Source organism: Mesoflavibacter sp. CH_XMU1404-2, assembly GCF_037029465.1.
In the GTDB taxonomy this organism is placed as follows: domain Bacteria; phylum Bacteroidota; class Bacteroidia; order Flavobacteriales; family Flavobacteriaceae; genus Mesoflavibacter.
This window is the reverse complement of the sequence record NZ_JAYMEM010000009.1, coordinates 230687-346029: the sequence shown is the minus strand read 5'-3', so window position 1 is coordinate 346029 and position 115343 is coordinate 230687. Positions and strand designations below refer to the sequence as shown.

General features: G+C 33.2%; 101 protein-coding genes and 2 tRNA genes (2 of these 103 running past the window's edge). 57 read left to right on the top strand and 46 right to left on the bottom strand.

Annotated features, from left to right (window positions below):
* The 3 genes in view from infB to rimP are tightly spaced (at most 36 nt apart) and all read right to left on the bottom strand, a layout consistent with a single transcriptional unit that may run on beyond the window.
* Window positions 1-1477, bottom strand: the 5' portion of a protein-coding gene (gene infB, locus WA327_RS07550) for a translation initiation factor IF-2 (protein ID WP_336068209.1). Its footprint begins 1283 nt before the window's first position; the window shows 1477 of its 2760 coding nt (coding positions 1-1477); it begins with the start codon at window positions 1475-1477; the stop codon falls past the left edge of the window.
* Between the two features lie 36 nt (window positions 1478-1513).
* Window positions 1514-2746 carry a transcription termination factor NusA gene (nusA, locus tag WA327_RS07545; RefSeq protein WP_336068206.1) on the bottom strand — a complete coding sequence of 411 codons (1233 nt, stop codon included), beginning with the start codon at window positions 2744-2746 and terminating at the stop codon, window positions 1514-1516.
* A gap of 15 nt (window positions 2747-2761) precedes the next feature.
* Window positions 2762-3223 carry a ribosome assembly cofactor RimP gene (gene rimP / locus WA327_RS07540; RefSeq protein ID WP_336068203.1) on the bottom strand — a complete coding sequence of 154 codons (462 nt, stop codon included), beginning with the start codon at window positions 3221-3223 and terminating at the stop codon, window positions 2762-2764.
* Between the two features lie 158 nt (window positions 3224-3381).
* Between rimP and WA327_RS07535 the strand changes: the two genes are divergently transcribed.
* Window positions 3382-4206 carry a universal stress protein gene (locus WA327_RS07535; RefSeq protein ID WP_336068201.1) on the top strand — a complete coding sequence of 275 codons (825 nt, stop codon included), beginning with the start codon at window positions 3382-3384 and terminating at the stop codon, window positions 4204-4206.
* Window positions 4207-4259: 53 nt separating this feature from the next.
* Here WA327_RS07535 and WA327_RS07530 read toward each other — a convergent pair.
* Window positions 4260-4332, bottom strand: a tRNA-Gln gene (locus WA327_RS07530).
* A 151-nt stretch (window positions 4333-4483) separates the two neighbouring features.
* Here WA327_RS07530 and WA327_RS07525 point away from each other — a divergent pair.
* Together WA327_RS07525 and WA327_RS07520 are read left to right on the top strand one after the other, a co-directional pair.
* Window positions 4484-7780 carry a DUF2723 domain-containing protein gene (locus WA327_RS07525; protein WP_336068199.1) on the top strand — a complete coding sequence of 1099 codons (3297 nt, stop codon included), beginning with the start codon at window positions 4484-4486 and terminating at the stop codon, window positions 7778-7780.
* Window positions 7781-8428 carry a polysaccharide deacetylase family protein gene (locus tag WA327_RS07520; RefSeq protein WP_336068196.1) on the top strand — a complete coding sequence of 216 codons (648 nt, stop codon included), beginning with the start codon at window positions 7781-7783 and terminating at the stop codon, window positions 8426-8428.
* Here WA327_RS07520 and WA327_RS07515 read toward each other — a convergent pair.
* Window positions 8425-8721, bottom strand: coding sequence for a thioredoxin family protein (locus tag WA327_RS07515; protein ID WP_336068193.1), 297 nt, complete (start codon window positions 8719-8721; stop codon window positions 8425-8427). The genes WA327_RS07520 and WA327_RS07515 overlap by 4 nt on opposite strands.
* Window positions 8722-8775: 54 nt before the next feature.
* The gene (locus WA327_RS07510; RefSeq protein WP_336068191.1) at window positions 8776-10002 is read right to left on the bottom strand and encodes a metallophosphoesterase; all 1227 of its coding nucleotides are present in this window, start codon (window positions 10000-10002) and stop codon (window positions 8776-8778) included.
* Between the two features lie 212 nt (window positions 10003-10214).
* Here WA327_RS07510 and polA point away from each other — a divergent pair, with 212 nt between their 5' ends.
* The 3 genes from polA to WA327_RS07495 all read left to right on the top strand — a co-directional run bounded on the left by polA (window position 10215) and on the right by WA327_RS07495 (window position 14853).
* Window positions 10215-13100 carry a DNA polymerase I gene (gene polA, locus WA327_RS07505; RefSeq protein WP_336068189.1) on the top strand — a complete coding sequence of 962 codons (2886 nt, stop codon included), beginning with the start codon at window positions 10215-10217 and terminating at the stop codon, window positions 13098-13100.
* A 21-nt stretch (window positions 13101-13121) separates the two neighbouring features.
* The gene (locus tag WA327_RS07500) at window positions 13122-14075 is read left to right on the top strand and encodes a bile acid:sodium symporter family protein (protein WP_336068187.1); all 954 of its coding nucleotides are present in this window, start codon (window positions 13122-13124) and stop codon (window positions 14073-14075) included.
* 70 nt (window positions 14076-14145) lie between these two features.
* Window positions 14146-14853 carry a PmeII family type II restriction endonuclease gene (locus tag WA327_RS07495; RefSeq protein ID WP_336068184.1) on the top strand — a complete coding sequence of 236 codons (708 nt, stop codon included), beginning with the start codon at window positions 14146-14148 and terminating at the stop codon, window positions 14851-14853.
* Here WA327_RS07495 and dcm read toward each other — a convergent pair whose 3' ends face one another.
* From dcm to msrB, 4 genes are all read right to left on the bottom strand, one after another.
* Complete coding sequence (dcm, locus tag WA327_RS07490) at window positions 14854-16086, bottom strand: DNA (cytosine-5-)-methyltransferase (RefSeq protein WP_336068182.1); 1233 nt, start codon at window positions 16084-16086, stop codon at window positions 14854-14856.
* Between the two features lie 71 nt (window positions 16087-16157).
* Window positions 16158-18107, bottom strand: a complete 1950-nt coding sequence (locus WA327_RS07485) for a YgiQ family radical SAM protein (RefSeq protein WP_336068180.1) — start codon at window positions 18105-18107, stop codon at window positions 16158-16160.
* Between the two features lie 121 nt (window positions 18108-18228).
* Window positions 18229-18768 carry a peptide-methionine (S)-S-oxide reductase MsrA gene (gene msrA / locus WA327_RS07480; protein WP_336068178.1) on the bottom strand — a complete coding sequence of 180 codons (540 nt, stop codon included), beginning with the start codon at window positions 18766-18768 and terminating at the stop codon, window positions 18229-18231.
* A gap of 4 nt (window positions 18769-18772) precedes the next feature.
* On the bottom strand, window positions 18773-19222 hold the full coding sequence (gene msrB, locus WA327_RS07475; protein WP_336068177.1) for a peptide-methionine (R)-S-oxide reductase MsrB: 450 nt from the start codon (window positions 19220-19222) through the stop codon (window positions 18773-18775).
* 278 nt (window positions 19223-19500) lie between these two features.
* Here msrB and rplM point away from each other — a divergent pair, with 278 nt between their 5' ends.
* The 11 genes from rplM to WA327_RS07420 all read left to right on the top strand — a co-directional run bounded on the left by rplM (window position 19501) and on the right by WA327_RS07420 (window position 31362).
* Window positions 19501-19956: a 50S ribosomal protein L13 gene (rplM, locus tag WA327_RS07470; protein ID WP_336068175.1), complete on the top strand. Its 456-nt coding sequence runs from the start codon at window positions 19501-19503 to the stop codon at window positions 19954-19956.
* Window positions 19956-20342: a 30S ribosomal protein S9 gene (gene rpsI, locus WA327_RS07465; protein ID WP_336068173.1), complete on the top strand. Its 387-nt coding sequence runs from the start codon at window positions 19956-19958 to the stop codon at window positions 20340-20342. The genes rplM and rpsI overlap by 1 nt, the downstream gene beginning before the upstream one ends.
* A 160-nt stretch (window positions 20343-20502) precedes the next feature.
* Complete coding sequence (rpsB, locus tag WA327_RS07460; protein ID WP_336068172.1) at window positions 20503-21273, top strand: 30S ribosomal protein S2; 771 nt, start codon at window positions 20503-20505, stop codon at window positions 21271-21273.
* Window positions 21274-21362: 89 nt separating this feature from the next.
* Entirely contained in the window at window positions 21363-22334 is a 972-nt protein-coding gene (tsf, locus tag WA327_RS07455; RefSeq protein ID WP_336068170.1) for a translation elongation factor Ts, read from the top strand.
* Window positions 22335-22488: 154 nt separating this feature from the next.
* A complete protein-coding gene (gene pyrH, locus WA327_RS07450) occupies window positions 22489-23196 on the top strand; it encodes a UMP kinase (protein WP_027879481.1) in 708 nt (235 codons plus the stop codon).
* Window positions 23197-23263: 67 nt separating this feature from the next.
* Entirely contained in the window at window positions 23264-23818 is a 555-nt protein-coding gene (gene frr / locus WA327_RS07445; RefSeq protein WP_036227108.1) for a ribosome recycling factor, read from the top strand.
* 133 nt (window positions 23819-23951) lie between these two features.
* Window positions 23952-25190 carry a DUF5686 family protein gene (locus WA327_RS07440; protein WP_336068165.1) on the top strand — a complete coding sequence of 413 codons (1239 nt, stop codon included), beginning with the start codon at window positions 23952-23954 and terminating at the stop codon, window positions 25188-25190.
* 153 nt (window positions 25191-25343) lie between these two features.
* Complete coding sequence (locus WA327_RS07435; protein WP_336068164.1) at window positions 25344-27752, top strand: efflux RND transporter permease subunit; 2409 nt, start codon at window positions 25344-25346, stop codon at window positions 27750-27752.
* 36 nt (window positions 27753-27788) lie between these two features.
* Window positions 27789-29219 (top strand): asparagine--tRNA ligase, encoded by a 1431-nt coding sequence (asnS, locus tag WA327_RS07430; protein WP_336068163.1) that lies wholly within the window; start codon window positions 27789-27791, stop codon window positions 29217-29219.
* 77 nt (window positions 29220-29296) lie between these two features.
* Entirely contained in the window at window positions 29297-30757 is a 1461-nt protein-coding gene (gene rpoN, locus WA327_RS07425; protein WP_336068161.1) for an RNA polymerase factor sigma-54, read from the top strand.
* Complete coding sequence (locus WA327_RS07420) at window positions 30757-31362, top strand: hypothetical protein (protein ID WP_336068159.1); 606 nt, start codon at window positions 30757-30759, stop codon at window positions 31360-31362. Before rpoN ends, WA327_RS07420 begins: the two co-directional genes overlap by 1 nt.
* Before the next feature lie 7 nt (window positions 31363-31369).
* Here WA327_RS07420 and WA327_RS07415 read toward each other — a convergent pair whose 3' ends face one another.
* The 10 genes from WA327_RS07415 to WA327_RS07370 all read right to left on the bottom strand — a co-directional run bounded on the left by WA327_RS07415 (window position 31370) and on the right by WA327_RS07370 (window position 37955).
* Window positions 31370-32062, bottom strand: a complete 693-nt coding sequence (locus WA327_RS07415; protein WP_336068157.1) for a porin family protein — start codon at window positions 32060-32062, stop codon at window positions 31370-31372.
* A gap of 86 nt (window positions 32063-32148) precedes the next feature.
* Window positions 32149-32622 carry a biopolymer transporter ExbD gene (locus WA327_RS07410; RefSeq protein ID WP_304142410.1) on the bottom strand — a complete coding sequence of 158 codons (474 nt, stop codon included), beginning with the start codon at window positions 32620-32622 and terminating at the stop codon, window positions 32149-32151.
* A 9-nt stretch (window positions 32623-32631) separates the two neighbouring features.
* On the bottom strand, window positions 32632-33243 hold the full coding sequence (locus tag WA327_RS07405) for a biopolymer transporter ExbD (RefSeq protein ID WP_304142412.1): 612 nt from the start codon (window positions 33241-33243) through the stop codon (window positions 32632-32634).
* Window positions 33244-33246: 3 nt separating this feature from the next.
* Window positions 33247-33678 (bottom strand): hypothetical protein, encoded by a 432-nt coding sequence (locus WA327_RS07400; protein WP_336068155.1) that lies wholly within the window; start codon window positions 33676-33678, stop codon window positions 33247-33249.
* Window positions 33679-33712: 34 nt separating this feature from the next.
* Complete coding sequence (locus WA327_RS07395) at window positions 33713-34498, bottom strand: MotA/TolQ/ExbB proton channel family protein (protein WP_304142416.1); 786 nt, start codon at window positions 34496-34498, stop codon at window positions 33713-33715.
* A 74-nt stretch (window positions 34499-34572) separates the two neighbouring features.
* Window positions 34573-34660, bottom strand: a tRNA-Ser gene (locus tag WA327_RS07390).
* Window positions 34661-34735: 75 nt separating this feature from the next.
* Window positions 34736-35767 (bottom strand): asparaginase, encoded by a 1032-nt coding sequence (locus tag WA327_RS07385; RefSeq protein WP_336068151.1) that lies wholly within the window; start codon window positions 35765-35767, stop codon window positions 34736-34738.
* A 20-nt stretch (window positions 35768-35787) separates the two neighbouring features.
* The gene (locus WA327_RS07380) at window positions 35788-36555 is read right to left on the bottom strand and encodes a TatD family hydrolase (protein ID WP_336068149.1); all 768 of its coding nucleotides are present in this window, start codon (window positions 36553-36555) and stop codon (window positions 35788-35790) included.
* A gap of 64 nt (window positions 36556-36619) precedes the next feature.
* Window positions 36620-37369: a tetratricopeptide repeat protein gene (locus WA327_RS07375; RefSeq protein ID WP_336068147.1), complete on the bottom strand. Its 750-nt coding sequence runs from the start codon at window positions 37367-37369 to the stop codon at window positions 36620-36622.
* Between the two features lie 4 nt (window positions 37370-37373).
* Window positions 37374-37955: a sigma-70 family RNA polymerase sigma factor gene (locus WA327_RS07370; RefSeq protein WP_336068145.1), complete on the bottom strand. Its 582-nt coding sequence runs from the start codon at window positions 37953-37955 to the stop codon at window positions 37374-37376.
* Between the two features lie 138 nt (window positions 37956-38093).
* Here WA327_RS07370 and WA327_RS07365 point away from each other — a divergent pair, with 138 nt between their 5' ends.
* The 6 genes from WA327_RS07365 to WA327_RS07340 all read left to right on the top strand — a co-directional run bounded on the left by WA327_RS07365 (window position 38094) and on the right by WA327_RS07340 (window position 45354).
* Window positions 38094-38534 carry a hypothetical protein gene (locus WA327_RS07365; RefSeq protein WP_336068142.1) on the top strand — a complete coding sequence of 147 codons (441 nt, stop codon included), beginning with the start codon at window positions 38094-38096 and terminating at the stop codon, window positions 38532-38534.
* A gap of 74 nt (window positions 38535-38608) precedes the next feature.
* Window positions 38609-39598 (top strand): hypothetical protein, encoded by a 990-nt coding sequence (locus tag WA327_RS07360; RefSeq protein ID WP_336068138.1) that lies wholly within the window; start codon window positions 38609-38611, stop codon window positions 39596-39598.
* A gap of 105 nt (window positions 39599-39703) precedes the next feature.
* The gene (locus WA327_RS07355) at window positions 39704-41662 is read left to right on the top strand and encodes a PKD domain-containing protein (protein WP_336068135.1); all 1959 of its coding nucleotides are present in this window, start codon (window positions 39704-39706) and stop codon (window positions 41660-41662) included.
* A 22-nt stretch (window positions 41663-41684) separates the two neighbouring features.
* Complete coding sequence (locus WA327_RS07350) at window positions 41685-44240, top strand: CHAT domain-containing tetratricopeptide repeat protein (protein WP_336068132.1); 2556 nt, start codon at window positions 41685-41687, stop codon at window positions 44238-44240.
* On the top strand, window positions 44224-44673 hold the full coding sequence (locus WA327_RS07345; RefSeq protein ID WP_336068130.1) for a retropepsin-like aspartic protease: 450 nt from the start codon (window positions 44224-44226) through the stop codon (window positions 44671-44673). The genes WA327_RS07350 and WA327_RS07345 overlap by 17 nt, the downstream gene beginning before the upstream one ends.
* 39 nt (window positions 44674-44712) lie before the next feature.
* Window positions 44713-45354 carry a response regulator transcription factor gene (locus WA327_RS07340; RefSeq protein ID WP_336068128.1) on the top strand — a complete coding sequence of 214 codons (642 nt, stop codon included), beginning with the start codon at window positions 44713-44715 and terminating at the stop codon, window positions 45352-45354.
* Between the two features lie 758 nt (window positions 45355-46112).
* On the opposite strand, the gene odhB is transcribed toward WA327_RS07340, so the two are convergent.
* From odhB to WA327_RS07325, 3 genes are read right to left on the bottom strand one after another with little or no spacing between them, the layout of a single operon-like run.
* Window positions 46113-47360 (bottom strand): 2-oxoglutarate dehydrogenase complex dihydrolipoyllysine-residue succinyltransferase, encoded by a 1248-nt coding sequence (gene odhB / locus WA327_RS07335; protein ID WP_336068126.1) that lies wholly within the window; start codon window positions 47358-47360, stop codon window positions 46113-46115.
* A gap of 34 nt (window positions 47361-47394) precedes the next feature.
* On the bottom strand, window positions 47395-47766 hold the full coding sequence (locus WA327_RS07330; protein ID WP_336068123.1) for a DUF3887 domain-containing protein: 372 nt from the start codon (window positions 47764-47766) through the stop codon (window positions 47395-47397).
* Between the two features lie 18 nt (window positions 47767-47784).
* Window positions 47785-50541 carry a 2-oxoglutarate dehydrogenase E1 component gene (locus WA327_RS07325; protein WP_336068121.1) on the bottom strand — a complete coding sequence of 919 codons (2757 nt, stop codon included), beginning with the start codon at window positions 50539-50541 and terminating at the stop codon, window positions 47785-47787.
* Window positions 50542-50657: 116 nt separating this feature from the next.
* Here WA327_RS07325 and WA327_RS07320 point away from each other — a divergent pair, with 116 nt between their 5' ends.
* From WA327_RS07320 to WA327_RS07260, 13 genes are all read left to right on the top strand, one after another.
* Complete coding sequence (locus tag WA327_RS07320; protein WP_336068119.1) at window positions 50658-51203, top strand: alpha-ketoglutarate decarboxylase; 546 nt, start codon at window positions 50658-50660, stop codon at window positions 51201-51203.
* Between the two features lie 203 nt (window positions 51204-51406).
* Complete coding sequence (locus tag WA327_RS07315) at window positions 51407-51910, top strand: cytochrome c (RefSeq protein WP_336068117.1); 504 nt, start codon at window positions 51407-51409, stop codon at window positions 51908-51910.
* A gap of 6 nt (window positions 51911-51916) precedes the next feature.
* Window positions 51917-52492 (top strand): fasciclin domain-containing protein, encoded by a 576-nt coding sequence (locus WA327_RS07310; protein WP_027879508.1) that lies wholly within the window; start codon window positions 51917-51919, stop codon window positions 52490-52492.
* Window positions 52493-52521: 29 nt separating this feature from the next.
* Window positions 52522-54483 carry a Sec-dependent nitrous-oxide reductase gene (nosZ, locus tag WA327_RS07305; RefSeq protein ID WP_336068112.1) on the top strand — a complete coding sequence of 654 codons (1962 nt, stop codon included), beginning with the start codon at window positions 52522-52524 and terminating at the stop codon, window positions 54481-54483.
* A 132-nt stretch (window positions 54484-54615) separates the two neighbouring features.
* Window positions 54616-55236 (top strand): hypothetical protein, encoded by a 621-nt coding sequence (locus WA327_RS07300; RefSeq protein WP_336068108.1) that lies wholly within the window; start codon window positions 54616-54618, stop codon window positions 55234-55236.
* A 31-nt stretch (window positions 55237-55267) separates the two neighbouring features.
* On the top strand, window positions 55268-55705 hold the full coding sequence (locus WA327_RS07295; protein ID WP_336068105.1) for a nitrous oxide reductase accessory protein NosL: 438 nt from the start codon (window positions 55268-55270) through the stop codon (window positions 55703-55705).
* A 4-nt stretch (window positions 55706-55709) separates the two neighbouring features.
* Window positions 55710-56945 carry a nitrous oxide reductase family maturation protein NosD gene (locus WA327_RS07290; RefSeq protein ID WP_336068102.1) on the top strand — a complete coding sequence of 412 codons (1236 nt, stop codon included), beginning with the start codon at window positions 55710-55712 and terminating at the stop codon, window positions 56943-56945.
* Window positions 56939-57646 carry an ABC transporter ATP-binding protein gene (locus tag WA327_RS07285; protein ID WP_027879513.1) on the top strand — a complete coding sequence of 236 codons (708 nt, stop codon included), beginning with the start codon at window positions 56939-56941 and terminating at the stop codon, window positions 57644-57646. The genes WA327_RS07290 and WA327_RS07285 overlap by 7 nt, the downstream gene beginning before the upstream one ends.
* Window positions 57639-58421 carry an ABC transporter permease gene (locus WA327_RS07280; RefSeq protein ID WP_336068096.1) on the top strand — a complete coding sequence of 261 codons (783 nt, stop codon included), beginning with the start codon at window positions 57639-57641 and terminating at the stop codon, window positions 58419-58421. The genes WA327_RS07285 and WA327_RS07280 overlap by 8 nt, the downstream gene beginning before the upstream one ends.
* A 30-nt stretch (window positions 58422-58451) precedes the next feature.
* Window positions 58452-58874: a hypothetical protein gene (locus WA327_RS07275; protein WP_027879515.1), complete on the top strand. Its 423-nt coding sequence runs from the start codon at window positions 58452-58454 to the stop codon at window positions 58872-58874.
* 88 nt (window positions 58875-58962) lie between these two features.
* Window positions 58963-59328 (top strand): hypothetical protein, encoded by a 366-nt coding sequence (locus tag WA327_RS07270; RefSeq protein WP_155912584.1) that lies wholly within the window; start codon window positions 58963-58965, stop codon window positions 59326-59328.
* A 102-nt stretch (window positions 59329-59430) separates the two neighbouring features.
* Window positions 59431-60276, top strand: coding sequence for a hypothetical protein (locus WA327_RS07265; protein WP_336068085.1), 846 nt, complete (start codon window positions 59431-59433; stop codon window positions 60274-60276).
* Between the two features lie 124 nt (window positions 60277-60400).
* Window positions 60401-62401 (top strand): TonB-dependent receptor, encoded by a 2001-nt coding sequence (locus WA327_RS07260; RefSeq protein WP_336068082.1) that lies wholly within the window; start codon window positions 60401-60403, stop codon window positions 62399-62401.
* A 303-nt stretch (window positions 62402-62704) separates the two neighbouring features.
* On the opposite strand, the gene WA327_RS07255 is transcribed toward WA327_RS07260, so the two are convergent.
* The 6 genes from WA327_RS07255 to WA327_RS07230 all read right to left on the bottom strand — a co-directional run bounded on the left by WA327_RS07255 (window position 62705) and on the right by WA327_RS07230 (window position 67130).
* Window positions 62705-63169 (bottom strand): hemerythrin domain-containing protein, encoded by a 465-nt coding sequence (locus WA327_RS07255; protein ID WP_027879519.1) that lies wholly within the window; start codon window positions 63167-63169, stop codon window positions 62705-62707.
* Window positions 63141-64352, bottom strand: a complete 1212-nt coding sequence (locus WA327_RS07250; protein ID WP_336068076.1) for a hypothetical protein — start codon at window positions 64350-64352, stop codon at window positions 63141-63143. Before WA327_RS07250 ends, WA327_RS07255 begins: the two co-directional genes overlap by 29 nt.
* A gap of 114 nt (window positions 64353-64466) precedes the next feature.
* A complete protein-coding gene (gene ric, locus WA327_RS07245) occupies window positions 64467-65198 on the bottom strand; it encodes an iron-sulfur cluster repair di-iron protein (RefSeq protein WP_027879521.1) in 732 nt (243 codons plus the stop codon).
* Window positions 65199-65314: 116 nt separating this feature from the next.
* The gene (locus tag WA327_RS07240; protein ID WP_106677362.1) at window positions 65315-65749 is read right to left on the bottom strand and encodes an Rrf2 family transcriptional regulator; all 435 of its coding nucleotides are present in this window, start codon (window positions 65747-65749) and stop codon (window positions 65315-65317) included.
* A 56-nt stretch (window positions 65750-65805) separates the two neighbouring features.
* Window positions 65806-66156 carry a hypothetical protein gene (locus WA327_RS07235; RefSeq protein ID WP_106677360.1) on the bottom strand — a complete coding sequence of 117 codons (351 nt, stop codon included), beginning with the start codon at window positions 66154-66156 and terminating at the stop codon, window positions 65806-65808.
* Window positions 66156-67130: a polyprenyl synthetase family protein gene (locus WA327_RS07230; protein ID WP_336068072.1), complete on the bottom strand. Its 975-nt coding sequence runs from the start codon at window positions 67128-67130 to the stop codon at window positions 66156-66158. Before WA327_RS07230 ends, WA327_RS07235 begins: the two co-directional genes overlap by 1 nt.
* A 119-nt stretch (window positions 67131-67249) precedes the next feature.
* Here WA327_RS07230 and WA327_RS07225 point away from each other — a divergent pair, with 119 nt between their 5' ends.
* From WA327_RS07225 to WA327_RS07190, 8 genes are all read left to right on the top strand, one after another.
* Window positions 67250-67855 (top strand): TetR/AcrR family transcriptional regulator, encoded by a 606-nt coding sequence (locus WA327_RS07225; protein ID WP_336068071.1) that lies wholly within the window; start codon window positions 67250-67252, stop codon window positions 67853-67855.
* A gap of 19 nt (window positions 67856-67874) precedes the next feature.
* Window positions 67875-69215 (top strand): TolC family protein, encoded by a 1341-nt coding sequence (locus WA327_RS07220; protein ID WP_336068069.1) that lies wholly within the window; start codon window positions 67875-67877, stop codon window positions 69213-69215.
* Between the two features lie 12 nt (window positions 69216-69227).
* Window positions 69228-70400, top strand: a complete 1173-nt coding sequence (locus WA327_RS07215; protein ID WP_336068067.1) for an efflux RND transporter periplasmic adaptor subunit — start codon at window positions 69228-69230, stop codon at window positions 70398-70400.
* 12 nt (window positions 70401-70412) lie between these two features.
* Window positions 70413-73922: an efflux RND transporter permease subunit gene (locus WA327_RS07210; protein ID WP_336068065.1), complete on the top strand. Its 3510-nt coding sequence runs from the start codon at window positions 70413-70415 to the stop codon at window positions 73920-73922.
* Window positions 73923-73990: 68 nt separating this feature from the next.
* Window positions 73991-75745, top strand: a complete 1755-nt coding sequence (aspS, locus tag WA327_RS07205) for an aspartate--tRNA ligase (RefSeq protein WP_336068063.1) — start codon at window positions 73991-73993, stop codon at window positions 75743-75745.
* Window positions 75746-75811: 66 nt separating this feature from the next.
* On the top strand, window positions 75812-77581 hold the full coding sequence (locus WA327_RS07200; protein ID WP_336068060.1) for an APC family permease: 1770 nt from the start codon (window positions 75812-75814) through the stop codon (window positions 77579-77581).
* A 21-nt stretch (window positions 77582-77602) separates the two neighbouring features.
* Entirely contained in the window at window positions 77603-79387 is a 1785-nt protein-coding gene (locus WA327_RS07195; protein ID WP_336068057.1) for a chloride channel protein, read from the top strand.
* A 9-nt stretch (window positions 79388-79396) separates the two neighbouring features.
* Entirely contained in the window at window positions 79397-79636 is a 240-nt protein-coding gene (locus tag WA327_RS07190) for a hypothetical protein (protein WP_336068055.1), read from the top strand.
* Between the two features lie 112 nt (window positions 79637-79748).
* Here WA327_RS07190 and WA327_RS07185 read toward each other — a convergent pair whose 3' ends face one another.
* Window positions 79749-80198 (bottom strand): nucleoside deaminase, encoded by a 450-nt coding sequence (locus WA327_RS07185; RefSeq protein WP_336068052.1) that lies wholly within the window; start codon window positions 80196-80198, stop codon window positions 79749-79751.
* A gap of 41 nt (window positions 80199-80239) precedes the next feature.
* Between WA327_RS07185 and dxs the strand changes: the two genes are divergently transcribed.
* Complete coding sequence (gene dxs / locus WA327_RS07180) at window positions 80240-82012, top strand: 1-deoxy-D-xylulose-5-phosphate synthase (RefSeq protein WP_336068049.1); 1773 nt, start codon at window positions 80240-80242, stop codon at window positions 82010-82012.
* On the opposite strand, the gene WA327_RS07175 is transcribed toward dxs, so the two are convergent.
* A complete protein-coding gene (locus WA327_RS07175; RefSeq protein WP_336068045.1) occupies window positions 82002-83342 on the bottom strand; it encodes a deoxyguanosinetriphosphate triphosphohydrolase in 1341 nt (446 codons plus the stop codon). The two genes, dxs and WA327_RS07175, sit on opposite strands and share 11 nt — an antisense overlap.
* A gap of 202 nt (window positions 83343-83544) precedes the next feature.
* On the opposite strand from WA327_RS07175, the gene WA327_RS07170 reads away from it, so the two are divergent.
* Together WA327_RS07170 and WA327_RS07165 are read left to right on the top strand one after the other, a co-directional pair.
* On the top strand, window positions 83545-86349 hold the full coding sequence (locus WA327_RS07170) for a TonB-dependent receptor domain-containing protein (RefSeq protein WP_336068044.1): 2805 nt from the start codon (window positions 83545-83547) through the stop codon (window positions 86347-86349).
* Between the two features lie 44 nt (window positions 86350-86393).
* Window positions 86394-87566 carry a multidrug transporter gene (locus WA327_RS07165; RefSeq protein ID WP_336068043.1) on the top strand — a complete coding sequence of 391 codons (1173 nt, stop codon included), beginning with the start codon at window positions 86394-86396 and terminating at the stop codon, window positions 87564-87566.
* A gap of 68 nt (window positions 87567-87634) precedes the next feature.
* Here the strand turns inward: WA327_RS07165 and WA327_RS07160 are convergent, their stop codons facing one another.
* Window positions 87635-87991, bottom strand: coding sequence for a nicotinic acid mononucleotide adenyltransferase (locus tag WA327_RS07160; protein ID WP_336068040.1), 357 nt, complete (start codon window positions 87989-87991; stop codon window positions 87635-87637).
* Window positions 87992-88286: 295 nt separating this feature from the next.
* Between WA327_RS07160 and WA327_RS07155 the strand changes: the two genes are divergently transcribed.
* The 4 genes from WA327_RS07155 (at window position 88287) to WA327_RS07140 (ending at window position 94621) form a co-directional block, all read left to right on the top strand.
* Complete coding sequence (locus WA327_RS07155) at window positions 88287-90596, top strand: inorganic phosphate transporter (protein ID WP_336068037.1); 2310 nt, start codon at window positions 88287-88289, stop codon at window positions 90594-90596.
* A gap of 142 nt (window positions 90597-90738) precedes the next feature.
* Window positions 90739-91614 carry an OmpA family protein gene (locus WA327_RS07150; protein WP_336068034.1) on the top strand — a complete coding sequence of 292 codons (876 nt, stop codon included), beginning with the start codon at window positions 90739-90741 and terminating at the stop codon, window positions 91612-91614.
* A gap of 297 nt (window positions 91615-91911) precedes the next feature.
* Window positions 91912-92643 (top strand): LytTR family DNA-binding domain-containing protein, encoded by a 732-nt coding sequence (locus tag WA327_RS07145; protein ID WP_336068031.1) that lies wholly within the window; start codon window positions 91912-91914, stop codon window positions 92641-92643.
* Between the two features lies 1 nt (window position 92644).
* Window positions 92645-94621, top strand: a complete 1977-nt coding sequence (locus WA327_RS07140; RefSeq protein ID WP_336068029.1) for a tetratricopeptide repeat protein — start codon at window positions 92645-92647, stop codon at window positions 94619-94621.
* A 1-nt stretch (window position 94622) separates the two neighbouring features.
* Here WA327_RS07140 and WA327_RS07135 read toward each other — a convergent pair whose 3' ends face one another.
* Window positions 94623-95192 (bottom strand): DUF3109 family protein, encoded by a 570-nt coding sequence (locus WA327_RS07135; protein WP_336068027.1) that lies wholly within the window; start codon window positions 95190-95192, stop codon window positions 94623-94625.
* A 129-nt stretch (window positions 95193-95321) separates the two neighbouring features.
* Between WA327_RS07135 and WA327_RS07130 the strand changes: the two genes are divergently transcribed.
* From WA327_RS07130 to WA327_RS07115, 4 genes are read left to right on the top strand one after another with little or no spacing between them, the layout of a single operon-like run.
* A complete protein-coding gene (locus WA327_RS07130) occupies window positions 95322-95903 on the top strand; it encodes a MarC family protein (protein WP_336068025.1) in 582 nt (193 codons plus the stop codon).
* A gap of 59 nt (window positions 95904-95962) precedes the next feature.
* Window positions 95963-96163 carry a hypothetical protein gene (locus tag WA327_RS07125; protein WP_336068023.1) on the top strand — a complete coding sequence of 67 codons (201 nt, stop codon included), beginning with the start codon at window positions 95963-95965 and terminating at the stop codon, window positions 96161-96163.
* Window position 96164: 1 nt separating this feature from the next.
* Complete coding sequence (locus tag WA327_RS07120) at window positions 96165-96767, top strand: FAD-dependent oxidoreductase (protein WP_336068021.1); 603 nt, start codon at window positions 96165-96167, stop codon at window positions 96765-96767.
* A 2-nt stretch (window positions 96768-96769) separates the two neighbouring features.
* On the top strand, window positions 96770-97105 hold the full coding sequence (locus WA327_RS07115; protein WP_336068019.1) for a hypothetical protein: 336 nt from the start codon (window positions 96770-96772) through the stop codon (window positions 97103-97105).
* A 115-nt stretch (window positions 97106-97220) separates the two neighbouring features.
* On the opposite strand, the gene WA327_RS07110 is transcribed toward WA327_RS07115, so the two are convergent.
* From WA327_RS07110 to WA327_RS07100, 3 genes are all read right to left on the bottom strand, one after another.
* Window positions 97221-98813 (bottom strand): S41 family peptidase, encoded by a 1593-nt coding sequence (locus WA327_RS07110; RefSeq protein WP_336068017.1) that lies wholly within the window; start codon window positions 98811-98813, stop codon window positions 97221-97223.
* Entirely contained in the window at window positions 98813-99244 is a 432-nt protein-coding gene (locus tag WA327_RS07105) for a dCMP deaminase family protein (RefSeq protein ID WP_336068016.1), read from the bottom strand. The genes WA327_RS07110 and WA327_RS07105 overlap by 1 nt, the downstream gene beginning before the upstream one ends.
* Window positions 99245-99396: 152 nt before the next feature.
* Complete coding sequence (locus tag WA327_RS07100; RefSeq protein WP_336068014.1) at window positions 99397-99984, bottom strand: HupE/UreJ family protein; 588 nt, start codon at window positions 99982-99984, stop codon at window positions 99397-99399.
* A 140-nt stretch (window positions 99985-100124) separates the two neighbouring features.
* Here WA327_RS07100 and WA327_RS07095 point away from each other — a divergent pair, with 140 nt between their 5' ends.
* Entirely contained in the window at window positions 100125-101126 is a 1002-nt protein-coding gene (locus tag WA327_RS07095) for an SMP-30/gluconolactonase/LRE family protein (RefSeq protein ID WP_336068013.1), read from the top strand.
* A 74-nt stretch (window positions 101127-101200) separates the two neighbouring features.
* A complete protein-coding gene (locus WA327_RS07090) occupies window positions 101201-102205 on the top strand; it encodes a LacI family DNA-binding transcriptional regulator (protein ID WP_336068011.1) in 1005 nt (334 codons plus the stop codon).
* Window positions 102206-102655: 450 nt separating this feature from the next.
* Here WA327_RS07090 and WA327_RS07085 read toward each other — a convergent pair whose 3' ends face one another.
* The 10 genes from WA327_RS07085 to merTP form a co-directional block, all read right to left on the bottom strand.
* Complete coding sequence (locus tag WA327_RS07085; RefSeq protein ID WP_331810560.1) at window positions 102656-103426, bottom strand: M90 family metallopeptidase; 771 nt, start codon at window positions 103424-103426, stop codon at window positions 102656-102658.
* Window positions 103427-103442: 16 nt separating this feature from the next.
* On the bottom strand, window positions 103443-103655 hold the full coding sequence (locus WA327_RS07080; protein ID WP_331810559.1) for a heavy-metal-associated domain-containing protein: 213 nt from the start codon (window positions 103653-103655) through the stop codon (window positions 103443-103445).
* A 23-nt stretch (window positions 103656-103678) separates the two neighbouring features.
* A complete protein-coding gene (locus WA327_RS07075; RefSeq protein WP_331810558.1) occupies window positions 103679-105937 on the bottom strand; it encodes a heavy metal translocating P-type ATPase in 2259 nt (752 codons plus the stop codon).
* Between the two features lie 194 nt (window positions 105938-106131).
* Complete coding sequence (locus WA327_RS07070) at window positions 106132-108117, bottom strand: heavy metal translocating P-type ATPase (protein WP_331810557.1); 1986 nt, start codon at window positions 108115-108117, stop codon at window positions 106132-106134.
* 51 nt (window positions 108118-108168) lie between these two features.
* Window positions 108169-108585: a transcriptional repressor gene (locus WA327_RS07065; RefSeq protein WP_331810556.1), complete on the bottom strand. Its 417-nt coding sequence runs from the start codon at window positions 108583-108585 to the stop codon at window positions 108169-108171.
* 16 nt (window positions 108586-108601) lie between these two features.
* Window positions 108602-109804 carry an efflux RND transporter periplasmic adaptor subunit gene (locus tag WA327_RS07060; RefSeq protein WP_331810555.1) on the bottom strand — a complete coding sequence of 401 codons (1203 nt, stop codon included), beginning with the start codon at window positions 109802-109804 and terminating at the stop codon, window positions 108602-108604.
* A 1-nt stretch (window position 109805) separates the two neighbouring features.
* On the bottom strand, window positions 109806-114149 hold the full coding sequence (locus WA327_RS07055) for a CusA/CzcA family heavy metal efflux RND transporter (protein ID WP_336068004.1): 4344 nt from the start codon (window positions 114147-114149) through the stop codon (window positions 109806-109808).
* A 145-nt stretch (window positions 114150-114294) separates the two neighbouring features.
* Complete coding sequence (locus WA327_RS07050) at window positions 114295-114603, bottom strand: DUF6660 family protein (protein WP_331810554.1); 309 nt, start codon at window positions 114601-114603, stop codon at window positions 114295-114297.
* A 53-nt stretch (window positions 114604-114656) separates the two neighbouring features.
* Window positions 114657-114863, bottom strand: coding sequence for a GDCCVxC domain-containing (seleno)protein (locus tag WA327_RS07045; protein WP_273420621.1), 207 nt, complete (start codon window positions 114861-114863; stop codon window positions 114657-114659).
* On the bottom strand, window positions 114863-115343 hold the 3' portion of the coding sequence (gene merTP, locus WA327_RS07040) for a mercuric transport protein MerTP (RefSeq protein WP_273420623.1). The gene runs 143 nt beyond the window's last position; only the last 481 of its 624 coding nucleotides appear in the window; its start codon lies beyond the right edge, outside the window; it ends in the stop codon at window positions 114863-114865. Before merTP ends, WA327_RS07045 begins: the two co-directional genes overlap by 1 nt.

Genomic DNA, 115343 nt, shown 5'->3' with positions numbered 1-115343 from the left:
TATCTGTAACTTGGGCACCACGAGCACGCATTGCGGTAAAGGCCTCGTGACCTGGTGTATCTAAAAAGGCTATTTTTTGACCATTTTCAAGCTCTACACTGTATGCACCAATGTGCTGTGTGATTCCTCCAGACTCACCTGCGATTACGTTTTCTTTACGAATGTAATCTAATAAAGATGTCTTACCGTGATCTACGTGACCCATAACTGTTACGATTGGCGCACGAGGTTTTAAATCTTCTGGTTTGTCTTCTACTTCTTCAATAGACTCTTCAATATCTGCAGTTACAAATTCTACTTCATAACCAAACTCTTCTGCTACGATAGTTAATGTTTCTGCATCTAAACGCTGATTCATTGTTACCATCATACCAAGAGACATACATGCAGAGATAATAGATGTTACTGGAACGTCCATCATTGTTGCAACTTCACTTGCTGTAACAAACTCGGTTACTTTAAGTACTTTACTGTCTGCTTCTTCAGCTTGTAAGTCTTTTTCTGTTTTCTCTCTGTGTTGTTCTCTTTTTTCTCTTCTATATTTTGCGCCTTTACCTTTGTTAGACTTTCCTTGAAGTTTCTCTAAGGTCTCACGAATTTGCTTTTGTACTTCTTCTTCGCTTGGCTCTTCTTTTACAGGTGCACTTTTACGTCCTTTTTTACCTTTAAACCTGTTGTCGTTTTTATTATTTCTGTTATTGCCAGAATTAGCATTGTTGCTATTATTATCTCCTGGCTTAGAAATACGTCTTCTTTTCTTTTTGTTAGAAGAATCGTTAGATGATTTTTTATCGTCTTTCTTTTTCTTTGGCTTATTAAATTGAGAAAGATCAATTTTATCTCCAGCAATTTTTGGCCCAGAAAGTTTTTTGTATTGCGTCTTTATGGTTTCTTCAGCTGGTTCTGATTTTTCTTCTTCAGCTTTAGGAGTTCCTTTTTTAACCTCTACCTTTTTAGGCGCTTCTTTTTTAACTTCTTCTTTTTTAGGCTTTTCTTCTTTAGGAGCTTCTTCTTTTTTAGAAACTTCTTTTTCTACTGGTTTAGGCGCTTCTGTAGCTTTTTCTTCCTTCGGCTTTTCTTCTACTTTTTTAGCTTTTTTGTCCTGATCTAAATCTATTTTACCAACAGTTTTAGGTCCTGAAAGCGTTTTAGAAGCTTTTACGACTTCTTGCTCTTTTTTAAGTGCTTCTGCCTTAGCTGCTTCTTCTGCTTTTTGCTTTTCCTCTAGTTCTTTTTCGCGCTGTAGCCTAAGCTCTTCCTTTTCTTTATTCTTTTCTTCATTAACTTTTTGAGACTTCATTTTTTTGTTTGCATCGGTCTCAAATTCGTCAGAAAGAATATTGTAAGTTTCTTGCGAAATTTTTGTAGTAGGACGCTTCTCTATTTCGACACCTTTAGAATCTAAAAATTCTACAGCACGATCTAGTGAGATGTTAAGCTCGCGTAATACTTTATTTAATCTAATTGTTTCAGCCATAAATTGCCTTTAACCTTGTTTTTTTTCAAATATATGTTAATCTTCGAATTCTTCCTTAAGAATTCTGATAACATCTAAAATTGTTTCTTCTTCTAGGTCTGTTCTTTTTATTAAATCTTCTACGTCTTGTTCTAGTACACTTTTTGCTGTATCCAGACCTACTTTAGAGAATTCTTCTATGATCCACTCATCGATTTCGTCTGAGAATTCTCTTAATTCTACATCTTCTTCTGCACCTTCACGTAACACATCAATTTCATAACCTGTTAATTGACCTGCTAGACGTATGTTGTGTCCGCCTCTACCAATTGCTTTACTTACTTCTTCTGGTTTTAAGATGGCTTCTGCACGTTTATTTTCTTCATCTATTTTGATAGATGTTACTCTTGCTGGGCTTAATGCACGCGTAATATACAACTGTAAATTGTTTGTATAGTTAATTACGTCAATATTTTCGTTTCCTAACTCACGTACTATTCCATGGATACGAGATCCTTTCATACCAACACAAGCTCCAACTGGATCTATTCTGTCATCATAAGAATCTACTGCTACTTTTGCTTTTTCTCCTGGTATTCTTACTACGTTTTTAATTGTAATTAATCCGTCAAATACTTCAGGGATTTCAGATTCAAATAATTTTTCTAAGAACTTTGGCGATGTTCTTGACATGATAATTGCTGGCTTGTTTCCTTTAAGCTCTACGCTATCAATAATTCCTCTTACGTTATCTCCTTTTCTGAAGAAATCTGATGGAATTTGTTTGTCTTTTGGAAGGATAATTTCATTTCCTTCATCATCTAATAAAATTACAGCTCTGTGACGTATGTGGTGCACTTCTGCTGTGTATAAATCGCCTTCTAATTCTTTAAACTGCTTATAGATGTTTGTGTTATCGTGCTCGTGAATTTTTGAAATTAAGTTTTGGCGTAATGCTAAAATTGCGCGACGACCAAGGTCTATTAATTTCACTTCTTCAGATACATCTTCACCTACTTCAAAGTCAGGTTCTATTTTACGAGCTTCGGATAATGAAATTTCTTGATTTGGTTCTTCAACTTCTCCATCTGCAACAACAATTCTGTTTCTCCAAATTTCTAAATCTCCTTTATCTGGGTTAATAATTATATCAAAATTATCGTCATCTCCAAATTTCTTCTTTAATGCGTTTCTAAACACATCTTCTAAAATAGCCATTAGTGTAACACGATCTATTAACTTATCGTCTTTGAATTCTGAGAAAGATTCAATTAATGCTATATTCTCCATAACTCTATTACTGAATTAAAATTTTATAATCACTTTAGCCTCTAAAACATCTTTAAAAGCAATATTTTCTTTTTTTTGAACTGTTACTTTTCCTTTACCAACTGGTTTAGGTTCTCTTGCTTTCCACTCTAAAGTTATTCCCTCATCAGAGGTAGACGTTAATTTCCCTTCAACCTTACCGTTTTCGGTCTTAACTTCAAGTGTTCTTCCTACATGTTTAGCAAATTGTCTTGGCAATTTAAACGGAGACGTTGCTCCTGCAGACATTACATCTAAAGAAAAATCATACTCTTCTCTATCTATATTATGCTCTATTGCGCGACTAATAAAAATACAATCTTCTACCATAACACCTTTATCACCATCAATAGTAATTTTTATAGCGTTATCGTTAGACATTTTAAAATCTATCAAGAATAAATCTTGACGTTCTTCTAATGCTGTGTTTAATAAATTTTTGACTGTATCTGTAAACATTTGTAAGTATAAAAAGAGGGGACATTTTCGTCCCCTCAATTAATCTTTTTCTTTCAACGCTGCAAATATACACATTTTTATTGATTTACATAATATTTTGATTATCAATTTTTATTCATAAATTTATAATACTTTCTACCGAAAAAACTATCATCCTTATGAAAAAAATATTAGTACCAACAGACTTTTCTAACGAAGCTGAAAATGCTGTTAAAGTTGCTGCCGAATTGGCAAAAAAACACAATTTTGAAATTGTGCTATTACACATGTTAGATTTACCAATACAACAGCTAAATACTGGTAGCGCTCCTGCAGATTTACCTGAAGCTATGTATTTTATGAAACTAGCACACAAACAATTTGAAAGTGTATTAAAAAAAGATTATCTGCAAGGTATTACTGTAACAGAATCTGTAGATTTTCATGACATTACTAAAGGTATTCTTGAAACTTGCGAAAGAGAGCATATAGATTTAATCATTATGGGCTCTCATGGTGCAGAAGGTTTAAAAGAACTCTTTATTGGGTCTAATGCCGAAAAGGTAGTAAGACACTCTAACACACCTGTATTAGTCATTAAAAACAACCACGAACATTTTGATATTAAAGAATTTGTGTTTGCTTCAGATTTTAAAAACGACAATAAAGAAACCTATGCTCAAGCCGTAAAACTAGCTAAACTTTTTGATGCTAAAATTCACTTATTGTATGTAAATACACCTAGCAATTTTGTAACTACAGCTACTTCTAAAGTTAGAATTTTTGATTTTATTGAAGGACAAGATCACAACAACTACACTATAAACATCTATAATGATGAAACTGTTGAAAAAGGAATTTTAAACTTCTCAAAAATCATCAATGCAGATTTAATAGGTATTAGCACGCATGGAAGACAAGGTATTGCTCATTTCTTTAACGGAAGCATTAGTGAAGACTTAGTTAATCATGCCAATAGACCTGTTATCACCTTTAAGATTTAATCACAAAAACGACTAAAAATAAAAAAGCTTCCTAAAATTAGGAAGCTTTTTTGTTGGCCTACTAGGGCTCGAACCTAGACTCTTCTGGACCAAAACCAGACGTGTTGCCAGTTACACCATAGGCCAATAACCTTATTGAGCGTGCAAATTTAAAATATTCTTTTATTTGTACAAATATTTTTTAAAGAAAATATCATTAAAAACTTAACGTTAACTTAAAAACCTTCCTTATAACATAATAATTACTAAATTCGCCCACGTAAACAAACAGAAACATATGATGTCCTTAAGTTTTAAAAAATGGAACCTTATTTTAGGTTGGTTCGCTTTTTTAATTGCATTAATCACTTATTCGCTAACCGTAGAGCCTACCGTTAGTTTTTGGGATGCTGGTGAGTATATTTTAACAGCTTCAAAATTACAAGTTGGTCACCCACCAGGAGCACCGCTTTATCAAATGCTTGGTGCTGTATTTTCTGTTTTTGCTTTAAGCCCAAGTCAAATTGGACTTTTAATGAATATGATGAGTGCTGTTTCTAGTGCATTTACTATTCTATTTATGTTTTGGACCATTGTTTTAATCTTAGAAAAGATTTTAGGAGAAGGTAAAACACTTAAAAGCGGACAACAAATTACTGTTTTAGGAAGCGCTTTAGTTGGTTCTTTAGCATTTACATTTACAGACTCTTTTTGGTTTAATGCTGTAGAAACAGAAGTGTATGCTATGGCTACATTAATCATGTCTATAATGTTCTATCTAGGTTTACGTTGGGAAAAAGACATGCATAAACCACGTGGTAACCGTTGGTTAATTTTAATTGCTTTTGTAATTGGGTTATCCTTTGGTATTCACTTTATGGGATTATTAACCATTCCTGCAATTGGATTAATTTATTACTTTAAAAACTACAAAGAAATTACAGTTAAAAATTTCATCATTGCTAATGTAGTTTCTGTTGCAGTACTTCTTTTTGTATTCAAATTAATGTTTCCTAACGTACTAAGATATTTTAGTGCTTTAGAGTTGTTTTTTGTAAACCAAATAGGTTTGCCTTTTAACTCAGGATCTATCATTGCTGGTATTTTATTAGTCGCTTCTTTTTATTATGGTTTAAAATACACAAGAGCTAAAAAACTTTACGATGTTAATACAGGTATTCTTTGCCTATTATTCATCTTAATTGGCTCTTCATCTTGGTTAATGCTACCTATTCGTGCTAATGCCAATGTGGTTATTAACGAGAATAATCCATCAAGTGCGAGAGAACTTTTAGCCTACTACAACTTAGAACAATACCCTGAAACACATTTGTTTTATGGACCATTATTTACCGATCAATATTCTGGTTTAGATGAAAACGAGCCTTATGTTGATGATAAACCAAAATATGAAAAAGACGAAACTTCTGGAAAATACATTATAGTTAACGATTATAAACGCGCTAAACAAAACTATAATTCAGAACACGCTGCTGTATTGCCTCGTATGTGGAGTACAGAAAACGCAGAAAACTATATGCTTTTTACAGGCTTTTTAGATTTTAGAATAAAACCAGCATATCAAGGTGAACCTAGATTAGAACAATCTATTTTAGACTTTAAAAACGATGTAGTTAAGAGTAGAATTGATTACGAAGATTATCATAATTTCTTAAAGCAATTTGGACAGTTTTTAGATGTTGAAAAACCTTCGTTTGGAGATAATTTAGCCTTTATGTTTGAATACCAATTAGGTTATATGTATTGGCGCTACTTTATGTGGAACTTTGTTGGAAGACAAGATGATATTCAAGGTAAATTAGACCAACACGGTAATTGGATTAGTGGTATTCAATTTATTGACGAGCTACATTTAGGGCAATCTCAAGATAATCTACCAAGTGATGTAAAAAACAACAAGGCTAGAAACACCTATTATTTCCTTCCGTTTATCTTAGGGTTAATTGGTTTATTTTATCTATTCAACAAAGACAAAAAACTATTTTGGGTCATGTTGGTATTTTTCCTTTTTACAGGATTAGCAATTCAAGTATACACTAACGTTAGACCTTTTGAACCTAGAGAACGTGACTACTCTGTAGTTGGTAGTTTTTATGTGTTTGCCATTTGGATTGGGTTTGGCGTATATGCCATTTTTGATATGCTAAAAAAATACCTTTCTGGTAAAATATTAGCTCCAATAGTAACTGTAGTTTGTTTAGCATTAGTTCCATTAATTATGGCTACTCAAAACTGGGATGACCATGACCGATCAGGAAAATATACAGCTTTAACTATGGCTAAAAAATACCTAGATTCTTGTGACGAAAACGGTATTTTATTTTCAATAGGTGATAACGATACGTTTGCGCTTTGGTATGCTCAAGAAATTGAAAAATACCGTACCGATGTGCGTGTAGTCAACACAAGTTTATTCCAAACAGATTGGTATATCGATCAAATGAAACGTCAAGCTTATGAGAGTGAGCCAATACCATCTGCTTTAACACATGACAAATATAAGCACGGTACAAGAGATTATATAATGAAACGTTTACGCACTCAAGATACGTTATCTATAAGCGAGTTTATGAGTTTCATTACCAGTGACAATCCAAAAACCAAGCTTAAATACATGATGCAGCAAGAAGGTGATGATGTATCTTCTTACCCTAGCCAGTTGATAAATTCAAATTATTTCCCTGCTGAGCATGTTCGTATTCCTGTAGATAAAAATGAAGTGCTTAAAAACGGAATTGTAAAAGCCAAAGACAGCGCTTTAATTGAAGACAACCTATACATAACAATAGACGATAGCGCTATTTACAAAAACAGATTATTAATGTTAGATATTGTTGCTAACAACAACTGGCAACGTCCAATTTATTTTACAGGCGGTGCTTTTGGTGATGATGATTATATCTGGCTTAAAGACTATTTACAATTAAACGGAATGGTCTATAAATTAGTACCAATAAAAACACCTGTATCTAGAGCAAATCCTTATGATATGGGTCGTATTGATACCGATTTTATGTACAACAAAGTTGTAAATTGGGATTGGGGAAATAGCGGCGGAGACATTTATCATGATCCTGAAACACGTAAAAACTCAATCACATATCGTGGTAATTTAGCACGTTTAATAGAAGCTTTACTAAATGAAAACAAACTAGACAAAGCTGAAGAAATTGCAGACATTGCAATGGAAAACATGCCTGTTGACAAGTACGGATTCTACACACTATTAGAACCTTACATCAGCACGTATTACGAGGTTGACAATAAAGAAAAAGCAAGACAGTTATTTAAAGAAGTTGCTGCAAAATATCAAGAGTATTTAAAGTACTACGGAAACTTAACTATCGAAAAACAAGAAGACAACTTTACAGAAATTCTAACAAACATAGAACGTTACAAAGCCTTAGTTGATGTGCTGAAAGGATATGATATGGAGTTTGCAAAACAAGAATCTAAAACCTTTAACAGTTACCTTGATTTGTTTAAGCACTTCTACGAAGAAGAGCCAGCAGCAACACCAATGTCTGAAGAAGAATTTCTAAAAGAATTTGACACGATTTTAAAAGCTGAATAAATGTTAGCTTTTCCTGTAAAAATCCCATCAATTATACAACGCCTTTTCCCAAAGTACATTTGGAAAAAGGCGTTTTCTAATAAAACCCTATATCTAACTTTTGATGATGGTCCAACTCCTGAAATTACAGAATGGACTTTAAATACATTAAAACAATTTGATGCAAAAGCCACCTTTTTTTGTATTGGTGATAACGTTAGGAAATATCCTGAAATACTCAAAAAAATAAGCAATCAAGGTCATAGCATAGGCAACCATACCTTTAATCATCTTAACGGTTGGAAAACAGACACCAATTTATACATAGAAAACACAGAAAAAGCTCAAACCACTTTAGAAAAGGAGCTAGATCCTGAAAGGTTTTCAACTAAAAAATTATTTAGACCACCTTACGGAAAGATAAAAAATAAGCAAGCTAGACTACTTTTAAAAAAAGGATATCAAATAATAATGTGGTCTGTGATTAGCTACGATTGGGATAAAAGTTTAAAAGAAGAAGATTGTTTAAACAACATCATTAAACACACCAAAGATGGAAGTTTAATAGTGTTTCATGATAGTGTAAAAGCTAAAAAAAACTTACAATACGCTTTACCAAAAGTATTAACCTATTACACAGAAAAGGGTTATAAATTTGAAGCGCTTTAAACGTATTGTTGCACAACATTTATAATAGAATTAGCATCTTGCTCACCGGTTTGACGCCATTTCATTTCACCATTTTTGTAAATAATTAAGGTTGGTAAACCTTTTACTCGTAAAGCCTCAGACAACTCTTTGTTTTTGTCAACGTCTATCTTTATGACTCTAGCTTTATCACCCAATGCGACAGCAACATCTCTTAGCACTGCATGCATAGCTTTAGATGTTTCATCCCATTCTGTAAAAAAATCTAGAAGTACCGGAATTTCTACATCTATTAATTCTCCAAATTTTGACATTTGATTAAAGCTTTTGTTTAAACTTATCTTTAAAAATATAACATTTAGTTGAATTTAAACAACTTGAGACCCTTTTTTAAGTTTAATGACCGTTATTTCTGGCCAAATACCAACGCGACCTGGGAAAGCTAAATAACCAAATCCTCTATTTACATTGATAATTTGTTTGTTTTGCTCGTATAATCCTGCCCAATACTTATATCGCCATTTTGCTGGACTCCATTTTATCCAACCTGGTATTTCGATACCAAATTGCATACCGTGTGTATGACCACTTAAAGTTAAGTGATAATGCAACGGATGGTTAACTGCTACTTTTTCCCAATGTGTTGGATCATGAGACATTAAAATTTTAAAATCTTCTGGTTTTACAGCTTTAGAAGCTTTGTCTAAATCGCCTACTTGCTTAAAACCTGCGCCCCAATTTTCGACACCTATTAAAGCAATTCGTTCTCCATTTCTTTCTAAAAATCGACTTTCGTTTTTAAGTAAATCAAAACCTATTTCTTTTTGAATTTGAAATAAATAGTCTAGATTTTCTTGTTTAGCTGCTTCGTTTGGCCAATTCATGTAATCACCATAATCGTGATTTCCTAAAACAGAATACACACCATCTTTTGCTGTTAATTTAGAAAAAGTAGACTTCCATTGATCCATTTCAGACGCTTCATTATTCACTAAATCTCCGGTAAACAAAATAACATCAGACTGTTGTTTATTAATCAAATCAATAGCATACTCTATTTTTTCTTTATTATCAAAACTTCCAGAGTGTATATCGCTAATTTGCGTGATTTGATAACCATCAAAAGCATCTGGTAAATCTGGATATTCTAAGTTATAAGTTAACACTTTATAGTTGTATCTTCCTTTGTAAATTCCGTACAACATAGAAGCAAATGGTATTGCTGCAATACCTAAAGCTATTTGACTAATAAATTTTCGTCTTGAAGGCAAATAAAAGCTATCTCTTTCTCCAAAAGCTTTTTGGTAAGTACCATATAAAATACGAATAACATCTTCTGTAAACAAGAAAGAAATTAGCACCACTTTTAAAGCGACTACAGTTAGAAAAAAACCTAAAGCATAACTTTTTGCAGGTGTTAACACACGACCTTCATTTGGTGACATAAACTGATAAATTAAGTTTACCAAAACCAGAATGGTAAGTGCAAAAAACAAAATGTAAATCCACTTTTTACTAGTTAAAGTCTTAACCGATTGAAAAGCATAAAAGTTAAAAATACCGTATAAAACTACTATTATAATCCAGCGTATCATATATATAATTTAAACAAAATTACTGCCTTAAAAATCATATATACTTTAATTTAAGGGAAGATTAACATTAATTAAGCTAATTACTAAAACTAATTAAAACATAATAAGCTTTTAAAAAATTTTCAAGCAAAGCTGCATTAAGTTTCGTAGTTTTGATATTCTTGTCTGTTCGATCGCAGTCAAGAACTTTTTAAAAGATTAAAATTCAAAACATGTCAGAACAAAAACGTCTCTTTTTAGTCGATGCTTACGCGCTTATTTTTCGTGGGTATTATGCTTTTATAAAAAACCCAAGAATTAATTCTAAAGGTGAAGATACCTCAGCCATTATGGGCTTTATGAACTCGCTTTTAGATGTCATAAAACGCGAAAGACCAGATCATTTAGCGGTATGTTTTGACAAAGGCGGAAGCGTAGATCGTGTAGAAATGTACGAAGACTACAAAGCCAATCGTGATGAGACACCAGAAGGCATTCGCACTGCAATTCCTCACATTTGTAACATTCTGGAAGCCATGCATATTCCAATTATGGTAAAGGAAGGTTTTGAGGCAGATGATGTTATTGGAACACTTTCCCGTCAAGCGGAAAAAGAAGGTTACAAAACCTTTATGGTCACGCCAGATAAAGATTTTGCGCAATTAGTGACCGAAAATATTTTCATGTATCGCCCAAAATCGTTTGGTGGCGGTTATGAAACTTGGGGAATTCCAGAAGTTCAGAAAAAATTTGAAGTCGAAAGACCAGAACAAGTGATTGATTTTTTAGGAATGATGGGCGACTCTAGTGATAATATTCCTGGTTTACCTGGCGTTGGCGAGAAAACCGCTAAAAAATTCATCAAGCAATTTGGTAGCATGGAAGGCCTTTTAGCCAACACAGACCAGCTAAAAGGTAAGATGAAAGAAAAGGTTGAAGCTAATGCAGAATTAGGAAGACTTTCAAAAGAACTAGCGCGAATCATGCTTGATGTTCCTGTGGAATTCAACGCTAAAGATTTCGAGTTAGATCATCCAGATATTGAAAAAGTAAAAGAAATTTTTCAAGAGTTAGAGTTTAGACGCCTTACAGATAATTTTATTAAAACGTTTACTTCAGAAAGCGATAATTCTATTACAACGACTAATCAAAATGTCACTTCGAGTACTTCGACTACGCTCAGTACAGGCTCTGTCGAGAAGTCTCAAACAACAAAAGAAAAAGCATCTGCTGGTGCAGGACAATTCTCATTATTTGGTGGTGGCAATAATGATTCGCAAACGGAAGCTAATACGTCTTTTACAAGAAATACAGCCGAAAATACAAGTCACTTTTACCAAAGTATTGCAAGCGGAATGGCAACTAAACTGTTTGTGAAAAACCTACTTAATCAAACTTCAGTGTGTTTTGATACCGAAACTACGGGTTTAAATCCGTTAACTGCAGAATTAGTTGGGATTGCTTTTTCTTGGGAAACTGGCAAAGGATTCTATCTACCTTTTCCTGAAAATAAAGATGAAGCACAAGAATTAATTGAAGAATTACGTCCGTTTTTTGAAGCTGAAAATATTCAGAAAATCGGTCAGAATTTAAAATACGACATTAAAGTTTTAGCCAAATACAACATTGAGGTAAAAGGAAAATTATTTGACACCATGTTAGCGCATTACCTGATTAATCCAGATATGCGCCATAATATGGATGTATTGGCAGAAACCTATTTGAACTACACACCAATTTCTATTGAAACGTTGATTGGTAAAAAAGGTAAAAATCAGTTATCTATGCGCGATGTGCCTTTAGACAAACAAACCGAATATGCTGTAGAAGATGCCGATATTACACTTCAACTTAAAGAACATTTTGAAAAAGAATTAGGCGAAGCCAACACACAAAAATTGTTTGATGACATTGAAATCCCGTTACTACGTGTGTTAGCTGCTATGGAATTAGAAGGTATCAACCTTGATAAAGACTTTTTAAACAGTTTATCAGAGCAATTAAATACAGATATTGCTAATTTAGAAAAAAGCATTTACGAAGCTGCTGGCGAAGAATTTAACATTGCATCACCAAAGCAATTAGGTGTTATTTTATTTGAAAAAATGAAATTGGTAGACAAACCAAAAAAGACCAAAACTGGACAATATTCTACCGCAGAAGACGTGTTAAGTTACTTGGCAAAAGACCATGAAATCATCCAAAATATTCTTGATTTTAGAGGTTTATCAAAACTAAAAAGCACCTATGTAGATGCGTTACCGCTTCAAGTTGAAGAAGCTACAGGTCGCGTACATACCGATTATATGCAAACTGTTGCAGCAACTGGTCGTTTAAGTAGTAACAACCCAAACTTACAAAACATTCCTATTCGTACAGAACGTGGAAGACAAGTACGAAAAGCGTTCGTGCCTCGTAATGAAGACTACACGTTATTAGCTGCTGATTATTCTCAAATTGAATTACGTATTATCGCAGCTTTAAGCGAAGAAGAAACCATGATTGAAGCCTTTAAACATGGCGAAGACATTCACGCGTCAACTGCTTCAAAAGTATTTAATGTTGCTATTGAAGACGTGACTAGAGAGCAACGTAGCAATGCAAAAACGGTTAACTTCGGAATTATTTATGGTGTGTCGGCATTCGGTTTAAGTAACCAAACTGATTTATCGCGTAGTGAAGCCAAAGAGTTGATTGATACGTATTATGAAACCTATCCAAAGCTTAAAAACTACATTAGCAAGCAAGTCGATTTTGCGCGCGATCATGGTTATGTGCAAACGGTTTTAGGCAGACGCAGATATTTAAAAGATATCAATTCTAGAAATGCGGTTGTTCGTGGTGCAGCAGAACGAAATGCGGTAAATGCGCCAATTCAAGGTAGTGCAGCAGACATCATTAAACTAGCAATGATTAACATTTATGAAAAATTAGAAGCTGGTACTTACAAAACCAAAATGCTACTACAAGTACATGATGAATTGGTATTTGATGTCTACAAACCAGAACTAGATGAAATTTCAAAACTGATAAAAACTGAAATGGAAAATGCCTTTACATTATCGGTACCATTAGATGTTGAAATTGGTCTAGGTGACAACTGGTTAGAAGCGCATTAAATTTAAAATCTCTATCGAATTTTGAAAATAGACAAATTCGTCATTGCTATTATAATTACCGTAATAGCGGCATACATTTATCCTGATTTAGGTAAAGGTGAAAGCGCTCAGGTTTTAAATACTTTGAGTAGTATTGGTATATCGCTTATTTTCTTTTTCTACGGACTAAAATTAAGTCCGCAACAAATAAAAATTGGCTTAAAAAACTGGAAACTACATGTCTTAATACAAGCGACAACGTTTATTGTTTTTCCTTTAATTGTATTGTCTGCTTATCCTTTAATTACTGAAGATAACAAAGCACTTTGGCTGGCTTTTATGTTTTTAGCAGCGTTGCCTTCAACAGTGTCGTCGTCTGTAGTTATGGTATCTATCGCCAAAGGAAATATTCCTGCAGCCATTTTTAATGCAAGTATTTCGGGATTAATTGGCGTGATTCTTACACCGTTATGGATTGGTCTTTTTATGACCTCTACCGGAACAGATTATAGCTTAATCGAAGTCTACCAAAAGTTATTGTTAGAAATTTTAGCACCAGTTATTTTAGGACTATTGTTACGACGATTTTTAGGTGCTTTTGCCTTAAAACACAGTAAAAAAATTACGCTATTTGATAAAAGTGTTATTTTGTTGATTATTTATAAAAGCTTTTCTAAATCCTTTTTAGATCGCATTTTCGAAAATTTAAGTCCGTTAAAATTACTAGCAGTTTTAGCTTTTGCTATCTTAATCTTTTGGATAGTATATTTCTTTATAGGTTTCATCGCAAAACGGTTTCATTTTTCTATTGAAGACCGAATCACAGCACAATTTTGCGGTACCAAAAAGTCTTTAGTACACGGTACAGTATTTTCTAAAATACTATTTCAAAACGCCCCATTTTTAGGTATTATTTTATTGCCAATTATGATGTTTCACGCGTTTCAAATTGTAGCAATAAGTGTGATTGCTGCTAAGCATGGAAGAAGGGATTGAGAATTTATTAATTGATTGTAAATTCAATTAAAATTAAAAATTCTTAAATTGGCAGAAAATAAATTTTTAGATGAACAATAGGCAAAAACAAAAAATAATTGAAAATGCGAAAAGTTTCTTTCGTGATGAAATTGTTCAAAACCATATAAATAGTGCTTGCCAAAGAGCTAGCAAATTGTCTTCTTATAACATAAATCCTTTTCTATATAAGTATTTAGCTAACTTTTTAACTGGCAATGACAAACCAGAAAGTATAGCTAAAGCATTAGTGTTACCAAGAATTTTAGGCACTTCTATAAACACTTCTTTTGGAATGAAAATCCAGAGTTTAATAAGCAGTCTTTTTGAAGGATTAGGATCTACAACACAAGGAATAGATATTGAATTTATTGATGAAATTGATAAAAGAAAAAAATATTGTCAATTAAAAGCTGGTCCAAATACAATTAATAAAGATGATGTTGTGACCATAGTCAATCATTTTAATGGTGTTAGAAATTTAGCAAGAACTAATAATCTAAATATTGGCATTAATGATATGATTGTAGGTGTAATATATGGTGACCATAATGATTTAAGTTCACATTATAAAAAAATAGAGCAGAACTATCCCGTTATTGTTGGTCAAGATTTCTGGCACAGATTAACTGGTCAAGAAAATTTTTACTTTGAATTAATTGATGCTATAGGTGAAGTTGCTTTAGAAGTTGACGCTACTAAAGTTGTATCTGAAACAATTTCAAAATTAGCTAAAGAAATTAAAAATAAGTTTGATTAATTATTTTGATTCGTAATAATCATTCAAAAACTTAACTAAAGAATAGCCTACTTCTTTACCCAAATTACAAGGCACAGCATTACCTATTTGTTTATATTGCTGAGAAGTAGAACCAGCAAACTTCCAATCATCTGGAAATGTTTGGATTCTTGCATACTCACGTACAGTAAATGGTCTTGTTTCATCTGGATGACATCTTTCAGTTTGTTTTTGTGCAGGACTACAAGTTAAGGTTAAACTTGGTTCATCCCAACCTATACGTCTAGCCATTCCTGTTTTTCCTCCTCCTAAATAGAAACTTTTACCCATATATTCCTTTTGAATGTCAAGTGGTAAATCTCTCCAATATCCTTTTGGTGGCACTAAATCTAAAATAACTTTTTTGCTCTCAGGATATTTTGCACCATCAGATTTTGGAACATCTGAGTTATATAACTTTCCTTTCTTTAAAGCATCTTTTAAATTATAAATAGATTGATAAGGTTTAGGATATTCATATTTTACATCAATGTCTTTTCTAACACCAACTAAAATAAGTCTTTCTCTTTTTTGAGGTACTTTATAATTTACTGCTTTTAAAACTTTTACAGGCACAACATTATAACCTATTTCCTCTAAAATAGATATCATGCCTTTAAGGGTTTTTCCTTTATCGTGAGATAGCAGTCCTTTTACATTTTCACCTACACAAATCAAAGGATTAACTTCTTTGACAACTCTAGCAAATTCATAAAAAAGTGTTCCTCTAGCATCTTCTAGTCCTAATTTTTTTCCAGCATAACTGAACGCTTGACAAGGAAATCCACCAGTTACAATATCAACTTCATCTTTATAATTTTCAAAACTAAAGGATTTAATATCTCCTTCTAAGACATTCCAATTAGGTCTATTTTTCCGTAGTGTTTGACAAGCCCATTTATCAATTTCATTTAGAGCGACGCATTTAATCCCTGCTTTTTCTAAGCCTATCGCCAATCCTCCTGCTCCAGCAAATAATTCTAAAACTTTATATTCTTTAATTGGTTTTTCAGAATTATCAATATCTTCATCTAAATTTTCAAATAAAGGTTTAATAAGGTCATTGATATCTTCCTTTCTATAAATACGATAATCACTTACAGGTTCTCTTAAAGCTTTCAACTTTCCATCATTGTCCCATCTTCTAAGAGTTTCTTTACTTTTTCCTAAAATTTCTGCAGCTTCAGCTAGTGAGTAGTATTCTTTTATAACCATATTATACAACCTTATACAATGGTTACAAATTTAACAAACAAAATGAAATAAAAAAATAATTTTAAAAAAGACTATTTCCTACGCTTCTTCTTATACTTCACCTTATCCTTTCGTTGGTTAAAAGGTACAGCATCGTTATAGGTGTTTTTAGTTTTACCTGGTTTATTTTTACGCCATTTTTCATCTTTCTTAGGTAATAAAACATCAAGTAAATCTTGTCTTCCTAATTTATTAAGCGTGTTTTTAATCCAAGCTTTGTTTTCATCTTTATACCAAAAGAAAAAACGGTGTTGTTCGTCTTTTTCCTTTCTGGTTTTTGGCGTATTTACCTTTTTAAGCGTGTACGGATGGTAACCACTGTAATAAATCACAGTTGCAACGGTCATTGGTGTTGGTGTAAAGCCTTGTACTTGCTCAAGCTGAAAGCCCATATCTTTAGTTTCGGCAGCAAGATTTGCCATATCTTCAACTTCGCAAGCTGGATGATTTGAGATGAAATACGGAATTAACTGTAAGTTCAGTTTATTCTTAATATTGATTTTATCGAAACGTTCTTTAAACTTATGGAAGTAACTAAACGAAGGTTTTCGCATTAATTTCAAAACAGGATCACTGGTATGTTCTGGCGCTACTTTAAGTCGACCAGAAACGTGCTTGGTCATCACTTCTTCAGTATAATCGTCTAACTCTTTAGGATCTGCGTTTTTATTGAATTCTGGCACCAACATATCGTGTCTAATTCCAGAACCGATAAACGATTTTTTTACCTTCGGATGACTATCAACCGCTTGGTACAATTCGGTTAACGGTTTATGAGACGTATCTAAATTGCTACAAATTACTGGCGAAATACAACTTGGCGCAACACATTTATCGCAAATAGCTTGCACTTTACCTTTCATTTGATACATGTTTGCACTTGGTCCACCAATATCAGATAAATAGCCTTTAAAATCAGGCATATTTGCCACCGTATCGACTTCCTTTAAAATAGATTCTTTACTACGTGATGCAATAAATTTTCCTTGATGTGCCGAAATGGTACAAAAACTACAACCACCAAAACATCCACGATGAATGTTGATGGAAAACTTAATCATTTCAAACGCAGGAATTGGTCCACGTTTGTTGTATTTAGGATGTGGTAAACGCGTGTAAGGCAAATCGAAAGAGGCATCTATTTCTTCCTCGGTCATTGTTGGATAAGGCGGATTGATCATCAGCATCTTATCACCTACTTTTTGAAAAATTCGTCTTGCAGCTAACTTATTTGATTCTTGCTCTATAATCTTAAAGTTAGACGCATATGCCTTTTTGTCCTTTAAACAAGTTTCATGCGATGCAATTTCTACATCTTCCCAATTTTTATTTTTTGGGATATCGTTTTCATCATTAATAAGAATTGCCGTTTGGTTTACGGTATTAATACTTTCAAACGGAACACCTCGTTCTAGCAAACGTACTATTTCACGTAATGGTTGTTCCCCCATTCCGTATACCAACATATCAGCTTTAGACGTTTCTAGAATGGTTGGCATCAATTGGTCGCTCCAATAATCGTAATGCGTCACACGACGTAATGAGCCTTCAATTCCACCAATTAAAACTGGTGTATCTGGCCATTTCTCTTTTAAAATCTTACTGTAAACCGTTGATGCATAATCTGGTCTAAAACCAATTTCGCCATTTGGTGTGTACGCATCTTTATCACGACGCTTTTTGTTGGCGTTGTAGTTGCTAATCATAGGATCCATACAACCACCAGTAACACCGAAGAACAGACGTGGTTTACCCAACTTAACAAAATCTTGAAGATTATCGTTAACATTAGGTTGTGGTACTATAGCAACACGCAAACCCATACTTTCTAACAAACGTCCGATTACTGCTGGACCAAAGGTTGGATGATCTACATAGGCATCTCCGCTAAATAGGATAACATCTAGGTATTCCCATCCGCGAATTTTCACCTCTTTATTTGTGGTAGGCAACCAACTAGAAAGTCTTAATTCTTCTTGCATAACGCTGCAAAATTAATCAAAAATTATACTATAATAGATTTTTTAAAAGGTTTTATTGGCTGGAACTACATACACTTATTTAATAACATAATAACTCATAATGAGATAGTTACTAATAAGCCTATCTCAGTTTCTCTGCGTGTAATTGTCTTAATTTATTCAACTTTGGATCTATAACATAAGTACAATAGCCATAATCTGGATTGTTTTTATAAAATTCTTGATGCTCTTTTTCGGCTTCATAAAAAACACCCATTGGACTTACTTCTGTAATAATTTGATTGTTGTATAAAGGATTTAATACTTCTAAAACACGATTAGCAATTTCCTTTTGAGTATCATTATAATAATATATTACAGATCGGTATTGTGTCCCAACATCTGCACCTTGCCTGTTTAAAGTCGTTGGATCATGTGTTGTCATAAAGATTTCAATAATGTCTTTATAACTAATAATATTAGCATCAAAAGTTATTTTAACCACTTCGGCATGACCTGTTAACCCAGAACAAATTTCGCGATAAGTTGGTTTTCCTGGTGCATTACCACCAGTATAACCAGAAACAACTTCTTCTACACCTTTTACATGATTAAAAACTGCTTCTGTACACCAAAAGCATCCGCCACCAACAGTAGCAACTTCTAACTTTTTTGTAGTCATTAAATTATCCTTCTTTATTAAGAATTAAAGATTCTGAATTAACACAATAACGTAAACCACTAGGTTTTGGTCCATCAGGAAATATGTGTCCCAAATGCGCATCGCAAGTATTACACATAATTTCTACACGTATCATCCCAAAAGACGAATCCTTTTCATATTTAATCGCATTGGTTTGTATTGGCTGTGTAAAGCTAGGCCAACCTGTACCCGAACTAAATTTTATAGTCGAATCAAATAATGGCGTGTCACAACACACACAATTATATTGTCCAGCTTCAAAAGCACTACATAAAGCACCACTATGCGGCGCTTCTGTTCCTTTTAATCTAGTAATCCTATATTGATCTGGTGTTAATTGTGCTTTCCATTGCTCGTCTGTTTTTTCAACACGACGGTCTGGATTTGGATTTCCGTTAACGGTAAAACTTATAATATCTTTCCAAGTTAGCATTGTACTTTTCCTTTCTGTTAATTAAGTAATTAAAGTTGTGTGATAAGTCGTGTTAACAAGCTTAACCTTTCATCTTAAATAAAAAGCTAAAATAGTTTAATCTTAACTGTTAATTATTAAAGTGTTAGTTATTTTTTCGCCAAAAAATTGGGCTAAAAAAAAGATATCAACATAGTTATCAAATAAAAGTGAGTACAGTATTTGGTAATCAAATATATAATCGTAAATTTGCAAACTCTTTTTGAGAGAGGAATGTTTAATAAAAAATAATTAATAACGTGGACACATTAAGCTACAAAACGATTTCAGCTAACAAAGCTACTGCAGACAAGCAGTGGGTTTTAGTAGATGCTGAAGGTCAGTCATTAGGTCGTTTAGCTTCTAAAGTTGCAAAACTTTTAAGAGGTAAACACAAGCCTAGCTTTACACCACATGTTGATTGTGGAGACAACGTAATTGTTGTAAACGCAGAAAAAATCAACTTAACAGGAAACAAGTGGAACGATAAGACTTACTTACGTCACACAGGTTATCCAGGTGGTCAAAGAAGTTTATCTGCTAAAGAAATGTTTGGAAAAGATCCAGCAAGATTAGTAGAAAAATCAGTAAAAGGTATGTTACCTAAAAACAAATTAGGAGCAGACTTATTCCGTAATTTAACTGTTGTGGTTGGTACAGAGCACGCTCACGAAGCTCAAAAGCCAAAAGCAATTAACTTAAACGAATTCAACTAATGGAAGTAATTCACAAAATTGGTCGTCGTAAGACCGCAGTTGCTCGTGTTTATGTTGCTAAAGGAAAAGGTAACATCACAGTTAACAAAAAAGATTTAAATGACTACTTCACTACAGGTACATTACAGTACAAAGTAAAACAACCTTTAACGTTAACAGAAAACGAAGGTAACTTTGACGTAAGAGTAAATGTATTTGGAGGTGGTATTACAGGACAAGCAGAAGCTGTACGTTTAGCAATCTCTCGCGCAATGTGCGAAGTAGATACAGAAAACAGAGGTATTCTTAAACCTGAAGGATTATTAACAAGAGACCCAAGAATGGTAGAGCGTAAAAAATTCGGTCAGAAGAAAGCTCGTAAAAAATTCCAGTTCTCTAAACGTTAATATCATTGCTAAACTATTTAGCACAAAACAAAAAATTAAACTAGTTATTGTTGTACTTAGCCTAAAAGGCAAGTTTAGTTTAGCATCTAAATAATTAAGGCGAATTTATTAAATGACCACTTAATTATTGCTAATTCAACAGAACGTAAACTATTACAAAATGGCAGTAGAAGTAAAAGAATTACTTGAAGCAGGTGTACACTTCGGTCACCTTACACGTAAATGGGACCCAAACATGGCTCCTTACGTATATATGGAACGTAACGGTATCCATATCATAAACTTATACAAAACAGCAGCTAAAATAGACGAAGCTGGTGCAGCGTTAGCAAAAATCGCAGCATCAGGTCGTAAAATTTTATTTGTTGCTACAAAAAAACAAGCTAAAGACATCGTATCAGAAAAAGCAAGTAGCATTAACATGCCTTACATTACTGAAAGATGGCCTGGTGGAATGTTAACAAACTTTGTTACTATCAGAAAAGCGATTAAAAAAATGGCTACTATTGATAGAATGAAGAAAGACGGTACATTTAACACACTTTCTAAAAAAGAACGTTTACAAGTAGACCGTTTAAGAGCTAAGTTAGAGAAAAACTTAGGATCTATCGTTGATATGACACGTTTACCAGGAGCTTTATTTGTTGTAGATATTAAGCGTGAGCACATTGCAATTAAAGAAGCACAAAAATTAAACATTCCTATCTTTGCTATGGTAGATACTAACTCTGATCCACGTGAGGTAGACTACGTAATACCAGCAAACGATGATGCTTCTAAATCTATTGATAAAATCTTAACGCACGTTACAGAAGCTATTACAGCTGGTCTTAACGAGCGTAAAGCTGAAAAAGCTGAGAAAGATGCTGCAAAAGCAGACAAAAAATCGGCTCCTAAAAAAGCAAAAGCTTCAAAAGAGGAAGAAGAATAAATTAACAATTTTCAAACATGAATAAGTCGTTTAGTTCTTTTCTTTACTGAAAATTAATTGAACGACTTTTTTTTAAATTATAACTTATTATGAGTGAAGTAAAAATTTCTGCAGCAGAAGTAAACAAACTAAGAAAAGCTACTGGTGCAGGTATGATGGACTGTAAAAAAGCATTAGTAGAAGCAGGCGGAGACTTTGACAAAGCAATTGACGTTTTACGTAAAAAAGGACAGAAAGTTGCTGAAAAAAGAGCAGATCGTGATTCTTCAGAAGGTGCTGCAATTGCTAAAGTAAACGATGATAACACAACTGGTGTTGCTATCGTATTAGGTTGCGAAACTGACTTTGTTGGTAAAAATGAATCTTTTGTTGCTTTAGCTAACGAAATGGCAGATAATGCTATCAACTTTGATAACAAAGAAGAATTTTTAGCTTCTGACTTTAATGGTATTTCAGTATCAGAAAAATTAGTAGAACAAACTGGTGTAATTGGTGAAAAATTAGACATCAATGCTTTTGAAAAAGTAAACGCACCTTACGTTGGTTCTTACGTACATATTAACAAAATTGCTGCTATCGTTGGTTTTTCTGCTGCTGTAGACAACGTAGAAACTTTAGCAAAAGACGTTGCTATGCAAATTGCATCTATGGGTGCATCAATCTTATCTTACAAAGATTTTGATCCAGCATACGTAGCTAGCGAAACTGAAGCAAGAATTGCTGCTATTGAGAAAGAAAACGAAGAATTAGCTCGTTTAGGAAAAACATTAAAAAATGTACCTCAATACATTTCAATGTCTCAATTAACTCCAAAAGTTTTAGCTCAAGCTGAAGAAGATGCAAAAGAGCAATTAAAAGCTGAAGGTAAGCCAGAACAAATCTGGGACAAAATCTTACCAGGTAAGATGGAGCGTTTTATCTCTGATAACACAACTTTAGATCAAGAACAATGTTTATTAGATCAAAAGTTTATCAAAGACGAAAAAATGACTGTTGCAGAATACGTTAAGTCTTTTGGTGATGTTGAAATCACAGGATTTAAACGTGTAAGCGTAGGATAGTCTTTTATTGCAAACACAATAAAACATAAATATAAAAAGCCATTACAACTTAGTAATGGCTTTTTTAATGCCATGAAGTCAAAAAGACAAAACAAAAATTTTAATAATTTGATTTCAAAAAATTATGTAGCTTTGCTAAACTTTCAAAATTAAAATGAAATACAACCGAATTTTACTAAAATTATCTGGTGAAGCCCTAATGGGTAAGCGCCAATATGGTATAGATCCAGAACGATTAGCAGAATATGCAGAAGACATCAAACAACTAACCGACAAAGGTGTTGAAGTTGCCATAGTTATTGGTGGCGGTAATATCTTTAGAGGTGTTGCAGGAGCAAGTAATGGTATGGATCGTGTGCAAGGAGACCACATGGGTATGCTTGCAACAGTAATAAACGGTTTAGCTTTACAAAGCGCTTTAGAAGATGCAGATGTAAAAACAAGACTTCAAACAGCAATCAAAATTAATGAAGTTGCGGAGCCTTTTATTAGAAGAAAAGCATTAAGCCATTTAAGAAAAGGACGTGTTGTTATTTTTGGAGGCGGAACAGGTAACCCATACTTTACAACAGATTCTGCTGCAGTTTTAAGAGCAATCGAAATTGAAGCAGATGTTATTTTAAAAGGCACAAGAGTTGATGGTATCTATAACGCAGACCCAGAAAAAGATAAATCTGCAATAAAATTTGACCATATCACCTTTGACGATGTCATTAGACAAGGCTTAAAGGTAATGGATACTACAGCATTTACTTTAAGTCAAGAAAATAAATTACCAATTATTGTTTTTGATATGAACAAAAGAGGTAATTTATTAAAAGTAGTTTCAGGAGAAAACATTGGAACCGAAGTTAATTTATAATTTTAATATATTTCAATTTTAAAAATTGGCTCAATTATTGAAAGAGCTTCAATAATAAATACATACTATGGAAGAAATTACATTTATTATAGATACTGCTAAAGAAGCAATGGATAAAGCAGTTAAACACTTAGAAAAACAATTTTTAAACATACGTGCCGGTAAAGCTAGCCCTGCAATGTTAGGAAGTGTGATGGTTGATTATTATGGCTCTCAAACTCCATTAAGCCAAGTTGCAAACGTAAATACTCCAGATGGAAGAACCATTAGCGTACAACCTTGGGAAAAAAATATGCTTCAAGAAATTGAAAAAGCAATCATGAATGCTAACCTAGGTTTTAATCCAATGAATAATGGTGATTTTATAATTATTAACGTACCGCCATTAACAGAAGAGCGTAGACGCGACCTTGCTAAGCAAGCAAAAGCTGAAGCTGAAGATGCTAAAATTGGAGTAAGAAACGCAAGAAAAGAAGCTAATAACGACATTAAAAAAACAGATGATGCTTCTGAAGATGTACAAAAAAATGCTGAAGCAGACATACAAGATTTAACCGATAAATACGTTAAAAAAATTGACGAGATTTTAGCGATTAAAGAAAAAGAAATTATGACCGTTTAATAATTTAAGCGACTTTAATAGTCGCTTTTTTTATTTCTTTTCTTTTTTTAATATATTTTATTTTGGATTGTTTTTAGTTTGAATGTTAAAACACAAATACACCTCTACCCTATTTTTATGCACTGCAATATTTTTGTTTAGTGTCACATTTGTATTTTCTCAAACACCAAAAGACAGTACTGCTACTGTTAATGATTCAATTAAAAAAGCAAACTTTTTAAATCGTTTAGGTAACGGTTTTTTTCCAACCAAATTTTTAGATATTGATTTAAGATACTTAGTTAAATTTAATCAATATGAAGGATTAAGATCTGGACTTGGCGGACAAACAAGCAGTGAATTTTCAGATAAATATCGTCTTAACGCTTACTTAGTTTATGGTTTTGTAGACAAAAAATCTAAGTATAGTATTGGTGGTGGTGTTAGAGTTGCTCCAAAAACCAATACATGGATTAACCTTTCTTACACTGACGATTTACAAGAAACAGGAAGCACACAATTCATCTTAGACAAACGCTTTTTTCAATTTTTTGAACCGCGTTTATTAAATATAGATTTATTTCATAAACATATTACAACCAAGCTATCTGTTGAGCATGAGATTTCACCTAAATTATTAACCGAAACCCAATTTTCAACCAGTAATATAAGTCCAACTTACAGCTACAATTTTGAAGCCAACAACACTGTTTATCATGCTTTTGAAGTATCGCTTGCTAAAGTAGCTTTTCAATATAATCCATTTGACAAGTTTGACATAAAAGATGGTAAGCAAACATTGATTAAAAGTGGTTTCCCAAAATTCACCTTACAATACACTAAAAGTTTTAAGGATGTTTTAGGAGCAGATTTTAACTTTTCTAAGGTAGATTTTAGAACAATTCAAAAGTTTAACTACAACAATAAAGCCAATACATTACTAACGCTAACTGCTGGATTTGCTCACGGAGATACGCCTTTAACACATTTATATCACGCTTATCCAAATAACATTAGGAAAGAAACCATTATGCAAAGATTTTCAGTCGCTGGGATAAATAGTTTTGAAACCATGTTTTTTAATGAGTTTTTCTCGGATAGATTTACCTCGTTTATAGTAAAACATTACTTTGCTCCTTTTAAAATTACCGAGCGTTACCAACCTCAATTGGTTTTAATTTCTAGATATGCACTTGGTAATATGAATAACATAAATAGACATCAAAATCTTGATTTTAATACACTTGATAAAGGTTATACAGAAACCGGTTTTGAAATTAATAAATTACTTTTTGGTTTTGGGTTAAGTGCGACTTACAGATATGGTGCCTATCACCTACCAAAAGAAGAAGACAATGTTGCGGTTAAATTCACATTTAACATAACACTGTAAAATCAAAGATTTTTTATTAATCTTTCTTTGATAAGGATATTTTTTTCAGATTTAATACAAATTTCAAAAGCAAAGAAATTAAAACATTTTTAACCTTCATTACCTAGTAAATACATTGGTTTTACCTACCTTTGCATGATTTTTTGAAGCAATATGTTAAAACTTTTTTCAAATAACTTTTGGGATTTTATAGCGCGTAAGATTTTGCGTAACAAAATTGGTATTTTACTAGGCATCGTTGTCATTACCATTTTGCTAAGTACGCAATGGAAATACATGCGTTTTACCTATACAGAAGCTAACCTTTTACCTGACGACCACGAAGTAAACATTAAGTATAATGAGTTTTTAAAGGTTTTTGGTGAAGAAGGTAATTTGATTGTTTTAGGTATAAAAGACCCTAAGCTTTTTACTGTTGAAAAACTTAACGCTTGGAATAAGCTGTCAGAAAGTTTTAAATCTGCTCCAGAAGTAGAAACTGTAGTTTCAATAAAAGACCTTCAAAAACTTGTAAAAGACACCGATAAAGAACAATTTAAATTAGAGCCTTTTATAAAAGATTCTATTCAGTCTATTGCTCAAATTGAAACTTTGCAAGACGAGCTTTTTAATAAATATCCTTTTTACGACAATTTTTTATTCAACAAAGAAAGTAAAACAGTAAGAACGGCTATTTACTTAAAAAAAGATATTGTAAACACACCTGCAAGAAAAGATTTTGTCTTAAATAATCTTGAAGAAAAAATTAAAGAATTTGAAAGCTTAAATGATATGCAAGTACGCGTATCTGGTATGCCATATATTAGAACATTAAATGCTCAAAACATAGTTGATGAGATTAATCTTTTTGTTCTTGCGGCGCTTTTAGTCACATCAGTAATCTTCTTTTTCTTCTTTAGATCTTTTAGAGCGACTATTATTTCTTTAGTAGTAGTTTGTATTGGTGTGATGTGGACACTTGGTATTTTAGGAATGCTTAAATACGAAATCACGGTACTAACAGCGTTAATTCCACCATTAATTATCGTTATTGGTATACCTAACTGTATTTTCTTAATTAACAAATACCAGCATGAAGTAAAATCTCATGGTAATAAAGTAAAAAGTTTACAACGTGTAATTACAAAAGTTGGTAACGCTACATTAATGACTAACGTTACTACAGCTTCTGGGTTTGCTACTTTTATTTTAACAGAAAGTACTTTATTGAAAGAATTTGGTGTAGTTGCATCGTTAAGTATTCTTGCCATTTTTGTACTTTGCTTATTGATTATTCCAATAATCTATACATTTTTACCTTATCCAAAAGACCGTCATTTACAACACCTAAATAAGCGTTGGATTGGTGGTTTTGTGAATTGGATGGAACACATGGTAAGAGAAAAGCGTATCACCATTTACATTACTTCTTTGGTTCTTTTGGTGGTTTGTATAATCGGAATTTATCAAATACGCATTTCTGGAAGTTTAATAGAAGACATGCCAAAAAAGGCGCAATTTTTTAAAGACATTCGTTTTTTTGAAGAAGAATTTAATGGTATTATGCCTTTAGAAATTATGGTAGACACCAAACGTAAAAAAGGTGTTATGAAGTTGTCTACTTTAAAGCGCATGGATAAAATTGAAGAGTTTATTGTAGAAACTCCAGAGTTATCAAAACCAATTTCAGTTGTTGACTTAGTAAAATATTCAAAACAAGCTTACTACAACGGAAACCCAAAATACTACCAATTACCGACCAGCCAAGAAAATAGCTTTATTTTAAGCTATGCTAAAAACTCATCTTCAGATGTAGATTTACTTTCAAATTTTGTAGATAGCACAGGTCAATATGCCCGTATTACTACCTTTATGAAAGATATTGGTACGGATAGAATGGAGCGTATTCAAGAAAATTTACAAGAAAAAATAGCCAACACGTTCCCAGAAGACCGTTACAATGTAACCATGACTGGTAAAGCACTAGTATTTCAAAAAGGAACAAAATACTTAGTAAAAAACCTAGCTATTTCGTTAAGCTTAGCCATATTATTAATATCACTATTTATGGCGTATATGTTCCGTTCATTCAGAATGATTATGGTATCGTTAATCCCTAACCTACTACCCTTAGTTGTTACTGCAGGATTAATGGGTTATTTAGGCGTACCTATAAAACCATCTACAATATTAGTATTTAGTATTGCTTTTGGTATATCTGTGGACGATACCATTCACTTTTTAGCAAAATACAGACAAGAATTGCAAGCCAATAACTGGAAGATTAAAAAATCGGTTTATGGCGCTTTACGCGAAACTGGCGTTAGTATGTTTTACACCTCTATAGTGCTATTTTTCGGATTTTCAGTATTTATCATTTCAAGTTTTGGTGGTACCGTTGCACTTGGTGCTTTAGTCTCTGTAACGCTACTTTTTGCCATGCTATCTAACTTACTATTATTACCTTCATTACTATTATCTTTAGAGAGAAATATTGCCAATAAAGAGGTCTTGAAAGAGCCTGCAATTAATATTATTCCTGAAGAAGAAAATGAAGACCTTACTTTTTCAGAAGAAGAATAAATAAAAAACTCTATTTTTGAATTAAAATTTTTAAAAATGAACCAATACACAGTCGCTACATTATTAGAAGAAACTAAGTTTCAAGAAGTACAAATTAAAGGTTGGGTACGTACCTTTAGAGCAAATCGTTTTATCGCTTTAAATGACGGTTCTACAATTAATAATATACAATGTGTAGTTGATTTTGAAAATACAGACGAAAGCACTTTAAAACGCATCACTACTGGTGCTGCTGTTGCCATTACTGGAGATTTAGTAGAAAGTCAAGGTAAAGGTCAAAAAGTAGAAATTGCTGTAACGAATATTGAAATTTTAGGAGATTCTGATCCAGAAACTTACCCAATTCAACCTAAAAAACACACGTTTGAATTTTTAAGAGAAAATGCACATTTACGTACAAGAACAAATACGTTTAGTGCTGTTATGCGTTTAAGATCTGCATTATCATTTGCTATTCATAAATATTTTAATGATAACGGATTTTACTACATGCACACGCCAATTATTACAGGTAGTGATGCAGAAGGTGCAGGAGAAATGTTTCGCGTAAGCGCATTAGACCCAAAAAATCCGCCATTAACAGAAGACGGAGACGTAAATTATAAAGAAGACTTTTTTGGTAAAGAAACTAACCTAACAGTTTCTGGTCAATTAGAAGCCGAAACGTATGCTATGTCTTTAGGTAAAGTGTACACATTTGGACCAACATTTAGAGCAGAAAACTCTAATACATCGCGTCACTTAGCAGAGTTTTGGATGATTGAGCCTGAAGTTGCTTTTATGGATCTTGCTGGTAATATGGATTTGGCAGAAGATTTTATGAAAAGTGTTATCACTTACGTTTTAGAAAATTGCCAAGACGATTTACAGTTTTTAGACGATCGCTTATTTAACGAAGAAAAAACAAAACCACAAGCAGAACGTAGCGATATGCGCCTAATAGAAAAATTAAAGTTTGTTACAGAAAACAACTTTAAGCGTGTAAGCTATACCGAAGCTATAGATATTTTACGTAACAGTAAACCAAATAAGAAGAAAAAATTCAAATATATCATAGAAGAATGGGGCGCAGATTTACAGTCTGAGCACGAACGTTTTTTAGTTGAAAAACACTTTAAATGTCCCGTGATTTTATTTGATTACCCAGCAAACATCAAAGCATTTTACATGCGTTTAAACGAAGACGGAAAAACGGTACGCGCCATGGATATTTTATTCCCAGGTATTGGAGAAATTGTTGGTGGATCACAACGTGAAGAACGTCTAGAAGTTTTAAAAGAAAAAATGGCTGCTTTAGATATTCCTGAAGAAGAATTATGGTGGTACTTAGACTTACGCAAATACGGTACAGCTGTCCACTCTGGATTTGGTTTAGGATTTGAGCGTTTAGTAATGTTTGCATCTGGTATGACAAATATTAGAGACGTTATTCCTTACCCAAGAACACCTCAAAACGCAGAGTTTTAATAAAAAATCAAAACCTATAAGTTTTAAAAACCTTGTAGGTTTTTTTCTTATTTTTATATAAAAGAAAGAAACGCTTTATGCTTAAACAATATTTACAGTTCAAATTATCGCAAAAATTGTCGCCGCAACAAATTCAATTAATGAAATTGATACAGTTGCCTACACAAGCTTTTGAACAACGTTTAAAGCAAGAGTTAGAAGAAAATCCAGCTTTAGAAACTGGTAAAGAAGAAAGAGTAGACGACTTTGAGGATAATTTTGACAACAGTCAAGAAGATTACGAAGACAACGATAAAATTGAAGCAGAAGACATTAATGTAGACGATTATTTAAGCGATGACGAAATCCCAGATTATCGTACAAGCTCTAATAATTATAGTGCAGACGATGATGAAAAAAGTGTGCCTTATGCTTCTGGGACAACCTTCACACAGCATTTAATCAATCAACTAAACACGTTTAGACTTTCTGATGAAGAAAGAGATATCGCAGAATTTTTAGTTGGAAGTGTAGATGAAAGTGGATACATACGTCGAGACATTATTGATATTGTTGACGATTTAGCCTTTACACAAAGCATTTATACCGATGAAGCTAAAGTAGAAAGTGTATTAAAAAAAGTACAACAATTAGATCCTGCTGGTGTTGCCGCAAGAAACCTTCAAGAGTGTTTAAGTATTCAATTACATCGTAAAGAAAAACATCCAGATATTGAGCTTGCAATAGAAATTATAGATCATGCTTTTGAGAAATTCACTAAAAAGCATTACAAAAAATTAATGCAAAAGTTTGATGTCAATGAAGAGCAACTAAAAGAAGCAATTCATGAAATTGAACGTCTTAACCCAAAACCTGGTGGTTCTTATGCTGGAAATAATCGTATTGTAGAGCATGTAGTACCAGATTTTGCTATCAAAATTGTTGATGGCGAATTAGAGCTTACTTTAAATGGTCGTAATGCTCCAGAACTTCATGTGTCTAGAGAATACAACAACATGCTTAAAGGCTACAAAGAGGCTAAAGATAAAAGCAAACAGCAAAAAGATGCAGTGCTATTCATTAAACAAAAATTAGATGCTGCAAAATGGTTTATAGAAGCTATTAAACAACGCCAACAAACACTTTTTGTTACGATGAGTGCAATTATGCATTATCAAAAAGAATACTTTTTAACTGGTGACGAGCGTAAGCTAAAACCAATGATATTAAAAGACATTGCTGATGAGATTGATATGGATGTCTCTACCGTATCTCGTGTTGCTAATAGTAAATATGTAGATACACCTTATGGTACAAAATTGATTAAAGAATTCTTCTCAGAATCTATGACTAATGATCAAGGCGAAGAAGTATCTACAAGAGAAATTAAAAAAATATTAGAAACGGTTATTGAAGAAGAAGACAAAAAGAAACCTTTAACCGATGCTGCTCTTTCTAAAATTTTAAAAGAAAAGGGTTATCCTATTGCAAGACGTACTGTAGCAAAATATAGAGAGCAGCTTGATATACCTGTAGCTAGATTGAGAAAGACCATTTAATGAAGTGGTTAATAAAAAGCATATCATTTATTTTTCATCCTGTAGTAATGCCATTAATTGCAGTGGTATTTTACTTTCATAAAACACCTCGTTTTATTCCAGAACAATGGGTAAATGCTAAAATTATTTCGCTTAGTATACTTTCTGTTTTATTACCAATATTAATATTCTATCTACTAAAAACTTTAGGAAAGGCTAAAAGTATCTATCTTAAAACAACAGAAGAAAGAGTGTTTCCCTTACTTATAAACATCTTTATTATAGGGTTAATTCTTTACCGTGTTTTTCCCTCTTATCAAATTATAGAGTTATACTACTTTTTTATTGGTGTGCTAATTTCAAATATTACAGCGTTAGCATTAACATTTGCTAAATTTAAAGTAAGTCTACACATGACTGCTGTAGGTGGTGTATTTATGTTTTTCATTGGTTTTGCCATTCACTTTAGTAAAAACATAAACGGAAGTTTAGCATTAATGGCTGTTATAACAGGCGCAATAGCAACATCAAGATTGTACCTAAAAGCACATACAGTAAAAGAACTTTTAATAGGCTTATTAATAGGTGCTATACCACAGATTATTGTAGAAAATTACTGGTTGTAAATTTTTATTAAAGAATATAGAACATCAAACCAATTTTTACATCACTCATATCAATAGGGTTATTATCAATTGTAGTAGCATCAAATATCGGATTTAAGGCATAGTATAAATGAAAATTCCAAGTACTATATCCCGCACTTAGAGTTAAGCCATATTGAAGTGTATTAAAGCTATCTATTTGCTTTATTTTAATATTTTCAGGTTCGCCTTCATACTTTGAAGAGTTTGAGAATACATAACCAAATTTTACACCAGTATAAATTCTCCAAAAGCTATATTCTTTTGCTGTTGAAGTACGCCATCTAAATTCAATAGGCAATTCAACTACTGACGTGTAAAACTTATTTTTAGAATAATTTACTTCATCACCTAGAACAGAAAAGTTAACGTCTTTATTATTTTCTGAAATTAAAAGATTTTGATTATAACTATTAAATGAAAGCCCTAAACCAACACCAATAGATTTATTTCTGCATTTATTGATAGGCATATCTCTTATAAAACCAAAATGAAAACCACTTGAAAACTTATTTTGGCTAACTCCATTGGGCTTATTATTTAACAAGTTATAAGTTATACCTAAATAAAACTGATCTTCTCTATAAAGCGAATCTGTAACGCTTGGAAAAGACGATTCTTCTTCCTGAGCAAAAAGCGAACAACCACTAAGTATAAAAAGTAATAATAACCTAAATTTCATTTTTTTAAGATATAAACATAAAGGTATAAAAAACAAAAGGTGTTTTGAAAACCAAAACACCTTTTGTTATAAAATTAAGAGTATTCTTATTTAAGTGCACTACCCTTTTTTGTAGTGTAATTAATTTTAAGTTGTCCAGCTTTACGTAAAGCTTGTTCTACGTCAGAAACTAATCCCATGTTAGTTGATTTATCTACTTTTAAAGCAGTAATCAACATTGGTACTTCTTCCTCACGCTTTGTAGCACGCTCTGCAGCAACAAAAGCTCCGATATCGCTTATGTTAGCAAGTTTATCATTTAATTGAATTCTTGCTTCTGTACCATATCTTTCTTTATAATTGTCACTTGGCGGACCTGCATAAATAAACATGATTAAGTTTTTCTGACCTAATTTTTCAGTATCTGCAGCAGACGGCAAATTGTTTTTTATCTTCAAACTACTGTCTCTCATTACGGTTGCTACCATGAAAAAGAATAATAGCATGAATACAATATCCGGTAAAGATGCTGTAGAAATTGCTGGTAGCTCATTACTACCTTTCTTTTTAAATTTTGACATAGTTTTTAATTAAAATTGTGGTTCTGCTTTAGATATGATTCTAGGATATTTTTTCTTAATATTCTCTATCTTATCTTTTAGTTTTTCGCTTTTAAATTCTGGTGATTTAGAGTCATCATAAGCTGCTTCCATTTCTTTAAAAGAACGGTTATACAGTCTTTGTGCTAACTTTTCTCTTAACTCAGAATAAGCGCTTACTAATTGATCATAAACGGTTATAAACGTTTCATAATCTGTGGCTCTAGAGTGCGTTATCGAAATAATTGCTTTTGAAGGATGATCTGATGATTCTGGATTACGTGCTCCATTACAATAATCACATCTTTCTCCTTCAGCGCTTGTTCCGCCTCCATTATCAATAAACTTTAATGCTGCAGCTTTAAGGTCTTTAATTTCCATTAAATCACCTTCAACCAGCATTTGGTTGTTTTTGTTTAGCTCAACTGTAAAGATATTCTTCTGTTTAATTTTTACCTCTGGTGGTGGAATATCTGGTGGTAACTTAGAGTTAATACCAGAATCCACTTCTATAGTAGTAGTTACTAAGAAGAATATTAATAATAAGAAGGCAATGTCAGCCATAGAGCCTGCATTAACTTCTGGTGCTGATCTTTTTGCCATAATTTATTTTATTAATTTTTTGATACCTGAGAATAACATTGCTGCTGCTGCAGTTAAGATTAATACGTAAAAAGCGATTAATCCTGCACCAACCATGTGAGATTCTCCTTCAGTAACTGGGTTACCTCCGTACTTGTAAACCATAGTATCTCCTCCTGATACGGCATAAGCTACAATTAGCACTGCTAAGAATGCTCCTATACCTATTAACGTATTTTTTAGAGATCCAGTATTTGAAAATAAATTTTTAAATACAAAAATGATTACTGATAAAAGGATAATAAACAGTACAACGTATGCTACATAAGACATGAAGTCAACAACAGCGTTGTCTCCAGCCTTAATAGCTTCGTCTCCTTTTGCTAAAATACCAATTAAAAAACCTATACCAGCTAAACTCAATACTAAAGCAACTATTTTTAAAATTTTGTGCATAATCTTTAATTTTTAAAGTTAGTAATTGAGTAAATTATTTCTTGTACTTAGATAACATATCGATTAAAGTGATAGAAGAATCTTCCATGTCATTAACGATGCTATCAATTTTTGCAATAATATAGTTATAGAAAATTTGTAAGATAATTGCTACGATAAGACCAAATACAGTAGTTAATAAGGCTACTTTAATACCTCCTGCTACTAATGATGGTTGCATATCTCCTGCTGCTTCAATTTTATCAAAAGCTTGGATCATACCAATTACCGTACCCATGAACCCTAACATTGGTGCTAATGCGATAAATAAAGAAATCCAAGAAACGTTTTTCTCTAATTGTCCCATTTGTACTCCACCGTAAGCTACAACCGCTTTTTCAGCAGCTTCTAAATCTCCGTCTGCTCTATCTAAACCTTGGTAAAAGATAGAAGCAACAGGTCCTTTTGTATTACGACAAACTTCTTTAGCAGCTTCAATTCCTCCAGATTGTAAAGCATCTTCTACATCTTGAGTTAATTTTTTAGAATTTGTAGTAGATAAGTTTAAAAAGATAATTCTTTCAATAGCTATAGCTAAACCAAGAATTAAACATAATAATACAATCCCCATAAATCCTGGACCACCTTCAATAAAACGTTTTTTAAGTTCTTGGTGGAATCCTAAGTCTTCTGCTGGTGCATCTGCAGCCGCTTCTTCATTAGAATCTTCTTGAGTTAAGACTACAGTTGTTGCAGTTGTCATTGCAGCATTTGCAGTTGCGTTAGCTGTTCCGAAAGCCATAATACATGCTATAGCTAGGATAGAAAATAATCTTTTCATTTTGTTGTTCTTAATTTTATTAGTTAAAGTGTTAAAGATATAAAAAATAATGTAATTTGAAATAAAAAACTACGCAGAGAGGAAGGGATTCGAACCCTCGATACGCTATTAACATATACACACTTTCCAGGCGTGCGCCTTAAACCACTCGGCCACCTCTCTGTAATCACTTATTTGTTCTTACAGCATGGCAAATAACAAAAAAATATTCTAAAGCTGAAATTTTAGACGTTAATTTTAGGTCATTTCTCCACGTAAAGACGTTTCGAATATGTTTTTGAATAAGTTAGGCGAAATATTTTGCCCTAATAAATACATCATTTTTACTAAAGCTGCTTCTGTAGTGATGTCTTTCCCAGATATTAAGCCAATTCTTTTAAGGTTTTCGCTGGTTTCATATCTACCCATAATAACACTTCCACCAGAACATTGTGTAACATTAACTATATGTATTCCTTTTTTAATAGTTTCCTTTAATAAATCTAAAAACCATGTTTCTGTAGAGCAGTTTCCTGCGCCGTAAGTTTCTAAAATTACTCCTTTTAATCCTGAACTATTAAATAAAGACTCTAAAATATGTTTAGTTATACCTGGAAATAACTTTACAAGCGCAATATTTTCATCTAAATTTTTATGAACAATCAAGTCTTTTCTAGGATTTGGTTTCCACAGATATTCATTATTAATTTTTAGATGAACACCACTTTCTGCTAAATCTGGATAATTTAAGCTAGCGAAAGCTTCAAAATGTTCTGCATTGATTTTTGTAGTACGGTTGGCACGATACAATTTATATTCAAAATACAAACACACTTCTTTAATTATGGGTTTGTTATAATATTGAAGTGATGCGATTTGAATGGATGTAATTAAATTTTCTTTAGCATCTGTACGCAAATCTCCTATTGGTAATTGTGATCCTGTAAAAATTACAGGTTTTGCTAAATGCTCTAACATAAAACTTAAAGCTGATGCTGTATAGCTCATGGTATCACTACCATGAAGCACAACAAAACCATCAAAATCTTCGTAATTGTTTTCAATAATTTCAGCAATTTGCACCCAATATTTTGGCTGCATGTTACTAGAATCTATTGGATCTTTAAAAGATGTGGTTTCTATATTACAATCTAACAGTTTTAATTCTGGAATGCGTTTAAGAAGATTGTTAAAATCGAAAGCTCGTAACGCTCCAGTTTCTGGGTCTTTTATCATACCGATAGTTCCTCCGGTATAGATTAAAAGTATGTTAGGTATGGTTTTAGTCATTTCGATTTATAATTTTTAGATTAAATACCAAAAACGTCTTTTGAATTTTTTGTTGTAATCTCAGCTATTTTTTCTTCTGAAATTTGATAAATATCTGATAATTTTTCTAATACTTTAGTAATGTAGCTACTTTCATTACGCTTACCTCTATATGGTGTTGGCGCTAAATAAGGCGCATCGGTTTCTAAGACGATATGATTTAAATCGATTTGATTTAAAAACTGATCTATTTTTCCGTTTTTAAACGTTGCCACGCCACCAATACCTAATTTCATATTATAGCTTATGGCTTGTTTTGCTTGTTCTAAACTTCCTGTAAAACAATGAAAAATACCGTATAAATTATCTGCTTTTTCTTCTTCTAAAATTTCAAACACCTCATCAAATGCGTCACGACAATGGATTACGATTGGCAATTCGTGTTGCTTTGCCAATTTTATTTGCTGTCTAAAGGCAACTTGCTGGATTGGCAATGTGGATTTGTCCCAATATAAATCGATACCAATTTCGCCAACAGCATAAAACTTGTGCTTATCCAACATGTCTACTACATGCTCCAACTCTTCATTATAGTTATCTTTTACATGCGTTGGATGCAAACCTGTCATTAAAAATACATTGTTAGGATAATCTTTTTCTAAAGCTAACATGCCTTCTGTATAAGTACTATCTATTGCTGGCACAAAAAAACGACTTATGCCTGCATCTAAAGCACGTTGCATCATTTGGTCTCTATCTTCGTCAAAAGCTTCGCTATATAAATGTGTATGTGTATCTGTAATTATCATGTTGCAAAAGTAAAAAAGTCATCTTGTTTAAGATGACTTTTTAAGGGTTATTTAAAATTGATTTTTAATCTAGCTTATTGAGTAATTTTTGTGCTTGCTCATAATCTTCGGCGTCTTCTGAAATACTCTTTAACACGTTTATACAAGCTTCAAAATTTTCTTGTTTTAGTTTACTTAAAGCTAAATACCACTTCGCTTTATTTTTGTAGATTGAATTACCTTCTGATAATCCTTTTAATAATTCATCTGCTTCACTAAACTGATTGGTCTCTATTAATGTGATGCTTTTATAAAGTTGAATTTCAGTATTACTAGAATCTTGTTCTAAAATTTGATTGAAAAGCAGGTTTGCTTCTTCATAGTTTTTAGTGTTAAATGCTGTTTCTGCGTCTTTTAATAGCGTATCATTATCGCCTCTTACCGTTAAACTAATTTGATCATAATTAGCAAAATCTAAATAACTTGGATCACTTGAAAATTGATTAAACACAAAGAAACCAAGTAACAATGCAACACTAGCTGCTATTGCTAATTTGTAAAAACTAAATGGCTTTTTAGTTTCAACTTCTTCTTGTTGTGCATTCAGTTTTGAAAAATAATTATGAGATATACTGTCTAAATTGGCTCTAAAATCCATCGTTTTTTCTTCATTACCAATTTCGTGATCTAAGTGAGTAGAAATATCTTTATATATACTAAAAGACTGCTTAAAAGCGTTGTCGGTTTCTAATCTAGTTTCAAAAGCATTTGTAGCATTTTCATCTAAATTTCCTGATAAATAGTCTTCAAAAAGGATGTAATCTTGTTCTTCCATAACATTAATAATTTAGCTGATTAAATGTTGGCGACTCTTGTACCATTTTTGTTAGCTGTCCTATGCATAAAGATTTTTTCTTTCGTGCATAAGCATAACTTACATTAAGACTTGCTGCGACTTCTTCCATAGATTTTATTTTAAAAGTTGCATTTAGTAAGTCTTTACAAGCTTTTCCTAATTGGTCAAACATTTGATTAAACAGATTTTGCTTGTTTTCAAAAATGGACGTTTCAAATACAAATTGAGCTGCGTCGTCATCTTTAGATAACACCTCTTCGTTAATTGTTACCTCCTTATTATTAATTTTTTTTAAAGTATTTAACCATTTACGCTTACACAACAAAAAAAAGTACGCATCAAAAGGGCAAGTTAGCTGTAAGTTTTTTTTTGTGGCTTGGTTATAAATGGTAATGATGGTGTCTTGTACTACATCTTGCGCGTACTCTTCGTCACCACTATTTTGCTTTACATAGTTGATTACTTTAGGTACAAACTTGTCATATATAGCCTGTATGATAAAGGAATTATTATTGACCAAACCATCTATATACTTCTGGTCTTCGTGTACTTTTTTATTACTCATAAACCCTTTGTTTTAAACGAATTTAAAAAAAGTTGAACAAAATAGGGTAACAATTTTTAAATGGATTTGATATAAGGGTGAATTAGCCAAAAAGGCAACACAACTTAAAACGAAACAACAATTTAAAAATTAGAAATTATGAAACGTACAATTTTAATTATCGCTACAGTAGTATTTGGATTATTAAACCTTAACGCTACAACAGTAACAACAGAGCCTAACAGTGTAACAACTGTAACAATGACCAAAGAAGATTTAGTAAAAGTCTATGACTGGTATGTAAAAACAACTACTGGTGAATTTAGAGGAACAGCAAAAACATTATTTGACGCTAAAAGACGTGCCAATTTAGTTGGACAAAACGAAGTAGTCTTAGAACAAAAAATTAGTAACTATTTCATTTTAAAAAGTGAATTAAATAAAAAAGAAAGCAGACTGTACTTCTGGGAAGTAAAAAGCGAAAAAGGTGAAGCTAAAGGATTTTCAACTTCAGAAGTTTCAGCAAAAAAGATGATTCAATTAGTTGCAAAAGGAGACGTCATCTCTTATAAAATCATAGCAAGTAAACAATTAAAATAAAAAAAAGTAAAAAACAGGGTAACAAAATCCTTACCCTGTTTATATAAAAGTGTAACATATAAAAATTAGAAATCATGAAAAATTTAATTAACACAAAACAAATTTTAGGATCTTTATTATTAACGACATTATTATTTAGTAGTTGTAAAACTTCAGATGATAACGATTTCCCTCCGTTTGAACCAACTCCAGCAACCGCGCAAGAGTTTAAAAACATTAAAGATGAAGCGTTAGCAGACATTACTCAAAACTTCAGTTTTAACTCAGATGATGGTTACATCACTTTAACTTCTGAAAACGGAGTGCAGTTAGGAATAAACGGAGACTGTTTAACCCTTAACGGAAACGAAATTACAGGTAACGTAGATGTTGAGTATGTTGAAATTTTTGAAAAAGGAAACATGCTTACCACAAACAAGCCTACAATGGGTACAATGCCTAATGGTGATAAAGCTATGCTTTTAACTGGTGGAGAATTTTTTATCGAAGCAACCCAAAACGGCGAAATTCTAGACACAAACTGTGGATTTAATTTACTAATTCCAACAAGTTTAACTGGCGGAGCTGATCCAGAAATGACTCTTTGGGAAGGTACAATTGACGAAGATGACAATTTAACTTGGGATGAAGTTGAAGACGCTTCTGGACAAGGTGGTGTTTTTGTAGAAGGCGGACAATACTATGCTTTTTTAGACAACTTTGGTTGGTCTAATGTAGATCGTTTTTATAACGACCCAAGACCAAAAACTCAAATTCAAGTACAAGCACCAGTTGGATACAATTATACAAACAGTGCCGTGTATTTATCTTATGATGGAGAAGATACAGGTCTTGCTGCTTTAGACACTTATGATGGCGAACTAAATTTATTTAGCGAGCATTACGGACAAATCCCTATTGGTTTAGAGTGTCATGTTATTTTTGTAACCGAAGACAATGGTCAATGGAGATACGCTATCAAAGCAGTTACCATAGTAGAAGATGATATTATCACATTTAATTTTGAAGACACTTCAGTAACTACAGAAGCTAATTTAATTTCAATAATAAATGCGCTACCATAATCAATTTACCTACTTAGCAAAAACCAGAAATTTACGTTTCTGGTTTTTGTGTTTTACCAAATCAAAATAATTATCGTTACATTTAATTACTTAATTCACAGAGTCATGAAACATTTTATCGCTATAACTCTTTCTATTTTTGGTATTATTTTCTGTTATTCTCAAGAAAATATTGCTAAAGATACTACGCAACGCATAGCCACAATAGAACATAAATTTGAAGGAAACCAAGTAAAATTCACACCAAACGCACCAGAACTAAACCAAATTGCTGGAGCACCTAAAGCGTTTTACACAAATTATTGGGAATTTGGTGATGGCACCTACAGCAAAGAAAACAATCCGACAAAAACCTATAAAGAGTCAGGTGAATACGAAGTCCGTTTATGGGCAACCAACAATTACGACACAGGTAAAACTCCAACCTCAAGACCTAAAAAAATTAAAGTTACCAATGTAGATGAAAGCTATGACGAGGAAGCAAATATGATCACAAATTTTGATTTACAACGCAATCGCGAGCCTATGCCTGAAGAAGAATTTGTCGTAATTGTTAAGTACAAAAACACCAAAGATTATGTAACCAATGGTAAAGTCTTTCTGTTTTATAACGAAAAACAATTTAAAGCAGACAATTTTGAAATTGCAGAAAGCAGAATGTATCATAATGAAAATGAAATTAGCACCGAAGATTTAGTATTCACTCCCAAATTAGATGACGATAATTATTACGCTTCCGCGGAAAATAAAATACTTCAACTACAATCAAAGCTTCAAGACTCTACCGAAAAGCAAAACCTACCTTTAACCTTAGAAGAATCTAAAGCTAAATACAATAATAGCACTGCGTTTACCTTTAAAAACATGCAACCAAACGAAGAGCGCAACGTATTTTACACCATAAAAACTACGCCAGAAATGATTAAAGATACTAGCGCTATTGTTAGCGTTAGAGGTATTTACGTACCAGATGAAAATTACGATAATCACAACGTCAAAGACATGGAAATGGAAATAGTCACATCTCATGACCCAAACAAAATGTCTACCAGCGCCTTTTTAATGAATTATAGATTGGTGCGTTTTAAAAAGCCAAAATTTAAAATCAAATTTCAAAATAATGGCGAAGGACCAGCAAGAACAATTCGTTTAGAAACTGATATTCCAGAGATTTTTGACAAATCAACTATTGAGGTTTTAGACATGTATCCTAAGGTTAAAATTTGCCCAAAATACGATGTAGAATACAGTTGTTTAGATACTACGTATACGCAAAAACAAGCCATTTTCACCTTTAAAAATATTTATTTACCTGGTAGCGAGCAAAAAAATGTCAAAGAATACGACTCGACAAAAGGTTTTGTAAAATACAGGATTAAGTTTGGCAAAAACTTTCATAAAATTAAAACCAAATCAAGAACAGCAATCATATTTGACAAAAACGAACCTATAATTACCAACTACTCTACCACTCGGTTTATGCCTGGTATTTCTATTGGTGCAAAAGCGGGTTATAATTACTTTTTTGATTTAGACAATTCTAAAAGTTATTTTGTTGGCGCAACACTTTCACCTTACAAATCGTATCGATTTTATTGGCAAGTCGAGTTATTAAATAGTTTGCATGAGTTTGATGGTAGCACTCAAATTTCAGAGCAATTTACAGATAACGGTGCTACAGGAGAATTATTTTTTAGACGTACAACAACATCTACAAGCTATAACAATATAGATTGGGAAGTTCCTGTTTTATTAAGATATAACATCAATAATTACATTGGTTTGGGTGCTGGTTTACAAGGAATGATTTCGGTAAGCCAAAAAGAAAGCACAACAACAACCATAGAAGATTACGAAAACATAAATACAGTTCCTGGCGCATTAATTAATAGTGAAACTATATCTACTGAAAACAAAGCATCTTTTACAAATTTTAGAAGTGGTTTTTTAGTTGAAGCTACAGCTGGTTTTGCTAGAATTGGACCAAGCATTGGTGCTAGATACGTTTTCAACTTTAAAGACAATTACAACTATATGCAGTTTTATGCGATTTGGAAATTTTAATAAAAAACCAATTAATTTATAAATGAAATACTGCCTCATTTTCCTTCTTCTACTTTCCTTTTCTACTGCTTTTTCTCAAGATTTAGAAGAAGCTATTTATGTGGCTACAGAAAATTTTAATGCTAATAGAACTGCTGAAAGTTTTTCAACTTTACTAAAAAAAGAAGCAGATTTTAAAGTAAAAATCAAAACTATTGATGAGCAGTTAGCGTATTTCTTTTTATTGATTAATAAAGGACATTATTTAGACAATATAAACAAACAACCACAAGCTATTTTGGCTTATCAAATTGCTTGGAATGTTTACAACAAGCATCAATTAAGCACTATTACAGACTATGACGTAATAGACTATTGTCTAAAACCATTAGGTATTTTATATAATAAAGTTGGCGATTACACCAATGCAGAAAACACAATAAAGCAATACATTTTTATCGCTGAAAAAAACAAAAATAATCCACAACGTATTGCAGGCGCCATCAATTTAGCTCAATTATATTTTACAGCAGGAAAATTTGATGAAGCCATAAAAATTTCAGAAAATGGGCTTCAAATTGCTGGCTTAACTTCTTCCAAAAAAGAAAAATTATTAGCCATAAAAAATAACAGTCAGATAGCTTTAAACAACTCTGAAACCACTACCATAAAAACCAAAAACCCAGAAGTTAAATATAATTTAGCCCTTAAAAATAAAGATTATAAACAGGCTTTATTGCACTTGCGAGAAATGATTACAGAGGAATATAGTAAGCCTGAATTCTCAGCTAGAGCTATTGCCAAATTACACGTGCTTAATGCACAACTTCATTTAAAATTAGACCATAAAAATGCTTGTGCTTTAGAGCTTAAAAATGCTTTAAACGTATTATTACCAAACCATGACGCAAATATCTTACCCAAATACGAAGATTTATATCCAGAAAATACGTTTATTGATATTTTTGATTTACTTGGCAATATTCAAATTAGCAGTATAAACGCTTTAGATTGTTACGACCGTAGTTTTTATGTCTCCAATTTATTAACAGAAAATATTACTTCTCAAGAAGCAAAATTGCGTCATGCATATAAAAACAGGAAACGTAGTGAGGCTTGTATAGCTATACTTTATCAAGATTTTAAAACCTTAAAAACGCCAAATATTATTGTAAAAGCTTTGGCTTATGCCGAAAAAAATAAAGCATCCATTTTAAAAGAAACTATTGCTAAAAAAAGTCTTTTACAAATTCACCCAAAAGATACTTTGTTATTAAGAGAACAAGTTTTATTAACGAAACAAGCAGATTTAACCAATCAACTTATAAAAGCTGAATTTGAAAAAAAATCTGAAACAGTTAATGACCTAAGCTATAAATTATCCAAAATAAGCAACGACTTAAAAGTACTAAAAAACAAAATTGACTTAAGTTACCCCAACGATAAAAATGAAAACTTTATTGATGATTTAAAACAAAAACTAAAAAAAGAAAAAGCGTCTTTAGTCGAATACTTTTATGGTGAAAATGATATTTACACCTTCATCATTTCAGATAAATCTTTGCAGTTTTTTAAATTGAAAAGAGACAAATCTTTTGATGCTTCAATTTCTAATTATATAGGTTATTTTAATTCACCAAACGCCATAAACAATGATGTATCTAAGTTTACAACAGATGCATTTAAACTGTATCAACAATTAAAATTAAATCGTGTAAAAGCTTCTAATAACCTTATAGTAATACCAGATGGTTTTTTAAATTTTATTTCTTTTGAAAGTTTGCTTTCAAAAGAAACAAAGACAACCAATTATAGTAAAATGCCTTTTTTAATAAAAAAACAATGCATTGTTTATAACACAAGCGCAGAAATATTCTTAAAAGGAAAGCAACCAGAATTTGATGATCATGTATTAGGAATATTTCCTGTGTTTAAAAACACTAAAAAGGCATTAACTTTTTCTGAAGACGAAGCAAAAAGTATAGATCAATTTACAGATGCCAAGTTTTTAATGTACACTAATGCAACTAAAAAAGACGCTTTTATACAAGCGGATAATTATGGGATTTTACATTTTTCTACACATGCAGATGCAGGTAGCTTTAGTATACCCGCAAATATCCAGTTTGCAGACGACAATCTCTTTTTAAATGAATTATACACTAAACAGTTAGACAATAACTTAGTGGTTTTAAGCGCATGTGAAACAGGCATTGGAAAATTAAAGAAAGGCGAAGGAAGCATGAGTTTGGCAAGAGGTTTTCAGTATGCTGGCATCAACCAGTTAGTATTTTCTCTATGGAAAGTTAATGACAAATCTACCTCTCAAATTATGCATAATTTCTATAAAAACTATAGCAAATTTGAATCTGTAGCTATAGCAAATCAAAAATCCAAACAGCAATATTTAGATGACAAATCCATAACTAATGCTAAAAAATCACCTTATTATTGGAGTGCTTTTGTCTATTATGGTACAAGTACAGCAAAAGCAAAACCAACTATATTAAATTACTTACTTTTTACTTTTATTGGTTTAGCTATTGCATTACTTTTATGGACTGTTATTAGAAAACTAAAACATGGAAGACAAGCTTAAAGATTTTTTGTTGGAGCAAGACTACATTCGTGTCAAGCTTAAACTTACTAAAACCAACCACTTCGAAATAAAAGCAAGTATAAACGGAGTAAAAGGCTTGTTTATTCTAGATACAGGTGCATCTAGCAGTTGCGTTGGCTTTGAAGCAACAGAAAAATTTCAATTAAAAAAAGTAAAAGACTCTAAAATACTAGCTGCTGGCGCTGGTGCTATAGATATGGCAACTCAAATTTCTAAAAAAAACAAACTAAAAATTGGACGACTTAAAATAGATAAAGTACCATTGGTTTTGTTTGATTTAAGTCATGTAAATATGGCTTTAACCAATCATAAATCTCAACCTGTAGATGGTATTATTGGCGCAGACATATTAAAAAAAGTAAAAGCCATAATAGACTACAACAAAAAATATCTTTATTTAAAGAAGTTTTAATAAACATTTTTTACCTTTAAATATCAAAAATCCCCATAAATGAGTGTTTCTATAGTTATAGCAGACGACCATCCACTAATGCTTAGAGGTTTATCAAATTATATTTCTTCAAAAGGATTTAATATAATTGGTAGCGCAGAAGATGGAAAAACTGCATACAACCATATTGTTAAACTTAAACCTGATTTGGCGCTTCTAGATATTAGAATGCCTGGCATGACAGGACTTGAAGTAGCAAAAGCTTGCTATAAAAATAATCTTCCTACTAAAATTATACTTATAACTTTTGATAACGAAGAACATCTTTTTGATCAAGCAAAAGAATATAATGTATATGGATATATTTTAAAAGAATTTGCTATCGAAGAAATTGAGTACTGTATAAGCAGTGCTGTTAGAGGCGAACCTTATTTTAGTGAAGAAATTGCGTCTTATCTCAACTCAAAAATCAACTATTCTAGCAAGAATCTAAACTCGCTTTTAACACCAACAGAACTTAAAATACTAAAAATGGTTTCTGATGAAATGTCAAGTGCAGAAATCTCTGAAAGCTTAAGTTCTTCTATAAGAACTGTTGAAAAACACAGAAGCAACATTGTAAAAAAATTAGATTTAAAAGCGTCCCAAAACGCATTAGCTATTTGGGCACAATTAAATCGAGAATTTATAAAAAATACGTAGTAGTACGTATTTTATAAGTCTTAAATATGATTTACTTTAGCAGTGCTATTAATCATATTTCTTTATTAAGAGAAACTATATTAACCCAGAGCAATAATTTGCTTTGGGTTTTTTGTTTTAAATACTTTTCGTGAAGTTTTCGTAAATATACGTAGACCTACGTATTTTACAGAAATTATTTATCTATTACTTTAGCAGAGCTATTAATCAATTTTGGGAGAATTGAAAAAAGCTCTAAACCACTTAACCAAGGTTTGGGGCTTTTTTATTTTTATGAAAAATAGTTTTCGTAGAAGTTTTCGTAAATATACGTAGACCTACGTATTTTGTAAGAAATTTATATCCTATACTTTAGCAACGCTATTAAAATCAATTTTGGGAGAATTGATTAAAAGCCCTATTCATGCCTCTTTGAATAGGGCTTTTCTATTTTAGAAAATAGAGAAAATGTTTCGTAATATTTTCGTAAATATACGTAGAACTACGTATTTCATATAAAAGACTTACAGCTTACCTTTACAATGCTATTAATTAGTTCTTAGGGAGAATTATTTTTTAAACTCTGCATCAGGACTGATGCAGAGTTTTACTTTTAAATCAAAAAAAATGGGCACAAGCAATTCAAAATACAGCAGTATATTTATCTTTTGCATTATACTATTGGCAGTTGCAGTGGTTGCATTTAATTTATATTGCCTTTAAAGCATAAAAAAAGAGCTACTAAATAGTAGCTCTTTTTTTATACTTATTATACTTTTTTAAAGTTCTAAAGCTTTTTTAATGTCATTATCCATTAATAACTCAGAAGGATTTTCTAATGCTTCTTTTACTGCTACTAAGAATCCAACACTTTCTTTACCATCAATTATTCTATGATCGTAAGATAATGCTACGTACATCATTGGATGAATTTCTACTTTTCCATCTACAGCTATTGGACGCTCAATAATGTTATGCATTCCTAAAATACCACTTTGAGGTGGATTTATAATTGGCGTAGATAACATACTTCCAAACACACCTCCGTTAGAAATTGTAAATGTACCACCTGTCATTTCATCTACAGTTATTTGTCCATCTCTTGCACGTAAAGCTAAGCGTTTTACTTCTGCTTCTACACCTCTAAACGAAAGGTTTTCTGCATTTCTAATTACTGGTACCATTAGTCCTTTTGGACCTGATACTGCAATACTAACATCTACAAAGTCGTAAGAGATCATTTCTTTACCATCTATCATAGAGTTAACAGCTGGATACATTTTTAATGCTCTTACAACTGCTAATGTAAAGAAAGACATAAACCCTAAACTAACTCCGTGTTTAGATTTAAATTCTTCTTTATATTGTTTACGTAATTCAAAGATTGGTGTCATGTTAACTTCATTAAATGTAGTTAACATTGCTGTTGTGTTTTTAGCTTCTACTAAACGCTCTGCTACTTTACGACGTAACATAGACATTTTATTACGAGATTGACCTCTATTTCCTCCAGTTGGTGTCCCCATAGATGGTACAGCATTTACTGCGTCATCTTTTGTAACACGACCATCTTTACCTGTACCTGTTACAGCACTAGCTTCAATACCTTTTTCTGCTAAAATTTTCTTTGCTGCAGGACTTGCTGTACCTGATGCATAGGTTTCTTTTGCTGGGTTAGATGCTTTTTCGTCTGTATTAGGAGTTGCTTTTTGGTCTTTTGCAACATCTGCTTCTGCATTGTTGTTTCCACCTTCATCACCTCCTTTAAAAGTTGTGCTTTCTGGTGCTTCTGCACTTGTATCAATTAAACAAACTACTTGTCCTACCTCTACAGCGTCTCCTTCTTCAGCTTTTAAGGTGATTGTACCGCTTGCTTCTGCAGGTAGTTCTAATGTAGCTTTATCACTATCTACTTCTGCAATTGCTTGATCTTTTTCTACATAATCACCGTCTTGAACTAACCATTCTGCTATTTCAACTTCTGTGATTGATTCGCCTGGAGAAGGCACTTTCATTTCTAAAATCATTGTAATATAATTTTATGCTTGTGTTTTGTTTTAATTATTTTTTACTTAGTTGGAATCCTTTGATTTTGTTTGCTTCATCTAGAAGAAAAAATGCTTCGCCAGTTCCGTTTTCAAATGTTAGTATATAGGTATGACCTGTACGTGTAATATCTTTAAGATCTCTACTTTCTATTTCGCCTAAAGCTTCAGCATTAATTTCATTTTCAAAAAAAGTATTTACCTTTTCTAAGGTGAATGTTTTTTTAAAATTATCATCTAACATATTATAAATGGCTCTGTAATTACCATCATTATAATGCTTGGTAAATTGATCTACCGTTGTTTTGTAATTTGCTTTTTCTGTCTCTTGAGAAAAGCCTAATGCAAAACTTAATAATGCTACAATTAATACTATTCCTTTTTTCATCTTTATTGATTTAAAAGCTTATCGCTGGTTATTTTTTGTTTTGTCAAAAACGAAATCTATGACTTCTTTATGACGTTTTTTAGATCTTACAGAACTTCCTGCTGCTGGTGCACCGTAAGGTCTTCTTGATGCTGCTCTAAAGTTTTTAGCTTCTTCTAAGTGCATCATCATATGCATGTATGCGCCCATGTTTCTTGGTTCTTCTTGTGCCCAAACCACATCTTCTACATGCTTATATTTATCTAAAATTTCTCTTATTTTTTCTACAGGTAACGGGAACAACTGTTCTATCCTTACTATAGCTACATCATTTCGGTTTAGATTTTCTCTTTCTTCATCTAAATCGTAATAGAACTTTCCTGTTACAAATACTAATGTTTTTACATCTTCGGTTTTTACTGAAGTATCTTCAATAACTGTTTGGAAACTTCCGTTAGCAAACTCTTCTACAGTACTTACACATTTTGGATGACGTAATAAACTTTTTGGTGTAAAAACAATTAACGGTTTGCGGTAGTTAGATAACATTTGACGTCTTAACAAATGGAACATATTTGCAGGTGTTGTACAGTCTGCAACAAACATATTATCCTTTGCGCATAATTGTAAGTAACGCTCCATACGTGCTGATGAATGTTCTGCTCCTTGACCTTCATAACCGTGAGGTAAAAGCATTACAAGCCCGTTTTGTGTTTTCCACTTATCTTCTCCTGAAGATATGTATTGGTCTAACATAATTTGTGCTCCGTTACTAAAATCTCCAAACTGAGCTTCCCATATGGTTAATGTTTTTGGGCTAGCCATAGCATAACCATAGTCAAAACCTACAACTCCATACTCTGATAATAATGAGTTATAAATATAAAAATGACCTTGGTTATCATTGATATTATTTAGTAATACTATTTCTTCTTCGCTATCTTCTACTTTAACCACTGCATGTCTGTGTGAGAAAGTACCACGTTCTACATCTTGTCCTGTTATGCGTACATCGTAACCTTCGGTTAGTAAAGTACCATAAGCTAAATGCTCTGCCATAGCCCAATCCAACCTGTCATCGTCAAACATGGTTTGTCTAGATTGGATTAATCTTTCTATTTTTCTGATAAACTTTTTATCTTCTGGCAAGTTTGATATTACTTTGGTAATATCTGCAAGCTTCTCTTTACTTGTTGTTGTATCTACAGTTTGCATCATTACTTTTTCGTCTACACGTACAAAATCTTTCCACGTGTCTTCCATAAATGGAGTAATGATTGTTTTATCTTCTTTTCTAGAATCTTCTAATTTTTCTTCTAGTTTGTCTTTATAATCTGTCTCTAATTGCTTTACGTAATCTTTATCTATAACTCCGCTATTAATTAGCTTCTCTGCATAGATATCTCTAGGATTTGCATGCTTTGCAATTGCTTTATAAAGTTTTGGCTGGGTAAATCTAGGTTCGTCTCCTTCGTTATGCCCATATTTTCTATAACCTAATAGATCTATAAATACATCTCTATTAAAGTTCATTCTAAAATCTAAAGCAAATAGCATAGCGTGTACTACAGCTTCTGCATCGTCTGCATTAACGTGTAATACTGGTGACAAGGTTACCTTACCAACATCTGTACAATAGGTACTAGATCTTGCGTCTAAATAATTTGTTGTAAAACCTACCTGGTTATTTACAACAACATGTATAGTCCCGTTTGTTTTGTAACCCTCTAATTGAGCCATTTGAACAATCTCGTAAACTAAACCTTGACCTGCAATTGCTGCGTCACCATGTACTACAATTGGTAACACTTTACTAAAGTTATCTTTATATTTTTGATCTTGTTTTGCTCTAGATATACCTTCTACCACTGCTCCTACTGTTTCTAGATGCGAAGGGTTAGGCGCTATACTTAAATTTATTTTTTTTCCTGTATCTGTACTACGTTGACTTGTCCAACCTAAATGATATTTAACATCTCCGTCAAAGACTTCTTCTTCATAATCTTTACCATCAAACTCGCTAAAAATATCTTTTGCAGATTTACCAAAGATATTTGTTAAGGTACTTAAACGACCTCTGTGTGCCATACCCATTACAAACTCTTCTACGCCTAGCTCTGCTGCTTTTTCTATTACTGCATCTAGTGCAGGGATTAACGATTCTCCTCCTTCTAAAGAGAAACGTTTTTGCCCAACGTATTTAGTGTGCAAAAAGGTTTCGAAAGATACAGCTTCGTTTAACTTTTTTAGAATATGCTTTTTTTGATCGGCAGTAAAACTTGGTTGATTATCGTTTATGTTTAACTTATTTTGTATCCATTTAATTTCTTCTGGCTGACGTATATACATATATTCAATACCAATAGAATCACAATAAATACTATTTAAGTGTTTTAAAATTTTCCTTAAAGATTGTGTACCTATACCTAAAATTTCACCTGCATTAAACTGGGTATCTAGATCTGCTTCAGACAAACCAAAATTTACTAGTTCTAATGTTGGCGCGTATTTTCTACGCTCTCTAACTGGATTGGTTTTAGTAAAAAGATGACCTCTACTACGGTAACCATCTATTAAATTTACTACCTGAAATTCTTTTTGAAGATGCTCTGGTATTTGTGCCGAGACACCTTCTACAATTTCTCCTTCCATTCCATAGTTTTCACTTCCAAAGTCATAACCTTGAAAAAATGCTCTCCAACTTGGCTCTACAGAGTCAGGGTTTTTTAAATATTGATCGTATAATTCAGCAAAGTATGCTGTATGTGCTGCGTTTAAAAAGGAATATTTATCCATTATTATGTGTAAGTCGTGTTCGCTTCAACAAAATTTTATCAAAAATACAACTTTTACCAAATATAGCGATGGTTTTATTATATTTATAACGTTTACATTTAACTAAATTGATGATTATGAAAAATATCCACTTAAAACAACTTCATTTTAAATTATTGCTAATATTTAGTGTGTTTTTTACGAGTTTATCATTTTGTCAAGGAAATTTAACAAAAAACAAAAGTGATTTCTGGGAAAATGTAAGATTTGGTGGCGGTTTTGGTTTAAGTACTGGCGATGGTTTTTTTAGTGCCACTTTAGCACCTAATGCAATCTACCAATTTAATAGTAAATACGGATTAGGTGTTGGTTTAAATGGGACGTATAATAGACAAAAAAATGTTTATAAATCTACAATTTTTGGAGGTAGCGTTATTGGAATTTACAATCCTGTAAATGAAATACAACTTTCTACTGAATTTGAAGCTTTTAATGTTAATAGAAAGTTTGAAGGTAACTTTTCTAATAATCTAGATGATAATTATTGGTATCCTGCTCTTTTTGTAGGTGCTGGTTACCGTACAAACAACATTACTTTTGGCATTAGATACGATGTACTTTATGACAAAGACAAAAGTATTTATGCAGATGCTTGGATGCCTTTTGTTAGAGTATTATTTTAAAAAAATAAAAAAATCTTTAGACATATAATCTAACCTCTTTGTATTTAAATGAAGAGGTTTTTTCTTTAGCAAAAAAAAAATATATATTTAATTAGGATAAATTAATCCTAAATATGATTTTTGTCATGTTTTGAACTAGCTTCTATTTGTAATTTTATCAAAGATTTGTTATCTTATTAAGTACACACATTAAACTAAACATTATGAAAACAACACTAAAACTTATGATTATTTTTTTTGCAACACTACTAATTAGCTGTGGCGGAAAAGAAGAAAAGAAAAAAGAAACATTTTCTTATAAAAAGAAAACAACAACTGAAAAAACAACAACAAAAACACCTGAAAAAGTAAAAGCTTCTGACAAAGTAGTTTTAGATAACAAAGGTGTAGGACCTATAAAAAACATTGATTTAGGTGCTGAAATAGATAAAAAAATGGCAACACAAGGCTCTGAGATATTTAAAAAAATGTGTACTGCTTGCCACAGACCTGACAAGAAATTTATTGGTCCAGCTCCTGCTGGCATCTTAGATCGTCGTGCGCCAGAATGGGTAATGAATATGATTTTGAATCCTGAAGTTATGGTTAAAGAAGACCCATTAGCTAAAGAACTTTTAATAGAATTTAATGGATCACCAATGGCAAATCAAGGACTATCAGAAGAAGATGCCAGAGCTGTATTAGAATATTTTAGAACCTTAAAATAACAAACCATGAAAAAACCAATTAAAATCTTGTTTTTAACCTTTACAATTGCAGTTTTATTTTACTCTTGTAAGGATGCAAACAAAGACTCAACAACCACAACAGAAGTTACTAACGAAGCCTCAAAACCTTCAAAAAAGTCTGGACAAGCCTTTATTGAGGATGATAAGAGTTCAACTGTTTTAAGTATTGCAATGGGCTCTAAAGACCATACAACACTTGTAGCAGCTGTACAAGCTGCGTCTTTAGAAAACGCTTTAGTAAACGCAGGACCATTAATGGTTTTTGCTCCAACTAATGAAGCTTTTGAAGCTTTACCAGAAGGAATAGTAGACAATTTATTAAAACCTGAAAACAAAGATGCTTTAGCTAATATCTTGAAGTATCATGTAACTCCAGGAAACTACTCCAAAGACTTTTTAAAGAAATTTAAAAAATTAGGTCAAGCTAACAACGCCTATGTAAAAGTAGAAGTAATTGATAACGAACCCATGATTGGTGGTGCTAAAATACTAGCTAGTATTAATGCTGGTAACGGCATAGTCCACGTCATTGATAAAGTTTTATTACCACCTTCAGAATAACTACAAACACTATTTAAAAATAAACAAAAATGAAAAAAATATTAAAATCAACACTTGCAATTGTAGCGGTATTTGCCGCATTTACAAGCTGTAATAACTCTGGTAAGTCTGGCGGAAAATCTGGAGCCTTATCAAGTAACATAGCCGAAAAAGTCTATGTAGCTCCTGGTGAGCACGACTCGCATTACGCCTTTATTTCTGGTGGTTACAGTGGAAATTTAACCGTTTACGGCTTACCATCTGGTAGAATGTTTAAAGAAATACCTGTGTTTTCACAGTTTCCTACTTCAGGTTATGGATATTCTGAAGAAACAAAACCAATGCTAAATACCTCTCATGGATTTATTCCTTGGGGAGATTCTCACCATCCAGATATTTCTCAAACCAATGGAGAAATTGATGGTCGTTTTATTTTTATAAATGAAAATAACACACCAAGAATAGCAAAAATTGACTTAAAAACTTTTGAAACTACCGAAATTATTGAAGTACCAAATAGTGCTGGTAATCATAGTTCTTCATTTGTCACAGAAAATACAGAGTATGTAGTAGCAGGAACACGTTTTTCTGTACCTGTACCACAACGTGATATGCCAATTAAAGAGTATAAAGGTAATTTTCAAGGTGCACTATCATTTATTAGCGTAGCACCAGAAACAGGTAATATGGATATCAAATTCCAAGTTTTAATGCCTGGTTTTAACTACGACATATCACATCCTGGACGCGGAAAATCTCATGGTTGGTTTTTCTTCACTACTTATAATACTGAAGAAGCAAATACACTACTAGAGGTTAACGCTTCACAAAACGATAAAGATTTTATTGCAGCTATTAACTGGAAAAAAATTGAAGAATACGTAAATAACGGAGGCGGAAAAATGATGCCTGCAGAGTATGCACACAATGTCTATGACGAGCATACACACACTGCAACTTCTACAATGAAAAAAGAAGTACGTGTGATTAATCCAATTGAAGTACCAGGAGCTGTATATTTCTTACCAACACCAAAATCTCCTCATGGTTGTGATGTAGATCCTTCTGGAGAATATATTGTTGGTAATGGTAAGCTATCTGCCAACTTAACAGTGCATTCATTCTCTAAAATGTTAAAAGCTATTGAAGGTGAAAAGTTTGCTGGTGAAGCATACGGAATTCCGATCTTAAATTTTGAAGATGTTTTAGCAGGATCTGTTGAACAGCCTGGACTTGGCCCATTACATACTGAGTTTGATGGTGAAGGAAATGCATATACGACTTTCTTTATTTCATCTGAAGTTGTAAAATGGAAATTAGGAACTTGGGAAGTCATTGACAGAAAACCTACATATTACTCAGTTGGTCACTTAACAATTCCTGGAGGAAACTCAAGAAAACCACAAGGTAAATACATGTTTGCGATGAATAAAATCACAAAAGACAGATACTTACCAACTGGTCCAGAAATGGAACATTCGGCTCAATTGTACGATATTTCTGGAGAGAAAATGGAACTATTGTTAGATTTCCCTACACACGGAGAGCCTCATTATGCTGCTGCAATGGAAGCAGACTTAGTAAAAGAACGTTCTCAAAAAATCTACAACTTAGAAGAAAATAAACATCCTTACGCTGCTTTTTCAGATTCAGATGCTAAAGTGGTAAGAAAAGGTAATGAAGTTCATATTTATATGACTACTATTAGAAGTCACTTTACACCAGATAATATTGAAGGTATCAAATTAGGTGACAAAGTATTTTTCCATGTCACTAACTTAGAGCAAGATTTTGATGTACCACATGGATTTGCAATGATTGGTGCCAATAATGCCGAATTGTTAATTATGCCTGGACAAACCAGAACCTTGACTTGGGAACCTAAGCAAGTTGGTGTTTGGCCATTCTATTGTACGGATTTCTGTTCTGCATTACACCAAGAAATGCAAGGTTACGTTCGCGTATCTCCTGCAAATTCAAACATAGAATTGTCATGGTCTTTAGGTGAATAGTTTCTTAATAAAAACTTAGGAGAATTTTGTTTTAGTGTTTATTTTCCTAATATAAGGCGAGAGTTGATTTGTCGCTCTCGCCTTTCTTTTTAAAACACTATTAACTAAATGGTTAATTAGATTAATATTATTATGAAAAAGGCTGGAATTATAATGATTATAGGATCCTTGTTATTGCTAGGGCTTTTTAAATTCCCTTTATGGAACATTATGCTTGGTGCTCCACAATATCCAGATCCATTAGGTATGAATATCTACATTCAAGGTATCGAAGGGGTAAATGAATTCGATTTGCAAAATATTGATGGTCTAAACCACTATATTGGTATGAAAACCATCCCTAAACCCGAAGATATGTGGGAGTTTTCAGTGTTCCCAAAAGTAATTATTGGTATGGTCCTTTTAGGTGTTATCATTGGTTTATTAGGCTTTTTTGAAAAAGTTAGCTATAAGTACTTTTTAGGTTGGTTTATACTTATGTCAATTTTAGGTATATTGGGTATGTACGACTTTAATAATTGGCTGATTGAATATGGAAGCGATTTAGATCCACATGCCATAATTAAGGTAACCAATCCAGATGGCACACCAATGTCTTACAAACCACCATTACTTGGTTTTCAAAAATTATTGAATTTTGACGTCACTTCATTGCCACACGTAGGAGGTTATCTTATGTTTGTAGGTATGACATTGACCCTTGTTGCTTTTTGGCTAGGGAGAAAAGCAAGTTTGAAGAAAACAACGCAGTAAGTTTTACTGTAAACTCAAAACACTTAAAATTATGCAAACACTAAAACACTATTCAATTATTGCATTATTACTGGTACTTTTTAATTGTAATGCTAAACCAGAACCTATAAATTATGGAAGCGATGGTTGTTACTTCTGTAAAATGACCATTGTAGATAAAACACACGCAGCGGAAGTTGTCACCAAAAAAGGTAAAGTCTATAAATTTGACGCTACAGAATGTATGATTAACTTTATGAAGGATTTTGAAACGTCTGAAATTGAGTTATACTTATCGAACAACTATACAGAACCAGAAGCTCTAATTGATGCTACAAAAGCCACATTTTTAATCAGCGAGAATATTCCAAGTCCAATGGGAGCCTTTCTTTCTGCTTTTGAAAATAAAGCAGAGGCTGAAAAGTTTCAAGCAGAAAAAGGTGGTGACTTATACACTTGGGAAGAGTTACTAGTAAAATTTAAGGACTAATTTCATGAAACAACTTTTGGTTTTTCTTACAGTCATTTTAATGGCTAGCCCAACTATTGCCCAAAACATTGAAGTATGTAAAACCTGTCCTTTTTCAACTTTAAAAGAAGGAATTACCAATGCTAAAGACTTTGATACTATTGTAGTTAAAAAAGGAACGTACAAAGAACACGCTGTTATAGTTGATAAGCCTTTAACCATAATTGGCGAAAATTATCCGGTTATAGATGGCGAATTAAAAGGTGAGATTATTACCGTTATAGCAGATAGTGTTACCGTTGATGGTTTGTTCATTAAAAATGTGGGCAACAGTTATACTGAAGATTATGCCGCAATTCGTGTTAAAAACAGCAAGAATTTTCTTATTCAGAATTTAGTTTTGGAAAAATTGTTCTTTGGTATTTATATCGAAAAATCGAGAGACGGAAAGGTGTTTCACAACAAAATAGTTGGTGAAGCTGTTGAAGAGTATAATTCTGGTAATGGAATTCAGCTTTGGTACAGTAAAAATGTTCAAATTGAACATAATTTTGTGCAACACGTGCGTGATGGTATCTATTTAGAATTTTCCGACGATTGTGTCATAAAAAACAATGTAAGCGCATTAAATGTGCGTTATGGACTTCACTTTATGTTTTCTAATGACGATATTTATCAAGACAATATTTTCGAAAATAATGGTGCAGGCGTTGCCGTAATGTTTTCTAAGCACATAGAGATGTACAACAATATTTTTAAGGAAAATTGGGGAACGGCTTCTTATGGTTTGCTGTTAAAAGAAATAAACGATGCAGAAATTGAAGGCAATACCTTTGAAAACAACACGATTGGGATTAATATTGAAGGTTCTAATCGTATTAATTACAAGCAAAACACGTTTTCTAACAATGGTTGGGCCATTAAAGTAAAAGGAGCATGCTACACTAATAAATTTACCCAAAATAACTTTTTATATAACTCTTTTGATATTGCCTATAATAGCAAGGTTAATGACAACGAATTTGATAAAAACTATTGGAGCAATTACACAGGTTACGATCTTAACAAAGATGGTATTGGAGATGTGCCTTACAGACCAGTAAAACTATTCTCTTACATTGTAAATCGCACACCAGAAACCATTATTTTACTGCGTAGTATGTTTATAGATATTATTGATTTTTCTGAAAAAGTATCTCCCGTATTTACTCCAGATGATTTAATGGACAACAACCCTCAAATGAAAAAAATAACATGGTAACTATAGAGAATCTACATAAAAAATTTGGTAAAAATCAAGTGCTAAGCGGTGTTGATTTATCCATAACTGAAGGCGGTATTTTTGCAGTTCTTGGACCAAATGGGTCTGGTAAAACAACATTGATAAAATCGGTTTTAGGCATGGTAATTCCTGATAAGGGAAACATTACCGTTTTAAATGAGAACATTAAAAAGAATTCTGATTACAGACATAAAATTGATTATTTACCGCAAATAGCCAATTTCCCAAGTAATCTTCGTGTTAAAGAATTAATCAAGATGATTAAGGATTTGCGCAAACCCACCAATGAAGATCAACGATTAATAGAACTCTTCAAATTAGAACCCTTTTTAGATAAAAAATTAGGCAATCTTTCTGGTGGAACCAAACAAAAAGTCAACTTGGTTTTAACCTTTATGTTTGATAGTCCATTAATTATTTTGGACGAACCTACTACAGGTTTAGACCCAATTTCTCTTATTAGATTAAAAGATTTAATCAGTGCAGAAAAAGAAAAAGGAAAAACCATCTTAATCACTTCTCATATTATGAGTTTTGTTGAAGAAATTTCGGATGAAATTGTGTTTATCCTGGAAGGTAAAATCTATTTTAAAGGCACTATTCAAAAATTAAAAAACAAGACCGATCAACCTGATTTTGAACACGCGATTGCGTCTATATTAACAGACAATCATGCTTAAAATATTAAAATATAGTTTTTTCGATTTAATGCGTAGTCGTTGGAGTTACGTCTATTTTGCATTCTATTTACTGCTTGGTATTGTCCTGTTGTTTTTAAACAACGACCTATCAAAAGCAGTCATAACGTTAATGAACGTTATTATTGTTTTAGTACCTTTAATAGGAACTATTTTTGGCGTTATGTATTATTACAATTCCAAAGAATTTACAGAGCTTTTATTAGCACAACCCTTAAAGCGTTCGTCTATTTTTTTAGGCCAATATTTAGGTGTAGCCTTATCACTTTCTATGAGTTTAATTTTAGGCTTAGGATTGCCTTTTGTGTTTTATGGTTTGTTTGAAAGTAGTGCCATTTGGGACTTTTCATTACTACTTATTACAGGTACATTTTTAACCCTAATTTTTACTGCTTTAGCTTTTAATATTGCCTTATCTAACGAGAATAAAATTAAAGGTTTTGGATATGCAATTTTGCTTTGGTTATTCCTGGCAGTCATTTATGATGGTCTGTTTTTAATGACACTAATTATGTTTGAAGATTATCCTTTAGACAAAGTATCTTTAATCGGTACGATGCTAAATCCTATAGATTTATCAAGAACATTAATTCTATTAAAACTAGATATTTCAGCTTTATTAGGCTATACAGGAGCAGTGTTCAAACAATTTTTTGGGACTAGTTTTGGATTGATTATTTCATTTGTAATGCTTACCGTTTGGGTTGTGTTACCTGTTTTAAGAATTATATTTAAGTCTAAGAAAAAAGATTTTTAAGCTACTAATCGACATTAAAACCACACCATTATGAAAATTAAATTTGCCATAGCATTACTTATTTTAGCTTTCGTTTTTGGTTGCAAAAACGACCAGTCTAATCCTCAGACAACTTCTTCTATACAATTAGAAGGTTTGACACTTAATAACAACCAGAAATGGGTTGCTAATAAAGAAACGCATATTGGAATGCAGCGCATTGATTCGATTTTAAAACATAATGATTTTAAGAGTGCTAAAAAACTAGGCAAATCGCTTTCAAAGCAAACCAGTTATATCATTAAAAGTTGTGATATGACTGGCGAAGCGCATGACCAACTTCATGTAGTACTGGTTCCTATTATAGAAGAAATTTCAGAGATAAAAGAACTAGATAACACTTCAGAAATAGACAAAAAAGTAAGACATTTGCAACGCTTAACAGCAACCTATTTTAACTATTTTAAAAACTAATTATTAGCTGACATAAATCATATTATTTAGGACAAGTTTGTCCTAATTTAGCAACATGATATTAAAGGTTACATATAAATTAACTGCCTTGTTTTTAACATTCGTTTTATTAGCGAACAACATTAACAATGTCGTTATTGTAACCGATTTTGTGATTAACCAAGAGGTTATAGCTAAAACACTTTGTATCCAAAAAGAAAATCAAAAAGGATGTAACGGTAAGTGTCAATTAACAATAGAACTGGCAGAAAATAACACCAATTCTAATCAAAATGCACCATTGCCAGACAATGAAAGAACGCACTTAGACTTTTTTGTTATTAATACTTTTAGACATCTAAACGTTGAGGAATTTTCTCAAATATCTCAACTACACAGTAATCTATATTATAAAATAAAAGCACCAACTACTGGCTTTTATACTATAGATACACCACCACCAAATTTGTGTTAATTTTTTCGTGATGCTCTTAGAGCATATTTCTTTCTTTTTTGATGCCAAAATGGTTTCAAAACAAGATAATTATGTCAAAAAATTAACTCAAACACTATAATAATGAAACTTAAATATTTATTACCAATCGTATGTTTTACGCTATTCTTTTCATGTTCAACAGACGATAATGACGACACAATGCTAATTAATGAAGTTGAAAATTTACAACTTATTAAAACCATAGAAAATGGTGACCAATCCATAGAACTTTATAACGAAAAAGGAATGTTTGAAACTGGTTACAACATGATTAGCTTAAGAATTAAAGACAATAACACAAATACATACGTAGAAGATGCTACAATCTCTTGGATGCCGGTAATGCAAATGCCAACGATGCAACATTCATGTCCTAAATCCGAAATCACAAAAGCAATAGGAAAAGATACGGTTTACCAAGGTTTTATAATCTATCAGATGACTTTTGAAGATGGTTCTGGTTGGTCTTTAACTTTAGATTATACTATTAACGATGTGGACTATTCTGTAACAGAAACTATAAACGTTATGCAATACGAAAACCAGAATACTGCAAGTTTTATGGGTAGCGACGATAGTAGATATATTGTAGCTTTGATAGCGCCTAAAGACCCAAGTATAGCAATAAATAACATGAAAGTAGGTCTTTTTAAAATGGAAAATATGATGACGTTTCCAGTTGTGGAAGATTACACCATTGCTTTAGATCCGCGTATGCCAGGAATGGGTAATCACAGCTCACCAAACAATACAGATTTAACGTATAACAGTGCAGATCATTTTTACTACGGAAATTTATCCTTAACAATGACTGGCTATTGGAAGCTTAATCTGAAGCTTTTAGACGCGTCCGGAACCGTTTTAAAAGGTGAAGATGTTACTGAAAACAATGAATCTAGCAGTTTATATTTAGACCTAGAATTCTAATTTTTATTATATGCCATATTGAGCGCAGTCGAAATGCTATAGAAAAATAATAATAGCCGTTTTTTCGGCTGTTCTCAAATTGGCAGCATTTCACACTTATTTAAACACTAAAATTTTTTTTGCTATGAAAATGCAACTATTAGTCTTTTTATGTCTTCTAGTATCTGCAACTGGTTTTACACAAGACCAGCAAGAAGAAGCCAAAAAAGACACGACAAAATTAGAAGAAGTCCTTATCGTATCGCGACGTAAATTTAGTAATCACAGACAAGAAAAAACATTATCTAGTATTGATGATTACTTAGAAAAATCCAATAATGTTACGATGATAAAACGAGGTAATTATGCTTGGGAACCAACGGTTAACAACATGGTTAGCCAGCGTTTGGTAGTAACCATTGATGGCATGCAGATTTTTGGTGCTTGTACTGACAAAATGGATCCCATTACATCCTACGTAGATGTATCAAATCTTGACAAAGTAACTATTGGTTCTGGTCAAGAAGGTACCGAAAACGGACATTGTGTTGGTGGAGGCATCGATTTGCAATTACCTACTTCTAAATTTAATGGTTCTGGTCTAAAATCAAGTATCGATTTAGGTTACGAAACTAACGGAAATTACAAAGCTACAGGATTAGATCTGGAATATGCAGGCAACAAGTTTTTTATAAGTGCAGATGGGATTTTTAGAACATCTGATAATTATGATGCTGGTAACAATAAAGAAGTATTATATTCTCAGTTCGAAAAATATAATCTATCCTTACAAACAGGTTATAAATTCTCTGAAACCCAAAGCCTAGACGCCAATATTATTTACGACAAAGCCACAGATGTTGGCTATCCTGCTTTACCAATGGATGTATCTTTGGCAGAAGCTTTAATTAGCTCATTAACCCATCATTACACACCAGAAAACAAAGCCTTAAAAACATTAGAAACCAAATTGTATTTTAACACTATTACTCATATAATGGACGACACCAAGCGACCAATTGTTCCTATAAGAATGGATATGCCTGGATGGAGTGATACCTATGGATTTTACAGCAAAGCAGATGTTATTAAAGACAAACACCATGTATCTCTTAACTTAAATGGGTTTTATAATAAATCTTTAGCTGAAATGACCATGTTTTCTAACAACCCAAATGAACCAGATATGTTTATGTACACTTGGCCAGATATTAGAACACGTTACACAGGTATTTTTGCCAAGGACGCATATTATTTAAACGATAATTCTAGCCTTGAATCTTCTGTGCGCTTTGGTTTACACAACAACAGGATAGCCAAAGAAGAAGGCGTAGAAAGTTTAGGTATTTTTCATGATAATGTAGAAGACACCAAAGACAGAACGCTATTAAGTGTTGCGTCTGCTTACAAGTATAATAAGACCAATTATAAGCTTTCTTTTGGTTTAGGTTATGGCGAACGTGCACCATCGGTAAGTGAAGGTTATGGTTTTTTTATATTTAATAGTTTTGATAATTATGACTACATAGGCAATCCAAATTTAAAAGATGAAAAAGCGCTAGAAACCAACTTTAGTTTCAACCAAAAATTCAATGATTTTGAAATTGGCTTACAATCATCTTACTTTTATATTATGGATTATATTATCGGAGATTTAGCGCCAAACGTAAGTTCTATGACTATTGGTGCTAATGGAGTACGCGTTTATAATGCTTTAGACCATGCTTCTATTTTTGATGTCTATTTAAACAGTAGCTATAAAATTTCTGAGCGATTATCAGTAAACGGAACTATTGGTTATAACTATGGTAAAGGAAGCAATAACAAAAATTTACCACTTATAAAACCGTTCTCTTATTTTGCTGAATTTAATTACAATACATCAAAATTTAATGCAGCTTTACAGCTAGAAGGTAATGGCAATCAAAGTAATTTTAGTAGTTTATATGGCGAAAATGAAACCGCTTCATATGCTATCTTAAACCTTAATTTAGGTCATGCATTTTATGGTAAAAACGGAAAAACAATTCTAAAATATGGTATCGAAAATATTTTAGACGCCAATTATTCTACCTATGCAGACTGGAATAATATACCAAGACAAGGACGCAATTTTTATGTGAATTTATCTTATGTATTTCCTTGAAAATGATATAAACATGGTTAAATGTGTGAACTAAAAAATATATAAATCATAAACCTATTAGACCTCACAGGTTTTAAAATCTGTGAGGTCTTTTTTTAAAAGTATTTCTGTCATTAAGAATGAGGCACGAAGAGTAATCTTATAATAAAGAGATTTCTCGTCACTCGTTTTGTCGAAATGACAAGAAACCATTAAAGGTTTATAAAAACTAATTCTGATAATCATCGGAAGTAAAATCCCAAAGTTTTGAAAACAGGATAAAACCTTTAATTTGATAATCAAAAGACGACATAATCTTTGGACCTATTTTGTCCAAAATTCATCATCAGTATTATCTTCAAAAACTTCTGGTTGATGAATTTTTTCAATATCAATTAATTCTGCTTCCGTAGCTATCTTTTGTATTTCAGGAAACAACACACGTTCTTCAAATCTTATATGCTGTTCTAATTGGTCTTTAATATGCTGCAACGTTATAGTCTCATCATTACTCTCTTCAAACAAGTGTATTAAATTTTTGTGTTCTGTCAAAGCACGTTTTACCAATTCGTGATCATTGCCTAAAATGGGAAAAATGTGATTTTCTTCCATTTCAAAATGCGGAATTAAATGGGTTTTGTAAAACCAGTCAGCATACGTCTTAATACGTTTTGTCGCTATCTGATATCGAAAACCCATTTTAATTTTATAACACAATAACAAGCCAAAATGATGTTCTCTGCTTAAGGGTTGCAAGGCTTTATGTCTTTTTTGTGGCTGATGTTGCATACTTTGTGGATTTAATAATATTTAATAAAATAAAACTAATGCCTAAAGGCAATAAAATGCTAAATAAAAATAATAGCAGGTAATATTCTGTTAGGATTCCGCTTTTAAAATAGTACTTGATGCCTTGAATGAGCAGTAATAATTCGGTTAATACAAAGCCTAACACAAAACTATAAACACCAAAAGTTAGTGATTTTGAAACCGTAACCAAATCAGTTTTCAAGATAAAAGCAAATAAAAATCCACTAATAACACCAAGCATTAACAAATGGATAAAACCAATAACAAAATTACGATGCTCATAAACTACTTGAGAAAACTCAGGTAAAATAGAAAGTGACTGAAAAACTACTTTTAAAACAAAACAAATCAGCGCAAAACAATACATATAAAATATTAGCTTGTTTTTCTGATTTGTCAGCGTATTTATTTTCGGTTTTATAAGTTGAAAACATTTATACAGCGCTAAAATTTGGATAACAACACCAAAACCATTAATCCACAATAAACTATCATGAGGTGCAAACCATTGAGTTGGCAATGCAAAGGTTAATAAAGTTGATGCAATTAATAACCAGAAAAACTGTTTAAATATTTTAGAATTTTCAACCTGTAAAAGATGAAAAAAGACCACTAAAACTGCTATTAAAAACCATCCATTAAACTGATAATGTAAGAAGAATTGTATTGCTATTTGATAAAACGCAGACGACTGACCAAGTGTTGCTACTGCTGGACCTAAACACCAAACACCAAAGGTAGAAACAACCATAAATAACAATGCTGTTTTTAACAACTTTTGACTTACGTTTGATGAGGTTTTGCAGTGTTTCCAAATTAGATACACAAAGTAGTAACTACAAAAAATGTGTAAGGTTGAAAACGTAATAGAAATAGCAGCATATCCTTGAAACGGAAAAGTAAGCATCATGCCAATTACAGCAACTTCTGTTAGCCAAAACAACCGATTGAAGACCTTAAGTTTTTCTGGAACAAAATAATGTACAAAAAGTACATATAACATTAAATATACCCAACCTAACATGGCTACGTGCGAGTGCGCATGCGTTAAAAACCGATAATTAATATCAATAGAGTCTATAAAAGAAAAACGCAAAGTCAATCCCATTACTGCAGCAATAAAGAAATTAATTAAACAGACTATGACTAATTTTTTTGGCATGTATCAATTAGTTGGGTTAGAAAAGTAATGAAATAAGATAAAAATCCCGAAATGTCTGAGGAAAACATTTCAGGATTTTACTATAGGTTAAAAAAAGTAGATAAGGGATCGCTATCAATCAAATTGTGTTTCTAACGCTATAGCTTTAGGAAACAGAATGTTATTTTCTAAATGAATATGTAAATGCAAGTCTTTTTCAAATTCCTCTAACATAGCAAAGGTAACTTTATACGTGTTGCAAGCATCAGCTGGCGGATTGTAATTGTCCGTTAATTCTGCAATGTCTCTAAAACGTTGTCCTTCATTATCGTGTTCTTCCTTCATCATAGCAATTGGGTTTTCTACAGTGCCAAATTGTGGTGATTGGATTGCTTCATTTTTTAATTTAGCATTAACCATTCTCTTTACAAAAGGGAAAAGGATTAGTTCTTCCTTCTTCATGTGTGAGGCTAACTCGCCTGCAGATGCTGTAAACAACTCGTTTATTTTAAATAATTCTGGATGACGTTCGCCATGCACACGACATAATTTGTTTAAAAACTGAAGTAACACAGGTATTTTTTCTTCTACATATCTGTGGTGTTTTTTCTCTATATATTCTGCCAACAAGTCTAATGGCCAAGAGTTATAGTCTATACTTTCGCCTGTTTTGGCATTTAAAACGTTATTAAGTTCTGCTATAATTGCAGCTTCATCAATACCTTTTTTCTTGCAAGCTTCGGCAACTGTTCTATTACCATTGCAACAAAAATCTATTTTGTATTTAGAAAAAATAGCTGCAGTTCTAAAATCGTCTGCAACGTACTGTCCTATTTCTTTTTCGATGTTTTTTTGTAATACTTCCATGATTTATTATTTATTTCGGATAAATTTGTCTTATTTATATTTAAATTTTTTTTATTGAAACTCGATTTCAATCTAATAATTGTAAGTTGAAATCGATCCTTTTTTATATTGTAATTTTAAGTTTTTAAAAACGAAGAACCTAACTTAATATCCATAGCTAATTCTTCTAAATTAGTAGTTTCTAACATCTGTTTCAAACCATTTCTAATATCTTTAAATTTATCGTGCACAGGACAAGGATGATTTTCGTCGCAGGCACTTAAACCTAAGCCACATCCACTGTAGACAGCATCTCCATCGATAGCTTTAACAATTTGAGATAATTTAATTAATGGTATTTGATCTTTATCAATTTCAAAACCACCATGTGCGCCTCTTACAGATTTTATAATATGGTTTCTAACTAAAGCTTGAAGTATTTTTGCAGTAAATGCTTGAGGAGAATTAATTTCTTCAGAAATCTCCTTAGGACTTACACGTTGCCCTTCATAAGAGTTTTTAGCAATAAAAATTGAGGCTCTAATTCCGTATTCGCAAGCTTTTGAAAACATTTATTAATAATTTATTACAAAGATATAAAAATTAATTAAGACAAAACTATCTTAAATTAAGAATATTGGTGTCTAAACCATACTTTTTGCCATTCTCTTTTTAGGATTAAAAATGAAACGTTTTCACTTAACTGCAAAGCATCGTTACCATCTAAAGCTTTAATTTGATGTTCTGGCACATCAATTATATATAGCAAATTAAGATATTCTGTAAATTTTTCTTGTATTAATCTATATACCGTATCCTGCAACAACAACTTCAAACTAGTTGGTAAGATATCTTCATCAAAATCTAAATCTATATTAGCGTATAAAAAATCTTTGTTTAGTTGAGAGACTAATTTTTTATACAAATTTAATTTTGTGGCGTCTTCAATTAAGTTTTCAAATGTTGCTGGTAATTTCATTAGACTTTTCTTGTCATTAATCCCATTCCAAAATCTTTTAATAGCTGTTTTTTTTCTTCAGAGATAGTTAAGTCATCTAAAACCTTAAACGCTTTATTTGTATATTCTTCTATAGCATTTTGAGTTGCTTTTGCAGATCCACTTTCTACAAAAAACTGTTTTACAGTTTCTATTTTATCTTTGTTATCTTCTAATTGAACCGAATATAATTGCTCTAATTGTCTTTTTTTATCTGCATCCAAATACTCTAATGCTTTTAAATAGAGATATGTTTTTTTATTTTCAATTATATCTCCTCCTATTTGCTTTCCAAACGTTTTTGGATCGCCAAATGCATCTAAATAATCATCTTGAAGCTGAAAAGCTATACCTAACAAACTACCAAATTGATAGATATTTTCTTTGTTTTCTTCAGACGTATCGGCTACAATTGCTCCCATTTTCATAGCTGCACCAACCAAAACTGCAGTTTTATACTCAATCATTTTTAAATATTCTGGTATGGTAACATCATCTCTGGTTTCAAAATCTACATCATATTGTTGCCCTTCACAAACCTCTAAAGCTGTTTTACTAAACAATTTTGCTAATGCCTGAAATGTTTTTGGCTCATAATTTTCAAATAATTGATAAGCCATAATTAGCATAGCATCTCCAGACAAAATACCTGTATTTATATCCCATTTTTCATGCACAGTTTGTTGTCCTCTACGTAATGGTGCATCGTCCATTATATCATCATGTACTAAAGAAAAATTATGAAAAATTTCCACACTTAATGCTGCGTCTAAAGCTTCTTTGTGGTCGGTATCAAAAATTTCGGCAGTCATTAACGTTAATACTGGTCTTAAACGTTTACCACCTAATTCTAAAATATAATTTATAGGAATATATAAGTTTTCTGGCTGTTTTGGTTTTGCGTATTGTAGCAAATACGCCATAAAAGCGTCTTGGTAATATGAAATTGTTTGCATGCCGTAAAAATAAACCAAATACAATTATTAAACTAAAAATTTTTCAATGTTAAATAATCTTTAAAACTTTGGAAACTTTTTTTGTTTTTAAAGTTTCCTAACGTACATTTGCACCGATTATGAGAGCAAAAATTTTAGACAAGTCAGCAGATTTATTTTTAAACTATGGGTTTAAAAGTGTTACAATGGATGATATAGCTAATGCCTTAGGTATTTCAAAAAAAACCATATATCAACATTTTGACAATAAAACCAAGTTAGTTGAAGCTACAACATTACATATGTTCGAAATGATTTCAGAAGGTATTAATTGTATTTGTTCTTTAGAAAAAAATCCTATCGAAGAGATTTATGAAATCAAACGCTTTGTAATGGAGCATTTGAAAGATGAAAAATCTTCACCTCAACATCAGCTTCAAAAATATTATCCTAAAATCTTCGAATCTTTAAAAGCAAAACAGTCTTGCGTTATGGAAGATTGTGTTGTAAACAACTTAAATCGTGGTGTACAATTAGGGTTATATAGAGATAATATTAACATCGAGTTTATCTCTAGATTATACTTTAACAGTATGATGTGTTTAAAAGATAGAGACATATTTCCGTTACAAAACTTCTCAATGAATATGCTAATGGATAATTATTTAGAGTATCACATTAGAGGAATTTGCACACCAAAAGGTCTAGACATTTTAAAAGGTCTTATAGAAAACAATCAATCATAAAAAAACCAAAAAAATCTAAATGAAATCATTAATCAAATTACTAATAGTTACCGTTTCTTATTTGGGATTTTCCCAAGAAACGCCACAAAGCTTTAGCTTACAAGAAGCTATAGATTTTGCCTTAGAAAATAACAGACAGGCAAAAAATGCAGCATTAGATATTGATGCTGCAAAGCAACAAAAATGGGAAACAACAGCAACAGGTTTACCTCAAGTTAATGCAACAATAGACTACCAACACTGGTTAAAACAACAGGTACAGTTAATACCTGCAAGTGCTTTTGGCGGTCCTGAAGGCGAATTTGAAGAGGTTGTTTTTGGCACTAAACAAAATGCTACCGCTACAGCTACTTTAAGTCAATTACTTTTTGATGGTTCTTACTTAGTCGGTTTACAATCGGCTAAAGTGTATTTAGAAATTTCTAAAAACGCCAAAGAAAAAACAGACTTAGAAGTTAGAAAAGCAGTAATTAATGCCTACGGAAACGTATTAATGGCAGAAGAAAGTGTTTCTATTTTAGAAAATAACATTGAAATTCTTCAGAAAAACTTAGATGAAACCACTAAAATCTACGAAAACGGATTAGAAGAAGAAGAAAGTGTAGAGCAATTACAAATCACTTTATCTAGTGTACAAAGTAATCTAAACAATACTAAAAGATTAAAAACTTTAGCCTATAAAATGCTAAGTATAACATTAGGCTTAGATTACAATACACATATAGTCTTAACAGATGATTTAGAAAATTTAACTGTAAAAAACATACTTCAAGAAGGTATAGAAGATGCAGATGTAAAAAATACTATTGATTACAGAATAGCTGCCAATGATAAAACATCAAAAGAGTTACTACTAAAGCTTGAAAAGAGTAAAGCATTACCAACATTAAGCGCATTTATTAATGGAGGCTACAATGCTTTTGATGATCAGTTTGTCTTTTTAGATAGTGATACAAGATGGTTTGGTTCTTCATTATTAGGTGTTAGTATGAACATCCCAATTTTTAGTTCTGGTATGCGTAGTGCAGCAACACAACGTGCAAAAATCAATTTAGATAAAGCGCAAATTACTTTAGATGAAACCGAGCAACAATTAAAATTACAAATTGAAGCTGCTAAAAGTGATTTTATTCTTGCAACAGAAGAATACGAAAATAAAAAACAAAACTTAAATCTTGCTGAGCGTATTGAATCTAAAAATCAAACCAAATTTTTTGAAGGTGTAGGTTCTAGTTTTGAACTAAGACAAGCACAAACACAACTTTACACAGCGCAACAAGAATTTTTACAAGCAATGTTAGATGTGATTAACACCAAAGCAGAATTAGAAACATTAACTAACACAACAACCAAATACTAAACTCTTAAAACAATGAAACATATACAATTATTAATCCTAACATCACTACTATTAGTAGCTTGTGGCGGCAATCAAAAAAAGAACACCGTAGAAAGTGTTTTAGAAACAAACAATCTAGAGAAAATAAGAGCTAAACGTGCAGAACTTGTAGCGAATCAAGATGAAATCCATGCAAAAATCAAGCAATTAGACGAAGCTATTGCAAAAATTGATACTGTAAAAAAAGTTCCTTTAATTACTACAATTAAAGCGAAAGAAGAAATTTTTAATCACCAATTAGAAATTCAAGGTAACGTTACAACAAAAAACCTATTAGTAATCACACCAGAGTTTAACGGTATACTTACAAATGTTTACGTTAAAGAAGGACAACGTGTTAGTAAAGGACAATTATTAGCAAAAATTGATGATGGCGGTTTAAGCCAACAATTAGCACAATTAAAAATTCAAGCCGATTTAGCGCGCACAACTTTTGAGCGTCAAAAACGTCTTTGGGATCAAAATATTGGTAGCGAAATTCAATACTTACAAGCCAAATCAAGCTACGAAGCACAACAAGAAGCCGTTAACCAATTACAACAACAAGTTGCAAAAACCAATGTAAAAGCACCATTTTCAGGAACAATTGATGATGTAATTACAGAGCAAGGTAGTGTTGTTGCTGCAGGACAAACTCAATTAATGCGTATAGTTAACCTAGACGATATGTACATAGAAACAGACGTACCAGAAAGTTACATTACAGATGTTACTAAAGGTAAAGATGTTACGGTTACAATTCCTGTAATTAATAAAACTGTTGATACAAAGATTAGACAAGCAGGAGATTTTGTAAATCCAGCTAACAGAACTTTTAAAATCGAAGTTCCTGTTCCAAATAAAGACAAAGACATCAAACCAAACCTAACTGCTAAACTAAAAATTAACGACTACACTAACGAAGCAGCGTTATTAGTGCCATTAAGTATAATATCTGAAAACGCAGAAGGTGAGCAATACCTTTACACCATTACGGATAAAAACAAAAACGGAGAAGGCATTGCTACCAAAGTAATTATAAAAACAGGAAAGACTCAAGGAGACGTTATAGAAGTTTTAGAAGGCATAAAAGACGGTACCGAAATTATTAAAGAAGGTGCAAGAAGCGTTAAAGATGGTCAAACTGTTAAAGTCATTCAATACTAAAAAATCAACCAAATGACTAAAAAGAAAAACAAAAAACAAGTCGATAAAGAGTTTGGTTTATCATCGTGGGCAATTAATAACAAAACCACAATGTATGTACTAATTCTGGTTATATTTTATTTAGGTATATCTGCATTTTTTAGTATGCCTAGAGAAAATTTTCCAGAAGTAAACGAAACTAAAATATATGTAAGTGCTATTTTCCCTGGTAATACAGCAGAAGATATAGAAAAACTTATTGTAGATCCGTTAGAAGACGAGCTAAAAACAGTTAGTAACGTCGTCGAAATCACATCAACATCTCAAGAAGATTACGGAATGTTAATGATTGAATTTGACGAGAATATTACTGTAGAACAAGCCAAACAAAAAGTTAAAGATGAAGTGGACACCAAAACATCTGGCGAAGATTGGCCAACCTTTAATGGTGCAAAAGTAGAACCAGATGTATTCGAGTTAAGCCTTTCTGAAGAAATGCCTATTCTTAACATTAATATTTCTGGTGATTATCCTATCGAAAAACTTAAGGATTACGGAGAATACCTTCAAGATGAAATTGAAAATCTACTAGAAATTAAAAAAGTAGACATACGTGGTGCACAAGAAAAAGAAGTTGAAGTTGCAGTAGACATCTACAAAATGATGGCGGCACAAGTCACTTTTAACGATGTTATTGGCGCTATTAATAATGGTAACGTAACCGTGTCTGCTGGTAATTTAAAAGCAAGTGGACAACGTCGTACCATTCGTATTTTAGGAGAAATAGAAGATCCTGCACAATTAAAAAACTTTGTTGTAAAGTCTGAAAACGGAAATGCTATTTATCTAAAAGATATTGCAGAAATTTCTTTTAAAGAAGAAGACAAAACAACCTTTGCAAGAGAGTTTGGTCATCCTGTTGTAATGCTAGACGTAAAAAAACGTGCTGGTAAAAACATGGTTGCTGCTGCAGAGCAAATTCAAGTTATTGTTAAAGATGCTATAGAAAATGAATTCCCTCAAGATTTACAAGTAACTATTGCAAATGACCAATCTTCAGTAACAATTGGTCAAGTAGATGACCTTGTAAACAACATTATTTTTGGTGTTCTTTTAGTAGTTACCGTTTTAATGTTCTTCTTAGGGTTTAAAAACGCCATATTTGTTGGTTTTGCAATACCAATGTCTATGTTTATGTCCCTAATGATATTAGAGTTAATGGGACAAAGTTTAAATACTATGGTACTGTTTGGACTAATTATGGGACTTGGTATGCTTGTAGATAACGGTATTGTTGTAGTAGAAAACGTTTACCGTTTAATGGATGAAGAAGGTATGAGCCGTATGGAAGCTGCCAAAAAAGGTATTGGCGAAATCGCTTTCCCTATCATCATTTCTACATTAACAACTGTTGCTGCATTCGTACCGCTTGGTTTATGGCCAGGTATTATGGGAGAATTTATGATGATTTTACCTATCACACTTTCGGTAGTATTAGGATCGTCTTTATTTGTTGCTATCTTTTTCAATTCGGTATTAGTATCTCAATTTATGAGTACCGAAGACAAAGACATGCCTCTAAAAAAGATTATTAGAACAACAGTAATAATGGCTGTTATTGGGATTTTAGTAATCATTTCTGGTAGCGCTTACAGAGGATTAGGAACATTAATGATACTTACTGCTATCATGCTTTGGGTTTACCGTTTAGTACTTCGTGGTTGGGCTAATAGCTTTCAAAATAAAACTTTAGTAAAACTAGAAAAATGGTACGAAGGACAGTTACGTTGGGCTCTATCAGGAAGAAAGCCCTACTTTATTAGTTTCGGAACTGTACTTTTATTAATCGTAGCATTTATTGCTTTTGGAATTTCATTAGCAACACAACGTACCAAAGTAGAATTTTTCCCAGATAATAAACCAAACCAAATTATTGTCTATATAGAATATCCGCAAGGAACTGCTATAGAAAAAACAAACGCTATTACTAAAGAAATTGAGCAACGTGTCTACAAAGTTTTAGACAACAATCAATATAAAGATGGCGACTATAACTTTATGGTAGAAAGTGCAGTTTCTCAAGTTGGTGAAGGTGCTGGTAACCCGCAAACCGATGGTGGATCTGCTGCCGAAATGCCTCATAAAGCCAAGATTACTGCATCAATGCGAGAGTATAAATACCGTCGTGGTGAAGACAGTGAGTTATTAAGACAAAAAGTACAAGAAGCGCTTGTTGGTATTTATCCTGGTGTATTAATTTCTGTTGAAAAAGACCAAAATGGTCCTCCTGCTGGAGCGCCAATTAATATTGAAATTGAAGGTGATGATTACAACGAATTAATTGCTACCGCAGAAAATATGCGTGAGTTTATTAACTCAAGAAACATTGCAGGTATTGACGAGCTTAAAATTGATGTAAACAAAGACAAACCATCAATGCAAGTTATTGTAGATCGTGAAAAAGCTGGAGAATTAGGTATAAGTACTGCGCAAGTTGGTCAACAATTACGTAACTCAATCTTTGGTTCTAAAGCTGGTATTTATAAAGAAGGTGGTGATGATTATGATATTTATGTTCGTTTTAATGAAGAAAACAGATATAATACAAGTGCATTATTCAATCAAAATATCACGTTTAGAAACAATACTGGACAATTAGTAAGCGTACCTGTTTCTGCAGTTGCTTCTTACGAAAACAATTCTGGTTTTAGTGCCATAAAACATAAAGACACTAAGCGTGTTGTTACCGTGTATTCTGCATTAGCACCAGGTTATACAGATGCTGGCGCAATTGTAAATAAGATTCAAAATGAAATGAAAGCTTACGAAGGTCTACCTGAAAACATCAAAATAGATTACACAGGTCAAATCGAAGAGCAAAACAAGCAAATGGCATTTTTAATGGGTGCATTTTTTACAGGACTTGGATTAATCTTTTTCATTTTAATTTTCCAATTTAACTCAATTTCAAAACCAGCTATTATTATGTTGGCTATTTTCTTAAGTTTTATTGGTGTGTTTGGCGGATTGGTTATAACCGGTAAAGCGTTCGTTATTATGATGACTATGGTTGGTATCATTTCGCTTGCCGGAATTGTGGTAAACAATGGCGTTGTACTATTAGATTACGCCCAACTTTTAATAGATAGAAAGAAAAACGAATTAGACTTAGACGATAACGAATACTTAGATAACAAAGATCTTTTTGAAAGTATCGTAAAAGCTGGTAAAGCACGTTTAAGACCAGTATTATTAACAGCTATCACGACAATTTTAGGGTTAGTACCATTAGCAATTGGATTAAACATCAACTTCTTTACTTTATTTAGTGAATTTGATGCACACGTCTATATGGGTGGAGACAACGTTGTGTTTTGGGGACCGTTAGCTTGGACCGTTATTTACGGACTATTTGTAGCAACATTCTTAACACTAATTGTGGTACCAGTCCTTTTCTTCTTAAGTATGAAACTAAAAATGTGGATTAGAAGAAAATTTTCTAACAAAGAAGAACAACAACTTCCAGAAGAAGTAGTTAACTAAATAAAATAAGCCGAAGCTCTTGCTTCGGTTTTTTTATTGCTTAAATTTGCACTTACTAAACAAACATTATGTACAGAAGTCATAGCTGTGGTGAGTTAAGAGCATCACATATAAATACAGACGTTACCCTTTCTGGATGGGTACAAAAATCTAGAGATAAAGGTTTTATGATTTGGGTAGATTTACGTGATCGTTACGGAATTACTCAACTTATTTTTGATGAAGAACGTACGCCTAAATCCATAATGGAACAAGCACAAAAGTTAGGTCGTGAGTTTGTGATTCAAGTTAAAGGAACCGTAATCGAACGTGAGTCTAAAAACAAAAATATACCAACAGGTGATATCGAAGTTTTAGTAAAAGAATTAACCATTCTTAACGAATCTAAGTTACCACCTTTTACAATAGAAGATGAAACGGATGGTGGTGAAGAATTACGCATGAAATATCGTTACATCGATATTAGACGTAATCCGGTAAAAAACAACTTAATCTTTAGAGCAAAAGTGACTCAAGAGGTTAGAAACTTTTTATCAAACCAAGGATTTATAGAAGTAGAAACACCTTATTTAATCAAATCTACACCAGAAGGCGCACGAGATTTTGTGGTACCAAGTAGAATGAATGAAGGTCAGTTTTATGCACTACCACAATCACCACAAACCTTCAAGCAATTGCTAATGGTTGGTGGAATGGATAAATATTTTCAGATTGTAAAATGCTTTAGAGATGAAGATTTACGTGCCGATAGACAACCAGAATTTACGCAAATAGACTGCGAAATGGCGTTTGTAGAGCAAGAAGACATCTTAAATGTTTTTGAAAACTTAACGCGTCATTTATTAAAAGAAGTCAATGGTGTTGAAGTTGAAAAATTCCCACGTATGCTTTATGACGATGCTATGCGTCTTTACGGAAACGACAAACCAGACATTAGATTTGGTATGCAGTTTGGAGAACTTAACGAAGTTGCACAGCACAAAGATTTTGGTGTATTTAATAATGCCGAATTAGTTGTTGGTATTGCAGTACCAGGAGCTAACGCTTACACACGTAAAGAAATAGATAAACTTATAGATTGGGTTAAGCGTCCGCAAATTGGTGCGTTGGGTATGGTTTACGTACGTTGCAACGAAGACGGTACTTACAAATCTTCGGTAGATAAATTTTATGATCAAGAGGATCTTGCAAAATGGGCAGAAAAAACAGGTGCTAAAGCTGGCGATTTGATCTGTGTACTTTCAGGAGACACAAACAAAGTACGCGCACAACTTAGTGCTTTACGTATGGAAATGGCAGAACGTTTAGGTTTACGTAAGCCAAACGAATTTGCACCACTTTGGGTAATCGATTTTCCTTTATTAGAGCTTGATGAAGAAACTGGTCATTACCATGCAATGCACCATCCATTTACATCACCAAAACCTGGTCAAATAGAATTATTAGATACTAAACCAGGCGAAGTTAAAGCTAATGCTTACGACTTAGTATTAAACGGAAACGAAATTGGTGGTGGATCAATTAGAATTCATGATAAAGAAACACAAGCCATTATGCTTAAACATTTAGGGTTTAGCGAAGAAGAAGCCAAAGCACAATTTGGATTCTTAATGGATGCTTTTGAATATGGTGCGCCACCACATGGCGGATTAGCATTTGGATTAGATAGATTAGTGGCAATTTTAGGCGGACAAGAAACTATTAGAGATTTTATTGCGTTCCCTAAAAACAATGCTGGTAGAGATGTAATGATAGATGCACCTGCACCAATTGACGATGAACAATTAGACGAGCTTAACTTAAGCTTAAAACTTAATTCATAACACAAAAAAATCCTGCAAAACGCAGGATTTTTTATTTATAGACAACAACATTAATTCATTTTAATTTTGGAAACAAAAACCCATAAAAAACTAAACGAATTAGAATCTACAGCTATTTGCGGTAACGACATTAGTTCTTCTGTACTATATGTCTCTGCTTTAGCTATTTCATTTGCGGGGCAATATGCATGGATTACTTTGCTTATTGTATCTGTAGTTTTGTTTTTATTCCGAAGGATTTACGGTGAAGTTGTTGGTGCATTACCTTTAAATGGTGGCGCATATAATGCATTATTAAATACGACTAGTAAATTTATGGCGTCTTTTGCTGCAACACTTACCATATTATCTTATATGGCTACTGCAGTAATTTCTGCTAACGAAGCGATACATTATTTACATCATGTCATACCAGCAATGCCAATAATTGCAACTACTATTGGCTTGCTTTCTTTATTCGCATTACTAACCATTGGAGGCATAACAGAATCTGCAAAAGTTGCAATTGGTATCTTTTTGTTTCATTTATCATCATTAGTATTATTAAGTGGGTTTATAATTTTCTTCTTAATAAATAATGGTATTGGTATTTTCTTAGATAATTGGTCTTTTCCTGTTTCTAAAAATGAAAGCATTTTAACAGCTATTTTCTTAGGTTTTTCCGCTTCTATGTTAGGTGTTTCTGGATTTGAAAGCTCTGCTAATTTTGTTGAAGAGCAAAAAAAAGGTGTTTTCCCAAAAACATTAAAAAACATGTGGATTATTGTAAGCATTATTAATCCGCTTATGGCTGTATTTGCATTATCCTTATTTGCTATTCCTCTATTACAAAGTGATGCCTATCAAAACACATTACTTGTAGAAATGGCGCAGCACGTTGGCGGAAATTGGGTTGCTATTTTAATTTCTATTGATGCCTTTTTAGTATTAAGCGGTGCTGTATTAACAAGTTTTGTTGGTGTCTCTGGTCTTTTAGAACGTATGACTTTAGATAGAATTATGCCACAATTCTTCTTAAAGAAAAATAAAAAAGGAAGTTCTTACAGAATCATTATAATGTTCTTTATTTTATCCGTTTCTGTATTGCTAATTACTCAAGGAGAAGTGTCTGTTTTAGCTGGTGTTTATACTATTTCATTTTTATCAGTAATGGCATTGTTTGGTATTGGTAACATTCTTTTAAAAGCAAAAAGAGGACAATTGCCAAGACCAGAAAAAGCCAAGTGGATTTCGGTTGTTTTAGCCATTATTGGTGTAATAATCGCTTTAATTGGTAATATTTTAATGGAGCCAGAAAAGGAGCAACCTAGTAATTTAATTGTCTTTTTAGATTATTTTATTCCGTTTATAGTCTTTGTTGTTATCATGCTTAATCGCACATTAATTTTAAAGTTAATCTTAAAATTAATTCATTATATGTTTGATCCTTTACGTAAAACAGTGTTTAGTATGGATAAAAAAATAACGCAAACTATAGATCGTATTAACAAACAGGAGTTTGTGTTTTTTACCAAAGGAGATAATATTGCAACTCTTAATAAAGTAATGCTTTACATTATAAAAAACGAGCACACTAAAAAGATAAAAATTGTTCATGTGGTAAGTCACAACGAATCTATTCCAAAAAATTTAGCCGAAGAAATCAAATTTTTAGACAGAGAATATCCTCAAATAAAAATTGAATTTATTATTGAAGAAGGTATTTTTGGACCAGAATTGATTAACCAACTTTCTAAAAGATGGAATATTCCTGTAAACTTTATATTTATTGGTTCGCCTAGCGAAAAATTTGAACATAAGGTTGAAGATTTAGGTGGAGTAAGACTTATTATTTAATTTTGTATTTATTTATTAATCATGCCTAAACAACCACTATTAAAACGTTTCTTAATTTGGAAATACAAACATATTTCTGAAAGAAACTTTGTATATGCACTTAGCATACTTGTTGGTTTTTTGGCAGGTGTTGGAACCGTTACTTTAAAAAACTTAACACACTACATAAAGTTACTTTTTGAAATTAGTTTTTTTAAAAACAATCAAAATTCGTGGTACTTTGTTTTTCCTATCATCGGACTTTTGTTGGTTTATATCATAAAACAAACTTGGCTAAAAAAACATATTGGTCACGGTATCTCAACAACATTATATGCCATATCAAAACTCAACGGAATTATTCCTAGATACAATATTTATGCAGCATTAATTACTGCGCCATTAACTGCTGGTTTTGGTGGGTCTGTTGGACTGCAAGGACCTGCTGTAAGTGTTGGTTCTGCTCTAGGTTCTAATGCAGCACGATTATTTCATATGAATAAAAACACCAGAATGTTACTGGTTGGTTGTGCTGCTGCTGGTGCTATGGCATCTATGTTTAAAGCTCCAATTGCAGCTATAATTTTTGCTATTGAAATATTCAGTTTAGACATTGCTTTCACTTCATTAATTCCATTATTATTAGCATCCGTTTCTGCTGTGGTAACATCGTATATGTTTTTAGGAACAGATGTATTACTTCGTTTTGAATTGATAGATAAATTTCAAGTTAAAGACATATTATTTTATGTGCTTTTAGGGTTGGTCACAGCATTTGCTTCGGTGTATTTCTCTAAAGTTTTCTTTGCTATCACCAACTTTTTCAAACAATTTAAAAGCAGAGCAAAACGCTTATTAATTGGTGGAATTGCAATAGGCACCATGTTATATTTTATTCCGCCACTTTATGGTGAAGGTTACGGTATAATGAACAATTTGCTTAAAGGTGATCACCTAGCTGCAATAGGCCTAACACCTTTTGATTTAGATCTTTCTAATATTTGGATTGTTATTGCTTTACTTTTAGGTATTTCGGTATTTAAGGCTATTGCAATGACAACAACTTTTGGCGCTGGCGGAGTAGGTGGTGTTTTTATCCCAACCTTAGTTATGGGAAGCGCTTTAGGAAATGCTTTTGCAAAAATAGTTAACAATTTAGGGTTAGATTTTCATGTATCCGAATCTAATTTTACTTTAATAGGTATGACAGGATTAATGGCTGGTGTGTTACATGCTCCTTTAACAGCCATATTCTTAATTGCAGAAATTACAGGCGGTTACGAACTTTTTGTACCACTAATGATTGTTTCGGCAATTTCATTTGCTATTACAAAATACTATGTATCACATTCTATTTACACTTTAAAACTTGCCGAACGAGGCGAACTTTTAACACACGATAAAGACCAAAATGTTTTAATGGTTTTAGACATTAAAAAAGTAATCGAAACCAATTTTATTACCCTAAAACCAGAAATGACGCTTGGCGAAATGCTACATGAAGGTGTTGCAAAATCAACCAGAAACTTATTTCCTGTAGTTGATAATGATGGTGCTTTGGTTGGTATTATTTTATTAGATGATGTTAGGAATATTATGTTTAATCAATCGCATTACGACACCACTTTTGTAGAAGACCTAATGCACAATCCACCAGATATTATAGATCATGATAACGATTCTATGAAAGTAGTCATGTCTAAATTTCAGGATTCTAACGCATGGAATCTACCAGTAATTAAAGACGAAAAGTATGTAGGATTTGTTTCAAAATCTAAACTATTAACAGCCTACAGAAGACAATTAATAAACTTTACAAAACGCTAAAAGTTCAAGATGAAATACATCACACTCATTGCCTTTATCGCATCAATTTCAAGCATTATCTGTGGATTTGTTTTAGACACACCTCATGCTCAAAAACTTATTGGTTTTGGTGTTTTAGGGTTGTTTTTTGTAGTCATTCCTCTGTTTTCCTATTACCGCTGGAAAGATAAAAACGTACAAGACTACATGCTTACCAAAGAAAAACTACAAGAAATGAGAGACAAAGAAGGCGATAGACGTAAATTATAATTTGGGCGTTTCCCTATCGGGTCGCGCTATTCGCTATATCTTTTTGTTTTTCAATAAACAAAAAGGATGCCGCTACTATCGCTAACGCAAATTCCAGCCAACACAAAGACGTTTAGTTAAGATTTCGTTTTTCGATAAAAAAACGTTTCAATAATTCCGAAGCTTCTTCCTCTAAAATACCACCTTCAATTTTAGTTTTAGGATGCAGTTTTGTGTTTAAATTAATACAACCACGTTGTTCATCTCTAGCAGCATATACAATTCTACTAGTCTGACTCCAATACAACGCGCCAGCACACATTTGGCAAGGCTCTAAAGTTACATACAGCGTACAATCTTTTAAGTATTTTCCGCCTAAAAAATTAGCAGCAGCAGTAATGGCTTGCATTTCGGCGTGTGCAGTTACATCATTAAGTCGCTCGGTTAGGTTATGAGCTCTAGCAATAATTCGGTCTTTAATAACAATAACAGCACCAACAGGAATTTCACCTTTATCAAAAGCCTCTTGCGCTTCTTGCAAGGCTTTTTTCATAAAATAAGTATCATCAAAAGGTTGTATCATAAGCGTAAAAATACAATTTAAGATACTACATTTGTAGTATAATGAGCAAAATACTTCAACATATAAATTCGCCAGACGATTTAAAAACCTTAAATCAAGAACAGTTAATCCATTTAGCTAAAGAATTGCGTGAATTTATTATAAATATTGTTGCTACAAAAGAAGGTCATCTTGGTGCTAGCTTAGGCGTAATTGAACTTACAATTGCTTTACACTATGTATTTAACACACCAAAAGACCAATTAATTTGGGATGTTGGTCATCAAGCTTACGGACATAAAATTTTAACCGGAAGACGTGATATTTTTGAAACTAACAGGCAGTTAAATGGTATTTCTGGGTTTCCTAAGCGTAAAGAAAGTGAGTATGATGCGTTTGGTGTTGGGCATTCTTCAACATCTATTTCGGCAGCATTAGGGATGGCAATTGCCTCAAGAATAAAAGGTGATTTAAATACACAACATATTGCAGTAATTGGTGACGCTTCTATAGCTAGCGGTATGGCTTTTGAAGGCTTAAATCATGCTGGCGTTAGCAAAGCTAATTTACTAGTTATTTTAAACGATAATGCTATTGGTATTGACCCAAGTGTTGGTGCTTTAAAACAGTATTTAACCAATGTGAAAAAAGGCACACAAAAACAAGATAATATTTTTGAAGCTTTAAATTTTGACTACTCAGGACCAATTGACGGACATAATTTACCAGCATTAATAAATGAACTTGAGCGATTAAAATCTGTTGAAGGCCCAAAGTTTCTTCATGTTATTACTACCAAAGGAAAAGGTCTTAAACAAGCCGAAGCTGACCAAGTAAAATATCACGCACCAGGAAAGTTTGATGCAAAATCAGGTGAACTTATTACCAAATCTGAAACTAACCCTCAACCACCAAAATATCAAGATGTTTTTGGTCACACTATAGTAGAATTAGCTAAAACAAACCAAAAAATTGTTGGAATTACACCAGCAATGCCAACTGGAAGCTCTTTAAAATATATGATGGACGCATTTCCTAATCGTGCTTTTGATGTTGGTATTGCCGAACAGCACGCAGTAACTTTGGCTGCAGGAATGGCTACACAAGGATTAATTCCGTTTTGTAATATCTACTCTACGTTTTTACAACGTGCATACGACCAAGTTATTCATGATGTTGCTACTCAAAACTTACCTGTTATTTTTTGTTTAGATCGTGCTGGTTTAGTCGGGCAAGATGGCGCAACGCATCATGGTGTTTTTGATTTAGCTTATTTACGTTGTATACCAAACCTGATCATTTTTGCTCCAAGAAATGAAGTTGAATTACGCAATATTCTTTACACTGCTCAATTAGGACTAAATCATCCTATTGCCATAAGATACCCAAGAGGCAGAGGAATTACAATTGATTGGAAACAACCATTTTCTAAAATTGAAATTGGTAAAGGAAAGCAATTAAAAGAAGGAAAAGAAGTTGCTGTATTATCTATTGGAACTATTTCAAAAAATGTTACTGAAGCAATTAACAGTATTGAAAACTCTGAAAATTTTTCTCATTATGACATGCGCTTTGTTAAACCATTGGATGAAGTTTTACTTCATTCAATCTTAAAAAAACACAACACAATTATCACTGTTGAGGATGGGACTGTTTCTGGCGGATTTGGCAATGCTATTTTAGAATTTGCAGCTAATCACAATTACAAAAACAACTTTATCCTTAAAGGAATTAAAGACAAATTTATAGAACATGGTACTACAGAAGAACTTCAAAACGTTAACGGTATTGATTCTGAGAGTTTGAAAAATTTATTTGAGAAAATCACAAACTAAACCCTTTTATTTTTTTGTATTGCAAAATTGCCTGACTGTCAGACAATGAAGCTACATAGTGAGAAATGTTTAAAAGTCTTTGATATGTACTTCCTTCACAACTAAGTGTTTCTGGTAAAGTCTTTGTTATAAGCTTGTCATAGTTAGATGCTAAGCCTTTCTCTAAACTATTTTGTATAGACTTTGTATATGTAGTTAAAAGCGTATTGATTATTTGATAACCAGCAATTTCTTTTTCTATAACTTCTTTTGATTGATATATTTTTTCAACACTAAGCTTTATGATGTCGTTTATTTGAGCTTCATATTTACTTTTTTCTAATAAACTAACGTTAAAGTTTCCGTTTAAAATTTCGTCTTCATTAGTCATAAAAATTTGAACAGCTTCATTAATAAGTGTGTTTATAGCTAATGCTCTTAAATAACTAACTCTGTCTTGCGTGTTTGTTAATTGAGCGTATTTTTTTGTATTAATTGTATCTCTAACTAAATTAATTAAATACTCTAGCGCAAATTCTTCTTCTATTAAACCTAGGTTTATACCGTCTTCAAAGTCTATTATTGTATAACAAATATCATCTGCTGCTTCTACTAAAAATGCTAATGGATGTCTTGAATAATTTAAACTATCATTAGATCTTTTGAATAATCCTAACTCTTCAGCAACATCAATAAAAGCTTCTTTCTCACTTTGAAAAAAACCATACTTTTTATCTGCTATATGCTTAGTTGGTTTTTTAGGCAAAGATTCTTTTGGGTATTTTGTAAATGCGCCTAGTGTTGCATAACTAAGCCTTAATCCGCCTTCTCTCCCAGCTCTACTTTGTGTTGCTATTTTAAAACCATTTGCATTTCCTTCAAAATCACATAAATCCTGATATTCTTTTTTAGTTAATTTTGATTGATATTGCTTTCCTTCACCATTTATAAAAAACTCACCAATAGCTTTTTCTCCACTGTGTCCAAAAGGTGGATTACCAATATCATGAGCCAATGCTGCAGCTGCTACAATTGCTCCAAAATCGTTTGCTTGGTATCCTAAAGTAGTTTGTAAATGCGGGTGTTTTTCTAAAATTTTCTGTCCTACTTTTCTACCTAAAGAACGTCCTACAACGCTAACTTCTAAACTATGTGTTAAACGCGTATGTACAAAATCCGTCTGTGATAAGGGTATAACTTGAGTTTTATCTTGTAGACTTCTAAATTCTGAAGAAAAAATAACTCTATCATAGTCTACTTCAAAACCTAAACGTGTTTCATCTTGTTCTTTTCTTAATCGTTTATTGGTATCGCCAAAGCGTTTTAAGGATAGTAATTGTTCCCAGTTCATTCTCTAAATTTTAGAAGTGCAATATAAGTAATTGACGGGTAAAAAGTTTTCTATTTTAATGTTAACTAAACGTTTCTTAAAAACTAAAAACCAACTTTTCTCATAACGTTAAGCTAACTTTTTAGTGATTAAGTATTAATCTGAGGTTAACCTTGACTTTACAAATCACTGTTTTCTTTGCACCAAGAATTTAAACAACACAATGAAAAAAATATTTCTATTATTATTCACATTATTTAGTGTATACGCAAACGCTCAAGATACTGGTTCTATAGCTGGTAAACTTACAGATAAAGAGTTTGACAACGAACCGCTTCCATTTGCTAATATTCTAATTAAAGGCACATCAAAAGGAACGACTACAGATGACGCAGGTCTTTATATGTTAGACAACCTAACTCCAGGTGATTATGTTGTTGAGTATAGCTTTGTTGGCTACGAAACTCAAACAATAGAAGCTACTGTTGAAGCTGGTAAAGTTACCGAAATAAATGTACCAATGGGTGCAAATGCTGCTTCTTTAGAAGAAGTTGTTATACAAACAACCACTAAAAGAGAAAGCGAAGTAGCGGTTTTATTAGAACAGAAAAAAGCTGTTGAAATCAAGCAAATAATAGGTGCTGATGAGTTATCTAGAAAAGGGGTAAGTGATGCTGCTGGTGCTGTTGCTAAAATATCTGGTGTTTCTAAACAAGAAGGATCAAGCAACGTTTATGTTCGTGGTTTAGGTGATCGTTACCTTAATACAACTATGAATGGTTTATCATTGCCATCTAATAATGTTAACAAGAAAAACATTGACTTAAATTTATTCTCTTCAGATGTTATCCAAAACGTGTCAATTAGTAAAGCTTATGCTGCTCAATTTTACGGAGATTTCTCTGCTGGTAATGTAGATGTAACTTCTAAAGAACATAAAGGCGGAAGTTTTGTAGAGGTATTTACTGGTTCTGGTTTTAACACAAATGCAATAGATAAAAACTTTGTAAGAAGTGAAGGAACTGGTTATTTTGGATATTACGGAAGATATGATCACAACCCTTTTGCTGTTATTTTATCACACGGTGTTGATCCTGTAAGTGTTAACTCGCCTATCAATGTGGCTTATGGAGCATCAGGAGGAAGTTCTTTTTCTTTTGAAAACGGATCAAGATTAAGCTTCTTTGTAACTGGTGGATTTGAAAACGGTTACGAATACAGAAACGGTAAAGCTATAGATTTTTCCACTGTAGAGAAAAAAGCTTTTGAAGCTGCTGAAGAATATGAGTATTCTACAACTACAACTGCTATGGCTAATTTAAACTATAAAATAAATAGTGATAATAACTTAAGCTTTAACTCAGTGTTTATTAATAGTTCTTCAGATGTTGTTGGTTATTTTGGTATTGATGGCACAGGTAGAAATAGAGATGCTATTTTAGATACAGACAGAGGTTTTTACCAACAAAATATTCAGTTTGACCAAACTAAGATGTTCGTTAACCAATTATTAGGAAACCATAAGTCAGGTAAATTTGAATTAGATTGGGGATTTGGTTACAACAAAGTATTTTCTGATCAACCAGACAGAAAGCGTTTTAGTGTAGAAAACTATCAATATGCTTTAGATAACGATCCATCTACTAATCCTACATTTTACAGTAACGTAGTTTTTGACAACCAACGTTATTTCCAAAAAATTGAGGATGATGAGTATAACGGTCGTTTAAACTTATCTTTTGAAGCTAATGAAAAATTAAAATTCAACATTGGTTATAATGGTCGTAACAAAAAAAGACTATTTAATAACATAAGATACGGTTACGATATAGTTGATAACGGATACGAGATAACTAATGTAAACAATTTAAACTCTGTTTTTAACTTAGACAACCTAAATCTAAATGCTAGTAGCGGTGGTGTATACGAAATCAGCGTAATTAAACCATATCCAACATTATCAAACACTAACAGACCTGGACAATTTGAAAACACGTACACAGGTAAATTAGATATCTATGCTGGGTATTTAGATGCAGAAATAAAAGCAGGAGAAAAATGGTTATTTGTTCCTGGTATTAGAATAGAAAGCTTTGAACAAAACATAGCCTATGATGTAATAAACTTAGGTAACAATGGTAACGATTCTAAAACATCTAAAGAAACTTTTATCCTACCTAGTTTAAACATTAAATACGCTATAAACGAAGACCAAAACCTACGTTTCTCTGCAAGTAAAACAGTATCTACTCCAGAGTTTAAAGAAGTAGCTCCGTTTGTTTATGAAGATGTATCTGTACGATATGGAGGTAACCCTGATGCTTTAGGATACTCTGACATTTATAACGCCGATTTAAAATTTGAATCTTTCTTTGGAAGAGGTGAAATATTCTCAGTTGGTGTATTTGCAAAACAAATTAACGATCCAATTAATTTAGTTGTTGTTGGTGATGCTACAGGAACACAACGTTACGTAAGAACTGGTGATAAAGCTGAAGTTTACGGTGTTGAAGTAGAGTTAAGAAAGAACATAATCGAAGACGAAAACGAAGACGCAGTTTTAGCTTTTGGTGTAAACGCAACTTACATGGACACTAAACAAGATTTATACGAAAATATAGACGGTACTTTTGACTTAGCGTTTAATAAAAGTGAAGATGAGCTACAAGGTGCCTCTCCTTTAATCTTAAATGCAGACATAAGCTACTCTCCTACTTTTAAAAATTACAAACCTGTGGCTAACTTAGTATTCTCATATTTCTCAGACAGAATAGATGCCTTAGGTTCTGGAGACCTTGGTAACATTATAGAAAAAAGTGTTCCAACTTTAGATTTTGTTTGGAAAAACACTTTCAAAGACAATTTTGAAGTTAACCTAAGCGCTAAAAACTTACTAAATCCAGCAATACAATACGTTAGACAGGACCAAAACCAAGGTGATATTTTAGTTACTTCAGCTAACGGTAAAGGTGTATCAGACTATAAAAGAGGTATCAACTTAGGACTTCAACTTAAATACAAATTTTAAATATCAATAACACAATTAAGAATAAAAATTAAAAACTAAAAACAATGAAAAAACAAATAATTCTTGGTTTAGCATTAGTATCTATGATATTTTCATGCTCTACAGACGACACTTCAGATATTGTAATTAATGACAATAGTGTAACAAACAATAATTCTGGTGGTGGTACTACAGATCCTCAAACAATTTTCTTATCTGGTACTTACACAGAAGATTTAACTTTAGACGCAAATAACACTTACAAAATCAATGGTTCTTTAATCATGGCAAGTGGTACAACTTTAACAATTCCCGCTTGTATGACTATTGAAGCTTTAGCTTCTGGTTCAGATGTTTATATAGCTATCTCTCAAGGTGCAAGAATCGTTGCTAATGGTACACAAGATTGTCCTATTGTATTTACTTCTGATGCTGCTAACCCAGCTGCTGGAGATTGGGGAGGATTAATTTTATTAGGTAGAGCTCCTATTAACTCTGTTACAGGCACAAATACTTCTACTTCAGAAATTGCTAGTTTACCTTACGGAGGAAACATCTCTGATGATGATTCTGGATCTTTAAACTATGTACGTGTTGAATATTCTGGTGGTGCTGCAGACGGACAATCTGAAAACAATGGATTCTCTTTCTACGGTGTAGGTAGTGGTACAGAAGTTAACTACATCCAGGCTTACGCTGGTAAAGATGATGGTGTTGAGTTTTTTGGTGGTACAGTTAACGCTAGTTATGTATCTGTTATCAATGCAGAAGACGACTCTGTAGATTGGACAGAAGGTTACTCTGGTACATTAACAAACGTATACATTTCTAACAGAATTACTGACGACAAAGCTATTGAAGCTGATGGATACAACACAGACTTTAGCAACGCTACAGGTACATTCTCTAAACCAACAGTTAACAACTTAACAATTGTTGGACAAGGTACTGCTGCAGGACATGCAGAAGCTATAAGATTAAGAGCTGGCACACAAGGTATCTTTAACAACGTTCATATTACAGGATACCTAGAAGGTTTTGATCTTGATGATCAACAAACTGGTAATGGTGTAGTAAGTGATGATTTACAAGTTACAAACGTAACATTTGTAGACGTTACAACTAAAGCTAAAAATGATACTACAGTATCTTTCACAGATGCAGATTTCTATACAGGTGAAGGAAATGGAACAACTACTGATTATGCTACTTGGGGAGCAGGTTGGACTATTGAGTAAGCTTTAAGCATTATAATAAAAAAAGCACCTTTTTCAGGTGCTTTTTTTTGTTTAAAATAGTATTTAAATTAATCTCTATCTGCAACAGCAGAAGTGTTTTTCCAAGTATTTACAGAAGTAATACTGTTAGAAGAATAGTCTACTTCTTTTAAAGTATCATCAGTCCAGAAAAACCATTTCCCAACTTTTTTTCCATTTTCATAAGTACCAACAACAATTTTATCTCCATTAATGTCGTACTTAGTCCAAACTCCTTGCAATTGATTATCCTTATTAAAGAATCCTTGTTGTGCTACAGTTCCGTTATCGTGATAATATGTTGCTTGAATTAAATCTCCTTTTTTCTCTATGGTTGGCTTATTCACCTCTTGAGCTGAAACAAATCCTGATATTAACACTGCAAAAGCCAAAATTAAATTTTTCATAGTATATATTTTTAAAGGTTATTACTTAATGATTACATAACAAATATAGTTTAATTTTTACAATTAGGACACGTTTACGTAACATTAAATTAACATTAAAAATATAATTTATTGATTTTCAGAATATTATATATTAAAATTTAACATTGAAAATCAATTATTTACTAAAATTAAAAGCAGATTTACTAGGTTTTTAGGCAAAAAATTATAGAAAACTAAAAAAGAACATAACATTAAGTTAACATTACGTTGAAGATAAAAGATGAAATTTGCCATAATAAATTAACCATAATTAATGGAAAACATATACTTATTCATGATAATTGCTTTAGCTATACTAGCTATTGCAGATCTTGTTGTTGGTGTTAGTAATGATGCTGTAAACTTCTTAAATTCAGCTATAGGTTCAAAAGCCATTTCTTTTAAAACCATTATGATTGTTGCTAGTTTAGGTGTTGCTTTAGGCGCTATCTTTTCAAGCGGTTTAATGGAAGTTGCCAGAAAAGGAATTTTTAATCCTGGAGAGTTTATGTTTGATGAAATCATGATCATCTTTATGGCGGTAATGATTACAGACATTTTACTACTAGACTTTTTCAATTCTGTAGGTATGCCTACCTCAACAACTGTATCAATCGTTTTTGAATTACTAGGTGCTGCTGTTGCTGTTTCTTTAATAAAGATTTGGTCTAATGGCGGGACATCTTCAGAATTAATAAATTACATAAACACTTCAACTGCAACAAAAATAATACTTGGTATACTCCTCTCGGTTGTTGTAGCATTTACCGTTGGTGCTATTGTACAATGGTTTACTCGTTTACTTTTATCTTATAATTTTCAAGAAAAAGCTAATTGGGTTGGTGCTTTATTTGGCGGTATTGCTTTAACAGCTATTACATACTTCATTCTAATTAAAGGTATAAAAGGCACACCTTATGCTGATTTAAAATTTGAATACACTAATGGATTAACCATTAAAGATTATTTAGAAAGTAATGTAATTAACATACTTGGTATTAACCTTGTTTTATGGAGTGCAATCTCTTTTTCTTTAATTTCTGGATTAAAACAAAACATATATAAAATTGTAATTTTAGTAGGTACTTTCGCTTTAGCCTTAGCATTTGCTGGTAATGATTTAGTAAACTTTGTTGGTGTTTTTATCGCTGGTTGGCAATCTTATCAAGAATATGTTGCACAAGGATTACCTGCTTCAGAATTATCAATGAAGTTTTTAGCAAAAGCTGTAGAAACTCCTACCTTACTTCTATTTATTGCAGGTATGGTTATGGTTGTTACACTTTGGTTTTCTAGCAAAGCAAAAGACGTTGTAAAAACATCATTAGACTTATCAAGTCAAAGCAATACAAAGGAACGTTTTCAACCTAACTTTTTATCTCGTGGATTTGTAAGATCTGCAATGTTAATGTCTCAAATGTACTCTTACATTGTGCCTAATTCTTGGCAAGAAAAAATAGACAAACAATTTGAAACTCCAGCAGCAGACTTAACTATTAAAGAAGAAGACAAACCTGCATTTGACCTTGCTAGAGCTGCTGTAAACTTAATGGTTGCAGCAGTATTAATATCTTTAGCGACTTCTTTCGGGTTACCATTATCTACAACATACGTAACGTTTATGGTAGCTATGGGTTCTTCATTAGCAGATCGTGCATGGGGCGCAGAAAGTGCAGTATATAGAGTTGCCGGAGTAATTAACGTTATCGGTGGTTGGTTCTTTACCGCATTTATTGCTTTTGTAGCTTCTGCATTTATAGCTTACTTAATTAATTTAAATGTAAAACTAATGACACCTATCTTATTATTAGTTGCATTTACTTTATTAATAAGAAACTACCTTGCTCATAAAAAGAAAAACACAAAAGCAAAAGAAGAAGACAGCTTGGTAAAAGCTGAAAGCAGCTCAGTACAAGGTGTTATTCACGAAAGTGCAGATAACATAGCTAATGTTGTAAAAAGAGGAAACAAAATTTACACAAATGCTGTTAATGGACTTGCCAAACAAGATCTAAATGCTTTAAAGAAAAATAAGAGACAAATAACTAAACTCTCAAATGAGGTTGACGAGTTAAGAGACCATATTTTCTATTTTATAAAAAACCTAGACGAATCTAGTGTCGAGGCAAGTAGTTTTTACATCAATATTTTAGGGTATCTACAAGATATGACTCAGTCTTTAGAATATATCTCTAAGATTAGCTATAAGCACGTACACAACAATCATAAAAAGCTAAAATTTAACCAACTTAAAGAGTTAAAAACTGTAGACGAAGCTTTAGAAAAACTATTAATAGATACAAAAGAAGCCTTTAACTCTCGTTCTTTTGAGGATATAGCACGCATTTTAAATAACAGAGGAAAGGTTTACGAATTAGTAAAAGAAAAAATACAAAAACAGGTAGAACGTACTCGCACAGAAGAGTCTTCTCCAAAAAATACAACTTTGTATTTTAGTTTACTACTAGAAACTAAAGATCTATTAAGCGCTACTATGAATTTATTAGAAGAATACAACAACTCTTTTGATAGTAAAATTCCACCAGCTAAAGTTGCTGAAAAAGAAAAACAAGAAGAAGAATAAATAATTTATTACACTAATATCAACTAAAAAGCCTCAATATTTTGAGGCTTTTTTAATATTTAAAATTTCACTTTAACAAAATTTAAACATCTATACTGTGTTAGGCAGCGTAAATAAAGTAACTCAAAAATTTAAACTATTTATGAAAAAACTAACATTAGTAGCACTAAGTGCAGTATTATTATCTGCCTGCGTTTCAAAAAAGAAATATTTAGCCTTAGAACAAGAAAAAGGCGAAATTAAAAGTGAACTAACAAAAACCAGAGTAGAAAAAGAAGAACTTGAAAAGAAGTTTGCCATTATCGAAGCTAGAGTGCAAAACTACAACTCAAAAATTAACAATCTTACCGAAGAAGTTGGCGAACTTACAGAAGAAAACAAAACTAAATTTGATGCAGTTGGTAACAAAGCAGTTATTTCAGAACAATCAAAAATTGATATGCGAAAAACCTTAAGTAAGGTAGACCCAGAAGTGATGAAGTATGTTACAACTCTTGAAGATTCAATGAATTTAGCACTATCATTAAACTTGAAAAAATTTGTTGACGAAAGTGATATTGACGAAAGCGATGACATTTCAATTAATATTGATGAAACCGTAGTAATGATTTCAATTTCTGACAAAATGTTGTTTAATACAGCTAGTTATAGAATTAATAGTAAAGCCAACAAAGTATTAGAAAAAGTAGCAGACGTTATAAAGTCAGAGTCAAGCTTAAATGTAATGATTGAAGGTCATACAGATTCAAGAACTATTCATACAGACAAAATACAAGACAATTGGGATTTAAGTGTGTTGCGTGCCACTTCTGTGGTCAGAGCTTTACAAAAGGATTTTGGTGTTCCGCCAGAGCAATTAATAGCAGCTGGTAGAAGTAGTTACCAACCACTAACCGATAACGACAGTAAAGAAAACCGCGCAAGAAACCGTAGAACACGCATTGTAATATTACCTAACATTGATAAGTTTTTTGCACTTATGGCTTCTAATGAAACCCTTGACGCAAACGATATGTAATATTAAAATTTAATATAAAATAAAAAAGAGTGGATTATGATCCACTCTTTTTTTTGATTAATAGCAAATGTAAAAGCATTTATTATCCCTAAAAAACTACTACTTACATTTAGTTTCTAACTAAAACTTATATCAAATCTATAATTATTACACACTAGTTACTTCACAAAATGTATAGTTGGTTAAAAATTGTGTATAAATGGTAAAATTGACTGTTTACACATTAAATAATACCAACTACACATTTTTTTTTATTAGTTAAAGCATATAATTTTATCTTTATGTAAAACTATTATTATGCTTAAAGCTGTTATTGTAGACGACGAGCCAAAAGCCATACAAAGCTTAAACTGGGAACTCTCAAATTTTAGTGAAGATATTCAGGTCGTAAAAACATTTTCTGATCCAGAAAAGGCTATTTTATATTTAGAAGAAAATCAACCCGATTGTCTTTTTCTTGACATCCAAATGCCAACCATGGATGGATTTCAGTTTTTAGAAAAATTACCTCAAAAAGATTTTGCTGTTGTTATCACTACAGCTTATGACGAGTATGCTATTAAAGCTTTAAAAAAAGATGCTGTAGACTACTTATTAAAGCCCATTGATAGTGATGATTTAGCAGATACTTTAAAAAAAATTAAACGCTTTAAAAAGAGAATAGACACCGATGTTATTGAAGAAATCCTTATCAACTTCACTAACAATAACAACAAGAAAAAAGTAACAATAAATACAGATGGTAAACTTTTATTTTTAAATGTAGACGATATTGTTTTTGTTGAATCTGATGGAAATTACAGCACCATTTATATGGTTGATAGACAAAAAATATTGGTCACAAAAAAACTAAAAGAAGTCAACTCACTTTTACCAGAACATTTATTTTTTAGAATCCATAATTCCTATATTATTAGCCTAGGTAAGATTAAAGAATTTATCAAAACCGAAGGTTATGTAATCATGGATTCTAATCACAAAATACCTGTTGCACGACAAAGAAAATCTGAGTTTTTAGAAAAATTATAGCATGCTTAAAACAATTCTCTCAAAATATAAATTCTCAGCAAGATTAGCTTTATCACTATGTTTTTTTCTTGTATATAGTTTTTCTTACGCGCAAAACAATCAAGATTTTAATGCTTTTGCAGATAGCATTATTAATCTAAACATTAAAGATTATAACAAGTTAGAATACGCCATTTATAAGAATAAGTACGACACATTAAAAATGCGTACTCTAGAGCATAAAAGTATTGCTAAAAAATATCCTCAAGGGGAAGTTTTTGCAAACATCATGCTTGGCAATCAATACCGCAATAAATCATTATTCCCTCAAGCAGAAAAAACATTAAAACACGCATTAGAACTATCTGAAAAATACAATCTGGTTAATTTTCAAATTGTAACCTTAAATATGTTAGGTGTTGTTTATAGAAGACAATCTATAGTTAAAGATGCCTTAGATTATCATCAAAAAGCATTACGCCTTGCAGAATCTGAAAAAACAAAAAACGAAGCTACAAAAAGAAGTATTGCCGTATCTTACAATAGCATGGGTAATATTTACTTAGAACTTAAAGAATATGATCTTGCTTTAGAGCATTTTAACAAATCTCTTAAAATAGAAGAAGACTTAGACAACAAGCTAGGACTTGCTATTAATTACAATAATATAGGTATAATTTATGAAGCTAAAGACAGTTTAGATCTAGCCTTAAAAAGCTATCAAACTTCTTTAGACTACAACAACCAAATAAACTCAACAGTTGGTAAAATAATTTGTAACAATAGTATTGGAAGCATCTATTTAAAACAGAATAAACCAGAACTTGCCTTAACAACTATAAAACCCACAGTAGCATTAGCCGAAAAAACTAATGATAAGTTTTACACAGGTATGGCTTATATCAATTTAGGTTGGGCGCAAAACGAACTTAATCTTTTAGATGAAGCAAAGCCAAATCTAGAAAAAGGATTAGATATAGCTAAAAACTATAACCTTCAATCAATGGAAAGCGATGCAAAATTTCAGCTTTCTAAATGGTACGAAAAACAGGGTGATAGCAAAAAAGCATTAGACCTTTACAAAGAAGCTGTTACGATAAGTGAAGAAATTAGCGGAAAAAACAATTCGCAATACGTAAACACACTAAGAATTAGATACGAAACCGAAAAAAAATCAAATCAAATTTTAGAACTCTCTAGCGCCAATAAATTAGCTAATGCAAAACTAGAACAAAGTAAAAAAACCACTTACTTTTTAATTTTAGGACTTATTTTATTTGGCTTAGCAACGTTTTTATTTTTTAGACAAAGACAGCTTAAAAGCGAAAAGCAAATCTTAAGATTAGAACAAGATATGTTGCGTAATCAAATGAATCCGCATTTTATCTTTAACTCATTAAATTCAATAAAGCTATACATAATCAACAACGAAAAAGAAAACGCTGTTTACTACTTAAACAAGTTTTCTAAATTGATAAGAAAAATCCTTATCGCTTCCACAGAAAAAATTATTTCGTTAAAGGACGAATTAGAAACTATGGATCTGTATATGAATATTGAAAATATTAGATTTTCAAATGAAATTCATTATAAAATACAAGTAGATGAAGATGTTGATACCGAATCTATAAAAATACCTTCTCTAGTACTTCAACCTTTTTTAGAAAATGCGTTATGGCACGGATTATCTCCTAAAAAAGATGATAAATTCATCAATCTTTCGGTATCAAAAACCGAAAACAATTTTGTTTCTATCAGTATTACAGACAACGGAATAGGTAGAACAGCTTCTGCAAAAATCAAAGAAAAAAAGTTACTTAAACAAAAGTCTTTAGGGATAGATATTACTAAACAACGCTTAGCTAATTTTTCTAAAAACTATACAGAGAGTTTTGAGTTAATGATTAATGATCTTTACGATAGTAATAACCAACCATCAGGAACTTGTGTGGTTTTAAAGCTGCCAATTATACCATTACAAAAGCTAAGAACAGCTTAGTTTAAGATTGCATTTTGTTAGCTACTTTCTCTAGCTCGGTATACCAATCTTCTCCAAACTTTCTAATTAAAGCTTCTTTTACAAACTTATAAATTGGCACTTGTAGTTCTTTACCAAGCGAGCAAGCATCATCACAAATATCCCATCTTTCATAATTTACTGCAGAAAATTCTGTATAGTCTTTAACTCGTATTGGATACAAGTGGCAAGAGATTGGCTTTTTCCATTTAATTTCTCCTTGGTTATAAGCCTCTTCAATGCCGCAAAGCGCTGTTTTTTTGTTGTCAAAAATAACATAAGCACAATCTGCACCGTTAATTAATGGTGTTTCAATCTCGTCCCATTCGTTTTTTGTAGAAGTGCCTTGTGCTTCTATAGCTTCAATACCTTTTTTACGTAAAAAAGGTTTTACTTTTGGGTAAATATCTTCTAAAATTTCTGCCTCTTCTTTTGTTAATGGCGCACCAGCATCTCCGTCTATACAACACGCGCCTTTACACGCAGACAAATTACAGACAAAGTCTTTTTCAATAATATCTTCAGATACAATGGTCTTTCCTAACTGAAACATTTGGATGTATAATTTTTTGCAAATATAGAGCTATTTGAGTCAAAATAAAGCGCTTAAAAAGAAATGAATATTTCTCTTGAATTTCAATGAATTAAAACTACTTTTGCGCAAAATTTAAACCCTAATAAAATGTCATTAAGTTTTAAAGAAATTTTTACTGTATTTATGGTGCTTTTTGCTGTAATAGATATTGTAGGAAACATTCCTATTATAATCGATTTACGTAAAAAAGTTGGTCATATTCAAAGTGAAAAAGCATCTATAATTGCTGGTGTTATTTTAATTGCCTTTTTATTTTTAGGAAAAAGTATCTTAAACTTAATTGGTATTAATGTAAACTCCTTTGCGGTTGCTGGTGCGTTTATCTTATTCTTTATTGCTTTAGAAATGATTTTAGGCATCACACTTTATAAAGAAGAAGATACTAACCCAATGACAGCTTCTGTATTTCCGTTAGCATTTCCGCTTATTGCTGGACCAGGAAGTTTAACTACATTATTATCATTACGTGCAGAATATAGCATTCAAAATATAATTGTAGCAGTAATTTTAAACGTTATTGTTATTTACATTGTCCTAAAAACTTCTAGACGAATAGAACGTCTTATTGGTCAAAACGGAATACAAATTATTAGAAAAGTTTTTGGTGTTGTTTTATTAGCAATTGCTGTTAAACTATTTACCGATAACATTAAAATCTTATTGGCTTAAATATTGTATTTTTGTGTAAATCTTATACTTAATTTAAGTATTTACACAAATTTAGTCTGATGAAAATCTTTATACATATTCTAACCTTAGTAGCTGTTGCTCTAATCATTTTTAATACCACACAATTAAACTTTGATGCTTTGTTAGAAGGTCAAAGCTTAGTTGCTTTAATCACAATTATAGCATCACTTTGTGCTATAATGTTACTTCAAATTTTAAGAATTTCTAAAAAAATTGAAGCTAAAAGCAAAGGACTTTAAGATGAAAGATACAATTATTATTGGCGGCGGCGCAGCAGGTATGTCTTGCGCATTAGTTTTAGGTTCTGGATTAAAAAAAGCATTTGCAGAAGGTAAAAAGGTTGCTATTATAATGCATCAAAAAGCGTCTCATTTACAAACCGCTTTATTTAATAACGTATTAGGATTACAACCTGGTACATTAGGTGATGATATTCTTAAAGATGGAAAAGAGCAGCTAGCTAATTTATATCCAGAAGTAGAGCAAATAGAAAAAGAAAAAGTAAAAAAAATTGAAGAAACTAGCTTTGGCTTTACTGTAACCACTAACAAACAAAGTTATGACACTAAACGTGTAGTAGTTGCTGTTGGATATACTAATTTATTAGACATTGAAGGTCTTGAAAGTTATATAAAACCTCATCCTAGAGCTGTTATTGAAAAAGATAGAATCTGGTTAGAAAATAAAGATCATTTAGTTAAAAAAAACCTATATGTAGCAGGTACATTAGCTGGTTGGCGTAGTCAATTTGCAATTGCATCTGGAAGCGGTGCGCATGTTGCTACAGATATTTTAACAATTTGGAATAATGGCAAACACACTAAAGTGCATGATAAGATTTAGGTATGAAAAACTCAAAAAAAGAAATCTTATGGTTGTTTTTTATGAGTTTAAGCTTATCTGTTTTAATGTTTTACAGTTATTTTTCTGACGAAGAAGAAAAAGAAATTATAAATAAAACAGGTATTTATTCTAATTATAGATATTTTAAAAATACAAAAGGAAAAGATTTTTATTTCATCACTTTAAATAATGAAAATTATAGTATACCAGAAATTTATATATCTGCTTTTGATTCTAAAAGATTTTCAGAAAACATAAATAAAGGCGATACAATTACACTTCAAATTGAAGTCCTAAAACTATTCTTCAAATTTCTAAGAAAAATTTATCCTTTATAAATCAAAATAAAAAAGAAAAATTACTTGAAGACAACAACATCTTTGCTTTAATTTTAGGAATTATATTTTTTTTAATTAGTATAGTATTAATCGTATTCTACAAAAAATAATAATACTACTCTACTTCTACTCCTTCATGTAATTGGATAACTTTATCAACCATATCATCATGTTTGTTAAGGATTTTGTGGTAAGCACCAAAGCCATATAATTGTTCTGAAATAGTTGCTTTTAGGTAGTATTTTACTTCTTCACGATAAGCCACAAAAACGATGTTAGATCTGGTTTTTAGTTTTAAGTAATCTTCAAAATCTTTCACCATTATATCATCGACAACATAATTATCAAAAAAGTCTTGTCTTGATATTGAAGCATAATAATCGCGATCTTTTTCTATTTCTTCAAAAATGAAATTATTAAAAAACCCTTTTCTTTCTAAAAAGCTAAGCGTTTCGTTTTCCATTTTTCTATTTAAAGGCACAAAAACGTCTGGTATAATTCCGCCGCCACCATAAACTACTTTTCCTTTTGGTGTTATAAATTTTAAAGAGTCTGCTACTTCAATTTTAGACTCGTCAATTAGCTCGCCACTTTTCATTCTATGCGAATAATCGTCGTAATAATCTGTATTACCATTGGCGTAAGAACGTTGTATAGATCGTCCTGTTGGCGTGTAATATTTAGATACTGTTAAGCGTACTGCACTACCATCTCCTAATTGCATTTCGCGTTGCACTAAACCTTTTCCGTAAGAGCGTCTTCCTACAATTGTTCCTTTATCATTGTCTTGTAAAGCTCCTGCAATAATTTCGGAAGCAGATGCAGAATTTTCGTCTATCATTACAAAAAGTTCTCCGTTTTCAAACTCGCCTTTTGAAGTAGAATAACTTTTTTCGACATCTCCTTTTTTGTTTTTGGTGTAAACAATTAGCTTATCGTCTTCTAAAAATTCGTCTACAATATTTACAGCAATTTCTAAGAATCCACCAGGATTTCCTCTTAAATCTAATGCTAGACTAGTTGCGCCTTCTTTTTTTAAGCGTCTTAATGCTTTTTTAAATTCATTAAAAGTACTTTCGGCAAAGCGATTAATTTTTATGTAGCCTAAATCTTCTGTCAACATATAAGCTGCATCTACACTTTTAATTGGTACAACGTCTCTGGTGACGTTAAAGGTTAGTAGCTTTGGTTCTCCTTTTCTAAAGACTTTTAAAATAACTTCAGAATAACGTTCGCCTCTCAAAGTTTCAACTAAACTATCATTTGTTTCGCCTAAAAGGGATTTTCCGTTTGCTTCTAATATTCGGTCGCCACCAATTATACCTGCTTTGGCGCTTGGACCGTTTTCAACAGTTTTTATAACCGTTATTGTATCTTTATAAGTATAAAAATTGATACCTATTCCAACAAAATTACCTTTCATATTTTCTGTGGAACGCTTCATCTTTTCTTTTGGAATATAAACTGAATGCGGATCTAAATTGTCTAAAATTCCGTTTACGGTAACATCTACAATACTGTCTGTATTGACGTCTTCTACATACTCATAGTCTATGTAATCTATAAGACGGTTAAGTTTGTCTTTTTTACTGTTTGAGGTAAATAATTTATCTGAAGTATCACCAAAGTCTAAATTGCCACCAATAAAAATTCCTACAGCAACTGCAAGTCCTATTATAAATGGTATGTAAACTTTAAATTTTGACATTATTCTTCTAATTGTTCTATATGCTCTACTTCTATTCCTGCTTTAGTTAAAAATTTTAAACCAGAATCATCCTTATATCCTTGATTATACACCACACGAATTATTCCTGCTTGATGTATTAATTTGCTACATTCTTTACATGGTGATAATGTTATATACAACGTGGCACCTTTACAAGATTGTGTTGATGAGGCTACTTTTAAAATAGCATTAGCTTCGGCATGTAATACATACCATTTTGTGTAACCTTCTTCGTCTTCGCAAAAATTTTCAAAACCTGTAGGTGTTCCGTTGTAACCATCAGATATTATCATTCTATCTTTAACAATAACTGCGCCAACTTGCTTACGGTTGCAATAAGATAGTTTTCCCCATTCTTTGGCGATACGCAAATAGGCTTTATCGTATTTTAATTGTTTTTTTTTTGACATGTAGTTAGTTTTTGTTGGCTGTATGGGCTAACAAACAAAAAATCTAACCCAAACCTATAACGAAGATATGAGGTTAGTATTTTAATTACAATTTAAAAAGAGAAGTTTTATGAAAACTTTAGATAATTTTAGCTGTTTTTAATAGTTGCTTTTTATAAAATCCAATTATTAATTAACATTGGTATTACTAAACCAATAACTATAGAAGATACAACCATCATCCAATCTCTTTTGGAAAATCTAAATATTGTTTGGAAAATATATCCTAAAAACAGCACTATAAACACGATTATTATTTGAGCTATTTCTATACCTAAAGCAAACTCTAATAAAGCAATTAACTTGTTATCTCCTGCGTCTAAATTCATTCTAAACTCTCTTCCAAAACCAAAACCGTGTATTAAACCAAAAAACAATGTCGACACAAATAGAATACCTATTTTCTGACTGTTTTTCTGTTTTCCTGCTGTAAATACATTATAGACAGCCATAATTAAAATGGTTATCGGAATTAAAAACTCAATTAAACTTGCTTGAATACTTACATGTCCGTACACAGAAAGCACTAAAGATAATGTGTGACCAATTGTAAACATGGTTACTAGTAATAAAACACGTTTCCAATCTCTAAATAAATAAGGGACAGCTAATACGATTAAAAATAAAACATGATCATATGCATTTATGTCTAGCACATGATTCATTCCGTATTGTACAGTTTGCCAAAAGTCGTTAAACATAGGTAAATTTTTAGGGTTGGGTAAATATACAAAAAGATGAAAAATGGTAAAGCAAATTCAATATTTCCTTACAACAAATTATAAAACTTATTTTTGGTTGTATCTTCGTCAATAATTTCACTTAAATAAATTGAATTTCGATGCAAAAAATCAGCATAAAATATCTTTTTCACCTTACTTTAATTTTCATCTTAACCACAACTAGTTGTAAACAAAAACAAAGTAAAAATAATATTATTGAAGATGAAACTAATAGTCAAAAAACAGCCACTTTAGAATATAAAATTAACTCTAAATTAGGTGAAGGCGCGCTGTGGAACTATAAAACACAAGAATTTTATTGGGTAGACATTGAAGGAAAAACTTTAAATATTTACAACCCAAAAACCAAAACAAATAAGGTAATCAAAACACCATCTAGAGTTGGTACAGTAGTACCTTACACAAAACAACAAGCAGTTGTAGCTTTAGAAGATGGCATTTATAAAATTAATTTAGAAAACGGCGACTTAAAACAGATATCAAACGTTGAATCTGATATAACAGAAAACCGTTTTAATGACGGAAAATGCGACCCTAAAGGCAATCTTTGGGTTGGATCTATGCATTTAAAAGAGTCGCTTCCAAATGCCAACCTTTACAAAGTAGAACCTAACGGAGTAACAACAAAAATGGTAGATAGCGTTACAATATCTAACGGAATAGTTTGGTCTAAAGACACCAAAAAAATGTATTACATTGACACACCTTCAAAAAGTATTAAAAGTTATGATTACGACATTGAAACGAGTACTATTTCTAATGAAAAAATAGCTGTAAACATTCCTGAATCTTTAGGTTATCCTGACGGAATGACTATTGACGAAAACGACACGCTTTGGGTTGGTTTATGGAATGGTAATGCTGTGGCGCAGTTTGATCCAAAAACAGGTGAGTTAATTTCAAAAATTGAAGTGCCTGCGCATAACGTTACTGCTTGTGCTTTTGGAGGAGAAAATCTAGACATATTATATATTACTACCTCTACCAACGATATGACCGAAGAAGAACGAAAAAAATATCCTTTAGCAGGATCTATATTTAAGTGTAAGCCAGGCGTAAAAGGTGTAACTGCTTTCTTTTTTGGAGAAGCCATTAGATAAGTTTAAAAAACTATTTTTATTCTTGGTTTTAAAGCAGGAATTTGTAATTTTATTTCTTGGGAAATTCAGAAACAATGAAGAAAAGCATCACATTAAAAGAATTATCAAAAATTTTAGGTGTTTCGATATCAACAATATCTAAAGCACTAAATGATAGTCCAGAAATTAGTCACGACACAAAAACTAAAGTAAAAGAGCTTGCTGCACTTCATAAATATCAACCCAATGTTTTAGCCAGAAATTTAAAATCTGGAACCACAAAAACAATAGCTGTTGTATTACCAACAGTTCAAAACAACTTTTTCACAGAAGTTCTTTTAGGTATAGAAACCGAAATTGAAAAAACAGATTACAACATTATCATTAGTATCACTAACGAATCTTTTAAAAAAGAATCTAAAAGTGTCAACAACCTTTCTAATGGAATTGTAGATGGTTTTATAATTTCAACTTCAGAAGAAACTCAAATAGAAGAAGATTTTAATCATCTAACCTCTGCAATAGACAATAATAAACCTATTGTAATGTTTGACCGTGTTATTAAAACTATTGAATGTGATAAAGTTTTAGAAGACAATCGAGAAGCGGTTTACAAAGCCACAAAATATCTTTTAGAATCTGGTAAAAAACATATCGCTATTTCTTCAACAATAAATAATATTACCGTAGGAAAATCAAGAACCAACGGTTATAAAAAAGCGTTAGAAGAATTTGGAATAACAGTTAACGAAGCAGATATTGTAACTGGTAGCCAAGAATCTATAAAAAATGAAGTTTCTAAATACTTAATCAATAACAAACCAGATGCTTTTATTGGTTTAGATGAAGACGGAACACTTTCTGCTTTAAAAGCCGTAAAAGAGAAAAATTATAAAATCCCTGAAGAAGTTGCAGTTATTGGCTATGCCAACCAAAATATTGCTCCGCATTTAACTCCAGAGCTTACTACTATTGATCAAAACGGAATAGAAATAGGCAAAACAATTGTAAGGCTACTTATTAATCGTTTAAAAAACCCTACTAAACCTTTTGAAAAAGTAGTATTACCTTCAATACTTTGTAAAAGATTATCATCATAAAAAAACCTCCAACCAAAAAAGGTTGAAGGTTCTACTGTACACAAGATTGACCTATTATCGAACCAAAATTTAAAAATATTTATAAGACTTATGGAAGAGTAAATTGAAATATTCTTCATGTAAATGAACTTTATTAAATATGTGATGAAACAATCGCAAGCTTTATAATTTAGTTCATTCTTTAGGCCATTTTAGTTTTTATATTTAATGGATAAACTTTTGACTGACGTTAAACGGTGATGCTGGTTTCTTGTAATATTAATCTTCTAAAATTTAGTTTGAACTTAATTCTTTGTATTTATCTAGATTTCAAATAATTGAAAACTTAATAGAATTATGCATTTATACTAATTTAATTATTTTTTAAGTTTTTCTCTAGGCGTCTCTATTTAAATAATATATTTCGATATATAAATTACTTGTAAAAATCTATTCTACGGTTATTACAAACTATTCTATCTTCTGTTTAAAACAATTAACCAACATACCATAAAGTTCAGGATGTTTTCTTTTGAGTAAATCTGGTCGCTCAAAAAAATATTCTGATGCAACCGCAAAGAATTCTGCTTGGTTAGTACCACCATATTTACGAATGTCTGAATGGTTGTCGTTAATTGCTTCGATTTCCTTATGGATTAGATTTAACCACGGTATGGCATATTGGTGCTGCAATAATCGTTCTGGCACACCATCTGTTCTGTCATCAAGTTTATCTATTAGGTGTATAAATTCGTGGATACCAGTATTGTTTTTATCACTCTTATTTTTAAAACCGTGATATAATGCCTTTTTAGACAAAATCATTTGCTTTTCAAATCGACCGTTGCCAACAATTCCACCAATATTACGTGATTTATCCCTACTTCCAAATTGCATATCCTCATTAAAATTGTCTGGATATAAGAGAATTCCGCTTAAATTGGTGTAGTGCCATTCTTTAAAGCCAAACACAGGAATCACTGCACTCGCAGCGATTAAAATTTTATCGAGCTCTTCCAATTCTAATTTCACACCATCAATATAGACTTCACTAAGAAATTGCATCATTCGCTGTTGAAAAACCTTTTGCTTCTCTTGTGAAAGGTTGCTATAATAATGTACATTCTCTAATAATAGCCCGTGCCAGCGTTCTGGAAATGGTTTAATGCTATGACGTTGCGCTTTTCTATAAAAATGAATCGCAAATAGAAGAATTACAACCGAAATTAAAATGTAATCCATATTAAACTAAAGAGTATTAATCTACAGCTTCTGCCTTGAAGCCCACTTTTTGCAATGTGGCTTTTACATCTTCTTCTGAAGCACCATTGCTTTTTATTGTTAGAATTTTATCTGGGTTTACAGTATCCACTTCCCAGCTTTCAACACCTTCCTGATTATTTAAGAATGGTGTTACCTTTGATACACAACCGCCGCAATTGATGTTTGTTTTAAATTTTAAAGTTTTCATTTTGTTTTAATTTATAATTAATATTAAAGTTTTACCCTTTTTAACCTTAAGCTATTTGCAACTACAGAGACACTACTAAATGCCATTGCTGCACCTGCAATCATTGGGTCTAATAAAAAGCCATTTATAGGGTATAGCACGCCTGCCGCTATCGGAATACCAATAATATTATAAATGAATGCCCAAAACAGGTTTTGACGGATGCCCAGTACCGTTTTTTTTGATAGTGCCAATGCTTTCGGAATGGATTGTAAATCTGAGGTTATCAATGTCATTTTTGCAACATCCATCGCAATATCGGACCCCTTGCCCATCGCGATACTTACATCGGCTTGCGCCAAGGCGTGGGAATCATTGATGCCATCGCCTACCATAGCTACTATTTTACCATCAGACTGCAATTTTTTCACAAAGTTTGCTTTATCCGAAGGCATTACTTCCCCTTGGAAATTTGCTATTCCCACTTGTTGGGCTACGGCTGATGCTGTCTTATTATTATCACCGGTGAGCATATAGACATCAATGTCCCTTTCCTGAAGTGTTGCAATGGCTATTTTTGAAGTTTCCTTTATTTTGTCTGCAATAGCAAGTATCGCCAATACATCTATTTCATTACCAAAGAATATGACGGTTTTTGCTTGCTCTTCAAGACTTTCTGCTGTTTGCATCAAGGAAGCATCAATTTGTATATTCTTCTCAAGCATTAGTTTATGGTTTCCAACATAGTATTGTGAGCCATTCTCTTTTTTAGCCTGCACACCTTTACCCGTAATACTTTCAAAAGAAGCAATTTCAACTTTTTCAATATTTTCTTCTTTAAAATGATTAACAACTGCTTCCGCCAAGGGGTGTTCAGATTGGGCTTCTATTGCTAAAAGCAACTGTTTAAATTTATTTTTATTTTCAAGTGTACGCTTCCAATGTATATCGGTCACCAATGGTTTTCCCTCGGTAATAGTGCCAGTTTTATCAAGGATGATAGCATTAACTTTATGACCGAGTTCTAAACTCTCGGCATCTTTTATAAGGACATTATTTTCGGCACCTTTTCCAATTCCCACCATAATAGCAGTAGGTGTAGCCAACCCTAAGGCGCAAGGACAGGCAATGACCAATACAGCGACCGAAGTCAATAAAGCTTGAGAAAACGCATTATCACCTCCCATAGACATCCAGACGATGAAGGTAACAATGGATATCCCCAATACGATGGGAACAAATATTCCAGCAATTTTATCGACCAGTTTTTGTACGGGTGCTTTGCTACCCTGTGCCTCCTGTACCATTTTTATGATTCGGGAAAGCAGGGTTTCACCTCCAACTTTTTCTGCAGTAAATTGAAAACTACCTTTTTGATTGACAGTACCAGCAAATACCTTCTCTTCTCTGGACTTTTGTACTGGAACAGGTTCACCCGTAATCATACTTTCGTCTACATACGAGCTTCCTTTAGTAACTTCCCCATCTACGGGAATCTTTTCTCCAGGACGGACTAAAATAGTTTGACCTACTTGTACAGCAGAAATAGGAATTTCTTTTTCTTCCCCATTATCAATAACTTTAAGCGTTTTAGGTTGTAATCCCATTAATTTTTTAATGGCCGAAGAAGTATTCGATTTGGCCTTTTCTTCCAGTAATTTCCCCAAAGAAATAAAGGTGATAATCACTGTCGCCGCTTCGTAATAAACGTGTGGCTCAATAGCACGATTTAACCAAAATTCCGGAAATATGGTGTTGAACACACTAAACAAAAATGCAATGCCCGTACTTAAAGCCACCAAGGTATCCATATTCGCCTTGCCACGTTTGGCCTGTTTGAAAGCATTGATAAAAAAACTACGCCCAAACCAAAAAAGAATAGGAATAGCCAATACCAAAGAAATCCACTTACCAGGTTCCCATTGCATAAAGAACATTCCAAGTACGAAGATGGGTAGCGTCAGAATAGCTGACCAAATGGTACGGTTTTTAATGTCTTGGTAATGCTTTTGCTGAAGCTCTTGTTGTGCTTCCACTGGGTCTTCTGCATCGATAATGATATCATAGCCCACTTCACGCAGTGCGTTCTGAAGTTTTTCTTCAGAAATGGTTTCATCGTAATCGACTAAAACCGAATTGCTGGCAAAATTTACGATGGCCTTGTTTACGCCATCGGTATGGGAAAGAATCGACTCAACACTGCTGGCACAGGCGGCACAGGTCATACCCGTAACTGGAAAGGATTTTTTTATGCCTGTTTTTTGTTCTTTGGGTTTGGTGTCGAATATATTGGTTGCCTCCATTTACTAATCCGTTTTGTATTTAACAAATTTCGGAATAGAACACGGGAAAGCTGTTACGTTATTCGCTTAAAGAGTTGTAAAATTTGCTCATTCATTTTCTTTTATTAGTTGGTTTCTAATACCTTTTTAAATTGAATTATTAAATATACCAACTATGCTTTTAAAACATTTTCTCTATGCGCTTTTTTTGTATGTTAACTCCAAGTCATTCTTTGCAATCTGACCGCATTTAAAATAGCTAATAACGCCACCCCAACATCGGCAAATACGGCTTCCCACATCGTAGCCAAACCACCAGCGCCGAGGATAAGAACAACTACCTTTACCCCAAATGCCAGACCGATGTTTTGCCAGACAATCCTACGGGTGGAACGACCGATTTTGACCGCTCTCGCTATCTTGCTCGGTTGGTCAGTCTGGATGATAACATCTGCCGTTTCGATGGCCACATCACTACCCAAACCACCCATTGCGATACCTACATCGCTTGCAGCAAGTACGGGCGCATCATTGATACCGTCGCCCATAAAGGCTATAGTCGTATCAGGTTGTTTTTTGAGTTTCTCGACTTCGTTCAGTTTATCTTCTGGTAGCAGACCGCCTTTCGCCCAATCTATATTCAGCTCTTCAGACACCTGTTGGGTAATGGAATCCTTGTCGCCCGAGAGCATTATGATTTTGGAAATGCCAGCTTCACGAATTTGCTTTATGGCTTGGTGGGCATCTTCCTTCAGTTCATCGGCAATCGTCACATATTCGGCAAACTTTCCGTCGATGGCTACCATTACTATGGATTCGACTATGGTATCGGTCTCAGAGGGAACTTCGATTCCGTTGGAAACCATCAAAGCTTTATTGCCCACCAATACCTGCTTTCCGTTGACCGTACCTTTCAATCCTTTTCCAGCAACTTCGGAAACTTCGGTCGCTTCCAACTCTGCACCATCGGCCTTATATTCCAGAACTGCCTTTGCAATGGGATGGGTGGATTGCTCTTCCATAGCCATCAAGTACTGCATAAATTCCGCTTCCCCTTCGACTGCGCTCAGGGCAGGCGCAAAACTATTTTTGGTTACCACTTTCTTAATCTTGAAAACCCCTTTGGTCACGGTACCCGTTTTGTCCATTACCACGGTGTTCACCTTGGTCATCGCATCGAGAAAGGATGCACCCTTAAATAAAATTCCATTACGGGATGCTGCACCGAGACCACCGAAATAGCCCAAGGGAATGGATATGACCAAGGCACAGGGACAGGAAATTACCAAGAAAATCAGAGCGCGGTAGAGCCAATCCCTAAACACATAATCGTCCACGAAGAAATACGGCAAAAACGTCAGTCCGATGGCAAGGAAAACCACGATGGGTGTATAAATTCTGGCGAATTTTCTAATGAACAGTTCCGTCTTCGATTTTCGGGCGGTAGCGTTCTGAACCATATCCAAGATTCGCGCGATGGAACTGTCCTTAAATTCTTTGGTCGTTTTTACTTCGATTACGCCGTCAAGATTGATACTTCCGGCATACACTTTATCATCTTTTGCGACGGTGTCAGGCTTGCTTTCACCAGTAATGGCAGCTGTGTTCAATGATGCTTTTTCTGAAAGTAAAATGCCGTCCAAGGGGATTTTTTCGCCTACGCGAACCTGAATTGTTTCACCAATCTCGACCGTTTCCGGATTGACTGAAACAAAATCCCCATTTCTATAAACCAATGCTTCATCGGGTCGTGCATCCAAGAGTGCCTTTATATTCCCCTTCGCCCGATTAACAGCAGCATTTTGGAACAGTTCGCCCACCGCATAAAATAGCATTACGGCCACACCTTCGGGATATTCACCTATGGCAAATGCCCCCAGAGTCGCAATGGACATCAAGAAAAATTCCGTAAAGAAATCACCCTTCCTAATACTGTTCCAGCCCTCTTTGATAACAGGAAAACCAACGGGAATGTAAGCTACAGTGTACCAAACAATCCGAACCCAATCCTTGAAGAATGGGAACGCATCAAAATAATCTATGGCAATGCCTGTAATCAGCAATACAAAACTGAAAATAGCGGGCAGGTAGGTGTTAAATGAACTACTATCACCGTGGTCGTGATTATGACCATCATCGTGACTATGCTCTTCTTCCGAATTATGCTTTAAGTCTTTTAAATTTACTTTCTTTTTTTTCATAAGATTTTAAAATTCAAAGTTGCGATAATAGAGGATGCAACGGAAGTGCATTTATTGTCCGCTGCACTTGTCACAAATACCCTTCAAAACCAAATTGGCATCCTCTGCCACAAAGCCTTCCGGCAGGTTGATATGTGGAATCTTATGTTCGGTCAGGCAAATGGTCTCATCGCAGCTATTACAATGGAAATGCAGGTGCAAATCCTGTTCAAGTTCACAATTGCAACCTTTTTCGCAAAGTGCGTATTTGGCAATTCCTGTCCCATCGTCTATTTGATGTACCACACCCTTTTGTTCAAAAGTTTTAAGGGTCCTGAAAAGGGTAGTTCGGTCTGCTTTCGTGAAAGCAGTCTCGATATCGGTCAGCGAGGTAGCCACTTCTTTTTCTGCCAAATATTTATAAATCAATAACCGCATCGCCGTGGGGCGAACACCATTATCAGTAAGTCTTTGTTCTATTTCTTTCATTTTATGATTGTATTTATTAATGTCCGTGTTCTTCCGATTCGCCTTTCTTCATTTCTGCCATCAAATAGTAGCCATTGTTATAGGCATATTTTGTATTCGGTTCTTGTTCGCTCAAAAAATCAATGGCAATCCAATCGCCATCGTGGGTGCCTTTGGTGACTTCAATGGGTCTGAACGACCAATCATCACCTTCCTTTTCGGCCGAGAATACAAAGAATCGTTCACCATCGGCTGCTATGGCAGTTTCTGGCATCGCCTTTGTCTGGGTATTTTCAGTTTGGATGCGCCCCTGAATGTACATCCCGGGAATCAGGTTGCCTTCCTTGTTCTCGATTTCAGCGTGAACGTGAATGGCCTTCGGGTTTTGTTCAAAGGTCTTTCCTACGGAATAGATTTCGGCAGTTAGTTCCTTTCCCGGAATCGACTGTACATTGAAAACCACTTTTTGCCCTTCTTTCACCTTATAGACATCCTTTTCAAAAACCATCAAATCTGCGTGTACGTGGTGGGTATCCACAATTTCCATTAAGTCGGTCTGCGGATCCACGTATTGGCCAGTTTTTATGGCAACTTTTTCCACAAACCCTTCGATGGGACTTCTAAGTGCCACCCGTTGATATATAGTGCCGTTCCGCACACCGGATGCGCTGATGCTCAATTGTTGCAGTTGAGCTTCGAGACCGTTGACCTTGCTTCGGGATGCCTGGTATTCGGCTTCGGTCTTTTGAAAGTTTGCACCGCTGCCCACGCCTGCATCATACAATGTTTTTTGCCGTTCGTATTCTTTCTTGAGAAACTGGCTATTGCTGAACGCATCAAGATAATCGGTCTGTTTTTCGATGATATTGGGGTGTGACAAATAGGCGACGGTCTGCCCCTTGCTGACCTTATCGCCCTCAATGACCTCGATGGAAACCACGTTGGCACCCACTACCGTTGTGACGGTGGCCTCGTTTTGTGGTGGGACTTCCAACTGTCCGTTGGCTTCCATATAGCCGCTCATATTCCGCATTTTCAGGGTGTCGATTTCCATTTGCAGTGCATCGAACTGTTTGGCCGTGAGCATTACTTCCTTGGCTTCGCCCTCGGAATGCGCTTTTTCCGTTTCCGGATTGTCTTTGTTATTCTCTGCGGATTCTTTTTTGGAATCGCCACAAGCGGTCAACGCCAAAAGCATCGCCAACAAACCAATAACTATGTATTTTGATAATTTCTTCATTTTATTGCTTGAAATATTGTAGTTCGAAAACTGATTTTAGATAATTGTCGAGAGCGTTCAGCGCATCCATTTCCGTCTGTATGGCATCCCTAATAATTTGGGTAAAAGCGGCGTAATCCACGGCACCTTCCTTATAGGCCAGCAATGCGCCTTGTCTCTGTTCCTCAGCAAGCGGTAAAGCTTTGTCTTTATAGAATTGCCAAGATGCTTCCCATTTTTGATAGGTTTCTACCGCTTGTCGGTATTCCGATTGCAGTTGACGTTTGGTAAAGTTTGCATTGGCTTTTGCGATTTCACTTTCCAATTTGGCAGCTTTGACCTGACTGCGTTCGGCACGAGAAAACAGCGGAAGAGATATTCCCGCCTGATAGGTGTAGAATCCGCTACTGCCATTCACCCGTTGCAATCCGCCCTGAAGGTTGAAATTGGGCAACAAATCGGAACGTTCAGCTTTGTAGCTGGCTTGGGCTTCATCAATCCGCTTTTGCGAAAGTTCCAGTTCGGGATGGGTTTCTATGGTTGATGGAATTCCCAGTACTGCCACTTCGCTACCATCCAACGAATCGGGAACGGTATAGAACGTGTCGGAAACCAACCAAAGATTGAGCTTCTGTAGGGCAATGGCGTAATCACTTTCGGCCTGTTGCAGTTTGTTGCTGATTTGCAATGCCTGATTGGTCGCCGATGAATATTCCAAGCGTGAAATAGCCTCTACCTTGTAGTTCAGTTCAATGGCCTTTTCAAACTGCGAGTAGATGGAATCCAGTTCACGGTAGAGTTCATATTTCTGCCGTTGCTGATAGGCCTGTGACCACACTTTTTTGACTTCCTGTGCCACTTGCAATGCGGTAAGGTCAAGTGCGGTTTCCGCCAAGGCGATACGCTGTTTTTGCAACCGCTTCTTTGAACCGATACCGAACAGGTTGATGTTCTGCTGGCCTACACCAACTATTGTATAAATACCTTGACCTTCTGAAATTTCCTCACCGCCCGTAAATACTTGGGTATTACCCAAATCATAGGCAGTACCTTTCAGAGCATTCTGCTTTTGAATTTCCAGCCGTTTTGTTATCAATAGCGGATAGTTTTCTTTGGATATTTCTACGGCCTGTTCCAATGAAACAACGGGTAATGTATCGTTCTGATGAACTTGCTGCGCTTCTACTTCCGCGAAAGCAAAAAAGAAACATACCACCACAGAAGCGGTTACGATTTTCGGATTGACCTTTATTTTGCGTTCCGAACGTTTTTCTACCCATTGATAGAAAATGGGAAGAATGAATAGGGTCAATAAGGTGGATGTAATTAATCCACCTATAACGACCGTCGCCAATGGTCGCTGAACTTCTGCCCCTGCGGATGCGGAAATGGCCATAGGCAGAAAACCGAGAATATCGGTAAAGGCCGTGAGCATAATGGGGCGTACCCTTCTTTTTGTTCCTTCAACGATTCGCTCTTTTAGGTTGGTAACGCCTTCCTCTTTCAGTTCGTTGAGTCCGCTAATCATTACCAAACCGTTCAGTACGGCAACCCCGAAAAGCACGATAAAGCCAACCCCTGCGGAAATACTGAAGGGCATATCCCTGAGCCAGAGAGCGAACACACCGCCTATGGTCGCCATTGGGATGGCCAGATATATCATCAAGGTCTGCGGAAAGGATTTTAGGGCAAAGTAAATCAGGATGAATATGAGCAACAGTGCAATGGGAACTACGGTCTGCAAACGGTCGCTGGCCCTTTCCAGATTTTCAAAGGCACCACCATAACGGATAAAATAACCTGGGGGTAAATCCAAGTTGGCATCCAGTTTCTCTTTAATCTCATTGACCAGCGATTCCACATCACGACCACGTACATTAACGCCTACATAGGTTCTGCGATTGGTATTGTCCCTGCTTATCTGCATCGGTCCTGGTGTGTATTCGATGGCTGCCAGTTCTTGAAGTGGAATTTGTGAACCGTTCGGTAGATTGATATAGAGATTACGGATATCGTTGATATCGCTGCGGTTCTGCTCATCGAGCCTGACCACCAAATCAAAACGCTTTTCACCTTCAAAAATGACCCCTGCATACCCACCTGCGAAAGCGGATTGCACCATCGTATTGAGTTGATCGATGCTCACGCCGTATTGGGCCAGTTTGTTGCGATTGTACTTTATCGTCATCTGCGGTAAGCCCGAAGTGGCTTCTGCCCGCATATCGCCTATACCTTCAGTACCTGCGATAATTTTGGTAATCTCGTCCGCTTTGGACGCAAGCACATTGATATCCTCACCATATATTTTAATCGCAATATCCTCACGGATGCCTTCCAATAGCTCATTAAACCGCATTTCGATGGGTTGCGTAAATTCATAATTGACACCAGGTATAGTGCTCACCGCATCCTTCATCTTCTCAATAAGTTCATATTTGGATTCGGCAGACACCCATTCGTCCTGCGGTTTCAGTATTACGAATACATCGGCAAAGTCCATCGGCATAGGGTCGGTAGGCACTTCCGCAACACCGATACGGCTGACTATTTTTTCCACTTCGGGAAATTCGGCCTTTACGATGCGTTCTATTTTTGTGGTGGTCTCGATGGTCTCGCTCAATGAACTTCCGGGTTTCAAAATAGCGTGGAAGGCAATATCGCCCTCGTCCAATTGCGGTATGAACTCACCACCCATTTTGGTAAACGTGAAGATGGCCACGGCAAAGATGGCCACCGCAATACTAACGACCCATTTTCCTTTTTCCAAGACGTTTAACAATAGGGGCTCATACTTGCGTTGTACCCAATGTACAAAACGGTCGCCCCACGATTTCTTTTCCTTTTTTGGCGGTTTCAGGAACAAGGCGGACATCATCGGCACATAGGTCAGACATAGTACCATTGCACCAATCATCGCAAAGATGAACGTGAGTGCCATAGGCTGGAACATCTTCCCCTCGACGCCTTCAAGTGCAAGGATGGGTAAGAAAACAATTAAAATTATCAACTGCCCGAAGAAGGCAGCGTTCATCATTTTTTTGGATGCATCGGCTGCAATTTCGTCACGGTCTTTCTTATCCAAAGATTTCTTTTTAAGCACATAACTGGCCATAAGAAATACACTCGCTTCCACGATAATGACCGCCCCATCTACGATAATACCAAAGTCGATTGCCCCCAAGCTCATCAGGTTCGCCCATACGTCAAAAACATTCATTAGGATAAAGGCAAACAATAGGGATAGGGGAATGGTCGATGCCACAATCAGTCCGCCACGCCAGTTCCCCAAAAGAAAGACCAGTACAAAAATCACGATGAGCGCGCCTTCCAGAAGATTGTTGCGTACCGTGCCTGTGGTCTCACTGATGAGTTTACTTCTATCCAACAAGGGTTCGATGACCACGCCTTCGGGAAGTGATTTCTGGATTTCGGCCATCCTATCCTTAACGCGGACAATGACTTCGTTTGAGTTTGCGCCTTTGAGCATCATTACCAGTCCACCGACGACCTCGCCTTCGCCATCCTGCGTTAATGCCCCATAGCGAACGGCGGAACCGAAGCGTACATCGGCCACATCGTTTACGGTGATGGGCACACCATTTTCATTTTTAATAACGATTTTCTTGATGTCATTGAGGTTACGTACCAAACCTTCACCCCGAATGAAGTTGGCCTGGTGGTTCTTTTCGATGTAGGCGCCACCCGTATTCTTATTGTTTGCTTCCAAGGCTTTAAATACATCGGTAATGGTAAGCCCGATAGACTTCAATTCGTTGGGGTCAACGGCCACTTCGTATTGTTTAATCTTTCCACCTATCGCATTGATTTCAACGACGCCAGGCACCATCGCCATTTGTCGTTGTACAATCCAATCCTGCATCGTGCGTAGGTCGGCAAGGGAATATTTGTCCTGAAACTTAGGCTCGACCTTTAAGGTGTATTGGTACACCTCGCCCAAACCTGTTGAGATGGGTCCCATAGAAGGTTGACCGAGTTCTTCAGGAATCTGTTCGCGCACTTCGGTAAGTTTCTCGGAAACTAGCTGACGGGGCAGATAGGTTCCCATATCATCGTCAAAAACTACCGTTACCACGGAAAGTCCAAATCGCGAAATCGAACGTATTTCCTTGACATCGGGCAGGTTGCTCATCGCCACTTCCACGGGATAGGTCACAAACTGCTCTATATCCTCTGTGCCCAAATTGGGCGATTGCGTGATGACCTGTACCTGATTGTTGGTAATATCTGGTACGGCATCTATGGGAACTTGGGTCATACTATAAATCCCAGCACCAATGAGTGCCAATGTGAGCAGACCGATAATAAATTTGTTATTGATTGAAAAATCAATGATTCTGTTAATCATAGATTTAGGTGTTAATTCAGTTAAAAATGAAATTGTGCTTTCCCTTCGACTGCACTCTGGACAGGCGCACAAGCGAAATACACCGTTTGAAGTTTTCTAAAGCTGAAAACCTCAAAACTTGATATAGCTATCCTATAAAACTGAATTAAACCTGCGGGGGCTGAAAGAGAGAGTGATAAAAGTTACTTTCAAGACTATCAAGATGGTTGAAAGACTCTTTTGGCACTTCGGGTTGATAAGGTTTGAATGAAGGTAAACTAAAACTTATCGTGTGAACGTGACAACAATGACAATGACAAAAAGGCGAACAAAGTTCACAGTCTTCATCGTGTTCCCCATTATAGTCAACAACAGAAACTACCTGAGAATCATCAATACTCTTATCTATATCACTACAAGGTACTGTATTGAGTGTTAGAAAGTAAATTGATAATATAAGCGTTATGAATTTCACAATACAAATATAAAAATATTTTTGTGCAACTGTGTTGCAAAATTATAATGCTTTTAGCAACAACTTTTATTATTTTGAATTGGTGGACAAGCAATTGTTCCATACGAACAATAAACACAACAATCACCTTCTTTTGGTCGTAATACTTTTTTACAATTCTCACACTCGTAAAAGAATTGACAGGATTCTGTTGGCATTTGCTCTACTTTTTTGTGTCCGCAGTTTGGGCAAGTTATTTCTGATTTTAACTGGACTTCCATTAGTTTTCCTTTTTGTTGGTTACTTTATAACCTGTTGCGTTAATTGCTTTCTCGATTTCCGTTTCATTGGTTTTGGTTTTGTCAAACTCAACGATTGCATTTCCGTTTTCGTAGGATGCTTTTGAACGTACAATTCCATTAAGTTTGTTTATTTCGTGGTTTACGTGTTCTTCACAACCCGTGCAGGTCATCCCGCTGATTTTAAATTCAGTGGTTTTAATGTCTGATTTGTCAACTATGATTATTTGCTTTTCTGTATTTGGATAAAAAATCCCTGAATAGTATGGGAAAGCCAACATTATTATAGCAAGTAGAGTTACTGTTCCTAAAAAGGTTTTTGATTGAATAAATTTAGGCCTTCCTGCCTTACCGGCAGGCAGGTCATCTGTCTCACATTCACAGTCAATTTCTTTTTGGGGTTTTAGTTTTTGATACCAAGCAAAACCAAGCACCAAAATCGTTAGCCCTACTAAATAAGGT

Coding starts and splice junctions, on each gene's coding strand:
- nusA (WP_336068206.1), bottom strand. CDS start 2,746: ATGGAGAATATAGCATTAATTGAATCTTTCTCAGAATTCAAAGACGAT.
- rimP (WP_336068203.1), bottom strand. CDS start 3,223: ATGTTTACAGATACAGTCAAAAATTTATTAAACACAGCATTAGAAGAA.
- WA327_RS07535 (WP_336068201.1), top strand. CDS start 3,382: ATGAAAAAAATATTAGTACCAACAGACTTTTCTAACGAAGCTGAAAAT.
- WA327_RS07525 (WP_336068199.1), top strand. CDS start 4,484: ATGATGTCCTTAAGTTTTAAAAAATGGAACCTTATTTTAGGTTGGTTC.
- WA327_RS07520 (WP_336068196.1), top strand. CDS start 7,781: ATGTTAGCTTTTCCTGTAAAAATCCCATCAATTATACAACGCCTTTTC.
- WA327_RS07515 (WP_336068193.1), bottom strand. CDS start 8,721: ATGTCAAAATTTGGAGAATTAATAGATGTAGAAATTCCGGTACTTCTA.
- WA327_RS07510 (WP_336068191.1), bottom strand. CDS start 10,002: ATGATACGCTGGATTATAATAGTAGTTTTATACGGTATTTTTAACTTT.
- polA (WP_336068189.1), top strand. CDS start 10,215: ATGTCAGAACAAAAACGTCTCTTTTTAGTCGATGCTTACGCGCTTATT.
- WA327_RS07495 (WP_336068184.1), top strand. CDS start 14,146: ATGAACAATAGGCAAAAACAAAAAATAATTGAAAATGCGAAAAGTTTC.
- dcm (WP_336068182.1), bottom strand. CDS start 16,086: ATGGTTATAAAAGAATACTACTCACTAGCTGAAGCTGCAGAAATTTTA.
- WA327_RS07485 (WP_336068180.1), bottom strand. CDS start 18,107: ATGCAAGAAGAATTAAGACTTTCTAGTTGGTTGCCTACCACAAATAAA.
- msrA (WP_336068178.1), bottom strand. CDS start 18,768: ATGACTACAAAAAAGTTAGAAGTTGCTACTGTTGGTGGCGGATGCTTT.
- msrB (WP_336068177.1), bottom strand. CDS start 19,222: ATGCTAACTTGGAAAGATATTATAAGTTTTACCGTTAACGGAAATCCA.
- rpsI (WP_336068173.1), top strand. CDS start 19,956: ATGGAAGTAATTCACAAAATTGGTCGTCGTAAGACCGCAGTTGCTCGT.
- rpsB (WP_336068172.1), top strand. CDS start 20,503: ATGGCAGTAGAAGTAAAAGAATTACTTGAAGCAGGTGTACACTTCGGT.
- tsf (WP_336068170.1), top strand. CDS start 21,363: ATGAGTGAAGTAAAAATTTCTGCAGCAGAAGTAAACAAACTAAGAAAA.
- pyrH (WP_027879481.1), top strand. CDS start 22,489: ATGAAATACAACCGAATTTTACTAAAATTATCTGGTGAAGCCCTAATG.
- frr (WP_036227108.1), top strand. CDS start 23,264: ATGGAAGAAATTACATTTATTATAGATACTGCTAAAGAAGCAATGGAT.
- WA327_RS07435 (WP_336068164.1), top strand. CDS start 25,344: ATGTTAAAACTTTTTTCAAATAACTTTTGGGATTTTATAGCGCGTAAG.
- asnS (WP_336068163.1), top strand. CDS start 27,789: ATGAACCAATACACAGTCGCTACATTATTAGAAGAAACTAAGTTTCAA.
- rpoN (WP_336068161.1), top strand. CDS start 29,297: ATGCTTAAACAATATTTACAGTTCAAATTATCGCAAAAATTGTCGCCG.
- WA327_RS07420 (WP_336068159.1), top strand. CDS start 30,757: ATGAAGTGGTTAATAAAAAGCATATCATTTATTTTTCATCCTGTAGTA.
- WA327_RS07415 (WP_336068157.1), bottom strand. CDS start 32,062: ATGAAATTTAGGTTATTATTACTTTTTATACTTAGTGGTTGTTCGCTT.
- WA327_RS07410 (WP_304142410.1), bottom strand. CDS start 32,622: ATGTCAAAATTTAAAAAGAAAGGTAGTAATGAGCTACCAGCAATTTCT.
- WA327_RS07405 (WP_304142412.1), bottom strand. CDS start 33,243: ATGGCAAAAAGATCAGCACCAGAAGTTAATGCAGGCTCTATGGCTGAC.
- WA327_RS07400 (WP_336068155.1), bottom strand. CDS start 33,678: ATGCACAAAATTTTAAAAATAGTTGCTTTAGTATTGAGTTTAGCTGGT.
- WA327_RS07395 (WP_304142416.1), bottom strand. CDS start 34,498: ATGAAAAGATTATTTTCTATCCTAGCTATAGCATGTATTATGGCTTTC.
- WA327_RS07385 (WP_336068151.1), bottom strand. CDS start 35,767: ATGACTAAAACCATACCTAACATACTTTTAATCTATACCGGAGGAACT.
- WA327_RS07380 (WP_336068149.1), bottom strand. CDS start 36,555: ATGATAATTACAGATACACATACACATTTATATAGCGAAGCTTTTGAC.
- WA327_RS07375 (WP_336068147.1), bottom strand. CDS start 37,369: ATGGAAGAACAAGATTACATCCTTTTTGAAGACTATTTATCAGGAAAT.
- WA327_RS07370 (WP_336068145.1), bottom strand. CDS start 37,955: ATGAGTAATAAAAAAGTACACGAAGACCAGAAGTATATAGATGGTTTG.
- WA327_RS07365 (WP_336068142.1), top strand. CDS start 38,094: ATGAAACGTACAATTTTAATTATCGCTACAGTAGTATTTGGATTATTA.
- WA327_RS07360 (WP_336068138.1), top strand. CDS start 38,609: ATGAAAAATTTAATTAACACAAAACAAATTTTAGGATCTTTATTATTA.
- WA327_RS07355 (WP_336068135.1), top strand. CDS start 39,704: ATGAAACATTTTATCGCTATAACTCTTTCTATTTTTGGTATTATTTTC.
- WA327_RS07350 (WP_336068132.1), top strand. CDS start 41,685: ATGAAATACTGCCTCATTTTCCTTCTTCTACTTTCCTTTTCTACTGCT.
- WA327_RS07345 (WP_336068130.1), top strand. CDS start 44,224: ATGGAAGACAAGCTTAAAGATTTTTTGTTGGAGCAAGACTACATTCGT.
- WA327_RS07340 (WP_336068128.1), top strand. CDS start 44,713: ATGAGTGTTTCTATAGTTATAGCAGACGACCATCCACTAATGCTTAGA.
- odhB (WP_336068126.1), bottom strand. CDS start 47,360: ATGATTTTAGAAATGAAAGTGCCTTCTCCAGGCGAATCAATCACAGAA.
- WA327_RS07330 (WP_336068123.1), bottom strand. CDS start 47,766: ATGAAAAAAGGAATAGTATTAATTGTAGCATTATTAAGTTTTGCATTA.
- WA327_RS07325 (WP_336068121.1), bottom strand. CDS start 50,541: ATGGATAAATATTCCTTTTTAAACGCAGCACATACAGCATACTTTGCT.
- WA327_RS07320 (WP_336068119.1), top strand. CDS start 50,658: ATGAAAAATATCCACTTAAAACAACTTCATTTTAAATTATTGCTAATA.
- WA327_RS07315 (WP_336068117.1), top strand. CDS start 51,407: ATGAAAACAACACTAAAACTTATGATTATTTTTTTTGCAACACTACTA.
- WA327_RS07310 (WP_027879508.1), top strand. CDS start 51,917: ATGAAAAAACCAATTAAAATCTTGTTTTTAACCTTTACAATTGCAGTT.
- nosZ (WP_336068112.1), top strand. CDS start 52,522: ATGAAAAAAATATTAAAATCAACACTTGCAATTGTAGCGGTATTTGCC.
- WA327_RS07300 (WP_336068108.1), top strand. CDS start 54,616: ATGAAAAAGGCTGGAATTATAATGATTATAGGATCCTTGTTATTGCTA.
- WA327_RS07295 (WP_336068105.1), top strand. CDS start 55,268: ATGCAAACACTAAAACACTATTCAATTATTGCATTATTACTGGTACTT.
- WA327_RS07290 (WP_336068102.1), top strand. CDS start 55,710: ATGAAACAACTTTTGGTTTTTCTTACAGTCATTTTAATGGCTAGCCCA.
- WA327_RS07285 (WP_027879513.1), top strand. CDS start 56,939: ATGGTAACTATAGAGAATCTACATAAAAAATTTGGTAAAAATCAAGTG.
- WA327_RS07280 (WP_336068096.1), top strand. CDS start 57,639: ATGCTTAAAATATTAAAATATAGTTTTTTCGATTTAATGCGTAGTCGT.
- WA327_RS07275 (WP_027879515.1), top strand. CDS start 58,452: ATGAAAATTAAATTTGCCATAGCATTACTTATTTTAGCTTTCGTTTTT.
- WA327_RS07265 (WP_336068085.1), top strand. CDS start 59,431: ATGAAACTTAAATATTTATTACCAATCGTATGTTTTACGCTATTCTTT.
- WA327_RS07260 (WP_336068082.1), top strand. CDS start 60,401: ATGAAAATGCAACTATTAGTCTTTTTATGTCTTCTAGTATCTGCAACT.
- WA327_RS07255 (WP_027879519.1), bottom strand. CDS start 63,169: ATGCAACATCAGCCACAAAAAAGACATAAAGCCTTGCAACCCTTAAGC.
- WA327_RS07250 (WP_336068076.1), bottom strand. CDS start 64,352: ATGCCAAAAAAATTAGTCATAGTCTGTTTAATTAATTTCTTTATTGCT.
- ric (WP_027879521.1), bottom strand. CDS start 65,198: ATGGAAGTATTACAAAAAAACATCGAAAAAGAAATAGGACAGTACGTT.
- WA327_RS07240 (WP_106677362.1), bottom strand. CDS start 65,749: ATGTTTTCAAAAGCTTGCGAATACGGAATTAGAGCCTCAATTTTTATT.
- WA327_RS07235 (WP_106677360.1), bottom strand. CDS start 66,156: ATGAAATTACCAGCAACATTTGAAAACTTAATTGAAGACGCCACAAAA.
- WA327_RS07230 (WP_336068072.1), bottom strand. CDS start 67,130: ATGCAAACAATTTCATATTACCAAGACGCTTTTATGGCGTATTTGCTA.
- WA327_RS07225 (WP_336068071.1), top strand. CDS start 67,250: ATGAGAGCAAAAATTTTAGACAAGTCAGCAGATTTATTTTTAAACTAT.
- WA327_RS07220 (WP_336068069.1), top strand. CDS start 67,875: ATGAAATCATTAATCAAATTACTAATAGTTACCGTTTCTTATTTGGGA.
- WA327_RS07215 (WP_336068067.1), top strand. CDS start 69,228: ATGAAACATATACAATTATTAATCCTAACATCACTACTATTAGTAGCT.
- WA327_RS07210 (WP_336068065.1), top strand. CDS start 70,413: ATGACTAAAAAGAAAAACAAAAAACAAGTCGATAAAGAGTTTGGTTTA.
- aspS (WP_336068063.1), top strand. CDS start 73,991: ATGTACAGAAGTCATAGCTGTGGTGAGTTAAGAGCATCACATATAAAT.
- WA327_RS07195 (WP_336068057.1), top strand. CDS start 77,603: ATGCCTAAACAACCACTATTAAAACGTTTCTTAATTTGGAAATACAAA.
- WA327_RS07190 (WP_336068055.1), top strand. CDS start 79,397: ATGAAATACATCACACTCATTGCCTTTATCGCATCAATTTCAAGCATT.
- WA327_RS07185 (WP_336068052.1), bottom strand. CDS start 80,198: ATGATACAACCTTTTGATGATACTTATTTTATGAAAAAAGCCTTGCAA.
- dxs (WP_336068049.1), top strand. CDS start 80,240: ATGAGCAAAATACTTCAACATATAAATTCGCCAGACGATTTAAAAACC.
- WA327_RS07175 (WP_336068045.1), bottom strand. CDS start 83,342: ATGAACTGGGAACAATTACTATCCTTAAAACGCTTTGGCGATACCAAT.
- WA327_RS07170 (WP_336068044.1), top strand. CDS start 83,545: ATGAAAAAAATATTTCTATTATTATTCACATTATTTAGTGTATACGCA.
- WA327_RS07165 (WP_336068043.1), top strand. CDS start 86,394: ATGAAAAAACAAATAATTCTTGGTTTAGCATTAGTATCTATGATATTT.
- WA327_RS07160 (WP_336068040.1), bottom strand. CDS start 87,991: ATGAAAAATTTAATTTTGGCTTTTGCAGTGTTAATATCAGGATTTGTT.
- WA327_RS07155 (WP_336068037.1), top strand. CDS start 88,287: ATGGAAAACATATACTTATTCATGATAATTGCTTTAGCTATACTAGCT.
- WA327_RS07150 (WP_336068034.1), top strand. CDS start 90,739: ATGAAAAAACTAACATTAGTAGCACTAAGTGCAGTATTATTATCTGCC.
- WA327_RS07145 (WP_336068031.1), top strand. CDS start 91,912: ATGCTTAAAGCTGTTATTGTAGACGACGAGCCAAAAGCCATACAAAGC.
- WA327_RS07140 (WP_336068029.1), top strand. CDS start 92,645: ATGCTTAAAACAATTCTCTCAAAATATAAATTCTCAGCAAGATTAGCT.
- WA327_RS07135 (WP_336068027.1), bottom strand. CDS start 95,192: ATGTTTCAGTTAGGAAAGACCATTGTATCTGAAGATATTATTGAAAAA.
- WA327_RS07130 (WP_336068025.1), top strand. CDS start 95,322: ATGTCATTAAGTTTTAAAGAAATTTTTACTGTATTTATGGTGCTTTTT.
- WA327_RS07125 (WP_336068023.1), top strand. CDS start 95,963: ATGAAAATCTTTATACATATTCTAACCTTAGTAGCTGTTGCTCTAATC.
- WA327_RS07120 (WP_336068021.1), top strand. CDS start 96,165: ATGAAAGATACAATTATTATTGGCGGCGGCGCAGCAGGTATGTCTTGC.
- WA327_RS07115 (WP_336068019.1), top strand. CDS start 96,770: ATGAAAAACTCAAAAAAAGAAATCTTATGGTTGTTTTTTATGAGTTTA.
- WA327_RS07110 (WP_336068017.1), bottom strand. CDS start 98,813: ATGTCAAAATTTAAAGTTTACATACCATTTATAATAGGACTTGCAGTT.
- WA327_RS07105 (WP_336068016.1), bottom strand. CDS start 99,244: ATGTCAAAAAAAAAACAATTAAAATACGATAAAGCCTATTTGCGTATC.
- WA327_RS07100 (WP_336068014.1), bottom strand. CDS start 99,984: ATGTTTAACGACTTTTGGCAAACTGTACAATACGGAATGAATCATGTG.
- WA327_RS07095 (WP_336068013.1), top strand. CDS start 100,125: ATGCAAAAAATCAGCATAAAATATCTTTTTCACCTTACTTTAATTTTC.
- WA327_RS07090 (WP_336068011.1), top strand. CDS start 101,201: ATGAAGAAAAGCATCACATTAAAAGAATTATCAAAAATTTTAGGTGTT.
- WA327_RS07085 (WP_331810560.1), bottom strand. CDS start 103,426: ATGGATTACATTTTAATTTCGGTTGTAATTCTTCTATTTGCGATTCAT.
- WA327_RS07080 (WP_331810559.1), bottom strand. CDS start 103,655: ATGAAAACTTTAAAATTTAAAACAAACATCAATTGCGGCGGTTGTGTA.
- WA327_RS07075 (WP_331810558.1), bottom strand. CDS start 105,937: ATGGAGGCAACCAATATATTCGACACCAAACCCAAAGAACAAAAAACA.
- WA327_RS07070 (WP_331810557.1), bottom strand. CDS start 108,117: ATGAAAAAAAAGAAAGTAAATTTAAAAGACTTAAAGCATAATTCGGAA.
- WA327_RS07065 (WP_331810556.1), bottom strand. CDS start 108,585: ATGAAAGAAATAGAACAAAGACTTACTGATAATGGTGTTCGCCCCACG.
- WA327_RS07060 (WP_331810555.1), bottom strand. CDS start 109,804: ATGAAGAAATTATCAAAATACATAGTTATTGGTTTGTTGGCGATGCTT.
- WA327_RS07055 (WP_336068004.1), bottom strand. CDS start 114,149: ATGATTAACAGAATCATTGATTTTTCAATCAATAACAAATTTATTATC.
- WA327_RS07045 (WP_273420621.1), bottom strand. CDS start 114,863: ATGGAAGTCCAGTTAAAATCAGAAATAACTTGCCCAAACTGCGGACAC.